Source organism: Pseudomonas sp. Lb2C2, assembly GCF_052112205.1.
Classification (GTDB): domain Bacteria; phylum Pseudomonadota; class Gammaproteobacteria; order Pseudomonadales; family Pseudomonadaceae; genus Aquipseudomonas; species Aquipseudomonas kilonensis.
The window spans coordinates 631741-744426 of record NZ_JAUTYW010000004.1 but is presented as its reverse complement, the minus strand read 5'-3'; the positions used below and the strand labels follow the sequence as shown (position 1 = coordinate 744426).

The window sequence follows — 112686 nt, the reverse complement described above, 5'->3', positions numbered from 1 at the left end:
CAGTTATGCAAAAAAAAATATCCAACGCGCACTAAAAACGGTAATTTTTTGCACTTTTACAGCTATCTAAATAGAGCGTTTTAGCACATGGAAAAAGTAAGAATAAAACTCGTAACCATTGGCCATATTCCTCTGCACCTCAACCTCCAAGAGGTGTCAAGCTGGAAATCTGAAGTATTTGAATTGATTGGTGACATTGACAATCTTTCATTGCGATGTGACTCAGACGAGGCTAACTGGGCTTATTCCGATATGCTACTGAAGACTCAGTTCCCTCCGAATGCTGGCGCTGACTTCTCAATTGCATTAGTTAACGTTCCAATTGAAGATAACTGGTACTCTCGGCGCCTCGGAGATAATAAAATTGTTCTAACATTCTGCCAAATTCGAGAATTCCTGAACTGGGAAAACATACCACTTGAAAATGTTGTTCTCCGAGTTCTATATAGCTACACGTTGCTCTACAGACGCTCCGGAAATAAAATCCCTGGTTTTGGAGTAGCACCAAGCTTCACCCACGACGAAACACGCGGCTGTCTTTTTGATATGAATGGCATTAAGTCTGATCTCGTCGAATCCTGTGACAAACCTATTGTATGCGGAGAGTGCGAGGAGCGACTAAAAAATGAAAGAATTTCAACGAAAATGATTAAAACGGTACAAAAAGAAATTAAAAACATTCAAAAGCACCTTTATTACAGGGCGTTCGATTTCGTAAAGACGAAGCCCCTAGCAGCCCTAGCAATATCGAGCGTATTTGCCATTTCATTAGGTGTTACAGGATCCTTAACAGCTTCGTACATTTACGATTTTTTTAAATTTCAGCTACCCACCGAAGTTAGTTCAGAACAACAATAAGTCGGGGCCTGATGCTTTTCTACACTATGAGGTAGCGGCTGTATGCTGCGCCTCACAAAACAGTTCTTTGGTTCCACCAAGCCCCTCTAGGCGCACGCTGGCTGTTTCCCCATTAGCAATACAAGGACGATGTACATGACCCTAAGCGATCTCGCTCAGATCCTGGAAGACCACTTTATCCCCAAGGCCCGTGATATCACGCGCTTTGCAGGTACCGGCTACTCGTTTGAAGAGTGGTTCAACTGGGAACAATTCAGCGCGTTTACCGCTCTAGCATTCAAGTGCAGTCCCAAACCTGGCTACAAGACACACTTTACTGGGCACGCATCTGCCCAATTGGGTGACATCGCGATTTGGGCGAAGGATGGTACAACCTGGTTGGTGGAAACGTCGTTGGTGCATGCCTATACGCAAAACAAATGGAAAACCAAAATCACAGAAGACCGGGAAAAACTCCAAGGCGCCGTTGGGCAAGGGGTTCGGAAGGTTCAGTTGATGTTGTTGTGCAGCGATGTAGAAACAGACCTTCAGGCCAAGTGGGCCTACTGGTTTGAGGATATGCCCTTCTGGGCAGCGCCAGACTCAAAAAAATACTTTAGCGATGGTGAGCAGGGAGAAGTGTGCTTGTTACTCTGGGAGGTGGAGTAACGACAGCAGATGCCGACGAGGGAGGGCTCAAAAAAGCTGGCGGCCCGGCATTTACGTAGACTCATTAATGCTTCTCTGAATCACCACTGACTTCCTAGATGCTTTGACTGGCTGCTTTTGGCCGATTCTGTTGAAAAAGTCGCCATGGTTTCCACGGTAGAAAAGCACGCGCGTGAGATTAAAATCTTTGCATTGAGCAGAGGATTCCAGGCTCAGATTTCGCGTAGCGGCGCGCAAAAAGGCATTTTCATCGGTCAGTATGCAAGCGGTCTGGAAGAACCGACTTTTTCAACAGAATCGGCCGGGAGTGGCCTCTCAAGAAGGGCCGCTGGATACACTCGCTTGGATCCAGCTTGTCCCGCCACATATCGCCGTGGCCTCAGGGGGCCCGAAGGTGCCAGGTATCGTCAACCCGCGCACCGCTGAGCGCACGACTTAACTTGCTAGCAAGTTTAGAGGGGGAAACCCTACAGGAGTCAAGAAGGAGGAGCACACAGAAAAAGGCCCAGCCTGCACTGGGCCATCCTTATCAATCTTCCGCTTCCCTTTCGTAATGGGCTTTCAATTCAGCTTCAGCACCCACGCTGAGCGACTCAACTGCTGCTTGGATTTCAGCTTCTGCCACATCGGGGTCGCCAGCTGCATCGCCGATCTCAGACATCACAACGGTCAACTGAACCCCGACATCATCGATGGGTAAAGCAATGATGTCCGATGGAGCACCAACTGGCGTCACAATTTCCTCGTCCTCTACACCTTCCGCAGTATTAACTTTTACTTTGGTTCTTTTCTTAACCTCGTCACGCAACGGGACTTTCTTTACAGTCACTGTAGCGGTACCAAGCTCTTGAAGTTTGATATCACCCAACTGATTAGGTACAGCGGCAACGGCTGTAACTGCAACAGCAATGTTTATTTTTCCTTCCGCTATCTTAGCGTCACCGCACTTACCAGTGCACTTCGTCAGTGAAATGCTGTTTCTGGCGTATGCGTACACTGGAACCAGTCGCATAGCCTTCCCATAGCGTTCCACTGTCATTACCACAAGAGCATTCGGCTCACGGTCCTTGGGGGCGACTTGGCCATTCATCAATACTTCCGGCCCGCGATATGCAATCAAGCAACTTGCACTTTTCAACGTTTGGCTATTAACAAACGCTCTAAATTTTGTGGATTTAGATGAGTCCTCCTTGACTCCCTTGACGTATTTACTTGCAGCTGCCCCACCCGCCTTGATTGCCAAATTAACTACAATCGGCACCCAAATAGCCTCGAAAAGTTTTTGATCGCCAGTAGTGCAGTGCGTCTTTAAGTCACTGCCGCCAGTTCCCCATAAAGGATTTTCGGTTCCCGGAGTTGCTACTACTTGAAGAATCCCGACATCAGCTTCGTCAGCTTGCGGTTCTATTTTTTTTGTCATCGCGATCGTAAGAGTTTCGCAACCACCCAACGACAACATCATTATTAAAGCTAAGACCCTGCGCATATCTGCTTTCCTTGCATTGTGTTGGAACGCTGAGTGTAGATACCATAGCGGCCATGCGCCACCTCTCCCTATGCCGGCACCAAGGCTCAGTAGGAACCGGCCCTGAGCTCGTGTTCCCACGTGGCTGCGCCACCTCGCCCGCCGGCCCTTCGTCCTGTATGTGCGGGCACTTGATGTTCATCGCTGTCGTCTCGGCAACAGGGAAGTTTGGGTCATCATTGAACTCGAAGAGGGCCCTGTCACTGTCAGCGCGGGTGATTATGCGATCTTCAATAGCAACCAAAAGTACGGCTACATAAACGACGTTGAGGGTTTAACGCGTGTTATGAAAATCGTCGTTTCCTAATGCATACCGCAGTCCTGACGCAGCTCTAGTCTGCTGCTGATGCCAGCGAGGGTTTCGGGCTCAGATTTCACGTAGCAGCGCGCAAGAAAGGCGTTTTCAGCAGTCAGTACGCGCCAAGTCGCGCGCCTGGCCACTTTCTCCAATCCACGTTTTACCTTAAACCCTCTCACCGTCACTAACATGAATACCAAGATCACAACGACCAGCTGCAAGATGCGGCTTAAGCGTCAACGCCGGAATTTCATAATCGCCATGATTCTGGCGACGAAATGGCAAGGGTTGATCACTGAAGAGCGTATTCAAGCGAGCGGCATAAGCCGTGCAAATGGATTGGAACCGGGCGGCGTCCATCTTGCTGGTCTTATAGATTGGGAAGGCCGGCATGACCGTGAAGCCAGGATAGAAAAGCACCCCATGCTGGATAGGGAATAACAGGTCATTCAACGCGCCGTTCACCCCTCGGCCACTGTAGTGGGATTCCCAACCGCCCATCGTGACCACCAACATGGCGCGCTTGCCTGTCATGCTGCCTTCGCCGTAGCGATCGCCCCAGTGGTTTTCGCTATGTTCGCCCACACCATAGGCAAAACCGTAAGCGTAGACGCGTTCGATCCAGCCCTTGAGAATCGCAGGCATCGAGAACCACCACAGCGGAAATTGAAAGATGACGGCATCGGCCCAGCGCAATTTGGCCTGCTCTGCCTGGATGTCCGCCGGTTGGCTGCCAGCGGCAAATACACGCTGGGATTCCAGCGCCGGGTTGAAAGGCGTTTCTGCGTCATAACCTGGGGCGTCGTCCGGATCGAGGGATGCTTTCCACCGCATGCCGTAGAGATCTGAGACTTCGACCTCGTGGCCTGCTGTTTCCAGATGAGTGATCGCAAAATCCTTGAGCGCGCCATTGAGCGAACGAGGTTCGGGGTGGGCGTAGATCAGCAGTATTTTCATGAGGGGCTCCGCGTTGAATGTGTCCCTCACCGTAAGCTTGCATCCGCTATGATAGAAATGAATTCCCGAAACACATGGTATTTGCATGCACAATAGCTTGCGCCGTCTGGATCTTAATTTGCTGGTCACATTGGATGCCTTGCTGGCCGAGCAAAATGTGACGCGGGCAGCACGCTTGCTCAATCTCGCGCAACCGACCGTCAGCCTGCAACTGGGCAGGCTGAGGGACATTCTTGATGATCCGCTTTTGCTGCCTGGCCCCCGAGGGATGTCGCCCACCGAGCGAGCTCGCGAATTGCAGGGCCCTTTGCGTGACGCGTTGGCCGCGCTGGAAAGCGCACTGAGTCCTGTGGCCGCTTTTGAACCCGGACGGTCCCATCAAACGTGGAAGATCGCTGCCAGTGATTATGCGACGACTGCCTTGATCTGGCCGTCGCTCTCGCGGCTCAGGCGCCTGGCGCCGTACACGCGGTTGGCGCTTGTGAATAAACCGACTGGCGACTATGCCAAGGATCTGGAAAACGGCCTAATCGATCTGGCGCTGCACACCCGCGATGAAGCGCCGCCCAAGTTGCGTCAGCGTTCCTTGATTCACGAACGCTATGTGCTGGCGGCGCGGCGCGGCCATCCCGCGCTGGCAACCAAGCTGTCGCTCAAAGCGTTCTGCGCGCTTGAACATGCGGTCATGTCACCCGATGGCGCCGGCTTCGTTGGCAGTACCGACCACGCGCTGGCAGCTGAAGGTCTGGAACGGCGAGTGGTATTGTCCGTGTCCAATTTCAACTCGCTGGTCTCAGCATTGGTGCACAGCGATTTGGTTGCGGTGGTACCGGAAAGGCTGGTGAAACATGAGCCTACGCTTCACGTCCAGGCACCTCCGCTGGCCATTCCCGGGTTTGAAATGCTGATGTTATGGCCCGAGCGACTGCATCGCGATCCTGCCCATATGTGGCTGCGCGACCTTATTGCTTCGACGTTGGAAACAACCGGCGCGCAGAAATAAATGGACCGGACCATGAAACGATGACGACGCCCCCCCTGCCCCGTGTCCCCTTAATAATGTCCAATTCACTCCAAGGAAGAAGCTAATGTCCTCCGATCCCCTATGCCTGGTTTTCGTACCCGCCCTTGCAGCTGTACTCACAGCAGCCGAGTCCAAAAAAGGCGCCCCACTCACCGAACTCGAAGTCTGCAACATCCGAGACCAAGCCACCTGCATTGCAGTAACCTTTGCCACCGCGCTGGCGATGGAACAAGAGCGGGGCTATGCGGATATCGTTGCCGAGGATTGCTGGAACGAGTGGCAACGATTACGCCTCTCGATTCAACAAAGCCCACGTTGAGGGGCTGACACCTAAGCCATTGAATACCCCGCCTGGAGCCTTTTATGCCATCCACCTCACGTGACGACGCCCGTATTGAGCGTCGTCTCATCGCCACCCTGACCGAAGCCTGTGAAACCGCCAAAACTGAAATCCCGGGCTTCGCCTGGCTGACCCACACCGTCGACTATCGCGCCTTTCCCCAAAGCCTGCGCGTGATCTGGATTTTCGACAGCCGCGCCAGCCAGGACCACGCCCTCTCAACGGGGGCAGACAAACGCATGCGTGAGCTGACCATCGCCGCCCTGAACGACGCCGGCGTACACGTCACCCACATGGCCCGCTGCGTCAGTTTCGACTCCGAAGAAGAATGCCGCCTCCGGCATGGCGGCGACTGGCGCCTGCGCCTGGCCAAGGTACACACGACCAACGCGCCTGCGAGCCATCGATGACCCACTGCTGCGGGCTCATTCTCGACGGCACGCGAGAAGACATACGGCCAGGTCATCTTGCGAACTGGAAGTCAGCTACGCCCGGAGTAACGGGTTGCTTTCGGCCAAAAGCTGACACCGCTGTAATGGTTCGTTTAGCTAAATTAACGTGCGTATATGTTGAGCTGCTCAGGAAACAACTTCTCAGAAAGAGGATGTGGACCGTCAAGAATGTCTATCTCGATGCAATCAACCTTAGTGCCGGACAAAACCAGTTTTGGCCTCGTCGTCGACGCAGGTGCGTACCCATCCAGGATGAGTCCCGTTGTTTGAATGCCAAGGGGTGAACCGCAACTGTCGGAAACTGCCGCGGTCGGTTTACGTTTTAGCGATTAGCGTCGGCCAGGCCAACCTCAATGAAGCGCACGGAACTCTCCATTGCCTGCTGACCTTCTGGCAGCATGGTGGCGTAGAAGTGCCAGGCATGGAACATCGCAGGCCAAACTTCCAGGTTGACGCGAACGCGGTTATCAGCCAAATGAGTTGCAAGATGCATCGCGTCACTCAACATCAGCTCGTTCTCGCCGATCTGCACCAGAATTGGCGGAAGTCCAGTGACGTCCGCGAACACAGGAGAGGCCAGAGGATGATTGGCCAATGTGTCGCCCAAGAACGCCCTGGCCAGAATATCCAGGACAGGCTTGGAGTTCAGAGGATCCAAACCTTCACGATTGCTCATGGAAGCACCGGTGTGTTCAAGGTTTGCCCATGGCGAAATGGAAGCGCCAACCGCAGGCAATGGAAGTCCTTTGGATTTGGCCGCCACCATCACGCTGACAACCATCGCGCCGCCAGCTGACTCGCCAGAGAATGCAATCTTGTTAGCCGGGATTTTCTGCTCAAGCAACCACTCGTAGGCGCGCAATGTGTCGTCAATAGAGGCTGGGAACTTGTGTTCAGGGGCAAGGCGGTAGTCCGGCATGTACACACGAGCACCGAGCATCTTTGCGTAGTTGCCGCCGATGCCGTGATAGCCGTCTGGACGCCCAACAATGTAAGCACCGCCGTGGATGTACATCACTACTGCGTCGCTTTTGATCTCGTCCGGAGTGACCAGTGTGCCTGGCACTCCACCCATGTCGACTGCTTCAAATTTGACGCCAGCAGGCGCTGGATTTTGCGCGAGCATTTTTGCGTAGGAGTCGCGGATGTCGCTCATCTTTGTGGTGGTATCGATTCCCTTGAGAACGGGTACCAGATCGCTAAGGCTGTTAGCCCAGGTTTGGACGGCTGCTTGCACTTTAATGTTCATAATGACCTCAATTGATCGCTGGGCAACGGAATGGCTAATTGAGATATTATGCTCATGATTGGGGAATAGGGTTCCCCATAGCCGGGTGCTAAGCCGCCCGAACGTTGACGTCCAGAGGTCCCATGGAACTCCATAACCTGAACGATATTGCAGCGTTTGTAAGCTCGGTAAACGCTGGGAGCTTCACTGCGGCGGCCAAGCAACTTGGCCTTACTCGCTCGGCAGTGGGGAAGTCCATAGTCAGGCTTGAGGCTCGATTACAGGTACGTTTGCTGAATCGCACCACCCGTAGTTTGAGCATGACGGATGACGGCCAGGTTCTTTATGAGCGCTGCGTGGGCGTTCTTCAGGATCTGGACGATGTGGAGGATGCCCTTGCGTTTCGTCGTTCGACACCCAGTGGACGACTGCGGATGAGCCTGCCAGTTGCGTTGGGCAGACTTCATGTCCTTCAGCACATTGAGTGCTGTCTGAAGGATTGGCCATCCTTGAGCGTGGATATCACCTTTTCCGACAGGCTGGTCGACCTGATTGATGAGGGATTTGACTTGGCCGTGCGCATCGGGCCTCCCAAGGAAGACTCTCGGTTGCTCACGCGCACCGTGGCCTACCAACAAATGATTACCTGCGCTTCACCCAAGTATCTGGCTGAGCATGCCCCCCCAAAAACGCCCGAAGATCTCTTCGAGCATCAGTGCCTGCATTTCGTGAGCGGCGGGAGACTGCTTCCCTGGAATTTTCGAGTGAACGGTCGCTCTTTGCCAGTTACTCATGGTGGAAGGCTACAGATGGACAGTGCTGAGTCATTGCACCAGTCAGCTGTCGCAGGCCTGGGTATCGCGACTCTTCCTTCCTACGTGGTTAACGACGATTTGAGAAGCGGCAAGCTCGTTCAATTGCTCGCAGGATATGCAGAGGCCGCAGAGCCTATTCGGGTGATCTACCCTAGCAAGCGGCACCTCTCTCCAAAAATTCGACTCTTCATCGATAAACTTGTGGAGGCTTGGTCGCCTTTTCCACCATGGGAGCATAATCCGGCGAAAGGTACTCCTCTGTCTGCCCCCTGAGCGAAGCGCATGTATCTGGTCGGTCCGCGGCTTATACGCCGTAAATTCATCTCACACCGGCTTCGACTTCAGACTTTGGGCACGAATTCGGAGTAGCCAAGTTTTTGATAGAACCCGGGGGCCTGAAAGCTGAAGGTCTCCAGCCAGATACCGGTGCAGTGCTTTTTCTGCGCGACTTCTTCGGCCATGCGCATTAGCCGTTCACCAATACCCTGACCACGCATCGACTCGGGAACGCTGACAAGATCGATGAGCAGCCATCGATAAGAGACCTTGCCGTACAGTCCGCCAATGACTTCGTTACTGTCAGGGTCTCGTAGCAACAGAGCAAATGTTTCATGGGCGTCGTCTCCACCGTTGGCCAGGTTATGAAATTCCTAGTCGTTCTGCCTCAGTCGCATTTTCCGAAAGCTGGATTTCTACAGGCAACCCATTCGAGATATCCATATGAAACCCATTCCGACAATCGATAACGTATTACCCGTCGCGTTGGTGACAGGATCCACTTCCGGTATCGGCGCAGCCATTGCACGTGTACTAAGCCGGGCAGGCTATGCGGTGGTGCTCCATTCGCGAAATTCTGCAGATACGGGACGCGCTATGGTTGCCGAAATGAAGCAGGCTATTTACGTGCAAGCTGATCTTGCGTTCGAAGCTGACAGGGTCAGGCTTATTAACGAGGCGATCGCCGCGTGGGGGCAGCTCGACGTATTGGTCAATAATGCCGGTATTAGCAGAGTCATTCCGCACAGCGACCTTGCCGCGGCCAACTCGACGGTGTGGCACGAGCTTAACGAGGTTAATGTCGTGGCGCCGTTCCACCTGGTCGCATTGGCCGAGTCGGCATTGCGCGATGCCGCCCGTTACCGTCGAGCAGGTTGCGTCGTAAACATCAGTTCCCATGCCGGCATCCGTCCTAAGGGCGCATCGATTCCCTATGCGGTAAGCAAAGCTGCGCTTAATCACATGACCCGCTTGCTCGCGGTATCGCTGGGGCCAGAAATTCGCGTAAACGCTGTGGCGCCTGGCTTGGTCGACACGCCTCTGACCGCAGAATGGACAGATGCCCAAGAGTTGTGGCGAACTCGCGCACCTATGCGCAGGGCCGCTAGCCCAGACGACATCGCAAAAGCTGTTGTCATGCTGGTCGAGTCGGACTACTTGACCGGTGAGATACTCCTCTCAGACGGCGGGTTGAATCTGACCTAGGCTAGCGTGCTCCGGTGTAGCAGGTGAGAAGACGGGGCACTCTGTTTCGCCGGCTCGCCCAAAGGACGGGCAGCATAGCTTCTCAGGACGGACTAGGGTTTGTCTGAAAAGTCGCTTTGACTAAAAGCCTCGACCAGGCCTGCCGCGTTTGTGTGACGGGCCTCAGTACAAAAAACGCAACGTTATTGAGCGGTTGTTCAACTGGCTCCAGGAAAAACGTCGGCTCTGTACGCGTTACGACAAACTTGCCAGCAGCTTTAAAGCCATGGTCACACTGGCCTGCATCGAGAGATGTTTGCGGGCTGACTTTTCATACAAGCCCTAGGTCGCCTGCACTCATTTGTGCCATATTCTTTTCCGAAAACTGCAGAGTAATCTTTCAAATCGGCAGCGCCGTACGTGTGCGGATGGCTAAGGCTGGCTACGTTACCGCTTAGAATGAGCCCTTCCATCAGCCAACGAGCACGCCATGAAGCCGGACAATCTGAGTTGGGATGATCTGCGGATCTTCATGCACGTCGCCAGGTGCCAGAACCTCTCCCGAGCGGGAAAACAGCTGAAGATCGACCAGTCGACGGTAAGCCGCCGGATCAACCAGCTGGAATACGCCCTTGGCTTTAGCGTATTCGAGCGCAGCAGTTCAGGCTTGCAGTTGAATGACCAAGGCGCTCGCTTGCTGGCGCAGGTGGAAGTGATGGGCGACGGTTTTTCCGGGCTGCTTGAGCAGTTGTCCTCGGGCACCAACACGGTTTCCGGCAGGGTCCGGGTCGGTACCATGGAAGGCCTGGCCTCGCTCTACCTGACCCAGCAGGTGCCAAAGCTGCAATTGCTGCACCCCAACGTCACCCTGGAGTTGGTCACTTCGACCCACCAATTGCAGGTGACCCGGCGCGAGGCAGATATCTTCCTGGGCTTCTTCGAGCCCTCGGGCCAGGGCTTTCACACCGAACGAGTCGGGCAGTTCGAATTGAACCTGTACGGTAGCGACGACTACTTGCTATCTCACGGCACCCCTTCGCTGCAGACATTGGAGAACCACTTGTTCGTCGGCTACATCGAAGAGTTGGTGCAGATCGAGGCGGTCAAATGGCTCGATGAACTGATTTCAACGCCTAAACTGGTATTCCATTCCAACAGCATGCTCGCGCAGATGTTTGCCGCCAGCGCCGGCGCAGGGCTGGTAATGCTGCCCTCCTTTGCCCATGCCGAACGCTTTGGTCTGCGGAAAATCCCGCTGAATGGGCCCAAGGTCACCCGCGATCTATGGCTGAGCGTCCATCAGGACCTGCGTTATGTGCCGCGAATCAAGACCATGCTGGAGCACCTGTCGCGGCTGTTTCGTAACGACGAGTTATTCACCATCAACTAATACCACGCGACATCCAAAATTGATAATTGCGCACTTTTGCACCATATCGCAGCACTTCTTCATTTCAAGCACCGTTTCGGCGATGCAGCTTTGCAATAGGCGTTGTTGCATTACGGCTTGGCAGTCTGGGCCCGTACTTTAAACTGAGTTCGCCACCTACCCGACCGAGGCGCACTCAATGAAACAAGACTCCATCTGGAGTGCCATATTCGAGCACCCAAACTTTGCAATACTGGTTAAAAGACGGCGCCGGCTGGTCTCCACGCTGATGCTGATCAGCATGGCGGTGTACTTCGCCATTCCATTGTTCTCTGCATACTTCCCCGAATTTCTTTCTTATAAGATTTATGGCGCCATCAATGTTGGCCTGGTGTATCTGGTCGGGCAATATTTCTTCGGTGCTGCGATTGCCATTTTTTATGCCTGCCGCTTGAAGAACATCGACGCGATGTCCGTCGCCCTGGTTTCCGAAGCTTCCGTGAGCATCAATCATGACCCAAACCAACCGCACTAACCGCTTGGCCACCCTGCGCGGCTCGACAGCATTCAAAGCCTGCATGGGGCTGGCCGCCTTGCTCACGGCCAGCCAGGGCAACGCCGCCACGCTGGTCTCCGAAGCCAACCGGCCACTGACCTTCGGCGTGTTTGCCGCGCTGTTCCTGATCACCCTTGGGATTACCTTCTGGGCCGCGCGCAAGAACAGTTCGGTGAAGGATTTCTATACCGCGGGCGGTGCATTGTCCGGCCGGATCAACGGCCTCGCCATTGCCGGTGATTACCTGTCAGCAGCCGCATTTCTAGGGGTCTCCGGCCTTATCGCCATCTATGGGTTGGACGGTATAACCTACGTCATCGGCTTCTTTGTATCTTTCATACCGGTGCTACTACTGATCGCCGAGCCTTGCCGCAACTTGGGTAAATATACCTTGGGCGATGTGTTGGCGTTTCGTAATAACTTCCGCGCCTCGAAGTTCGCCGTAGCGATTTCCAGTGTATTGGTCGCGCTCTTTTATATGGTGCCGCAGATCGTTGGCGGCGCCGTGATCATCGCTGCACTTATCGGTATCCCATTCGAAATATCGGTGGTGTCGGTGGGCGTGCTGATGCTGGTCTACGTGCTGTTTGGCGGCATGCGTGCCACCACCTCGGTGCAGATCCTCAAGGCCACCTTGCTGATTGCCTTCTGCTTCCTGTTGGTGGTACTGAGCTGGGCCCCTTATGGCTTCAACATCAGTGCCTTTTTCAGCGACCTGGTAGGCAGCTCGGCCGTGCAGAAACACGTGCTCGGCACCTTGCTCAACGGCGTGTCCCAACTCTCGGCGGAACAAGCCGGGCAACGCTTCATGGAGCCTGGGCTGTACCTGAAGAATCCGCTGGAACAGATCTCCCTGAGCCTGGCGCTGGTGCTCGGCACGGCGGCCATGCCCCATATCCTGATGCGCTTCTTTACCGTGCGCGACGCACAAAGTGCCCGTACTTCGGCGCTGACCGCCATGTTGCTGATCGGCCTGTGCCATCTGTTCATCATCGTCATCGGTTTCTCCGCCGCGCTCCACCTGGGGCCCTTCGCGATTACCGCCATGGACAAGGGCGGCAACCTCGCCGCCCCGATGCTGGCCCAGTTCCTGGGCGGTGGCGCCGATAGCCTGCTCGGCAACCTGATGCTCGCGTTCGTCGCGGCCGTGTCCTTCGCAACCATAGTCGCAGTGGTCGCCGGGCTGACGCTGGCAGCAGCCTCCACACTCGCCCATGACGTGTATGTAGGCGCCGTGCGCCAGGGCAAGGCCACCGAGGGCGAGCAGGCCACCGCAGCCCGCCTGGCGACATTGGCGATCGCCGTCATCGCCATCTGCGTGGGCATTTCGGCCAAGGGCCAGAACGTCGCGCAACTGGTCGGGCTGGGCTATGCGGTCGCCGCGTCGGCCAACCTTCCGGCACTGCTGCTGACCCTGTACTGGCGCCGCTGCAGCACCGCTGGCGTGATCGCGGGCTTGCTGGGCGGCACGGTGCTGTCCATCGGCCTGGTGCTGGTGTCGCCGAATATGAGCTACCCGCTGCAGCAAAAACAGGTGGCGCTGGCCGCAGCCGCTAAATCCCAAGCCAAAATCGAATTGATCGACAAGGGCGCATTGGTTGCCACCGCCACGGAGCGCGAGCAATTGCTCAACGATGTGACCAAGCAACAGGCAACCGCCAGCCTGATCCCGGACTCGGCCACCAGCCTCATCGGCCTGCGTGAGCCATGGGTGCAGCTGCGCAACCCGGGGTTGATCTCTATCCCGCTCGGCTTTGCCCTGGTCATTCTGTTTTCGCTGCTGTTCCCCAGCCAGCTGTCGCTGTCGCGCTGGGTGGAGTTTTCCGTGCGCCGCGAGACCGGCCTGGGCGTCGCACAAGCGGCTCAACACTAATTCGTCAAGGTTTCCATCATGTCCCTGCCTACTGTAAAAGTCGCCGCCGCCCACGCCGCGTCCGTGTATATGAACAAGGCCGCCTGCGTAGACAAGGCCTGTTCCTTCATCGCCGAAGCGGCCGCCAATGGCGCCGAACTGGTGGTGTTTCCGGAGTCCTTCATCCCAGGTTTTCCGGTCTGGGCGGCGCTGTGGGCGCCCATCTATAACCATGATTGGTTCAAGCTGATGGTCGAGAACAGCGTGATGATTGACGGCCCGGAGATCACCGCCATCCGCTCCGCCGCACGGCGCCATGGCATCCTCGTTTCCTTGGGGTTCAGTGAAGCGACGCCGGCCAGTGTCGGCTGCATCTGGAACTCGAACGTACTGATCAGCGAACAAGGCACCGTGCTCAACCACCATCGCAAACTGGTGCCTACCTTCTATGAAAAGATGGTGTGGGCGCCCGGCGATGGTCACGGCCTGCGTGTGTCCGATACCCGCATCGGCAAAATAGGCACCCTGATCTGTGGCGAAAACACCAACCCCCTGGCCAAGTACAGCTTGGCGGCGCAAGGCGAGCAGATCCACATCTCCGCCTGGCCGGCGATCTGGCCGACGCGCAAACCCGGCGGCCAGAATTTCGACAACCTCGCGGCCAACAGAATTCGCGCAGGGGCGCAGTGCTTTGAAGCCAAGGTATTCGGCATCTTGAATGCAGGCTTAATGGATGACTCGATGCTCGACATGCTCTCGGCCAGCAGTGATGAGCAAGCCATCGAAGTGCTGCGCAACAGTCCACGTGCCGCTACGCAATTTCTCGACCCGGCGGGGGCCTCCATTGGCGACCTGTTGCAGAACGAGGAAGGCCTGGCTTACGCCACTTTCGATTTGAACGAATGCGTGGAGCCGAAGCAGTTTCATGACATCGCCGGTTATTACAATCGCTTCGACGTATTTGACTTGACGATAGACCGGCGCCGGATTACCCCTGCCACCTTCAACGACCCTGTGGACTCTAACTGCAACCGGGAATTACAGGCGTTGCCTGAGCTGGACTGATTGCTGGAAAACGCAATGAGCTTCTGCTGAAGGCCGGTGTGGCAGTTGTGGGGCAGACAGTATGCACTGCCTATTCGCCACTATCGAGAAAGGCAGTAGGAATGGCTTATCCTTCAGCCAGCTGAAACCGCAGGGTATGGGGATAGCCCTCCTGATTGGTGCCTCAAGGTATCCAGTATTCGAGCGTTAAAATCCATTGCCGGAGCAACATCGTGGCCCTGCGACTCACCTTGTTGGTTCATGCCCGTGCAGCATCTGCACGCTCGGGCAGCTTTTCTAGTGACGAGCCCCTCGAAATGGATGGGCCTATGGATGGATTCACTGGACGGTAGGGGGAGAGTCATCGCGATCACCCAGCGGACTGACCACCAAAATACACCTCGCCTGCGACACCCATGGCTTCCCGCTGGCCATCATGCTCTCACCCGGCGAGAACGTTATTGAGCGACTGTTCAGTTGGCCCAAAGAAAAACGTCGGATCTGTACGCGTTACGACAAACTGGCCAGCAGCTTTAAAGCCATGGCCACACTGGCCTGCATCGAGAGATGCTTGCGGACTGACTTTTCAGACAAACCCTAAGGGCCCTTATCGCATCCGGCAGATCGCGTTCTGCTGTTTCAAAAAGGTCTGCGACCGGAATCTGAATATTCTTCCATCCGTGAGGCGGTTGGGTACACGTTAGCCCAGGAGCTGAAGTGGACTGGGCCAGTCGATCCCAAGCGATTAATTACACACTGGATGGATCACTTCCCGAGCGCTGCGGTTGAGATGCCAGGCGCTAGCGCGATGGTTCAAGCGCTTCATCGCAAGGGTATTGCCATGGGCGTCATCTCCAACGGCGCCGAGCATTCGCGACGGCGGACTTTGGCGGCACTACCTTTCGGCGAAACCATTGAAACGATGATTTGCTCTGAGGCGTGCTGCATTGCGAAACCGGCGCCTGAGATATTCCATCCGTGGCCAGCGAGCATAACGCCAGCGGAGCGTTCCATTAAAACATTGGAAGGACTCCTGGACATGCTTACAACCTAGCAGCGGTCCACCGCTTACATCCGGTGATGCTCCAGCAAAAAATCCACAAACAACCGCACCCGCGCCGGCATTGCCGAGCCACCTACGAACACCGCATGAATCGGTTCCTGGTCGCCGGGGTTCCAGGCTTCCAGCAGCGGTATCAGGTCGCCGCGTTGCAGGTCCTCGCTCACGCTGAACTCGCCGATACGCGCAATGCCAGCCCCTACTCGCGCGAGTTGTGCCAGCGCTTCACCACTGCTGCATTCGATGTTGCCGCTGACCTTCAGGGAGAACTCTCGTCCGTCGCGGATGAACGGCCAGTTGGGTTCGGCACGTCGGAAGTTGAAGCGTAGGCAGTTGTGCCGGAGCAGGTCTTCCGGTTCCTCGGGGGTGCCGTGGCGCCGCAGATAGTCGGGCGATGCCACCACTACCTGGCCGGTGTCGCCGATCCTGCGCGCGGTCAGCGGGCTGTCGGGTAGATGACCAAAGCGTACCGCCACGTCGGCCTGGCCGCCGAGGATGTCGACCACTTCGTCGCCGAGGGTGAGGTCGACGACGATGTTCGGGTAACGGGCGCTGAACGCTGCAACCAAGGGAACGATGGCCAGCCGCCCATGGCCAAGGGCGGCGCTGACCCGCAAGCGGCCCCTGGGTACGCCCTGGTCGGCGATGGCTTCTTCGACCTCGGCCATGTCGGCCAGGATTCGCCGGGCGCCGCGCAGGAACGCCTCGCCCTCGGCGGTGAAGGTGATCGCTCGAGTGGTGCGCAGCAGCAGGCGGGTGCCAAGGCGTTGTTCGGTACGCGCGATGATCCGACTGACCGCCGAGGGTGTCAGCCCCAGTGCACGCGCGGCGGCTGAAAGGCTGCCTTCTTGCGCCACGGTGGCGAACACGCTCATTTCACCTGACCTGCCGTTAAAGTCCATTTGTGCCTCTTACGCAAAGGTGATTGCCAAAAATGCTATCTACCGCCTGAAAAAGTTGGATCGTAGCATTGGCGGCATAGATAAGGAGCCTTCCATGCGTATCAATCCACCACTTGTCGCACTCGCCATTGGTGCCTTTGGCATCGGCGTTACCGAGTTCGCCCCCATGGGCATGTTGCCGGGCATCGCTGCGGATCTCGGCGTTTCCATTCCCGCTGCGGGTCTGTTGGTCAGCGCTTACGCCCTGGGCGTGCTGCTTGGCGCGCCGCTGATGACCCTGACCACCGGCAGGATTCCCCGGCGCTATCTGCTGATCGGGCTCATGGCGATTTTCACCCTGGGTAATCTGATGTCAGCCTTGGCGACCGATTACTACAGCCTCATGGTCGCCAGGGTAGTGACCTCACTGAACCACGGTGCGTTCTTTGGCGTTGGCTCGATCGTCGCCGCCAGCGTGGTCGCCCCAGAGAAGCGTGCCGGGGCGGTCGCGGCCATGTTCATGGGCCTGACCCTGGCGACCATCGGCGGTGTGCCGCTGGCCGCCTGGTTTGGCGAACTGTTCGGCTGGCGCACCGCTTTCTGGGGGATTACCGGCCTCGGCGTGGCGACCATGGCCGCCTTGTGGTTCGCCCTGCCCAACCTGCCGGCACCGCAAAGCGCCGGTGTACTGGCCGAAATTCGGGTACTGGGCCGTGGTCCGGTGCTGGGGGCGTTGGCCCTGACCGTCGTCGGCTCGGGTGCCATGTTTACCGTCTTCACCTACATCGCGCCGATCCTCAGCAGCGAGACCCACGCGTCCACCGCCTACATCACGGCCATGCTGGTGCTGTTCGGTGTGGGATTGACGCTGGGCAACATGTGGGGCGGCAAGGCCGCCGACCGCTCGATAGACCGCACCCTGATCGTTTCGCTGAGCGTGCTGATTCTCGTCTTGCTGGCGTTCACCGTACTGATGCGTTGGCCGCTGCCGGCCGCCGTTGCGATCCTGATATGGGGTATCGCCAGCTTCGCCCTGGTGCCGCCGCTACAGATGCGCGTCATGGAAGCGGCCAAGGACGCGCCCAACCTGGCCTCGGCGGTGAACATTGGTGCCTTTAATCTCGGCAACGCGATTGGTGCGGCGCTCGGGGGGGCGGTGATCAATGCAGGGTTGGGGTATCCGGCGATTTCCCTGGCCGGGGCGGCAATGGCCGGGTTGGGGCTGCTGATGGTGTTGGCTTTTGCCTGGCGATCCAGAGCGATTGCGGCTGCGGTGGTGTGAGGGGGCTGTTTAGTCGGCATTGAGGAGGACAGTGAAAAGGTGACGGATCTATTCATAAATAAATCTGAGCGTCTTCTTTTTTCGGAGAACCGCAGATATTCGCTGACCTATCAACGCACGAGCGCTGCCGATATCTTGGATAGCCTTGGTCAGGATCACGCCGTTACCCCATCTAATTCACGAAGCATTCGGCTGGCCTTGCAAGGCCAGCCGAATGCTTCCTTATTTCATCGGCGCACAAAGAAAAGTATCAGCACTTGAGCCATATTCCAAAATATCTGCACGACTAAGTTTGCTCCAACCAGCAAGTGGATAGCTCTCTATATTCAAGTCGCGCAACCTGACAATGATGCCGCCTTGATAGTTTCTTCTATCAAGAATGGCAGGGAAAGCAAAGCTGGATATTTTAGAATGGAGCCACTCTATAGCAGCATTAGACATTGACTCATCAGAAAGCGCTTCTAGATAGTCCTTATTACAGATATCGTCGCGGCTACCGCCATGAAGCCAAACTCTTGTCCGATCAAACGCATCTGCGCGGAATGGATCATATGGGCCGTTATCGGGCTTAAAAGGAACAAAGAAAAATTGCTCCGAAAGGGCTTCTTGGTAAGAGCTTTCCACGACCTCAGCCATCATTTCACACTTATCTTGAGTATATCCAAGCTCCATAAGCCTAGACATTGTGCGCGACTTGGAAAATAACGCGACCTTGGCTATGCCATGTTCACCTTTTGATAATTCGTCAAAATGAGCAGCGTGCGCAGCCAAGGTTTTAAAACCAAGCCCGCATGCTAATGATTCCTTGAGATGGTTCAAATTTACCGAATTCGCCTTTCGTGCATCCTGAACGGATGTATAAAAAGGGATTTCAGAAACGATGACAGAATTAAACATATTCATCTCCACGCTGACTTAAAATGTGAGCAATTACAAAGTCAGCATTAATGAATATGCTGTTTTTTCTAAGACCGGATGCAAGCGCTCACGTACTTGATGGTTGGCTGCCGTGCATTGAAAATATTACCTGCCGGCTAAAAAATCAAGCAGCGCTTCGTTCAAACGACTCAGGGTGTCAGTCATAGGAAACTCTCGACAAAGCAGAGCCCTCGGCCCCACTGGGCATTGAAGCCCTACCCTCCACGCATCAGCGCCCCCAACCCCAACAAGCTTTATCCCACAAACAAACCCTGTAATACTTAATGCGAATCACTCTCACAAGCATTAGTAATTCAGGACCTTCTCATGTCGACTCGCACCACCCCGCCGCGTCACTTCACTCCTGCCCGCAATCTTCTGGCCATGGCCATCTGTATAGCCACCCTCGCCCCCGCCTACGCCGATGGCAACAGCACCACCCCACCCGCCACCCTGGAACTAGACGCTACCGAGGTCTCCGGCAGTGGCCAACTGGGCAGCACCACGGAAGGCACCGAGTCCTACACCACCGGCGCGATGTCGACCGCAACCAAACTCCCGCTGACGATGCGTGAAACCCCGCAAGCCGTCACCGTCATTACGCGCCAGCGCATGGATGACCAGGCGATGACCGACATCAACGACGTGGTCAAGGCGACGCCCGGTTTGTTCCTGGACTTTTCCTCTGGTCCTGGCCGGCAGACCTACAAGGCACGCGGTTTTGAAATCGACAACTTGATGTATGACGGCATCCCGAGTGGCTACGACGGCGTTAACGTCGGTTCCCAGCCTAACTTGGCGATGTTCGATCGGGTCGAGGTGGTGCGCGGTGCCACCGGCCTGGTGACGGGTGCAGGCAACCCTTCGGCCGCCATCAACCTGATCCGCAAGCGGCCATTGGCCGAGCAGAAAGTCACCCTGACCGGTGCCGCCGGCAGTTGGGACGACTACCGTGGCGAGGTCGATGCCTCCAGCCCCCTCAACGACAGTGGCACGCTGCGCGGCCGGGTCGTGACCTCTTACCAGGACGCCAACAGCTTCATCGACAATGTCGAGGAGGATCATGGCCTGTTCTATGCGGTCACCGAAGCGGACCTGAGCGAAGACACCACCCTGACCCTGGGGGTTTCCCATCAGAAGGACAAGACCAATTACTTCTGGGGATCTTCGATGATCGGCCAGGACGGCCATCATCTGGACCTGCCACGTTCCTACAATCCGGGGACGGATTGGGAGAACAAGGATCAGGAGATCAACACCGTATTCGCCGAAGTCCGTCATCGCCTGGCCAATGACTGGAACCTTCAGGTCAACGCCAACTACTCCGAACAGAACGCGTTGTTCTCCGGCTCTTATCAATCGCGCTGGGACAACAACACCCTGGCCCGCACGGTTTACCAGGCCGACTTCGATGAAAACCAGGCCGGCGTAGACGCCTTTGCCAGCGGGCCCTTCGAGGCGTTCGGACGCAGCCATGAACTGGTGGTGGGCGCCAGCAAGCGCATCAACGACACTACCATCCACAATTACAGCCCGTACGACACCAACTGGCCGTTCAATGCGGGTAAACCGGACTTCGTCCACACCGACAACCAGCGCGACGTGACCACTCAAGATGGCGTCTACCTCACCACACGCCTGAGCCTGGCCGACCCGTTGAAGCTGATCCTCGGCGGGCGCCTGGACTGGTACGACTATGATAACCGTGATGGCGAAGGCGACTACAAGGTCACCCGTAACCTCACCCGTTACGCTGGCTTGATCTACGACCTGGACGACCATCACTCGATCTACGTCAGCTACAGCGACATCTTCACGCCGCAGAGCTCCAAGGATACTTCCGGTAGCCCGGTCAAGCCGATCGTTGGCAAGAACTACGAGGTCGGCATCAAGGGCGAATATTTTGATGGCGCGCTGAATGCGAGCGTGGCGCTGTTCCGCGTCGATCAAGAGAACCGCGCGGTGAAGATACCCCCGGCAGACTGCCCACAGGCAGAATGCTACGAAGCCTCCGGCGAGATTCGCAGCCAGGGTATCGACTTCGAGTTGCAAGGCGCCTTGACCGAAAACTGGCAAGTCGGCGGTGGCTACACCTACGCGCGCACCCACACCATCAAGGATGCCGCCAACCCACAGAACGTAAACAAGCAGTTCGACCCCGACACACCGGAGCATCTGTTCAAGCTGACCACCAGCTACCACTTCCAGGGCCCGCTGGAAAAACTGCGCGTGGGCGGCAACGTCTCCTGGCAGAGCCGCATGTACAACGACATCCCGCTGGCTGATGGCAGCAAATACCGCCTCGAACAGGGCAGCTACGCGATCACCGACCTGATGGCCGGCTACCGGGTCAGCCAGAACCTGGACTTGCAGGTCAACGCCAACAACATCTTCGACCGCCGGTACTACTCGACCATCGCCAACTCCGTGAGCTATGGCGGTGATGCCTACGGCAACCCGCGCAATATGATGCTGACCGCCAAATACAGTTTCTAGAAAGCAGAAAAAAGGGGACGTAACTTGGAGCGTCCCCTTTCAACCCAAAGCAATGCACTTGCGCCCATCCTCATGGTCTACCGCAAGCCGCAAATGGCACCACCTGCATACATCTGCGCTAGAGAGACCATCACATGAAGATGGCTGCCATTTTTGTACTCACCTGGATTGACTTCACCTCAGCGGGCGCATTTGCCGGTGATCGGAACCAGGACTATCGAGAGGCAAACAGGCGCCACTGGGAACAACAGCGCGAAAGGGATAGAGCAGAAGACAGGAAACACCGCGAGCGCCAACAAGAGAGGGAGCGCGAAGAACGCAAGCATTATGAAGAAATGGAACGGGAAGAGGCCAGGCGTAGGGCGGAGTACTATCAGGAGCGATAGAAAGCCTCCCCTCAGGGTCAAACCACAATTTGATAACCATGGCCTGACCCTGATTTTGTGCCGATTTTGTGACCCCGATTTTTATTATCCGCCTGCCTCGCCCCCCGAAATCAGTCGGTACGCCTTTTCCTCGCACAGCTATCACAATTCCTACAAAAGCGTGGGAATCCCTCACCTTGTACGCCAGCGTCGGTGAAACCTATAGTCGTTCCCGTCGCCCAAAATGGCGATCAGGTTTGACGACCTGCGGATCCGATCAGCCCATTACTCTGGTCGGAGCAACCCCATGGAAAGATACGCTCATCACCAGCATCGACTGCACCCCCACTTCACTGCTTATCGATACTCAAACCCCAAGCGAGTAGTGGCTACTGCCAGCCAGGGCGACACCATCAGCTTCATGACCGATGAAAGACACCCTTTACCTGCATTCAACCTCGCACCTATCAAAAGTAGCCATATGGCTACAAATGGGACTATGATCAATAAGAAAATAAACGAGATCCACCAGACGTCCTATTTTGAGGATTGGCTCGACAGTGTGAAGGATGCTCAAGGGAAATCGGCCATCTTGGCCCGTCTGGATCGCGCCGCAGACGGCAACTTTGGTGATTGCGAACCGGTTGGAGATGGGGTGAGCGAAATGCGTGGTTTTATTGGACCGGGGTACAGAATTTACTTTGTGCGCTCGGGGATCGCAGAGTACTTGATGCTCAGTGGAAGCGATAAAGCAGATCAAAAACGAGGTATTAAGAGAGCCAAAGCGATCCTTGATGCCCTGAGAGGTAAATGACATGAGCGATAAATTCAACCCTGAGGATATGCCGGTCCTTAGCCTTAACACTACGGGTACGACTCGTTATGAGGCTTCGCGTTTTCTCGATAGCCCGGAAGCTATAGCGGCTTACCTGGCTGAAAGTATGAAAGCCAATGATACGGAGAGTCTTATTCATGCTCTGGCCGAAGTCGCAAAAGCCAAAGGTGTCAATAAAGTCGCCAAGGATGCCGGGGTCAATCGTGAAAGTCTCTATAAGGTGTTGAAATCCGGTGCAAAAACGCGATTTGAAACCATCAGGAAACTGATGACCGCAATCGGTGTAGAACTCACCGTACAACCGATTGCGACATTAGCGGTGGCTTCCAAAGCTGCTGCTCCAAGGGCTGGCAAACCATCGGTAGCTACGACCAAACCTACCGCGAAATCCGCTGCGAAAAAACCTGTCGTAGCCGCGGCTAAACCAGGCGCAAAACATGCTGCGAGAAAGTCAAAAGCCGCTGCGCAGCCGTAAATCGCCACTGGCTTCGTAGATTCTAGGCAAACAGGAATTGGCCAAGCTTTACGCCATGCTGCGAAGCTCCTGACGCGAACGTCCGCTAAGCTCTCACCGCTCAACCGCCCCCTCATACCGCCGCTGAATCCGCTCCAACTCCCCCGAACGCCGCAACTTCTCCAACGCACTGGCCCACGCCGCCACCACTTCATCGTCACTGTCAGGGCTGAAGGCGATGTACAGCGATGAGCGATACAGCTCGATAGGGATCCGTCGCAAGGTGCCCGGCGCGATGTTCAACTGGCGGCTGTAGTAAGCCACCCCCGCGTCGGTGTCGCCGATGATGATGTTGGTGCGCCCGGCGAGCAGCATGCGGTAGAGCAGCTTGCTCTCGGTGGCGCTTTTGTCCAGGTTGTTGAAGCCCAGCGACTGCAGCCTCTGGGGCACCAGGCCGGCGTGGCGCGTAGTGATCTGGGGGGCGTTCAGCAGTTGTTCCAAGGTGTCCAGTGGGGGCGTATTGGCCAGTTGATAGGGGTGGATGGACTCTTCCACGATCGGGCCGACCCATTTGTACAACGGCTCGCGCTCCGGCGTGCGAAACATGGAGTACATGATGGTCTTGGGCCGGTTCCTCAGTATCTGGCTCGCTCGCATACTCGGCTGCAACAGCAGCTCGAAGTCATCCCCGGTGAGCGCCATGATGGCCCGGACGATCTCGGTGGTCATGCCGGTGAGCTGGTTGTTTTCCTGGTAGTTGTACGGAGCCCACTCTTCGGTGACGACTTGATACTCTCCGGCCCCGGCATCAACCGTGCCGAGCAATAGGCAGAGCAGCGCTGCAGCCGGTGTCGAATGTCTCACGTGTTCTCCCGCCGGATTGTTCGGTGTTTGTGCATGGGTGGGCCTGATTCAAGGGGCAAGGTAAGCATAGCCCCAAACACACGCCCAACAGTTGACGCAGTCCACATTCCGCCCCTTAGCAACCCCCAGGCCTTGGTGTACGATCAGCGCGAACCGGATATCGGCCAGCGTACGCGGCGCTTCCCTTTCGCCCTCCTCCCTATGATCCAGACCACATGAATCCGATCGACCCATTGTCGTTTCAACGCATCCTCACCGCCCATGGCGATTTCGAAGGCGCGACGTATTTTGACGCTGAGGAAAGCCTCGCCCATGAGGTGTTTGCTGACCGCATCGTGTTCCAGACCAACTACCTGGATTACCGCAGCTATGAGGTCGATCTCGCCGAGGGCTGCGTACGGGTGCACAAGACGCGGCTGGATAACTACCTGCGCGGCCATAAGGCCCAGGTGATCGATGACGACATGGACGACGAGGATTGGGCCGAGCTGGGCAGTCTGTGGCAACGCTTGAGCCACGACCTGGACACCCAGGGACAAGGGCCGCAGCCGGATTTGACCGATACCCTGGCCGATCTGTTTGATTGCCTGTTCGACGAGGCGCGCGCGCAAGCGCTCATTCAAAACATGCCGGCACCTACCGGGCAGTGGGATTGGGCTTGGACGCAGGTCGAGTCCGCGCTCACCGAAGCCAATCAGTTGGCGGGGTTCGAATGGAAGGAGTGGTCGTCCTACGGGATCGATGCCGTCAATGCCCTCGCCCCGCTGCGGCAGTTGGGCATTGAAATCCCTGCGCCTGAGCGTAAAGCCATCGATGCAATCAACCGCGCCAACGATTGGGAACGCGCACTGCTGCAGTATTTCAACGCCCAGCTGGAGGCCCATGACTTGAAGTTGTTGGCCATCGGCACGCACTTCGATGAATACCAGGCCTTCGCCTGCCTGCCCATGAACGGTCTGGGCCTGGTCAACGCCCTGGAGATCATGGGCAAGCTGGGCATCGTCTACAAATATTAAGCGACCGACGCCACACACTTTCGGTCCGCTTTTACAAGCCCATAAAGGGCGCCCCCTCCTTTGAGCCTCGAAGTGACGACATGACAAACTGTGAGCAATGCGGGTCCCTCCTCCCTTACGACACCGCTGCTTGCCCGCGATGCGCCGGGGAATTTCGGCACACGGTAGAGGCACACGCGCCAAGGTCCCAGCCATCGAAAGGGCAGAAAATCCTGAAATGGGTGCTGATCGGCATTGTGGTTGCGGTGCTGGCAGCTGTGGCAGCAGTCATGTGGATCCTGCACTCGCTGGGGCCGATGCCTTCTTTTGGTTGATGACTGGTTCACCGCAACCGAAGCGAAACGCAGCTATCCGATTTCCCCATAGTTGCTATCGATGCCAGCGCCGTTCTCGTCCTCGGCCTCTCTCTCTAATCTGCCCACCAACGCGATCGATGACGATCGCCGCAGATCAAACCGACCTTATGGAGAGAGAAACGATGAACACCGTCAACCGCACCCTCGCTGTCGCCACCCTGGCATTGGCCACCCTCAGCGCCGAGGCCGCGTCGCCTGTCCAGGCCGCTGCCAGTGCGTCTGCTGTCGGCAGCGTGGTCCAGTCCGCCAGCTACATCACCACCAAGGATGGCGTGCAGCTGTATTACAAGGACTGGGGCCCGCGCGATGGCCAGGTCGTGACCTTCAGCCACGGCTGGCCGCTGGACTCCGACAGTTGGGAAGGCCAGATGATGTTCCTCGCCTCGAAGGGTTATCGCGTGGTGGCTCATGACCGTCGCGGCCACGGTCGCTCCAGCCAGCCTTGGGAAGGCAACGACATGGATCACTACGCCGATGACCTGGCGGCGGTGATTGAAGCGCTGGACCTGAAGAATGTCACCCTGGTGGGCTTCTCGACAGGGGGCGGTGAAGTGGCTCGCTACATCGGCCGTCACGGCACAGCTCGAGTGAAGAAAGCCGTGCTGGTGTCCTCTGTTCCGCCGTTGATGCTCAAGACAGACACCAACCCCGGTGGCTTGCCTATCGAGGTGTTCGATGGCCTGCGCAAGGCATCCCTGGAGAACCGCTCGCAGCTGTACCTGGACATTGCCTCGGGCCCGTTCTACGGCTACAACCGCAAGGGCGCCAAGCCATCCCAAGGGCTGATCCAGTCGTTCTGGGTGCAGGGCATGCAAGGTGGCAGCAAGAATACCTATGACTCGATCGCGGCATTCTCGGCGACCGACTTCCGCGGCGATTTGAAGAAGTTCGATGTGCCGACACTGGTGATCCATGGCGATGACGACCAGATCGTGCCTATCGACGCTTCAGGCCGGGCCTCGGCGGCGCTGATCAAGGGCGCTCGACTGATCGTCTACCCTGGCGCGCCGCACGGCTTGACCGAGACGCACAAGGATCGCCTCAATCAGGATCTGCTGACCTTCCTCAAGGAATAAAAGCCCAGATCCCTTGTGGGAGCGAGCTTGCTCGCGATGGCGGTAGATCAGCCTGACTCAATGCTGAATCTGCCGACGCCTTCGCGAGCAAGCTCGCTCCCACAGTTGTTCTAGGATGGATCTCGGGTTCAATGCCGCAACAACTTACGCAATGGAATCTCGTCCTTGCGCACCGGTGACTTGATGACGATGTAGCTGAAGTACTTGGAGATGCCGATGTTCTTGTCCAGCAGGCTTTCCATCACGTCCTGATAGTCCTGGATGCTGCGGGTCATGAAGCGCACCAGGTAGTCGTAGCCGCCGCTGATCAGGTGGCATTCAAGTACTTCATCCACCAGGCGGATGTTGGATTCGAACTTGGCGAAGTCCTCACGCTTGTGGTCGCTGAGGGTGACTTCGGTGAAGACCGTCACCGAGTCGGTAATCTTGGCCAGGTTCAGATGGGCCTTGTAGCTGGAAATGTACCCCAACGACTCCAGTCGTTTGACCCGTTGCAGGCACGGGCTGGCGGACAAGCCCACGGCATCGGCCAGGCTGACGTTGGTCATGCGGCCATCTTTTTGAAGCTCTACCAAAATGCTGATGTCGATCCGGTCCAGTTTCGCTAAACCTTCCATCGCATACCTCTTGCCTGCCATTTGTAAGACAATCTTCTAACAAAATCAGCGTCGTAAGGACAGCTGATGCTGAGCGACCAGATCAGCCATGCTGTTGATGCAGTAGTCCGCCGCACAGGGCGCGGGAGACATATCGGCGTTGCGGCAGATCAGGCAGACAGCTCCAACCGACCGTGGGTGGGCGCCGGGACGGGTCACCTGGAGAATCGTCTCGGCGCTCAGGCCATTGGCCGCCAACCAATCGTGATCCTGCAACGGGTCGCTCGCCAGCGAAATAAAATCATCAGGCTCGATGCCCAGGCGCTCGCACAACACGCCCCGGTCCTCGGCATCGCGATCCCCCTGCACCAACAACCGATAGAACTTGCGCAGGTAGAGCATCGCACCCGGCGCATCCTCGAACAGCGTCCAACCGGCAGCCGAGCGGGCGAAGCTCATGCCCTCCTCCCAACTGACCTTGAGCTTCCAGCGCTCGGCCAATTGACGGTGGGCGAAACACAGCAAGCCGCTGAAGCCCAATTCGCCGAAACGCGGGTACAAGGTTTGCAGCACCTCGTCAAAATCGGCGAGCACCTGTGCTTTGTCCAACGGCTCGCCATGGTTTTCCAGCAGCGGCTGCAACGCCGCCCAGACGCCGGAGTCCCGATCCACCAGGACCTCATCGCAGTCGATCAACAACGCCCGATATTCAGTCAGCCTCATCTGTAAAGCCTCCGATGATGTCCCATCGATCAACGCTCCATTAATCGCCACTGACGCTTGCCCAGGCAAACATCATGAACGCAGGCATCAGCCGAGGACGCGTGCCAAGGCGCCGTCGAGAATCTGCAACGCTTCGTCGATCTGCGCTTCACTGGTAACCAGCGGCGCCAGGAAGCGCAAGACGTTGCGGTACACCCCGCACTTGATCACCAGCAAACCACCGGCCCGAGCTTCGTCGATCAGCCGTTGGTTGAGGTCGGCGTCCGGGGTGCGTGCCTCGTCATGCTTGATCAGTTCGATCGCCAGCATGAAACCGCTGCCGCGCACGTCGCCGATCTGCGGGTAACGAGTTTGCAGATGCAGCAGGCCCTGGCGCAGGCGCTTACCCAGAACTTCACCACGGGCCAGCAGTTGTTCTTGCTCGTACGCCTCGATCACCGCCAGCGCCGCCGCGCACGACAGCGCATTACCGCCGTACGTACCGCCCAGGCCACCCGGCAGTGGGGCGTCCATGATCTCGGCCTTGCCGACGACACCCGACAACGGCAAGCCACCGGCGAGGCTCTTGGCGACCGTGACCAGGTCCGGCTGGATGCCGGCGTGCTGGAAACCGAACCATTTACCGGTGCGACCGAAACCGGTCTGGATTTCATCGAGAATCAACACAATGCCATGCTTTTGCGTCAATGCGCGCAGGCCCTGCAAAAACTCGGCGGGGGCCGACAGGAAACCGCCATCGCCCTGCACCGGCTCGATGATGATCGCCGCGACCCGCTCAGGGGCCACTTGGGTGGCCAGCAGCTCGTCCAGTGCCTGGAGCGCCATCGCGCTGGTGACGCCGCGATAGGCATTCGGATACGGCGTGTGGAAGACCTCCGGGGCGAACGGACCGAAGTTCTGCTTATACGGCTGGCTCATGCCAGTCAACGTGGTGCCGAGCAAGGTCCGGCCATGGAACCCGCCGCGAAAGGCAATCACGGCCGAGCGGTTGGTGTGGGCCCGGGCGATCTTCACCGCGTTTTCCACCGCTTCGGCACCCGAGGTGAAAAATGCGGCTTTATAGGCATGCTGGCCGCCGATCATTTCGCACAGGCGCTGGGCCAGGTCCAGGTAAGGCTTGTAGGCCACGACCTGGAAGCAGGCATGGGAGATCTTCTGCAACTGGGCCTGCACGGCCGCGACGACCTTGGGGTGATTGTGGCCGATGTTCAACACACCGATGCCGCCGACGAAGTCCAGGTAGCGCTTGCCGTCCACGTCCCATAATTCCGAGCCCTGGGCCCGATCGATCACCAGCGGGTGCGCGGTGACCAGGCCACGTGGCACGAATTGATCACGCTGACGGAGCAAACTTGGGGTTTCTTCGACTTTACTGTTCATTGGCATTTCCCATCGTGAGCCTCGCACCCAGGAAGCGGCTGCGGTGTGTTCACAGGTTAAGCGTTCGACGCGATTGTCTAAGCCGAACTTGGTCGTTGAGAAATTCGGATCGACTGTTTACACCCCGGCAAACAGCAGAATCCTCCAGAGGCATTCCAGCCCCATGGAATCTGCCGCAAGAGGCACCTTGCAACGCAGCGTGATGCTGCTACGCCGGCCCTTTCGACAGATCCTGCTCTGGCGTTGAGGCATGCTAGGGGCTCCTTGATTTCAGGCGAGAAGTGACCCATGGCCCTGCTCTATAAAGCTGACCCGGTACGCGGCGAACACTGGCGGCGCCTGTTCGCCGAACACGCGCCGGACATCGAATGGCGTGCCTGGCCGGACATCGGCGACCCGCGGGATATCCAGTACCTGGCGGCCTGGCAGGCGCCGGACGACGTCGAAACGCTGTTGCCAAATCTGCAGGTGCTGTTCGCCTTGTCGGCCGGCGTGGATCAACTCGACCTTGGCCGCTTGCCAACGACGCTGCCGGTGGTGCGCTTGCTCGACCCGGGCATCAGCCAGGGCATGTGCGAGTACGCCAGTTTCGCCGTGCTCAGCCTGCACCGGGACATGTTGCGCTATCGCCAGCAACAGGCCGAACGGTGCTGGCAAGCGCACCGGCTGGTGCCCGCCGGACAACGCCGGGTGGGCGTCATGGGCCTGGGTTTGCAGGCACGGCAGATACTCGCCAGCTTGAAGACCTTTGGTTTTGCCTTGTCGGGCTGGGCCCGCAGCGAGCATGACATCGAGGGGGTCACGTGCTTTGCCGGCGACGAGCAACTGCCGGCGTTTCTCGGTCAATGCGACATTGTGCTGTGCGTCCTGCCGTTGACCGAGCAGACCCGAGGGATCCTCAACCGCCAGCTGTTCCAACACCTGCCCAAGGGCGCAGCGTTGGTCAACATGGGCCGAGGTGGGCACCTGGTGGAAGCGGACCTGCTTGAAGCCCTTGCCAACGGCCAGCTCAGCGCCGCGGTGCTGGACGTGCTGGAGCAGGAACCGGCGCCGATGGATCACCCCTTCTGGCACCATCCACAGATACTGTTGACCCCGCACATCGCGGCGATGACTCAGCCTGAAAGTGCCTTTGGCGTGTTGCTGGAGAACATCCGCCGGCATCAACGGGGGGAATCGATGCTGGGCCTGGTGGATCGTGAGCGCAGCTATTGAGTCCTCGATGGCCTCTGGTTTCGAGCCGAACGGCGAAAAACCGACCCGGTATTTACTGCTGGCCAAGCCTCTGATTTGAGCAAGAAATGTGGCCGGCAGAGCCGTTGCTTACGCAAGATACCGAATCGATGTGCCGCCCTTGCCAGGCCCGGTGGCAGGTGAGATACAAAGGCTTTCAGCGCACACATCCATCCGCTTTCGTCCCTTATTTTATGGTGATCTGCCATGTCCATTTCGCAACGCCCCACTTACTTCTATCGCGCCATGACCGCCACCGACGTGCCTGCGGCCCATGCCTTGTCCGTGCAGTTGAAATGGCCCCATCGCCTGGAAGACTGGGCGATGTTGCAACGCGTCGCCCAGGGGTTTGTCGTGGAAGACCAGGGCCGTTTGATTGGAACGGCGTTCACCTGCGCCCAGGGAAACTACACCACCATTGGCCTGGTGATTGTCGACGATGAGTACCAGGGCCAGGGGATCGGTCGCAAGCTGATGGAACTGGCGATCGAGGCTTGCGGCTCGCGTACCGCCGTGCTCAATGCGACGCTGGCCGGTGCCCCGCTGTATGCCAGCCAGGGGTTCGTTGATTTTGGGCATATCCAGCAGCACCAAGGGCAAGCGCTGGTGCCGGCCCCACTGGAACTGGCCGCTGGCGAACGCTGCCGCGAGTTGAGCGAAGCCGATCATGCCGAGTTGATCGAACTGGCCAATGCCGGGAGCGGGCTGGAGCGGAGCGCCGTACTCAATGACCTGTTCGAGGTCGTTGAACATTCAGTGGGGATCGAACGCGACGGTCACTTGTGCGCCTTCGCCCTGCTGCGCCCCTTCGGCCGTGGCCGCTGCATCGGCCCGGTCATCGCCCAGAACCTGGAACAGGCCCAGCACTTGATCGCCGTGCTGCTGGCCCAAGTGCCGGACGCATTCGTTCGCATCGACATCCCTTCAAACAGCGGCCTGGCCCCTTGGCTGGAAGAGGCCGGGCTCAAGCAGGTCGACACCGTAGCCCAAATGGCACGGGGCACGCCCCCGCAGGCGACCGGCGCGGTTCGGCAATTTGCGCCAGTGACCCAGGCCATTGGCTGAAAAACCCACACTCCCCTCAACGCTTCCCTGGAGAATCATCTTCATGCTCGAACCCACTGCAGTGCTGTTGGCACACGCCGATGGCCGCCTTGCCTCAACCCCGTTCACCCCGGGTTCACTGGGCGCCAAGGATCCGTTCGACCGCCTCATCGCCTATGCTGGGGAAGATGGCATGGCTGCCGGCGTGGTCCGGGCGAGCGGACTGTTCAGCGTCGATGAATACCCCTTCAGTGAGACGATCGTGGTGCATGCCGGCGCAGTGACGCTGCGTAGCCAGGGGCAGATGCTGCAGCTCAAGCCGGGTGAAAGCGCGGTGATCGGTCGGGGGACGGCGCTTGAGATCGAGGCGCAACCCGGCTCGCTCTGGGCCTTCTGTGCCGACACCCAGCGCATCGAAGCGCACCTTCCCGGGCTGACGGCACTCCCCGCCCACACCCTGCTCTCGCCTTCTGCTGCCCCGGATGACGAGATCCTGCTCAGCCCGCCGCCGCAATGTCGCTCGCACAATTTGTTTGTCGAGCAAGCGAGCAACCTGCGGATCGGCATCTGGGACTCGACGCCCTACACCCGCAAGTCACGACCGCACAAACTGCATGAGCTGATGCACCTGCTCGAAGGCAGCGTCACCTTGCAGGCAGCCGATGGCAGCGACTTGACGGTCAACACCGGCGATACCGTATTCGTCCCGCTGAATGCACCGTGTGCCTGGAAAAGCAGCGTTTATGTGCGCAAGGTGTACGTCGTCAAGTAATTCGGTGTAGGTAGCTCCACCGCTATCGCGAGCAAGCTTTGCTCCCACAGGGGATGGGTGGGGGACTTCAAATCCCACCATCACCCCGGGCCCCATGTGGGAGCGGGCTTGCTCGCGATGGCGGCAGCACAGCCAACATCATCGCAAGCTGATCCACCGCTATCGCGAGCAAGCTCGCTCCCACAGGGGGTTGTGGTGGGGGTGGCAGATCAGCAAAAAAAAGCCCGCAGTGTGGGCGGGCAAAAGGTGTCGCAGGTTGGATCAAGCCTCAGAGCGCGGCGGCGATGGCCTGGCCAACATCCTGGGTCGAGCCCTGCCCACCCAGGTCGGGGGTGATGGGGCCTTCGGCGATGACTTGTTCGATAGCCTTGAGAATCCCATCATGGGCCGCGCGGTAGCGCTCATCACCGTTACCCAGGAAGTCGAGCATCAAGGCGCCGGACCAGATCATCGCGATCGGGTTGGCGATGTTCTGCCCATAGATATCGGGCGCCGAGCCATGCACCGGTTCGAACAGCGATGGGAAGCGGCGCTCCGGATCGAGGTTGGCCGACGGTGCGATGCCGATGGTGCCGGCGCAGGCCGGGCCCAGGTCGGAGAGGATGTCGCCGAACAGGTTCGACGCCACCACCACATCAAACCGGTCGGGCTGCAAAACAAAGCGAGCGCACAGGATGTCGATGTGTTGCTTGTCCCACTTCACGTCCGGGTACTGCTCGGCCATCAATGCCGTGCGCTCGTCCCAATACGGCATGCTGATGGAAATGCCGTTGGACTTGGTCGCCGCGGTCAGGCGTTTGCGCGGTCGGGTCTGGGCCAGGTCGAAGGCGAACTTCAGGATCCGGTCGACCCCACGCCGGGTGAACACCGACTCCTGGAGCACGAACTCATGCTCGGTGCCTTCGAACATCTTGCCGCCGATGGAAGAGTATTCGCCCTCGGTGTTCTCGCGGATCACCACGAAGTCGATGTCCCCCGCCTTACGCCCGGCCAACGGACACGGCACCCCCGGAAACAGCCGCACCGGGCGGATGTTCACGTACTGGTCGAAGTCGCGGCGGAACTTGAGCAACGAGCCCCACAGGGAAATATGATCCGGCACCTTGTCCGGCCAACCCACGGCGCCGAAGTAGATCGCGTCGAAGCCCTTGAGTTGTTCGAACCAGTCGGCGGGCATCATCTGCCCGTGCTCCAGGTAGTAATCGCAATGGGCCCAATCGAGCACTTCGATGTCCAGCGACAACTGCCACTTTTTCGCGGCTTGCTCCAGTACCCGCAGCCCTTCGGGCAGGACTTCCTTGCCGATGCCATCGCCGGCAATGGCAGCGATTCGAAATGGTTTGCTCATCAATCATGGCTCCCGGGTGTTGGTTCAAATGACGGTCGCATCACAGTCCACCGATGTGGAAGGCTTTGACTTCAAGGTATTCGTCCAGGCCGTACTTGCTGCCTTCGCGCCCCAGGCCCGACTGCTTGATGCCGCCGAAGGGCGCGACTTCCATGGAGATAAGCCCGGTATTGAGCCCGACCATGCCGAACTCCAGCGCCTCGCCGAAACGCCATGAGCGGCGCAGGTCCTGGGTGAAGTAGTAAGCGCCCAGGCCATAAGGCGTGGCATTGGCCAGGGCCAGGGCCTGCTCTTCAGTAGTAAAGCGCATCAGCGGCGCCACCGGTCCGAAGGTTTCTTCGTTGGCCAGCAACATCCCGGCATGGGCCTCGCCCAGTACCGTTGGCTGGACGAACTGACTGTCGCCCTCGGGAACACCGCCACACAGCAGACGCGCGCCCTGGCTCAACGCATCGTCAATGTGCCGGGCGACTTTGTTCACCGCCGCGAGGTTGATCAGCGGGCCGATCATCACGTCAGCCTCCAGCCCATTGCCGACCTTGAGCTTGCCCACCTCTTCCACCAGCCGTGCGGCGAAGCGTTCGTAGATGCCGTCCTGCACCAGGATGCGGTTGGCGCAGACGCAGGTCTGGCCGGCGTTGCGAAACTTGCTGAGCATGATGCCGGCCACCGCCTGTTCCAGGTCCGCATCGTCAAACACGATGAACGGCGCATTGCCGCCCAGCTCCAGGCTCAAGCGCTTGATGTGCTCGGCGCTCTGGCGCATCAGCAAGCGCCCGACCGCCGTGGAACCGGTAAAGGAAATCTTGCGCACCGTCGGGTTGCCGGTCAGTTCTTCGCCGATACCGGCGGGCATACCCGTCACGACGTTGAACACCCCGGCCGGAATCCCGACCCGCTCGGCCAGCACCGCCAGGGCCAGGGCCGACAAGGGGGTCAGGTCCGAGGGTTTGACGATGACCGGGCAACCCGCCGCCAGGGCCGGGGCGCACTTGCGAGTGATCATCGCATTGGGGAAATTCCAGGGGGTGATCGCCGCACAGACACCCACCGGCTGCTTGAGCGTGAGCAGGCGTCGGTCGCCGCTGGGCGCCGGGATGGTCTCGCCATAGACCCGCCGGGCCTCTTCGGCAAACCATTTGGCGAAACCGGCCCCGTAGCGGATTTCGCCTTTGGCTTCGTTCAACGGCTTGCCCTGTTCACAGGTCATGATCAGCGCGAGGTCGTCGAGGTTGTCCATCATGGCTTGATACCAGCGCTCCAACAGCGCTGCCCGCTCCGCCGCCGGACGCGCGCGCCACGCCGGCCAGGCGCGCTCGGCGGCCTCGATGGCACGCCGGGTTTCCACGCCTTGCATCGCCGGTACACGGGCGAGCACCTGACCGGTGGCCGGGTCAATGACGTCAAGGGTGGCGGCGTTGTCGGCGCCGATCCACTGACCGTCGATGTAAGCGAGTTCTGCCAACAGGCTGGGGTCTTTCAATCGATTCTTGAGCATGGTCGCGTCCTGTTCCGAGGTGATTCCAGTCTAAGGAGATGCCACGGGGCAGGATGCTGAAAGCGGGGTTTGGGCAGTGTTGGATGCTGAAGTTTCGAGGTGGGACGGCAGGCTCTACCGAGGCCCCAGGCTAAGCACCGAACACTGAACACTGTGGGAGCAAAGCTTGCTCGCGATGGCGGTGGATCAGGCGACATCGATCAAGACCGTGTCATCGTTCATCGCGAGCAAGCTTTGCTCCCACAGGTATGCTCCTACAGGTGTACTTCTACAGGTGTGCTTCTACAGGTGTGCTCCTACATTTCTTTCGGTGTATGGCTTAGATTTTCAGGGAGCCGAGCAACCCCTCCAGAAACCGCTCCCCCGCGTCCATCTGGCTGACTTCGATGAACTCGTCGGGCTTGTGCGCCTGTTCGATGGAGCCTGGGCCGCAGACCACCACGGGTACATCCAGGCGCTGCTTGAACAGGCCGCCCTCGGTGCCGAAGGAGACCTTGGCGGTGCCGGTGTCCGGGGTGGCGAAATTTTTCAGGAAGCGCACGGCTTCAACACTCGGATGGGTGTCGAGGCCCGGATAGACGTTGAGGGTTTCGATCTCGATGTCCGCGACGCTGGAGAGTTTTTTCGCCTCGCGCACGATCACCTCGGCGCGCTCGCGCAGTTGCTCCAGGAACAGGTCCAGATCGTCGTCCGGCAAATTGCGCACTTCGAAATCCAGGGTGCACAGGTTTGGCACGATGTTCAGTGCCTTGCCGCCGACAATCTGCCCGACATGCACGGTGCTGTAGGGCACGTCGTAATCCGCATCCTGGGCGCCTTGCTCCTGCAATTGCTGCTGGCTCTGGCGCAACGCCGCGATGAAATCGCAGGCCACGTGAATCGCATTGACCGAGCGCGGTGCCAGCGATGAGTGCGCTTCCAGGCCGCGACAGTAGGTGCGATAGGAACCCTTGCCCTTGTGGCCGAGCACGAATTGCATGTTGGTCGGCTCGCCGATCACGCATAGAAACGGTCGCACAGGTGCCAGGTGCAGCACGTCGAGCAAGCGCCGCACCCCCACGCAACCGATCTCTTCGTCGTGGGAAAGCGCCAGTTGCATTGGCCGGTTCAGCGAATGGTCGGCGGCATCGAGCATGGCGTCGATGGCCAGCGCAATGAAACCTTTCATGTCACAACTGCCACGCCCGTAGACCCGACCATCGCGCACGGTCGCCTGGAACGCCGGAACGGTCCAGGCCTGCCCTGCCGCCGGCACCACGTCGGTGTGGCCGGACAGCAGGACCCCGGGCAACTCACGCGGGCCGGTGCTGGCGAACAGGTTGGCCTTCTTGCCGCTCTCATCCTTGACGATCAGCGACTCGATGCCCTTGCTCAGCAACAGATCGCGCACGTACTCGATCAGGGCCAGGTTCGATTCTGAAGAGACCGTTTCAAACGCCAGCAGGCGTTCGAAAATGGCTAACACGCGGGGTTTCATGAGGCCTTGCTCCGTTGCTCGGCACAAAGGGCGAACCGGCGGATGGAAAACGGCTCGATGAAGGTTCGAGTGCTGCCGGTGCTGATCAGTTCAGCCATGACATCGCCAACGCCCGGACCGAGCTGGAAGCCATGGCCGCTGAAGCCGAACGCATAGTACAAGCCATCGACGTTGCCACTGGGCCCCATCACCGGCAGGGAATCGGGCAGGTAGCCTTCGATGCCGCTCCACACGCGGATGATGTTGAGATTGCCGACACCCGGCAGCAGCCGACGCATCTGGTCCAGTTGGTTGAGGATGCTGCGCGGCTCGACATAGGCCCGGCGGTTGAGCATGTCCGGCTTGCTGCGATAGCCGCCGCCGATGATGATATTGCCCCGGGGAATCTGGCGGAAATAGATCACTTCTTCAGGAATCTTGGTGTACACGCCGATCACCGTCGGCAAGGCATACGGCACCGGTTCGGTGACGGCCATTTGCGGGCCATTGGTCTCCAGCGGCACCGGCTCGCCGAATTGCGCCGAGAGCTTCTGGCCCCAAGCGCCTGCGGTAATCAACAGCTGAGCAGCGCTGAACTGGCGACCATCGGTGGTGCTGATGCTGAACCCATCACCGACCTTCTGCACCTCGGCCACCTCGGTGCGTTCCTCGATGCGTGCCCCGAGTCGCCGGGCCGCCCGGGCGAACGCCGGGGCTGCCAGACGCGGGTTGGCGTGACCGTCGTGAGGCGCATAGGAGCCGCCCTTGACGTCCTTGCCAAGAAACGGAAAACGCGCGTGCAGCTCGCTGCCGCGATAGATCTGCAAGTCCAGTTGCGCCGCTTCCGGTGCCGCTGCGTAAGCCTCAAGCTCGGGTATTTCATCCTCGCGATAACACACGCGCATGTGCCCGCTGGCGATGAACTCCAGGTCGTCGTCGATCAGCTCCGGCAGGCGTTTCCACAGCGCCCAGGACCGATTCGCCAGTTCCAGCTGCCCGAGAAAACGCCCCTGGCGCCGCACGTTGCCAAAGTTGACGCCGCTGGCGTACTGGCCGATCTGGTCACGCTCGAGCAGGATCACCGACTGCCCCCGCTGGCGCAGGAAAAACGCTGCAGCCGAGCCCATCAGGCCGCCGCCGACAATCACCACATCGGCTTTATTCAGCGTCATGGCGTCACCTCCCGAGTGAGCATCGAAAGTGGTTTCACGGGGGCCTGACCACGCTGGCGCCCCACCTCCTGCACCTGGACACCCGCCGCTGCTGCAATCACTTCGGCCCCGGCCTGGGAGCAATAGCGCCCCTGGCAGCGGCCCATGCCAACCCGGCTGAACGCCTTGGCCCGGTTGACTTCACAAGCGCCCTTTTCACTGACGGTGCGGCGCAGTTCGCCGGCGCTGATCATCTCGCAGCGGCAGACGATGGCCTCGTCCGGCAAGGCCTTGGCTTGTGCCGCCGGCCAGGGAAACGCCTGGGCCAGGCCGAGGCGAAACGCGTCCATCACCTTGAGCGCCTGGCGCTGTTCGGCGACGAGTGCGACGTCCACCGGCTGCTGCAGATCGCTCAACAACGCCAAGGCGACCAGGCGCCCGGCGTGCTCGGCGGCATCGGCGCCACGGATCTTCGAACCATCACCGGCGGCGTATACACCGCTGACCGAGGTCCGTCCCTCTTCGTCCGTGTCCAGCAGCCATTGGCTGGACGCCTCGTCAAAGCGCAGGCGGCAGCCCGCCAGGTCAGCCAGTTGGGTTTCCGGGCGCAAGTGATAACCCAGCGCCACCGCGTCGCAGGCCACGGTCAAGGTTTCCCCACTGGCGGTACGAACTCGCACGCCACTGACACCGGTGGTCGCTTCTCCCAGAATCTGCAGCGGCGAAATACCCAGGTGCACGGCAATCTTCGCCCGATACAACTGCGCCAATAGTTTCATGCCGGTGAACAGCAAGCCCGGGCGCGCCATGAGCTTGGGCAAGGCCTTGATGCGCTGGCCCAGCGGCGATGTGTCCAGCACCGCTGCGACATTGGCGCCGGCCTTGAGGTATTGACTGGCGACCAGATACAGCAGCGGCCCGCTGCCCATGAACACCACCTGGTGGCCGATGGAAACCGCCTGGGCCTTCAAGGCGATCTGCGCGCCGCCGAGGCTGTAGGTACCGCCCAACTGCCAACCCTCGATGGGCATCAGGCGGTCGGTGGCGCCAGTGCAGAGGATCAGCGCGTCGTAATCCACCGTCGTGTGCTGGCCCTGGCTGACGCAGCACAATTGCCCGGGAGTCAGGTTCCACACCAGGGTGTCCGGACGGTAGTCGATCTGCGTGCGCAAACGGTCGAAGCTTTCGTGCAGGTCACGGGCCTTGTCCGCTTCGGTGCCGTACAGCGTGGCGTAGGTGCGGGTGAACCCTTCGGGCTGGCGCCGGTAGATCTGCCCGCCATCGCGACGGTTTTCGTCGAGCAGGATCGGCTTGAAGCCCGCTGCGACCAGGGTCTGCGCGCAACGGATACCCGCCGGTCCAGCGCCTACAATGACTATCCGCGCAGCGGCCATATCGCCTCCGGTTGTTGAGTAATGATGTCCAGCCCTTCGCGTACTTCATTGGAGCAGGCCCGCAGGCGTTCGCCGCTGCGGGTCCAGACCCAGCAATCCTGGCAGGCGCCCATCAGGCAGAAACCGGCCCGGCTGCCCGGATCGAATTCCGACTGGCGCAACGCCGGGCCGTGGGTCAGCAATGCGACCATCAGCGTGTCGCCCTGCAACGCCTCGACAGGGACGCCATCCACTTTCAATTTGACGATGGGCCGGCCCTGTTCGGCCAACCTCACGAAACGCGCGTTCATGCGTAGGCTCCCACGATCATGCTGTTTGAATCCTGTTGGCGCTTGAGCAGCTCGGCACTGTCGTGATGACAGAGCACCTCGCTGCCGCCGTCGATGATCTGCCGGGGCGGCGCGGTGTGGTTGCACAGGCCGTCGACCCGCACCGGGCAGCGATTGAGGAAGGTGCACAGCTGCGGCACCTCGGCGCGCGCGCCCAACGCCGGCAGCGTGCCGCACGTCGTGGTGCCACAACTTTCCAGCCAGCCCTGGCGCAACTCCGGCACCGAGTGGATCAACAGGTCGGTGTAGGGATGGAACGGCGCCTGGGCGAACGATTGCCGGCTGCCCTCTTGAACCTTATGGCCGCTGTACATCACCACGATGTCGTCGCACAGCGCCCGCACCGTGGAGATGTCATGGCTGATGAACAGGTAGGACACCCCCAGTTGCTGGCGCAGGTCGCGCAGCAGTTCAAGGATCGCCGCGCCGACCACCGTATCCAGCGCCGAGGTCACTTCATCGCACAGGATCAGGTCCGGCTTGGCCGCCAGCGCCCGGGCCAGGTTGACCCGCTGTTTCTGTCCGCCGGAGAGTTCGCTCGGGCGGCGCTCGGCCATGTCCCGTGGTAGACGCACGAGGTCGAGCAGCTCGCCGATACGCTCACGCAGTGCCGCGCCCTTGAGGCCGAAATACATCTTCAACGGCCGGCTCAGGATGGTGCTGATGCTGTGCATCGGGTTGAGTGCGGTGTCGGCGTTCTGGAACACCATCTGGATGCGTCGGAACTGTTCGTCCGTGCGTTCGGACAGGCTGCCACCCAGTGGCTGGCCGTCAAACGTCAGCCCGCCCAGGGCCGGGGTCAACAGCCCCGCCACCACCCGCGCCAGGGTCGATTTGCCCGAGCCCGACTCACCGATCACCCCGATGGCCTGGCCCCTGCGCACGGTCAGGTCGATGTCTTCGAGCACCCGGATCGCCGGCATGCCGTGCTGGTTCTTGTTGCCGTAGCCAGCGGTCAAGCCCTTGATGGTCAGCAGCGGCGTGTCTTCGGCCACACCACACGGCGGGCGAATCGTCGTGTCTGGCCGTGCCGCCGCCAACAGGCTGCGGGTGTAGGCGTGAGCCGGCCCCTTGAGCAGCGGCGCGGTGGCGCTCTGTTCGAAGATCTGCCCGCCGTTGAGCACCACGATCTGGTCGGCCATCTGCGCCACGACGGCCAGGTCGTGGGACACATAAACCGCCGTCGCGCCACGTTCGCGCACCACCCGCTTGAAGGCGCGCAGCACGTCGATCTGGGTGGTCACATCGAGGGCCGTGGTCGGCTCATCGAGCACCACCAGTAGCGGATCGCTGATCAGCGCCATGGCCGCCATCACCCGCTGCAGTTGCCCACCGGACACTTGATGAGGATAGCGTTGACCGATGCATTCGGGGTTGGGCAGTGCCAGGTCGCGGAACAGTTCGATGGCCTTGGCTTCGAGCACGGCCCGGCTGCCCAGGCCATGGATCAACGCCCCTTCCACCACTTGGTCGATGAGTTTCTTGGCCGGGTTGAACGCCGCCGCGGCGCTTTGGGCAATGTACGACACCCGATTGCCGCGCAGGCCTTGCAGCTCGCGCTCACTCAAGGCGAGCATGTCGTGCTCGCCAATCTGCACCACGCCGCCGGCCAGGCGACAACCGCGCCGGGCATAACCGAGCAGTGCCAGGGCGATGGTGGTCTTGCCCGAACCGGACTCGCCGATCAGCGCCAGCACTTCACCTTTCTCCAGGGAGAAACTCACGCCCTTGACGATCTCCACCTCGCTGCGCTCGCCACAGGCGACCACGCGCAGGTTCTCGACTCGGATCAATTGGCTCATATCAATGGCCTCCCGTACGTCGGTTGCGCCGCGAAGACAAGCGGTCGATAAACAGATTGACCCCAATGGTCAGGGTGCCGATGGCCAGGGCTGGAATCACGATGGCCGGCGCGCCCTGGTTGAGGCCGCCGATGTTTTCCCGCACCAGCGAACCCAGGTCGGCATCCGGCGGCTGCACGCCCAGGCCGAGGAAGCTCATGCCGCTGAGCAGCAGGACGATGAAGCCGAAGCGCAAGCCCAGGTCGGTCAGCACCGGGTTGAGCATGTTCGGCAGGATTTCCACACAGGCGATGTACAGCCGGCGTTCACCACGGGTGCGGGCCACCTGCACGTATTCCAGGGCCTCGATGTTCACCGCCATGCTGCGGGCGATACGAAACGCACCCGGGGTGAAACTGAGCACCGCCGTACAAATCAACAGGGTCACCGACGAGCCGAACGCCGAAACCATGATCAGCGCGAGCATCTTGCTCGGGATCGAAATGAAGGCGTCCATCAGGCGGCTGATCAGTTCATCCAGCCACTTCGGCGAAACCACCGACAGCAGCGCGCAACCGGTGCCCAGCCCACTGGCCAGTACTGCCGCCACCAACGCCAGGCCCACCGTGAAGCGCGCGCCCACGAGAATGCGGCTGAGCATGTCGCGGCCCAAATAATCGGTGCCCAATGGATACGTGGCGCTGAAGTTGTCGAAGACGTTGTCGGAGACCACTTCCCCCACCGGGTGGGGTGCCAGCCATGGCCCGAAGATCGCCACCAGCAACCAGATCACGCACATCGCGGCGCCGATCAGGCCGAGCCAGGGGGTTTTGCGCGACACCTTGCCCAAGGCCTGTTCGGGCGCCGCAGGCGGGGATTTCACAATGAGATTGTTCATTGGTTTCTCAGCCTCGGATTGGACAGGATCGCGCACAGGTCAGCCACCAGCACCAACACCAGATAGGCCGTACAAAACAGCATGGTGCAGGCCTGGACCAACGCCATGTCGCGGTTGGTCACGGCATCGACCATCAGGCTGGCGATGCCGGGATAGTTGAAGATCGTCTCGACGATCACCACCCCGCCCAACAGGTAGGACAGGCTCAGGGCGATGGCATTGGCAATCGGCCCGATGGCATTGGGCAAGGCATGGCGCAGCACCACCCGCACCGGACTCACGCCTTTGAGGCGGGCCATTTCCACATAGGGGCTGTCGAGTTGATCGATCACCGCCGCCCGGGTCATGCGCGCCATTTGCGCGACGATGACGCAGCACAGGGTCATCACCGGCAACGCATAGGTACGCATGAATTGCAGCGGCGAAGTGATCTCGCTGGAGTAGGACAGCGCCGAAAGCCAGCCCAGGTTCACCGCGAAAATCAGCACGGCAAGGGTGGCGACCAGGAACTCCGGCACCGCCACCATCGTCAGGGTGAAGAAGCTCAGGAAGCCGTCGATGCGCCCCCCTCGCCCCATCGCCGAGCCGATGCCCAGGATCAACGCCACGGGCACCGACACCAGCGCCGTGGCCGCCGCCAGCATCAAGGTGTTGGGGACCCGGCCAGCCATCAACTCGCTGACCGGCGTGGCGTTGGAGATCGACACGCCCATGTCACCGCTGAGCAGGCTCATCAACCAGTGCAGGTAGCGCAACACACCCGGTTGGTCCAGGCCCATTTTCACCCGCAGCGCCGCCACTTGCTCAGGCGTGGCGAACTGTCCAAGGGACTGTTGCGCCGCGTCTCCCGGCAACACCGCCGTAATGGCGAACACCACCATCGATACGATCAACAGGGTCACGACCGCAGCGCCCAGGCGCCGGCCGATCAACCAAAGTGTGTTGCTATTCATCGCCCTACCCCTTGTGCCATGTCACGCCGCCAGACCACACGCATCAAGCGTCAAGCCAGACTTGCTCGGCGAACATATAGCCCATGAAACCGCCCAGCGGGTTGGTGCCATAACCTTTGACGCGCTGGTCGACGCCATCGATGTTGCTGATGAACACCGGGATGCCGATGCCGCTATGGTTATGCACCAGGGTCTGCATGTCCGCGTACATCTTGCCGCGCTTGGCTTCATCGGTTTCACCGCGAGCCTGGATCAGCAACTGGTCGAACTGCGGGTTTTTCCAGCCCGATTCGTTCCACGGCGCCGTGGACTGGAAGAACTGCGAGAACAACATGTCGGCGTTAGGCCGCGGGTTGATGTTGCCGAAGCTCAGCGGATGCTTGGCCCAGTGGTTGGACCAGTAGCCGTCGCTCGGCAGCCGATTGACGTTGAGCTTGAGCCCGGCCTCCTTGGCCGATTGCTGCAGCAGCACGGCCACGTCGACCGAACCGGTGGCGGCCGGTGAGCACATTACCGGCATGCTGATGCTTTCCATGCCGGCCTTCTTCAGCAGGAAACGAGCCTTCTCCGGATCGTAGGTCCGTTGCGGCAGGTCGGCATTGTAGAAACGGGCGCCGGGGGCGATCGGGTGGTCGTTGCCGACCCTGGCGAAACCCCGGAAGATCGCCGACTTGACCTGTTCGCGGTCCAGCAGCAGTTTCATCGCCTCGGTGAACTCCGGGCTCTGGCCGGGCATCTGGTCCTGGCGAATGATCAGGTCGGTGTAGTTACCCGACGGCGAGTCCACCACGCGATGGGTGGTGCTGTCCTTGATGCGCGTGGTCGAACGCGGGTTGACCTCGTTGATGATCTGCACGTCGCCCGACAGCAACGCGTTGACCCGTGACGGCTCGTCACCGATGCCGATGAATTCGATTTCGTCGAGGTACGGCAGGCCGGGCTTCCAGTAGTTGGTATTGCGCGCACCGATGGAACGCACCCCAGGCTTGAATTCCTTGACCTTGAACGGACCGGTGCCGATGCCCTGGTTGAAGTCGCTGGTGCCCTCGGGGACGATCAACAGGTGGGAAATGGCAAGGATCGATGGCAGCTCGGCATTCGGGCCGCTCAGGCGTATCTGCACTTCATGGGTGCCAGTGGCCTTGACCTCGGCAAACTGCTCGGCCAGCGGCAAGACCTTGGAACCGGTGATCGGGTCCTTGTGACGCATCAGGGAAAACACCACGTCGGCGGCGGTGAGGCCCTTGCCGTTGTGGAAGGTCACTTCCTTGCGCAGGGTAATCACCCAGAGCGTGGCATCGGTGGTGTCAATACGTTCGGCCAGTTCCAGTTGCGGCACCATGTGGCTGTCGAAACGCGTCAGGCCGTTGTAGAACATGTAATGGCGCACGTAGTCCGTGGACGATGAGCCTTTGGCCGGGTCCAGGGTATCGGCGGTCGAGCTGGAGATACCGGCGACCCGGATACGCCCGCCGGGCTTGCCTTTGCCGGGGCTCGCCTGTTCATCGGCAAGCAGTTTGCCGGCGGCGCCGAACAGGCTGCCGGCACCCGCCGCGGCCACACCGGCCAGCCCGAGCATCTGCAATGCATGACGGCGTGACATGCCGCGGTTGAGCCCTTCGAAAACACGCAGACTTTCTGTACCGGTGATCAACTGGTCTTTGATGCCGTTTTTAGTGTCACTCATGTCAGTTCTACCTTTCGGAAAATGATAGGGCTCGATTACGTGCGTTAATGCACCGTGGTTGAAACGCCAAACAACGCCGTGAAACTTCAGTGCAGGTAGTCCTGCAAGCGGTAATACGCGCCGACCAGCGGCAAAAACCAAGGCTTGCCGAAGTGCCCGGGAATGGCCGGCCAATCCAGTTCGCGCCAAGGGTTAGCCTCGACCTTGCCGGCCATGACCTCGGCCATGACCTGCCCCATGTGCACCGACATCTGCACGCCGTGGCCGCTGTAGCCCATGGAGTGATAAACCCCGCCATGCTGGCCGGCCCGGGGCAGGCGATCGGAGGTCATATCCACCAGGCCGCCCCAGCAATAGTCGATCCGAGTGTTCGCCAACTGCGGGAACATCTGCACCATGGCGGCTTGCAACACCTTGCCGCTCTTGGCGTCGGACACGCTGTCGGACATGGCAAACCGCGCGCGGCCGCCAAACAGCAGGCGGTTGTCCGGGGTCAGGCGAAAGTAGTTACCGATCATTCGGCTGGTGACATAGGAACGCCGGGCCGGCAGCAAGCTGTCGATCAGCGCCTGGGGCAGGACCTCGGTGGCGATCACGAAGCTGCCCACCGGCACGATCCGCCGCCGATACCAGCCCAGGCCGCCCTGCTGACAGGTACCGGTCGCCAGCAGGATCTGCGAGGCTTGCAGCGCCCCTTTGCTGGTGTTGACTCGATAACCGCCGGCACTGGCCTTCCAGTCCTGCACCGCCACGCCCTGGAAGATCAACGCACCGTGACGGGCGGCCGCTTCGGCCAGGCCGACGCCGAAACGCCCGACATGCATCTGCACACCATTGCGCTGCAACAGGCCGCCGTGAAACTGCGCCGAATTGACTTCCTCCCGCGTCTCCTGGGCCGACAGCAACTCGACCTCGGCATCGACTTCCTTGCGGATCAATTCACAGGTGCGCGCCAACCCTTCGTAGTGCATCGGCTTGGCGGCCAGCTTGAGCTTGCCGTTGCGCTTGAGGTCGCAAGCAATCTGCTCTTGCTCCACCAGCGTCACGACGCTCTGCACGGCGCTTTCATAGGCTTGGTAATACGCCCGAGCCTTGTCGGCGCCGAGGCTGGCGGTAAGCGCCGCGTAATCCTGGGCCACGCCGGTACTGCAATGCCCGCCGTTGCGCCCTGACGCCTCGCCAATCACCCTGCCCGCTTCCAGCACCGCCACGCTGGCCCCTTTCGAGGCCAGGGCCCGCGCCGCCGCCAGACCGGTGAAGCCGCCACCGACGATGGCGACATCGACCTGTCCGGGCAATCCGCCGAGCTGAGCACCGGTGAACGCCGGTGCGGTGTCGAGCCAATAGGACTCACTGCCCATGTCTAACCCCTTTCGCCTTCAAGCGTGCGTCGAGACTCAGAGCCCGACCAGCGCGGGCAACCCGCCGATGTCCGGGATCTGGTGGTAGCCAAAAGCAGCGTTGGCCGGGTGTTCATGACCGCGGGCGACGAAGGCTTTGTGCTTGATCTTCATGTCGTGGGCCGACATCAGGTCGTAGCGGAAGCTCGACGACACATGCAGGACGTCTTCCGGTCCGCAACCAAGGTTATCGAGCATGAATTCGAAGGCAGCCAGGCGCGGCTTGTAGGCCTGGGCCTGCTGGGCCGTGAAGACTTTATGGAAAGGTGCGCCGAGCTTGTCGACGTTGGACATGATCTGCTCGTCCATCGCGTTGGAAAAAATCACCAGGGGGATCTTGTCGGCGATTTTCGACAGGCCCGCCGGTACATCGGCGTGGGGGCCCCAGGTTGGCACGGCGTCGTAATAGAGCTGGCCTTCGCCACGATATTCAACGCCCCAACGCTTGCAGACCCGCATCAGGGAGGTCTTGATGATTTCATCATAGGGCCGCCAGTCACCCATCACCTGGTCCAGGCGATAAGCGGAGAAATCCTTGACGAACTGGTCCATCTGTCCGGCATCGACACGGTCGGCGAACAGCTCGCGGGTCATGGTGCCCATCTGGAAATTGGTCAACGTGCCATAGCAGTCGAAGGTGATGTACTTGGGTCGAAGAAAGCTCATGAGTGCGGTCCTGGATTGTTGTTGAAGGCTCGACGAGGCGAACGATGGCGCCTTTCGTGAGGCATCGGTGCAACGCTGCATCACGTTTTCATTACAACACCATGAGACCGTGGATAAATCGTTAAAAATACCAGCCGCTTGGTACAAACCACCGTTTTGCGGGGCTCGCTCAGCAGACTTTGCGGGATGCTCCAGGCGTGGGCGTTGTGCCCGTGTTTCTTCGGTTTGCGGGCAGTTATGGTGCGCCAAACGGCTCTGCAAAGCGTTGTTTTCGGCAGAATCTACGCTTGGCGCAGCAGCTTCAGCATCCGCGGTGAATGGGCTGCCGTCATCGCGAGCAAGCTCGCTCCCACAGGGGGATGGTGGTGGACACAGGTTCAAGGAACGACGCCGATCCTTTGTGGGAGCGGGCTTGCTCGCGAAAGCGGTGGGTCTGCTTGCAGGTGTGGTGAATGGGCTGGCGATCACGGTGGTTCAGTAGGAACAGTGCCCTATTCAGACCTTCAGTTCGGCCTCCAGGAAGCTCACCAACGCCTGCACCCGCGCGCTGCGCAGTTTGCGCGAGGGCACCAGCAGGTTGATGGGGGCGCTGTCGAATTGCCAATCGGCGAGCACCCGTACCAGGCGCCCGTCGGCGATGGCTTTGCTGACGTCCCATTGCGAACGCAGCACCAGCCCCAGGCCCTGTTCGGCCCAGCGTCGGGCCACGCTGCCATCGTTGCTCAACAAGGCAGGCTTGATCCGCAGGGTCTTGCGCCCGTGCGCATTGCGCAGGTGCCACAGGGTGACATCTTCATCGTTTTCACGAATACAGATGCAGCGGTGCTCGGCGAGTTGCTCCGGCGCTAGCGGTGTACCGTTCTGCTCCAGGTAAGCGGGGCTCGCGCACAGCCATCGGTCATTTTGCGTGAGGGGCCGGGCGACCCACTGGCTGTCGCTCAGGTGACCGATGTGAATCACCGCATCGCTGTCATGGCGGTCAGGCCAGGGCGTTTCCCGTAGATCCAGATGCAGGCATAGCTGCGGATGCAACCTGGCAAAACGGGCCAGCAGCGGCGCGAGGCGTTGGCGTCCATAGCCGAACGGTGCCGCCAGCCTGAGGGTGCCGACCAGTTGATCGTCTTGTTGCCTGAACGATTCGGGAAGCGCTTCCAGCTGTTCCAGCAACAGCGCACTCTGGCGCGAGAAACGCTCGCCGTCGGCGGTCAGGCTCAGCCGCCGGGCGTCGCGATTGGCCAAGGTCAGGCCCAGGAGCGTCTCCAGTTTGCGCAAGCGCATGGACAGTGCTGGCGGCGAGACATTGAGGGCCCTGGCAGCGGCGCTCAACGATTCGCAACGTGCCAGCGTCACGGCCATGCGCAGGTCTTCGAGGCTGATCATTCAGTTCAACTTAATGATTGATGACAGCACATTGAACCACGGCTTTACGATGACTGAGTAGAGTCGAGCCTGTCTTTCACCTGCGAGCCTCGTTCATGCCAGTCTCAATTGCTTCCCTCGATACCCCGGTCGCGCTCATCGATGTACCGCGGATGCAGCGCAATATCCAACGCATGCAACACCGCATGGACGCCTTGGGGGTGCGTTTGCGCCCGCACATCAAGACCAGCAAATGCCTGCCGGTGGTTCGGGCGCAGCTTGCAGCAGGCGCCAGCGCCATCACCGTGTCGACCCTTAAGGAAGCCGAGCATTGCTTCGCCGCCGGCATCCACGACATCTTTTATGCCGTGTCCATGGCACCCGGCAAACTGGCCCAGGCCCTGACGCTGCGGCGCAAGGGCTGCCGCTTGAGCATCTTGACCGACAGCCTGGCGGCGACGCAGGCCATCGTCGATTTCGGCAAACAGCACGACGAACGTTTCGAGGTCTGGATCGAGATCGATTGCGATGGCCATCGTTCCGGCGTGCGCGTTGAAGACGCTGCACTTGTCGACATCGCGCGACTGCTCAGCGAAGGCGGCATGCAGTTGTGCGGCGTCATGACCCACGCTGGGTCCAGCTACGAGCTCGACACGCCCCAAGCGCTGCAAGCCTTGGCCGAGCAAGAACGCCACCTCTGCGTCAGCGCCGCCCAACGCATCCGCGCAGCCGGGCTGACCTGCCCCGAGGTCAGCATCGGCTCCACCCCCACGGCACTTTCGGCGCAAAGCCTGGAAGGCGCCACTGAAGTGCGCGCCGGCGTCTATGTGTTCTTCGACCTGGTGATGCACAACATCGGTGTTTGCCAGGCGGATGAGCTGGCCTTGAGCGTACTGACCACCGTGATCGGCCATCAGCCGGACAAGGGCTGGATCATCACCGATGCCGGCTGGATGGCCATGAGTCGTGATCGGGGTACGCAGCGCCAGCAACGGGACTTCGGTTACGGGCAGGTGTGCAACGAAGCCGGCGACTGGATCGAGGGCGCACTGCTCACCAGCACCAACCAGGAGCACGGCATCGTCACCCTTTCCAGCCCCGGGGACATCGATATCACCGAGCGGTTTCCCATCGGCTGTCGCCTGCGCATCCTGCCCAACCACGCCTGCGCCACCGGGGCGCAATTCCCTGATTACCACGCCTGCGATGCGTCGGGCGTGATGCACACCTGGAGTCGTCTGCATGGCTGGTGAAATCGAGTTGATTCACACAACCCAGGCGGCCGCTGCGGGCGGACATTACGCCCAAGCGGTCTTGCACCAGGGCGTCTTGTACGTGTCCGGACAACTGCCGGTACGCGCCGATGGCAGCCACAGCGTCGACCAACCGTTCGAAGTGCAAGCCGCCATCGCCCTGGACAACCTGATGGCGATCCTCGGCGCGGCAGGCCGCAGCCCCAGCGACCTGCTGAAAGTGACGGTCTATGTCGCCGGCATCGAACACTGGCCGGCGTTCGACCGGATCTACGCCCGTTATCTCGGCGAACACCGGCCTGCGCGCGCGCTGGTGCCCGTCCCGGCCTTGCACCATGGGTACCTGATCGAAATCGAAGCGCTGGCACGTGCGCGCCCCTTCCCGACGGCATAGATAAACCTGTGGCGAGGGAGCTTGCTCCCGCTTGAGTGCGAAGCGCTCACCGCTTTTTTGGGGCCGCTGCGCGCCCCAGCGGGAGCAAGCTCCCTCGCCACTGGGGGGCTGGGCCAGGTCTTGTATTGCTATTGAACCGCTGTCGAGGATTTTCGAGGGAACATCATGAAGGCACAAAAAAGCGACGTCCTGATTATCGGTGGCGGCATCATGGGGTCGGCGTCGGCGGCGGCAACCGCTGCAAACCGGACATGATCAACCGTCGCGCCTACTTCAAGCCCGAGAGCCTGCTCAACCAGATGCAGCAGCTGAGCCGCCTGCTGCCCGGGGTGGCGAACCTCAACATTATCCGGGTGTGGAGCGGCATCGAAAGCTATACGCCAGACTCGCTGCCGATCATGGGCCCCAGCGGCAAGGTCAAGGGGTTGTTCTATGCCTTTGGTTTCTGCGGGCATGGCTTCCAGCTCGGCCCGGGCGTCGGCGACGTCATGGCCGAGCTGATCAGCACCGGCAGCACCCGCACCCTGATCAGCCCTTTTGATATTCGCAGGTTTACCGAACCGACCGCCCTGACAACGCCTCAGATGAGCACGCCCGGCACTGGCAGACTCATTTGACGCAAGCGACTGGGCGCCCTTTTTGCCCTGGACGGATGCTGCCACTTTTTTCGCGAAGTTAACCCGGCAGATACAGCAGATTCTTCTTTGCCAGGCTTGAGAACGGCATATCCCATCCGGGCCGCTTTGTTAGTTTATCGAGAAGAAAACGGCCTCAGGATCTGTCGCCGGCAGTGCTATCACCGCTCTATGGGAGCCCGTTGGATGACCACCCCCTTTTTGAACACCCCGCCCACGTCCCAGCAGTTTTATATCAATGGTGACTGGCAGTCTCCGGCATACCCGGCCACGCTGCCCGTGGTCAATCCCGCTACCGAGCAAGTCATTGCCGAGGTCGCCCGAGGGTCCGGCGAAGACGTTGACCGCGCCGTAGCCGCAGCTCGCGCAGCATTTCCCGACTGGTCGGCGACCCCGGTGGAAGCACGCGTGGCAATCCTGGGAAAGATCCATGGGCTGATCCTTGAACGCAAAGAAGAACTGGCCCAGGCGCTCTCGCTGGAAATGGGCGCGGCGATCGGCTTCGCGCGGGCCATGCAAGTGCCGCTGGCCGCCGAACACGTTCGGGTGGCCCGCGATGTGCTGTCCACTTATACCTTCCAGAAGATTGAGCATGGCACGGCCATTCAACGCGAACCCATCGGCGTCTGCGGCCTCATTACGCCGTGGAACTGGCCGCTGTACCAAATCACCGCCAAAGTCGCCCCGGCGATTGCCGCCGGTTGCACGGTGGTGTTGAAACCCAGCGAACTGTCGCCCCTGAGCGCCCTTCTCTTCGCGCAATTGGTGCATGACGCAGGCCTGCCTGCCGGCGTCTTCAACCTGGTGAATGGCAGCGGTGCCGAGGTCGGTGCGGCCATGGCGGCGCATCCCGACATCGACCTGATCTCCATCACCGGCTCGAACCGCGCGGGCGCACTGGTGGCCCAGGCCGCCGCCCCTACGGTCAAGCGCGTTACCCAAGAGTTGGGCGGCAAGTCCCCGAACGTGCTGTTGCCCGACGCCGACTTCGCCAAGGCCGTGCCGCCGGGCGTGATGTCGGCATTTCGCAACGTCGGCCAATCGTGCAGCGCGCCCACCCGAATGATCGTGCCAAGGAATCGGCTGGCGGAAGTCGAGGCATTGGCTGCCGCCACCGCCAACGCGATCAGCGTGGGCGATCCACAATCGGAAGCGACCGTGCTCGGTCCCATCGCCAACGAGGCCCAGTTCAATCGCGTGCAAGCCATGATCGAAGTGGGCATGAATGAAGGTGCCAAGCTTGTCTGCGGTGGCCCAGGACGCCCGGAGGGTCTCGAACAAGGCTTCTACACCCGCCCCACGGTTTTCTCGCAGGTCGACAGCGCCATGCGCATCGCCCAGGAAGAAATCTTCGGCCCGGTGCTGTGCATCATTGCCTATGACACGGTGGATGAAGCCGTCGCCATTGCCAACGACACCGTCTATGGGCTCGGCGCGCATGTCCAGGGCCAGGACCTTGAGCTTGCGCGCGCCGTTGCGTCACGTATCCGCGCAGGGCAAGTGCTGTTGAACTACCCGGCGTGGAACCCGATGGCACCGTTCGGTGGCTACAAGCGTTCGGGCAATGGCCGTGAGTATGGGGTTCACGGGTTCGAGGAGTATCTGGAGATCAAGGCGATTGTCGGCTTCGAATGACCGCCCTACTCCTCAGCCCGCCCCGTCCCCTCGCGATCATGTTCGTAGTGTCGGGTGAGCGGAAACGCCGGCAGCCAGGCCTCACGGCGCACGGTCCAGCTTTCGTAGGTGGGCATCAGTTGATCGGGGGCGTCCAGCGTGCCCAGGTTCACTTCGATTTCGTCGCCGGTACGGGCGAACACCGACGAGCCACAGCGAGGGCAGAAAAAGCGCCCGGCATAATCCCGTGTTTCGCCCTCGATCGTCACGGCATCCTGGGGGAACACGGCGGCCGCGTAGAACAACGCCCCGTGATGCTTGCGGCAGTCGAGGCAGTGGCAAAGGCCGACGCGATACGGGCGCCCCGAGGCCTCGATACGCACGTTGCCGCACAGGCAACCGCCGGTGAATCGATCCATGGTGGGTCTCCTCTACACATTGGGCAGTCGGGTTTCACGATACATGTCGATCAATGATAGGTGCATGTTGCGCCATCAGTTCCACGACCCAATCGATGAACACCCGCAACTTGGCGCTGATGTGCCGGTTAGGGGGATAGGCCACATACAGCGGCATCGGCTCCAGGTGCCAGTCTTCGAACAGCGGCACCAACCCGCCCTGCTCTTCATGAGGCCTGGACATGTACCTGGGCAGCCAGAGCACACCCAGCCCCGCCAAACCGGCCGCGAGGTAGGCGTTGCCGTCGTCGATGGCCAGCGCGTAGCGTCCTTTGACGTGAAGCAGCTCGCCATTACGGCGCATGGCGTAGGGCAAGGATTTGCCGGTGCGTGCCCACAGGAAGCCCACGGTGCGATGGTGCGAATCTTCCAGTTCTCGTGGATGCGCGGGCAGGCCAAACCGTGCCAGGTAACTCGGGGCGGCGAAGACGCCGAGGGCGAGGTCGCCGACGCGTCGGGCGACCAGCGACTGATCCCTCAACTCACCGCCGCGCACCACGCAATCGACGTTTTCATCGAGCATGTCGACGATGCGATCACTGACGCCCATGTCGATCTGGATGTCCGGGTATCGCGCGTAGAACGCCGGCAAGGCCGGTATCAGGATCATTGCCGCCAGCGGACTCGGCACGTCCACCCGCAGGCGCCCGCGAGGTAACGCCTGGGCGCCGGACACGCTGGTCTCGGCATCGTCCATGTCGGCCAGCAGCCGGATCACCCGCTCGTAATAAGCCGCGCCATCGGCGGTGACGTTGACCTTGCGCGTGGTGCGGTTGAGCAGTTTGACCCGCAACCGTGCTTCGAGCTGCTGCACCAGTTGGGTCACGGTGGTCTTGCTCATGTGCAGGGTTTCAGCCGCCTTGGTGAAGCTGCCCGCCTCCACGACTCGAACGAACGCTTGCATCGCATCAAAACGATCCATTTGTGCCTCGGGTATCGATCCGATTGTTTGGATTCTACAAACAGTGATCGCCAAGGTTGCTCGTTTATCGCCTGGACACAAGCCCCTAGAGTGAGTTCATCGTTTGGAACCCACTCTTTGATGGAGGTATTGATGACACAGCGCGATGTGGTTTTCCCGCCTGGACGCCAGGCACTTTATGAGCGCAATCGCTATTCGCCGGCGATTCGTTCCAATGGTTTTCTGTTCGTTTCGGGACAGGTTGGTAGCACCGAAAACGGTTCGCCAGAGCCCGACCTGGAGGCTCAGGTTCGGCTGGCATTCAACAACCTGAAGGCGATACTCGCCGCGGCCGATTGCAGCTTTGACGATGTGGTGGACGTCACAGTCTTCATGGTCGATCCCGAATCGATTTTCGAGCGGGTCTGGAGCGTCGTGCCCGAGTTCTGGGGCAGCGCGCCGCATCCGACACTGACGGCGGTGGGCGTGACGTGGCTGTATGGATTTCAGTTCGAGATCAAGGTGATTGCCAGGTTGCCTGAAACCACCCTATAGGTCAGCTTGCATCAATGTTGACTGTGCCGCCGTCATCGCGAGCAAGCTCGCTCCCACAGGGGGGGCTATGCAGGTAGAGAAATCGAAGTCACCACCGCCCAATGTGGGAGCGAGCTTGCTCGCGATAGCGGTGGGTCAGTTTGCATCAACGTTGGCTGTGCCGCCGTCATCGCGAGCAGGCTCGCTCCCACAGGGGACTTAGGATGGTGGTGTTTCGCCGACTAGCCTTTCACCGCGGCTTCAATCGCGGCAATGTCGATCTTGGTCATCGTCATCATGGCCTCGAAGGCACGCTTGGCGGCGGCTTTGTCGGGACTGGCGATCGCTTCAAGCAACACACGAGGGCTGATCTGCCATGACAAGCCCCACTTGTCCTTGCACCAGCCGCAGGCGCTCGCCTGGCCGTCGTTGTCGATGATCGCGTTCCACAAGCGGTCCGTTTCGGCCTGGTCATCGGTTGCTATCTGAAATGAAAAGGCCTCGTTGTGCTTGAACACCGGCCCGCCGTTGAGGCCGACGCAAGGGATGCCGATCACCGTGAACTCCACAGTGATCACGTCGCCCTGCTTGCCGGAAGGATAATCACCCGGGGCATGATGGATGGCGTTCACCGCACTGTCGGGAAAGGTTTTTGCGTAGAATTCTGCCGCTTCCTGGGCGGAGCCGTCGTACCAGAGACAAATCCTGTTTTTATTGTTCATTCCGGTTCTCCGAAAGGGACTGGACGATAAAGTCTAGCAGCCTGCCCGGAAACTGGAAAAAACCTGCCAACCGGTCGAGCCGAAGCGTTTTTCCAGGGCCTTGCTCGCCACCGCACTACCTTGATCTATACTGCTGCGGCGCAGCATTCATGGAGCGGACGCCGTGGCCAAGTGCAAAATCCTGATCTGGAACACCCAGCACCTGAACAACCAGGCCGGCGGCAAGATGAGCGATGCCTACCAGGAAAAACTGGCCACGCTCAAACAGGTCCTGCAACAGGACAACCCCGACATCGTCGCCCTGTTTGAAGTGGGCAGCACCGGCAATCCCAATGATCGCCTGGTCAATGACCTGAGCCAGCAATACATCCTCAAGTCATCCCTCGACCAGGACGGTGGACTGCGCAAAAGCACCACGCTGGGTTCCATGGTGTTTGTGCGCACGGACAGGGCCAACGAGTTCAAGGAACGCTACATCTTGCCGCTGGGCCCGGAAGCCAGGCGCGCCACCTTGTTACTGACCGACGATAACGGCAACACATTCGCCTTCTGCCATGCCAATGCCTCAAGAAACGCCTGGCCGCAGATACTGGGTGACATGCAGGAACTCGGATCTATCCATGAAGGCGACTTTCAACGCCTGGTATTTTTCGGCGGCGACCTCAACACTCCCTATAGCTCGGCCCCCAAGACAATCTCCGCTTACCGTGGCACAACCAGGATGAGCGCGGTGTTCCCCGAAGGCAGCGGCTTCACGCACGTCACCATCCGCTCCACAGAAACCCAGGCCAGAAAGGAATACAAGAAGCTGGACGAGGTGAGTCGCTTCTATACACCTATCGACCAATACGTCTCGAGCCTGCTGGGCAGTGACCTGGGCTACGGTAGTTTCGCCATCCCCTCACAGTTGGACTACGCCTACGTCCATGAAGGCGTCGTGGCGCGTGGATACTGCGAAGCCGCGGTGCAGATCAAGAAGTCCTTGCTGCATGATCGCCAGCTGATTCGCAATGCCGAAGGGCTCAAGGTGCAGGGGCACGATGAAGTGCTGCGTATTTTTCGCGGACAGGTGTTGCGCAGCGATCATTACCCGGTGCTCTACGACCTGCAGTATTGAACGCGACTAGACATTCGCCTCCTCTGCATGATTGACCATCCAGCGAATCATGCTCGCCAGCGGCACCCGGTAATGCCGCGCCGTACACTCGCTGGTCTTCTCGTGGCAGTACAACTCGACGTAGCGACTGAGCAGCACATGACGGCCGTCCTCGGTCAACCGCAGCTCGACTTCACGGCAATGCAACGCATCCTGGCCGAGCTGTCTTATTCGCCGTTGCAAGACCAGCGCCTGGTTATTCATCGGCAGCGGCTCCATCCTGGCACTGCGGGTTGTCCTCCACCACTGCCCCCAACTTCCCTTGCGCGACAAAATCGGCACGCCGCTGCGCCGTGGCATCGCGAAGCGCCGCGTAGTAATCCGGTTCGGTCTGCAACTCGTCGGTCAGTGGCAATGCCTCGGCACGGCCATCGACAACGCCGCCGACGGTGTTGATCGTGCCCAGGGTGTCGACGGTGCTGCTGTTGTCACCGAACGGGTCGACGGCAAAACTCAGCACTTTGCCCGTCGCGTCCCGCAGGTTGGCGCTGCCCAGCAGCGGCAGTTCCACGATGGGCCCGGGGGCGAGGTTCCAGACGCCGAAGGTCTGGCCAAAATCAGCCTTGTGACGCTCGATGCCCAGCTTGCCCGAGACGTCGATCAACCCGACGACGCCCGCGGTGGTGTTGATGACGAAACGGCCCAGGGTGTTGACCGAGCGTTGGGCGTTGCCTTGCAGCAGGTCGTTGATGAACACCTTGGGCTCGCCGAAGTTCGCCACGAAGTTGTGGACGCCGGCCTGGAACATCTCCGGCAGCTTGAGGTAACCACGGGCAACGGGGGCCAGCGCGTAGTCATCCACGGTTCGGTTGAAGGCGAAGATGCCGCGGTTGACCGGTTCTGCAGGATCATGAACGGTATAGGTCGCGCTTTCACACGACCCCGGCGTTGCTGCCGGTGTGCTGGAGCAACCGCTGGCGAGTGCCGTCAATACAACCACAACGGTGGAACGAACAAACAACGGAGCGGGCTGGGTGATCGGCATACAGGGTGATCTCGGCGAGGAATGGGATGCTGCCTAGGCCGGTCAAAAAGCCAAACACCGCCCCCCTGTGGCGAGGGAGCTTGCTCCCGCTTGAGTGCGAAGCGCTCACCGCTTTTTTGGGGCCGCTTCGCGACCCAGCGGGAGCAAGCTCCCTCGCCACAGGTTTTGTGCAGGGCTGACTCGTTTTTAACTGACTGACATCGAGGGCCATCCTGCCGCCGTTTTTTTGCCCGCAGATTTCCAGAATATTGCCCGCCGGCAACTTTATTGCCGGATTGAAATATATGACGCAGGCCCTGGATTGACCCTAGTATTCCCCCTGTATTCATTACCCTGCGTGCCCACCGTGAGCCATTTACTACTGGTGGACGATGACCTCGAAGTCCTCGCCCTCTTGCGCAAGTTCCTCGAACAACATGGCTACAGCGTGGATGTGGCCGCCGACGGCAACGCGCTGTGGCAGGCGGTGGCGCGCCGGGTGCCGGACCTCATCATCCTCGACGTCATGCTGCCGGGCGACAACGGCCTGGTGCTCTGCCAACGGCTGCGGGCCGAGCACACGGTCGGCATCATCATGCTCACCGCCATGGGCGAATTGAGCGACCGCGTCGTCGGCCTGGAGCTGGGGGCGGACGATTACCTGACCAAGCCGTTCGACGCCCGGGAGCTGTTGGCCCGGGTGCGTGCCGTGCTGCGGCGCACCGGTGAAGCCAGGGACACGCTGAACGACTCCTCCCGACCGGTCCTGGAGTTCGAAAAATGGCAGCTGGACGTCACCCGGCGCGAACTGCGCTCACCGGACAAAGTCATGATCCCGCTGTCGGCCGGAGAGTTCGAATTGCTGCTGGTGTTTGCCGAACACCCGCGCCGGGTGCTGACCCGCCAGCAGTTACTGGACCTGGCGCGCGGTGAAACCTTCGAGGCATTTGACCGCAGCATCGATGTCCAGGTCAGCCGCCTGCGGCGCAAGTTGGAGACCGACATCACGGGTACGTCGATGATCCGTACCGTGCGCAACAGCGGCTACCTGTTCAGCCCCCACGTGGTGAAGCGATGAAGCCCTCGCGCTCGGGCAATCATCAACCACGGGACACCGTGGCGCGCTGGATCGCCCTGACCACCATGATCGCCATGCTGACCTTGCTGGCCCTCAATGAGCTGTTCAGCCTGCTGGCCGGTGCCTGGGCGCGCCCTCCCCTGATGGAAACCGGCCTGATGGAAAAAGCCGCCGCCATCACCCGCATCATCGACTCCGTTGCCCCCGGACAGCGACCCGCGATTGCCCAAGCCGCCAGCGACCAGGTGTTCAACGCGCAATGGTTGCAGCGGCATGAAGAGGCGCGGTTGCCAGTGATCGACGACCCGGAGTTCAGTGAGGGCTCGGCGTTGCTGCGCCAGCAGCTGGGCCGGCCGGACGCCAGGATCGAAGCCTACGAACCGGGCGACTGGCCGGCCAATCAACCCGACGCACGCTACGCGGTGATCATCGAATTGGCCGACCATTCATGGGTGATCTTCTCCGTGCCCTCGCGCAGTTGGGGGCTGGGGGAATGGGCGCGCAACGGGATCATCATCGCGCTGATCCTGCTCTCGACATTGATCGTCGCGCTGATCGCCACTCGACATCTGGCCGCCCCGCTGGAACGTTTTGCCGAAGGTGCCCGGCGCTTTGGCGTCGACCACCAGGCGCCACCGATTCCGGTCATCGGCCCCCATGAAATCCGCCAGGCGATCCTCGCCTTCAATGCCATGCAGGCCCAGCTCAAGCACTTTCTACAGGACCGCACGCAGATGCTCGCCGCCATCTCCCATGACTTGCGCGCGCCGTTGACCCGCATGCGCCTGCGCGGGGAGTTCATCGAGGATGCCGAGCAGCAATCGCGCTTGTTCAGGGACGTGGACGAGATGCAGGCGATGGTCAATTCAGCCCTGGAATTCTTCCGCGACGATGCCCGGCTGGAACATGCCACCGCGTTCGACCTGGCCGAGTTGCTGCACACCATCGTCGATGACCTCAAGGACGCCGGCACCGAGGTCGCATTTGAAGGTGCCCAGCGCTTGGTTTATGTCGGCCGCCCCATCGGCATCAAACGCGCCTTGGTCAACCTGATCGACAACGCAATCAAATATGGCGGCGCACCGACTGTTCGACTCGAGGCCGACGCCAATCGTGTGGACATTTGCATTCTGGATCGCGGACCCGGCATCGCCGCCCAACACCTTGAGCAGGTCTTCACGCCGTTCTTTCGCATCGAAGGCTCGCGCAACAAGCACACCGGCGGCGTCGGGCTGGGCCTGTCGGCGGCCCGGGCGACGGTGCTGGAGCATGGCGGCACGCTGACCCTGAGGAATCGACGGGGTGGCGGGTTGGAGGCCAGGGTCTCGCTGCCGTTTGACTGAAGTGCCCGATGTATCGATCAGATCTAAACAATCAGCGCCTTCCTCGGTAGGATGTCCGGCCTTTGCGACCTGGACCCTGCCCCCCCGGAAGGCGCTCTTGTTTGTATCGCCCGGCTCCAAGCCACCGCTCGCGCTCACGACAGACAGGAATCGACGGAGCCAAACCAAGGAATTCACCGATGATTCTTATCATTTATGCGCACCCCTACCCCGACAAATCGCGGGTCAACCAGCAGATGCTCCAGCGAGTGTCGAACAACCCGGACGTAGTCGTACGTTCGCTCTATGAGCTTTACCCCAACTTCGATATCGACGTCGAGGCGGAACAGCGAGCGGTGGAGCAAGCAGAACTTGTCGTCCTCCAGCACCCGATGTACTGGTACAGCACACCGCCCCTGCTGAAACTGTGGATCGATAAGGTGTTCACCCACGGCTGGGCCTATGGCAAAGGCGCCACGGTCCTCAAGGACAAGGGTCTGCTGTGGGCCGTCAGCACCGGTGGCGATCACGCGCATTTTGCAATCGGCGACTACCCCGTTTTTTCGGCGCTGGCCCAACCTCTCCACGCCACGGCCATTTACTGCGGCATGCGCTGGCTGGAACCGGTGGTCGTGCATGGCGCCTATGCCGCCGACTCTGAGGCCCAACACGCACAAATCGAACACTATGGCGCTCGCCTGGCCGCCTGGAAGGAAGATTGAAATGGAGACGCACAGCCTGATTGAAATGCTGATCTATCTGGCCTCGGCGACGCTGATCGTACCGATTGCCGTTCGGTTTGGCCTGGGTCCGGTATTGGGTTACCTGCTGGCCGGGTGCATCATCGGCCCGTGGGGGCTGAAGCTGATTACCGATGTGAAGGCCATTCTGGAATTTGCTGAAATCGGCGTGGTGCTGATGCTGTTCATCATCGGCCTTGAGCTCGACCCCAAACGGCTCTGGGCCCTGCGCAAGATGGTGTTTGGTGGTGGCGCCCTGCAGATGCTCGCCTGTGGTGCTGCCATTGGCTTGTTCTGCACGGCCCTTGGCCTGAACTGGACGGCAGCGCTGCTGGTCGGCCTGACCCTGAGCCTGTCCTCCACGGCCATCGCCATGCAGGCCATGAGCGAACGCAACCTGACCGCCACCGCCGTCGGCCGCAGCAGCTTTGCCGTGCTGCTGTTCCAGGACATCGCGGCCATTCCGCTGGTGGCGATGATTCCGTTGTTGTCGGCCCACGGCGACACGCCTTCGGGCACGGCGCTGTTGCTATCGATTGGCAAAATCGTCGCCGCCATCGCCATCGTCGTGCTGTTGGGACACTACGTGACGCGACCGCTGCTGCGCTTCGCGGCACGCTCAGGCTTGCGCGAGATTTTCAGTGCCGTCGCACTTTTTCTGGTGTTCGGCTTCGGCTTTCTGTTGGAAGAAGCCGGGTTGTCTATGGCCATGGGCGCGTTCCTCGCCGGGGTGCTGCTCGCCAGCTCTGAATACCGCCATGCCCTGGAAAGCGACATTGAACCGTTCAAAGGCCTGCTGTTGGGTCTGTTCTTCATCGGTGTCGGCATGTCGATCGATTTCGGCACCCTGATCAACGCACCGCTGAAAGTCATCACCCTGACCCTGGGTTTCATCCTGATCAAGCTGCTGGTGATCAAGTTGGCGGGCCGGTTCCTCAACGTCCCCGCCGGCCAGCGCTCCTGGCAGGCGGTGTTGCTGGGCCAGGGCAGCGAGTTCGCCTTCGTGGTGTTTGGCGCGGCGACCGTGGCCGGCATCTTGACCGATCAATGGGGCAAGAGCCTGACCCTGGCGGTGGCCTTGTCCATGTGCCTGACGCCCTTGCTGATCGTGTTGCTGGATCGGTTCGAGTCCGTCGCCAAGAAAAACAAACGCGAATCCGACCTGGTCGACCAGCAGAATCCACGGGTGATCATCGCCGGGTTCGGCCGTTTCGGGCAGATCGCCGGACGTCTATTGATGTCTTGCGGCGTCGAGGTGGTGGTATTGGATCACGACCCTGACAACATCGAGACGCTGCGCAAATTCGGCGTGAAAGTCTTTTATGGCGATGCCACGCGCCTCGATCTGCTGCACGCAGCCGGCGCGGCCCAAGCGGTGGTGCTGATCAATGCGATCGACGATCGGGAAGACAACCTGACGTTGACCCGACTGGCCCAGGAGCACTTCCCCGCGTTGCAGTTGATCGTGCGGGCGCGGGACATGGGACACCTCATCATCCTTCGACAGATGGGCGTGGAGGCGGCTGAGCGGGAAACCTTCGAGAGTGCGCTGTCATTGGGTCGCAGTGCGCTGGAGCACATGGGCGTGGGGGCTTACGAAGCGCGCGAGCGGGCAGACCAGTTCCGACGGCTGAACCTCAAGATGCTGGAGGAAATCGTCGCCCAGCCGGAAGATGACCTCAAGTTCCGCCACGATGCCTACCGGCGCGCCAATGCGCTGCTCACGGACATGTTCAACGAAGACCGTGCCCGCCCCGTCGACAACTGGCAGGAACATCATCGCAACGAAACGGATAAAAGCGATGCCTAGATGCTGATACTGTTCATCGGAGGTACGGCGATCCTTGGTGGCGAGGGAGTTTACTCTCGCTGGGTTCTGTAGGAGCTGCCGAAGGCTCGGGCCGCGTTCGGACGATCTTTTGACCTTTCGCTTGGGACTCAAGTGACTGGGGAAAGATCGCAGCCTCGCTTCGCTCGACAGCTCCTACATGCGAATAGCATTGCAGCTAGATCGCTGCCTTTTAGTCTGCCCCAACCAACCCGTCCAACTCGGCCAGCATCGGCGCAGGGATCGTCAGTTCACTCGCCGTGAGATTTTCCCGCAGGTGCGCCAGGGACGATGTACCGGGAATCAGCAGGATATTCGGCACTCGTTGCAGCAACCACGCCAGGGCCACGCACAACGGCGATGCCTCCAGGCGCGCCGCCACGCTGGAAAGGGTTTCCGATTGCAGCGGTGTGAAGCCGCCCAGGGGGAAGAACGGCACATAGGCAATACCCTGCTGGCCCAGGTCAGCGATGAGTTGTTCGTCGTCGCGATGGGTCAGGTTGTAGTGGTTCTGCACACAGATCACCTGGGCAATGCCCTGGGCCTGCTTGACCTGCGCGGCCGTGACGTTGCTCAGGCCCAGGTGACGGATAAGGCCCTGGCGCTGCAGCTCGGCCAGTGTCGTGAACGACTCTTCGATGGAGTCTTCGGTGGGCGAATGCAGGTCGCCCCACACCCGCAAGTTGACCACGTCCAGGACCTCCACGCCCAGATTGCGCAGATTGTCGTGGACCGCACGGGTCAACTCGGCTGGGCTGTGGGCCGGGTTCCAGGACGCGTCGGCGCCACGAACCGCGCCGACCTTGGTGACGATGACCAGGTCCTGGGCGTAAGGGTGCAGCGCTTCGCGGATCAGCTGGTTGGTGACATGGGGCCCGTAGAAATCGGCGGTGTCGATGTGGTTGACCCCGCTCGCCACTGCTTCGCGCAGCACGGCGATGGCGGTCGCCGGATCTTTCGGCGGCCCGAAGACCTGGGGCCCCGCCAACTGCATCGCGCCGTAGCCCATGCGATTGACCGTGTGATCGCCCAGTAAGAAGCTGCCTGCCTTGCCTGCAATGTTCATCTCGTCGCCCTCGGATCAATGTGAGTGGGCCGACTATAGGCGTTGACCATTCCCTTGATAATCAGGTGCAATCAGCACGGGTTGTACGGCGGAGAGAACAATGGCGACGGATATTCAAGACTTGCTGGCCTTTGTGGCCGTGGTCAATGCGAAGGGCTTTCGTGAAGGCGCGCGGCTGAGCGGCAAGTCCGCGTCGAGCCTCAGCGATGCCGTACGCCGGATGGAAAGCCGGCTCGGTGTACGCCTGCTCAACCGCACCACCCGCAGCGTGGTCCCGACCGAGGCCGGTGCCCGGTTGATGGAACGCATCGTCCCGGCCCTGGGCGAGGTCGAGGCGGCGATGGACGTGGTCAACGACTTTCGCGACCGTCCTTCGGGCACCCTCAGGCTGAACGTGCCGGTCAGCGCCGCCCGGCTGGTGTTGCCGGCGATCATCACGCCGTTTCTGAAAAGCTACCCCGACATCCGCCTGGAAGTGGTCACCGAAGAAAGCTTCGTCGACATGCTCGCGGCCGGCTGTGACGCCGGCATTCGCTACGACGAGCGCCTGGAGCAGGACATGATCGCCATCCCTATCGGCCCACGGTTCCAGCGCTTTGCAACGGCCGCTTCACCGGCCTACCTCGACGCCAGGGGCCGGCCCGAACATCCACGGGACCTGCTTGGGCATGCCTGCCTGACGGGCAAGTTTCCCAGCGGCGCCCTGCCCCTGTGGGAATATGAACGTGACGGCGAAACGATGAGCGTCGACCCGAGCGGCCCGTTGATCGTGCGCATCGGCGGCGCGATGGACCTGGCAGTACAGGCTGCGGTGGATGGGCTGGGCATTGTCCATCTGTTCGAGGACTGGTTGCGGCCCTACCTCGACAGCGGCGCCCTCGAGCCGGTACTCGAACCCTGGTGGCAACGCTTTACCGGGCCATTCCTCTACTACCCCGGCCGCCGCTACCTGCCCTCGCCGCTGAGGGCTTTTGTGGATTTCATCAATGCACAACAGCGTGGGAGCGAGCCTGCTCGCGAAGGTGGCGGCACATTCTGCATTGATGCAAGCTGATCCACCGCTATCGCGAGCAAGCTCGCTCCCACAGGGGTCGGCTGTGTACCCAAAAATCCTGACCCGCCAAAAATCCATTGTGGAGGGTTGGTATGAGTCGCCAGCCCCCGCCTCGCCCTCCCAGGCACAACGGCTGGCCGCACGCCTGAACGGCGCGCAACCGCACCTTGAACCGACGATGACAACCCAACGTCCGATCCAGGGTGGGCTTTGATTCAGGGAGATAAAACCATGTACGTGATCATGGGCGCTACAGGCCACGTTGGCTCGACTGCGGGCCGATCAAGGTACACCTGATCCCCAGGACCTATAGGAATGCAGGAACGACGCAGCAATGGACGGTAAACTGCGGCGGTCCTTTTTCTTTTCCAGCATGAGGCTTTGCATGAGCAACCCAGATATCACGTTTATTCCAGATCCGGATGAGGACTCCATTTCCTCCGACGTCGCCGGTTTCGGCGGCCTGCTGGTTTCCACGCAGATCCCCACCCGCGCCGATGGCAGCCTGGAACTGGGCGACATCAACCTGCAGAGCGAATGCACACTGCAAGCCCTCAAGACCGCCCTGGAAGGCGCTGGCAGTTCCATGGACCGGGTCCTGCACCTGACCATCTACCTGACCGACATGGCGGATCGCGCCGCTTTCAACGAGGTCTACAAACGCTTCTTCGCCAAACCTTGGCCGGTTCGCGCCGCCGTGGGCGTGGCGGCGCTGGCGGTTGAAGGGATGAAGGTGGAAGTGACGGCGATGGCGGCGAAGGGCTGAACGAGCCCACTGCCTTGATCTTTCCCACGCAGGAGCGTGGGAACGATCGATATGTATTTTCAACCTTAAAAATCACATGGTTGCAATTTGTTCCATGAGAGGTGGCTCCAATTTCTTATCTGGAGTTGCATCAATGCCATGGTCAGTGACCTGGCCTTCGACCTGGAAGGCTCCAGGTGCCACATTATCCTGGACATCCAGCAACTGATCGAGCTGGGCGCATTGCTGGCGAACCGCGCGCTGGATAACGTCGAAGCACGCCAGTCGACATAGCGCATTCCCCTGAGCAGGAACACAGTCACAATGTGGGAGCAAGCTCGCTCCCACACTAATAACCAGGGCCATAAGGTCTCAATCCCCTCCCCCAATCCCCGCCTATACTTCTCTGCCAATCCCCACTGGGGCCTGCACTTCCAACAATAAAAAGCAGAGGTGGAACATGGTCTGGCAACAAGTCTACGATCCCTTCGGTAATACGGTGCTGTCGACGCTCCTAGCGGCGGTTCCGGTGGTGGTGATGCTGGCGTCCCTCGCGTTCTTTCATGTCAAGGCGCATCTGGCGGCGTTGTATGCCCTGGCCTCGGCGTTGCTCATTGCGATTTTCGCCTTCGGCATGCCCGCCAGCATGGCCGGGTCTGCGGCGCTTTATGGCGCCGCCAACGGGTTGCTGCCCATTGGCTGGATTGTCCTCAACATCATTTTCCTGCACCGGCTGACCACCGAGAACGGCTCATTCAAGGTCCTGCAGGACTCCCTCGCACGCATCACCGATGACCGACGCCTGCAATTGCTGCTGATCGCCTTTTGCTTCGGTGCGTTCTTCGAAGGCGCGGCGGGCTTCGGCACGCCAGTGGCGGTGACCGGCGCGATTCTGATCGGGCTGGGCTTCTCGCCCCTGGCCGCCTCGGGCCTGGCGCTGATCGCCAACACCGCGCCCGTGGCGTTCGGTGCCCTGGGCACGCCCATCATCACCCTGGCCAAAGTCACCGGGCTGGATGAGATGGAGCTGTCGATGATGGTCGGGCGGCAGTTGCCGTTTTTTTCGGTGCTGGTGCCGTTCTGGTTGATCTGGGCCTTCGCCGGGTGGCGCAAGATGCTGGAAGTCTGGCCGGCGATCCTGGTGGCCGGTGTCAGTTTCGCCATCCCGCAGTTCCTGGTGTCGAACTACCATGGGCCAATGCTGGTGGACGTGATTGCCGCGCTGATTTCCATGGCTTGCCTCGCCGGGTTCCTCAAAGTCTGGAAGCCGGCCACGGTGCACACTTCGGCGGCGCTGTCGGGCCGGCACGATGACTCGAAAATCGAAGCGAGCGAGCAACAGCAACCGGTCGCAAGCGGCGCTTTCGCCAGCGACAACCGCCCCGCCGTGCTACGGGCCTGGATGCCATGGATCATCCTCACGGTATTCGTGTTCGCCTGGGGCACCCAAGGCTTCAAGAACATTTTCGACACCCGCCCGGCCATCGACCCGCAGACCCAATCGGCCAAGCTCGATCCCCAGGGCAAACCGATGCGCGAGGCCAACCCGATCTTCTCGCCCCTGGTGACCTTCGGCACCATCCATCAGCAGATCGAGAAGGTCCCGCCCGTGGTGCCCCAGCCTAAAACCGAAGAAGCGGTCTACAAGTTCAACTGGTTCACCGCCACCGGCAGCGGCATCTTCCTGGCGGCGATTCTCGGTGGCTTGCTGATGGGCTATTCCATCCCGCAACTGCTGCATCACTACCTGCGAACGCTCTGGGTGGTGCGCTACTCGCTGATCACCATCGTGGCGATGTTGGCCCTGGGGTTTCTCACGCGCTACTCAGGCCTGGACGCAACCATGGGCCTGGCCTTCGCCGCCACGGGCATTTTCTACCCCATGTTCGGCACCCTGCTGGGCTGGCTCGGCGTGGCACTGACCGGCTCGGACACTGCCTCCAACGTGCTGTTCGGCGGCTTGCAACGGGTGACAGCGGAGCAGCTGGGGCTCAGCCCTGTGCTGATGGCGGCGGCCAACAGTTCCGGCGGGGTCATGGGCAAGATGGTCGACGCCCAATCGATCGTGGTCGCCTCCACCGCGACCCGTTGGTACGGTCACGAAGGCGAGATCCTGCGCTACGTGTTTTTCCACTCGGTGGTGCTGGCGATTCTGGTGGGCGGGCTGGTGACGTTGCAGGCGTATGTGGCGCCGTTCACGCATATGGTCGTCGGCGGACATTGATAGATAGGGACGTGAGGATGTGCTTTTGTGGCGAGGGAGCTTGCTCCCGCTCGGTTGCGCAGCGACCGAAAAAAACGGGGCCGCTGCGCGCCCCAGCGGGAGCAAGCTCCCTCGCCACAGGTAAGCGCCTTTACAACCGGCGCTCACCTACTTTAAAGCAGGGTGTTACTGAACGTTTTTCAGCTTGACCACATCACCGGACACCGAGGTGGTGTAGCCGGTCAGGACCCAGGCCCAGAACCAGTTTTCCTGGACTTGGGTGTTGATCATGGCGTCGCCGCCCTTGGCCTTGATCGCTGCGGTCTGGGCACGCACGAAACGGTTGTTCTGGCGGATCGGGATCACGCCGAACAGCAGCAGGCCGGTGGCCTTGGCTTCGCTGTGGCCGACAACGGTGTATTGGCTGCTGTCGTATTGCTGGGTTTTCATCGCGGTACCGGTGCAACCCGCCAGGGCCAGGCCGAACAGTGCGCAGGCGACAACTTTGCTGATGTGGTTCATTGAATACTCCATGAGAAAACGCCCGGGATCCGTCTCTCGGGCGGCGCGTACTCTAACCGATCAGCAACAAATTGACACACGATAATCCGCCCAATTCAGCGCCTGGAAGGCTCATCGCAGAGCCATCCGTCAGTTGCGTCTCCAGCGAAGCAGGCCCTCGTCGATAACATGAAAACTGCGCCACGGAAGGCAGTTCTTGCCTTGACGGCCGATAGGTAACGGCCGGTCCCGTTGGAGGGTTTTATCATGATTGACGTGACTGTCTGGAGCGTAACCCTGCCGGTGCAAACGCCGGCGCAGGTCGTGGCGACCAAAGCCATGCCGACCTTGAAGAACAAGTATTTCGACAATAACGGCCAGAGGATCATCTTCTGGGCGCCCGTCACCGGCTCCCATACCGGTAACAGCAAATACCCGCGTTCCGAACTGCGGGAAACCAGCAGGGACGGGAAACACCGCAACTGGCGCTACAACAGCGGCACCAACACCCTCAAGGGCGAGTTGTCGGTGAACCAGGTGCCTTCCGAAGGCCGTGTGGTGGTGGCGCAGATTCACGCCAAGGATGCGCCGACGCCCTTGTTGAAACTGGTGTACCGCTACGAAAAGGGCATCGGCAATATCGACGTGGAATACCGGATCAAACCCAAGGACAAGAAGAGCCCGGTGATCTATACCGTGACCAAGGTGCCATTGAACAAATCCTTCTCGTACACGCTGCAAATGGACAAGCAAGGCCAGCTCTCGGTACTGATCGGCAAGAGCGGCAAACAGGTGAAGCTGGACAAGTCCTGGCAGGGCTACAACTTCTATTTCAAGGCCGGCGTCTACACCTTGGACAACAAAGGCTATTCCAATGAAGGCGGGAAAGTGACCTACACCAAGCTGAGCGTCAGTCACAAATGACTGACGCCCAGGGCTGTTTCAGGCCTTTGACGGCGCAACGAGCGCCTGCTGGCCACGGAAGGTAAACAGAAAGCAGACCAGCACCAGCAGCGCGAAACCGGCCGGGAACAGCCAGATGCTCTGCCAGTCATGACCGCCAGCCACGACAAAGTAATCGGTCACCTGCCCCGCCACCCAGAAGCCGATCAGCATGCCCACACCGTAGGTCGCCAGGGTAATCAGGCCCTGGGCCGAGCTGCGAAAGCGCTCCGGTGCCTTGGCGTCGGTGTAGATCTGCCCCGAGACAAAAAAGAAGTCGTAGCAGATACCGTGCAAGGCAATGCCGGTGAACAGCATGAACGCCAGGTCGCCGTTATTGCCGTAGGCGAACAACAGGTAGCGCAACGCCCACGCCAGCATGCCCACCAACAGTGCCAGCTTGATGCCGAAACGCTGGATGAACAGCGGCAACAGCAGCATGAACAACACTTCGGACACCTGCCCGATGGCCATCTTCGCCGTGGGGTTGGTCATCCCGGTTTCGGCCAGGAACGGGTTGGCATTCTGGTAATAGAACGCCAAGGGAATGCAGATCAGGATCGAGGCGATGAAGAACACCAGGTAGCTGCGATCCTTCAACAGACCCAACGCGTCCAGCCCCAGCAGTTGCCTGACGCCACCTGCGCCGGCCTGTTCCTTGAGCGGCGCCGTGGCCGGCAGCGTAAAGCTGTAGAGTCCCAGGACCAGGGACGCGATGGCCGCCATCAGGAAGGTATTGCGCAAGCCGCCTGCCGAGATCGCCTCGCGCGAATCCCAGGCGAACACAAAACTGATCACCACGCCCGCGACGATCCAGCCAATCGTGCCCCACACCCGGATGCGCGAGAACTCCAGCGCCGGGTCGCGCATTTGCCGGAACGCCACGGAATTGACCAGGGCCAGCGTCGGCATGTAGACCACCATGTACGCCAGCACGTACGGGTAGAACACGCTGAAATCCGCCGCCGAATACAGCTGATACAGCAACACCGCGCCGAGCAGGTGCAACACCGCCAGGATCCGTTCGGCATTGAAGTAGCGGTCGGCGATCAGGCCAACGACAAACGGCGCAATGATCGCCCCCCACGACTGCGTGGAAAACGCCATGCCGATCTGCCCGCCGCTGGCGCCCAGCGTGCTGGAAAGAAAAGTCCCCAGGGTGACGAACCAGCCACCCCAGATAAAGAATTGCAGGAACATCATCACGCTGAGGCGTGCGTTCATCGTGGTCATGACAGTCACCGTTTTATTGTTGTTCTTGTGAAAAAAACTCACCGCTTTTGATACAAAAAGACCTCAACTGTGGGAGCAAGGCTTGCCCGCGATGGCCGCGCCGCGGTCTAACCGTTGAACCGCGTTTTCGTTCATCGCGGGCAAGCCTTGCTCCCACAATGGGTTTGCTTGCCATTGGGTTTTGGCCACAGGGTTTTGGGTGGGCGAGTTACCTCAACAGGCCCAACAGCCGCCGGTTGGAATCTTCATCCGCCGTGACACTGGCGAAGTCGTCGAACGCCTTGCGAGTCTTGCTGATCATGTGCCGCTGGATGAACGCCGCCCCTTCTGCGGCGCCCTGTTGCGAATCCTTCAGGCAGCACTCCCATTCCAAAACCGCCCAACCGCTGAAATCGTATTGGGTCAATTTGCTGAAGATCGATTTGAAATCGATCTGGCCATCGCCCAACGAGCGGAACCGACCGGGGCGATCGACCCAGCCCTGGTAACCGCCGTATACCCCGGAACGGGCATCGGGGCGGAACTCGGCGTCCTTGACGTGGAACATGCGGATGCGTGCGTGGTAGCGATCGATGAAACCCAGGTAGTCCATCTGTTGCAGCAGCAGATGGCTGGGATCGTAGAGGATCGCCGCCCGTGGGTGATGATCGACCGCATCGAGGAAGCGCTCGAACGAGGCCCCGTCGTGGAGGTCTTCGCCGGGGTGGATTTCGTAGCACAGGTCCACGCCGGCCGCGTCGAAGCAGTCGAGAATCGGTAACCAGCGCCGGGCCAGTTCGGTGAAACCTTGCTCCACCAGGCCCGCCGGGCGCTGCGGCCAGGGGTAGAGATACGGCCACAGCAGCGCACCGGAAAACGTCGCATGGGCCTTGAGCCCGAGCCGCTGGCTGGCGCGGGCGGCCAGCTTGAGTTGCTCGATCGCCCATTCGGTCCGCGCCTGGGGCTGGCCGCGCAGATGCGCCGGGGCGAAGTCGTCGAACAGCGCGTCGAACGCCGGGTGTACCGCCACCAACTGGCCTTGCAGGTGCGTCGATAACTCGCTGATCTCGACACCGGCCTGGGCACAGGTGGCCTTGAGCTCGTCGCAATAATCCTGGCTCTCGGCGGCCCGGGCCAGGTCGATGTATTGGGTGCCCGACGTCGGCAGTTGAATGGCCTTGTAGCCTTGCGACGCCGCCCACTGGGCGATGTTCGCCAGGGTGTCGAACGGCGCTTCGGCGGACATGAATTGCGCCAGGAAAATCCCTGGGCCACGCAGGCCGCTCGGTGGTATGTCGAGGGTATTCACAATAGGGATGCTCCGGTTTGCACGGCGGTCCATTTCGCCTCGCCACGGTGGTTGAGGATGGCTGCCTCGATGAATGCCATGCCCCGCAAACCGGTCTCGATGCCGGGCACGCCAGGGGCGTCAGGGCCTTCGACATGGTTGCGAATGGCGTGGGCGAAATCGCCGTAGAGGTTGGCCATGGCCTCCAGGTAGCCCTCGGGATGCCCGGCCGGCAGGCGCATGCGCCGCGTCGCCGCCGCGCACAGCCACGGCTGGCCGACACCGCTGCGCAAGATGCGCAGGGGTTGGTCAAAGGCGCGATGGATCAGGCTCGCCGGCTCTTCCTGGCGCCACTCCAGGGCACCCTTGTCACCGTAGACGCGAATCTTCAGCGGGTTCTCTTCGCCGGTGCAGACCTGGCTTGCGATCAACGCGCCGCTGGCACCGCTCCCCATCTTGAACAGCATCGCGGCATCGTCATCCAATTGCCGGCCCGGGATGTGCGTACCCAAGGCGGCGCATAGCTGTTGGATAGGCTGGTCCGCGACGAACTCGGCCAAGGAAAACGCGTGGGTGCCAATGTCGCCGATGCAACCGCCCAGGCCGGACTGGCCGGGGTCGTCGCGCCACTCGGCCTGTTTATTGCCCTGGGCGGAGACATCCTGGCTGAGCCAGCCTTGGGGGTACTCGACCAGGACTTTGCGTACCTGGCCGATCTCGCCTGAACGCACCATCTCCCGGGCCTGCCACACCATGGGATAACCCAGGTAGGTGTGGGCCAGGCCGTAGAGGCAACGGCTGCCTTGCAGCACTTCCCTGAGGGCCAGCAACTCCTTGAGGTCCAGCGCGGCGGGTTTCTCGCTGAACACATGGAAACCGGCTTTCAAGGCCTGGCTGGCGATAGGCGCATGGAGGTGATTGGGCGTGACGATCACCAGCAGTTCCATGCGTTGATCCAGCGGCAGCAGCGCTTCGGTGTCGAGCATCTGCTGCCAATCGTGGTAGCAGCGCGACGCCGTCAGGCCCAGGGCCGCGCCGGTCTGCCGGGTGTTGTGCGGGTCGCGGCTGAAGGCGCCGCACACAAGTTCGAAACCGCCGTCCAGGCCCGCGGCCTGACGGTGGGCCTGGCCGATGAAAGCGCCCTCTCCACCGCCAACGAAGCCCATTCTTATTTTCGGTGCTACAGGATTCATCGCGATTGTCTTCCTGTCAGGATGATGATGTAACCGGTTACATCATGGCGGAAATCTAGGCTCAGTTTTCCTGCGTGTCAAACCCGATGAGGCCATGCATGAACATTTGTGAGGCGCTCAACCTGCGGTAAGCTCCCCAACCGTAGCCCCTGCCCCCCGAGGTGATTTTGTCCAACATTCGTGAAGTGGCCCGGCTGGCCGGTGTTTCGGTGGCCACGGTGTCCAGAACCCTGAAATCGCCCGAACGGGTGCTTCCCGAGACGCGGGACAAGGTCAACGCGGCGGTGGAACAGGCCGGCTATCGGCCCAACCTGATGGCGGTGCAATTTCGCTCCCGGCGCACCGGCAACCTGGTGATCCTGGTACCGACCATCGCCAATACGTTTTTCGCCCGGGTCATCAGCGGCGCGCAGCAGGCCGCGCAGGCGGCGGGCTATCGATTGCTGCTGTGCGACACCCAGGGCCGCGCGCAGATCGAGCGGGAATTCGCCGCGCTGGTCTACGCCCACCAGGCCGACGGGGTGATCCAGCTACGCGCCAGCGATCCTTTCGAATCGATGCCCGCAGGCGCCGAAAGCCTGCCGCTGGTCAACGCCTGCGAAGTGGTCAAGAGCGCCCCCTACCCGACCATCAGCCTCGACAACCGCGCCGCCGCCCAGGCCATGACCGAGCACCTGATCGGCCTCGGCCACCGCCGCATCGGCATCATCAAGGGCCCCCGCAGCAGTCCCTTGACCCTGGACCGCGTGGCCGGCTACCAGGATGCCCTGCGCCAGGCCGGTATCGACGTCGATCCAAGCCTGATCTGCCATGGCGACTTCACCTTGAAGGCCGGCGATGATGGCGCCGGCGCGATGCTGGAGCGAGCCGACCGTCCCAGCGCGCTGTTCTGTGAAAACGACGAGATGGCCATCGGCGCGCTCAGGCGCATCAAGCAGATGGGCCTGCGGGTGCCCGAGGATATTTCCCTGGTGGGTTTTGACGACATCCCGTTCGCCGCCTATTGCGACCCACCCCTGACCACCATTTCGCAGCCTGCCGAAGCGTTTGGGCAAAAAGCGGTGGAGATGCTGATTGCCTTGATCGAGAAGAAGCCGATTGCCGAACGGCATGTGGTGTTGCCGTTTGAGTTGACGGTGCGTGGCAGTACGGCGCCCCTTGCATAACCAGGAACCTGTGGCGAGGGGATTTATCCCCTCGCCACAAAACCTCCTGACCACGGCTTTACTCGCCATCACTCACGTTTGAACTACAGTGGAAGAACTCTGCATAGAGCCATAACAAGACGGAGAGGTCCCCCATGCGAGTCAACAAGCGCTTCACCCTCCTGGCCGCCGCGGCAGCCTTGGCGGTCACGACTGCGGCCCAGGCAGCCCCGGTGTATATCAACATCCTGACAGGAGGCACCAGCGGCGTTTATTACCCTATCGGGGTGGGGCTTTCACAGATCTACAGCAACGGTATCAAGGACGCCAAGACATCGGTGCAGGCCACCAAGGCCTCGGTGGAGAACCTGAATCTGCTGCAGGCCGGGCGCGGGGAGCTGGCCCTGGCCCTGGGCGATTCGGTGGCGGACGCCAAGAACGGCGTGGAAGACGCCGGTTTCAAGGCGCCGCTGACCAAACTTCGCGCCATTGCCGGCGCCTACCCCAATTACATCCAGATCGTCGCCAGCCAGGAGTCCGGCATCAAGACCCTGGCCGACCTCAAGGGCAAGACCGTTTCCGTCGGTGCGGCGAAATCCGGCACCGAACTCAATGCCCGGGCTATCTTCAAGGCCGCGGGGCTGACCTACCAGGACATGAAGGTCCAGTACCTGCCATTCGCCGAGTCGGTGGACTTGATCAAGAACCGCCAACTGGATGCCACGCTCCAGTCCTCCGGCCTGGGGATGGCGGCCATTCGTGACCTGGCCTCGACCATGGCGCTGAGCTATGTGTCGGTGCCCACCGATGTGGTGGAGAAAATCGGCAACACGGCCTACCTGAGCGCAATGATTCCAGCCAATACCTACGACGGCCAGACCGACGCCGTACCGACCGTGGCCATCACCAACATTCTGGTCACCCACGAGGATGTCCCGGATGAGGTGGCGTACCAGATGACCAAGCTGCTCTTCGAAAACCTCACTCGCTTGGGTACTTCCCATTCGGCGGCCAAGGACATCACCCTGAAAAACGCTGCGAAAAACCTGCCGATCGCACTCCACCCCGGTGCCGAGCGCTACTACAAGGAAGTAGGCGCGCTGTAGCCCCCTGCGCGTCAACGGTGCTCAGTGCCGTTGACGCGTCATGGTTTCGCCCCTTGAATGTGAACAGAAGGCAGGCACCTCATGAGTGAAGACCAGCACGGCATCGCCACGGACCCGCGGGACTGGCCCAAGACACTGTTTTACGTGGCCTTGCTGTTTTCAGTGTTTCAGATCGTCACCGCCGCGTTTTCTCCGGTCTCCAGCATCGTGCTGCGGGCGTTGCATGTCGGCTTCCTGCTGTGGGTGGTGTTCCTCAGCTACCCGGCCTATGGCAGGCAGCGTCCCTGGCAACCCCTGGCCTGGGTCCTGAGCCTGGGGGGCGTGGCGACGGCCGTCTATCAGTGGGTGTTCGAGGCCGATCTGATCCAGCGTTCTGGCGACCTGACCACCGCCGATATGATCATCGGCGTGGTGCTGATCGTGCTGGTCTTCGAAGCCGCGCGGCGGGTAATGGGCATCGCCTTGCCGATCATTTGCGGCATATTCCTGGCCTATGGCCTGTTCGGCGAATATCTGCCGGGGGACTTGGCTCATCGTGGCTATGGTGTCGATCAAATCATCAACCAACTATCGTTCGGCACCGAAGGGCTGTACGGCACGCCAACCTACGTGTCGGCCACGTATATCTTCCTGTTCATCCTGTTCGGCTCTTTCCTGGAAAAGGCCGGCATGATCAAGCTGTTCACCGATTTCGCCATGGGTTTATTCGGCCATAAGCTGGGCGGTCCCGCCAAGGTGTCAGTGGTGTCATCGGCGTTGATGGGCACCATCACCGGCTCGGGCATCGCCAACGTGGTCACCACCGGGCAATTCACCATCCCGCTGATGAAGCGCTTCGGCTACAAGGCCGCGTTTGCCGGTGGTGTGGAGGCGACTTCCAGCATGGGCAGCCAGATTATGCCGCCAGTGATGGGCGCGGTGGCCTTCATCATGGCCGAAACCATCAATGTGCCGTTCGTTGAAATCGCCAAGGCGGCGTTGATACCCGCGTGCTTGTACTTCGGCTCGGTGTTCTGGATGGTTCACCTGGAAGCCAAGCGCTCCGACCTCAAGGGCTTGCCCAAGGACCAGTGCCCCAGCGCCTGGGGTGCGGTCAAGGAGAGCTGGTTCCTGCTGATCCCGCTCGGGGTGTTGGTCTACCTGTTGTTTTCCGGACGCACACCGCTGTTTTCCGGCATGGTGGGCCTGGCCTTGACGGCCATCGTGATTCTCGGCTCGGCGATCATTCTCAAGGTCTCGAACTACGCTTTGCGCTGTGCCTTCTGGATCGCGCTGGGGCTGCTGTGCGTCGGTTTTTTCCGACTGGGCATCGGTGTCGTGTTTGCGGTGATCGGCGTGTTGGTGGTGGCCTGCTGGTTCATGCAAGGCACGCGGGAAACCCTCGTCATCTGCCTGCATGCCCTGGTGGACGGCGCGCGTCACGCCGTTCCGGTGGGGATCGCCTGCGCCTTGGTGGGCAGCATCATCGCGGTGGTCTCGCTGACCGGCGTGGCCTCCACCTTCGCCGGTTACATCCTCGCCATCGGCAGGGACAACCTGTTGCTGTCACTGATCCTTACCATGCTCACCTGCCTGGTACTGGGCATGGGCATCCCGACCATTCCCAACTACATCATCACCAGCTCGATCGCCGCGCCCGCCCTGCTGGAACTGGGCGTGCCGCTGATCGTGTCGCACATGTTCGTGTTCTACTTCGGCATCCTGGCCGACCTGACGCCGCCGGTGGCGCTGGCCTGTTTCGCCGCCGCGCCCATTGCCCGGGAAAGTGGCCTGAAGATCAGCTTCTGGGCGGTACGCATCGCCCTCGCCGGCTTCGTCATTCCGTTCATGACGGTCTATAACCCGGCACTGATGCTCCAGGGCGACAACCTGTGGATGACCGCGTACATGCTGATCAAGACGTTGTTGGCCGTCGGGCTTTGGGGGATGGCATCCACCGGTTACCTGCAACAGAAAATGCCGATTTGGGAACGCCTGCTGTGCTTTGCCGCTGGCGCGTTGCTGGTGGTAGCCCTGCCATTGACCGACGAGATTGGCTTCGTACTGGGTGGGTTGCTGATTTTCCAGCACGTCTGGCGCTCGCGACGTGCCGGGCGGGCCTTGGCGTGATCGGTTTGTGCCTGGGCCTGTCCGGCGTGGTCTGGGCCCAGCTTCCCGTTGCCGACTTCACGCTGGCATGGAACCACACCATCGAAAAGATCCGCTGGGAGGAAGACTATCGCGTCAGCGAACAGGGCCTGGTGCTGGGTGAAGCCAGGGTCAAAGGCAATGGCGCGGGCATGGAGATTCCCGACAATGCCCGGCTGGAAAATGGCAGCTGGCACTATCAACGCCAGGTGCCGCCCCTGCAACCGCTGAAACTGGGCCGCACGCCGCAGGCTGGCGACTACCAGTTGTGTTTTGGTGGCGGTTGTCGGGCGATGAGTCATTGGCTGGGGCCGCCTACGGCACGTCAACCGACGGTGGAGCTGTGGAGTTGCGGATAATCCCGGGGCCAGAACATTTGTGGCGAGGGAGCTTGCTCCCGCTGGGTCGCGAAGCGGCCCCGAATGAAGCTGACTGAATCAACCAGACACACCGCACTGCCTGGTTGAGGGGCTGCTGCGCAGCCCAGCGGGAGCAAGCTCCCTCGCCACAAAGTCCGTCAACGCCTAGGGTAAGTGTTTCACTCAGGCAAACGTCGCCCCCCGGGTATTTACGAACAGCGAATACAACGAGTGGCTGCCGGCCATGAACAACCGATTGCCTTCCCGGCCGCCGAAGCAGACGTTGGGGCAGCGCTCCGGCAGGGAGATGTGCCCGATGGCCTTGCCTTCAGGGTTGAACACCCGCACGCCGTCGAGTTTTTCCAGGTCGGCCTTGGGGTCGCCATTGCCACCCCAACCGCACCAGAGGTTGCCGCTTTCATCGCATTTGATCCCATCGATCGCCGCGTAATCCAGGCCTTCGATGTGCTTGCGCCGCTCGCCCAGCGTGCCGTCGGCCTTGACAGTGATTGCCCAGATCAAGCGGTTGGGCTTGGCCCGGCCTTCGACCACGTAGAGAGTTTTCTCGTCCGGGGAAAAACACAGCCCGTTCGGCCCCGCCAGGTCATCGATCACCCGAGTGACCTTGCCGTTTTCACCGTCGATGCGATACACGGCGTGGGGCTGGACAGGCGTGACTTTGTGCCCCTCGTAGTTGTTGCCGGTCTGGAACGGTGGGTCGGTGAACCAGACCGAACCGTCCCGCTTGCAGACGATGTCATTGGGCGAGTTGAAAGGCTTGCCCTCGAAACTGTCCGCCAGCACGGTGAGGGTGCCGTTGTGCTCGGTGCGGGTGATGCGTCGGCCTTCGCTGGCGGTGGTGGAGCCTTCGCACACCAGCAACCGGCCTTGGCGATCGCGGCACATGCCGTTGGAGAAATTGGAATTTTCGCGGTACACCGACAGGCTGCCGGTGATTTCATCCCAGCGCACGATACGGTTGTTGGGAATGTCGCTGACCAGCAGGTAACGACCGTCACCGACCCACACCGGCCCTTCTGCCCAACGCAAACCGGTGGCGAGTTTCTCCACGCTGGCGTTGAAGATGCGCAAGTCCATGAAGCTGGGGTCAAGGATATTGATCAGCGGGTCCGGGTAACGCTGGCTCAAGGGTTCGGCCTGGGCGAGCCCTGGCAGGTTGCCAAGAGCGGCGGCAGCGGCCGAGACCACCAGGGACTTCTTCAGGAAGATCCGGCGGCCCTGATCGGCGGCGGTTGCAGATTGCGAAGCATCCATCGTGCGTCTCCGTTAATTATTATTGGACGGGACGACAGTTTTACTACGTGATAAGACATCGTACAAGCATGCAAATCTGCTCTTGCGGACAGTCGATCAGGCCGTGGTCAGCGGTATACGAACGGTAAAGGTCGTGCCGACTTGCGCCTCCGAGTGAACCTTGATGGTGCCCTGATGGGCCGATACGATCGCCGAAGCGATGTGCAGGCCCAGTCCGAGCCCAGCCGTGGAACCGTACTGCATTTCACCGCTGCACAGACTTCGGACCATTGGGTTGAAGATGTTGGCAATGGCCTCTTTCTCGATAGGCTTGCCCTGGTTGTTGATCGCGATCACGGCCATATCCTTTTCCACGCTCAACGAAACAGTCACCGGCGTGCCTTCGGCACCATGCTGGACGGCGTTGCCAATCAGGTTGGCAAATACCTGCTCCATGCGGGCCGGATCAAACAGCGCATCCAGGGCACCGGTCGTTTCAAAGCGGATTTCGCTTTCCGGATGATAGGCCCGCGCCTCCTCCACCATGCCTTCGCAGGCGGCCACCAGATCGCCGTTGAAACGCTGCACCGGAATGCCCGAGCCGAGTTGGGTACGGGTGAAATCCAGCAGATCGCCCACGATCTTGTTGGCCCGCTTGACGCTGGTGTAGATGCGCGAAGTGATCTTGGTGGCCTTGGCGGGCAGGTCCCCCGCCCGCAGCAGCACTTCGGAACTCAGCAGGATCGCGCCCAAGGGACTGCGCAGGTCATGCCCCAGAATCCCGAGAAAGATGTTGCGCGACGCATCCACCGCCCCCGAGTAACTGACGACGGACTCGGCCAAGGCCTGGTCCACGGCCTCGTTGAATCGAATCAGATCGTCCATGACCTGCTTGTTATCCAACTGCGTGTGCGGCATCCAGAGCATGAGCACGCTAGTGCGCAGGGCCCGGTATTCGGAAACCATTTGCTCCACGGTAAAACCCGAGGACTGGCGGATGACCGCATGGGTTTCGGCGGCGGTTTCGGCATCAACCGGCGGGGCTTCGCCATGGGACTTGGCAATCGCCTCCTTGCGCGTTTGCGAGGTGCGCAGGTCAGCGGCGATGGTGCGCAGCATCTGCTCGGCATGGTCGCGCAGGGCCACGGAGTCCATGCCAATGGACGCGGGGGTGATGGTTTTGGCGAAGTCTTCCCACGCCTGAAGAATCGGCTCGATATTGTCGAGGATGAAATCGGCCAGGCGCATGGGTTTTTTCCGCAAGAAGGGCGATGCTGTAGACGACACAGCGGCCAGGTTTGTTGTACAGCAAAGCACCGGATAATGTGCGTAATGCTGTTTAGTTTTATTTGGTGTGTATATCCGTTATTTCGGTAACGGCGACTGGCGGTTCCGCTCTTACAGCGGGTCACTTTTGGAGAGCGCCAAAAGTAACCAAAAACGCTCTGCCCCACCACTCGGCACCTCGCCTAGGCTCGGTGTGCCCGAACGAAGGCATTGCTCCGTGGGCCGCCGCGAAGGGCCATCCATGGCCCAGCGCGGCTATCCCGGCATCCATGCCGGGATGCCCACTGCGCAATGCCTGCGTTCGGCCAGCGTGGTTTGACGGGGCGTCGAGATCAAAATCCAAAGCAAAGCAAAGCGAGAGCGCGACACGTCCAGCATCTGTGTAGCTGAACCACCGCCTTCGCGAGCAAGCCCGCTCCCACAGGAGAAACGCGGTCCCACCAAGAACCAGGTCGGCTATCAGGCCGCCTCGCGGTGGACGTTGATCTCAGGCGCCCCGTTAACCACGCTGGCTGAACGAAGGTATTGCGCAGTGGGCAACCCGGCATGGATGCCGGGTTAGCCGCGCTGGGCCATGAATGGCCCTTCGCGGCGGCCCACGGAGCAATGCCTTCGTTCAGGCACACCGAGCCTAGGCGAGGTGCCGAGTGGTGGGGCATGTAGCGTTTTGCTTACTTTTGCGCTTCTCAAAAGTGAGCCGCTGTAAGAGCGGAACCGCCAGCCGCCGTTACCGAAATAACGGATATACACACCAAAGCAAGTAAACACCTAGGCAACCGCACCCATGCACCAGAACCCACAGACCTTCGAACCTCGTCCCTTGCACCCTATGAGGTAAAAACATTACAGTCGTACGACAACCTATAACTAAAACAGCCTATCCGGGGCCTTTTGCCTTGGCGGCCGCCTTAGAGACACCTGCCATGACTCGCCCCATCGCTGCATCTGACACCCCCACACCGTTACCCCGCCACCTCGCAGTGCTCGTCCTGCTGTGCATGGGCTGTGCCTTCGCCGGCAACCACGTCGCCGCCCGGGCCGCGTTCGATGACGGTGCCGGTGTGCTGCTGGCCATCCTGCTGCGCTCGGGCGGGACGCTGCTGGTGCTGGCTGCGATGGTGCTCTGGCAACGACAGAGCCTGCGCCTGCCGCCCGGTGCGTGGCGCTGGCAACTGGCGCTGGGGCTATTGATCGGCGCCCAGAGCCTGTGCCTGTACTCCGCCGTAGCGCGGGTGCCGGTGGCGTTGGCGCTGTTGGTGGGCAACGTGTTTCCGATCTTGCTGGCCTTGCTGACCTGGGCCCTGGGCGGCCCCCGCCCGACGGCGCGCACGGCTGCGTTGATGGGCATGATCCTGGTGGGCCTGGTGTTCGTGCTGGAAGTGCCGGCGCGGTTATCGTCTGGGCAAGGCGTCGGCCCGCAATGGCTGCTGGGGGTGGGTCTGGCCTTTTGTGCTGCCTGCGCCTTTGCCTGCGCGCTATGGATCACCGATCACAAATTGTCCCAGGTGCGCGGCTCGGTCCGCAGCCTGCTGACGATCTTCATCGTCTTCAGCAGCGTCAACCTCGCTGGCTTGACCGGCGCCCTGCCCGGTGGTTTCGACCTGCCGGCCAGCAGCACCGGCTGGTTCGCCCTGGCGACCCTGGTGGTGCTCTACGGCACCGGTTTTACCGTGCTGTTCATTTCCGTACCCCGCCTGGACATGCCGCGCAACGCCCCGGTGATGAACATCGAACCGCTGGCCACGCTGCTGATCGGCTGGCTGGTGCTGGACCAGATGCTCAACCCGGGCCAGGTGATGGGTGGCGCGATTGTAGTGACGGGCATCGTGCTGTTGACTTATCGCAAGGTTGAGCGGGTCAAGGTGCCCATGGCTGAAACGGTGAATTGAACTGACTGACCACTCTTGTGGCGTGCCAGCCCACAGATAGTCTTCGCCTTCCTGAAACTTGTTTCCAAACCGACAGTCCTACCCCAGCCGTGAAAACCCCGCCGATCTGCAGCGACGGGTTTTCCAGCTGATCGGCGCCAAGCCTGGCGCTATGGCAACTCCCCCCTCTTGAGCCGTTCGCCCCATGCGCCACCCTGTTCGCTCTTGCCGTTTCGTTTCGCTGTGCTTGCTTGCCCTGTTTCCTCTATTCGCCAGCCCCGCCCATGCCCGCGGCGAAAGGCAACTGGTGGAGGCCATCAACGATTTCCGTAGCCAGTCGCGCCGTTGTGAATGGCGCACCGTGCGTGCCACGCCGCCGCTGGTGCTGCGTTCAAGCCTGGGCTTGCCGATTGGCTTTCGCGGTGGCCTGCGGGAATCCTTGAAAGACGCCGGCTATCAAGCCCGGGCCGTGCGCAGCATTCGCTTGACCGATGCGCGGGACGCCGAAGAAGCCTTCGACATGTTGGCCGATGAACATTGCGCTGCGCTGCTGGACAACCAGTACGCCGACATCGGCGTCAATCGGGTCGGTGATGAATGGCGCGTGGTGCTGGCGCAGCCCATGGGTGGCACGCGGATGAGCGACGCGGGTGCGACGGACAAGTCGCTGCTGGCCCAGGTCAACGCCGCCAGGGCCAAGCCACGGATGTGCGGGCGCCAGCGCTTCGCGGCGGCCCGGCCGCTGAGCTGGAACGCCGCGCTGGGAACCGCCGCCCAAGGCCACAGCCGGTCGATGGCCCGCGAGAATTATTTCGCCCATCGCGACCCGGACGGTCGCTCCACCTCCGATCGGGCCAAGCGCGCCGGCTTTCGCGGACGTAAGCTGGGCGAGAACATCGCCGCCGGTCAACGCTCGCCGAGCCAGGCCATGCACGATTGGCTCGCCAGCCCGGGGCACTGCGCCAACCTGATGAACCCGATGTTCACCCAGATGGGCGCAGCTTCCGCCAGCGATTCGCGCAGTGATGCGGGGGTGTACTGGACGATGGTGCTGGGTGCGCCGTGAAACACCATCCCCAGCGCTGAGCCATCCGCTGTTGTGGCGAGGGAGCTTGCTCCCGCTGGACTGCGAAGCAGGCCCAAGGCATTGGCGACCGCTTCGCAGTCCAGCGGGAGCAAGCGCCCTCGCCACAAGGGCTACGGCGAATCCGCCAACGCTCACACCGGCCGACGCACCGCCCTCACCTTGCCACTGCCTCCGCCACCACAGAAAAACCGGTCAGCCCCGTCGGACTCCAGCCCCGACACACCAACCCCAGGCGGCATCGTCACGCTTTCCAGCACTTGCGCCGTTTGCGGATCGATACGCCGCAGGTCACTCTCGTCGTTTTCCCAGGTGCCATGCCAAAGCTCTCCATCGACCCAGGTCACGCCCGTGACGAAGCGGTTGGACTCGATGGTGCGCAGAACCCTGCCGTCGGCGGGGTCGATCTGGAGTATCTTGCGCGCCTTGTACTGACCGACCCAGAGCGATCCTTCGGCCCACGCCAGGCCGGAATCATCACCGCTGTTGGGGGCCGGAATCGTCGCCAATACCTGACCGGTGCGTGGATCGATCTTGCGGATGCTGTCACCGGCGATCTGGAATAAGTGCTCACCGTCGAACGCCGTGCCCGCGTTCGCCGGGACATCGAGCGAATGCACGGTCTGGCCGCTGGCGGGATCGAGGGCATGCAACTTGTCGCCTGAAGCGAACCAGACACGCTCGCCATCATGGCTCACGCCGTGTACGCAATCGACGCCGGGGAAAGGACCGTATTCACGCAGGATCTGTGCCTCTGAACGTTTCATCTCACTCGCCTCATCAGTGGGGTGTGACTGCAGCCTAATCCTCGGATGGCAGCGCGGTGAGTAACAATACCGTCGCGAATCCAGGCATCGGTGGCGCCATCCAGCGCCGGGCCCTGGCGCGCCCGAACGACTGCGCCTTACCGGCGGCGGCCAGCGTCTCCAAGGCCCGCTGCACGCTGCGCTGACTGATGTCCAGGGCCAGCGCCAGGGCTGAACTGGACCAGGCCTCACCGTCGGCCAGCAATGCCAGCACCGCTCCATAGGACTCCTCGACCACTCGCGCCAGCACCACAACCTCATCGGCATGTCGCGGCATCAGGGTAAAACCGCGCGGGGTTGCCCTCACGTCAGCCAACGGACGAAGCGTGGCACGCAACCGCCCCATCTCGACCCGCAGCCGGGCGCGATGGGATTCATCCGTCAGTTTCAAGCCGAAGGCCTGGGCCATCAGCGTTTCCCTCTGCACATCGCCAGGCCAGGCTTGCGCCAGTCCTCGCGCCAAGGCGAACAACACCGGGCGCCGGGCAAGGCTGACCTGAATGCCAGCGCCGCTGACCCCATATCGACACGCGTCCACCACCACCGCCGGCCCGGCCAACAGCGCTTGCACCTCTTCCAGCACGAGCAAGCGCTCTTCGCCTCGAGCGATCAGGCGCGCGGCGGGTGCGTGCAGTAGCCGCCAGGCGCTTTCAATTTCGGCGCTCAGCGCGCCGATTCCCGCTTGCCGTGCGGCTTGCCCGGCCCGTTCGAGGGCGGTGCGGGCGGTCTGTGTTTGCAAGCGCCGCATAGCGATTCCCGCGGCTACCAACTCGCAGGCCGCCCGTGATGCCGAGGGCAGGCAGGCAAGATCCAGCTCAACGAGCCTGCGTTCAGCCTCGTCGAGTCGACCGATCAACAGCAGGCGGCGGATTTCGATCGTGTGGGCATGCGCGACGTTCGCCCGATCGCCGTGGGTTTCGAGCACCACCCGCGCGGCATCGAGGCGCTTCATCGGCCAAGCCAGGTCACGGGACGCCAGGGCGATTTCGCCTTCGGCGACCACACAGCGCGCCCGTGCCACCGCCGCCTTGGGCCCGAAGGCCGCACCTGCCCGACGCATCAGGGCCCTGGCCCGAACCAGATCCCCCAACTGCGCCATGGCAATGCCGCGAAGCGCGAGCGCCGGGGCATCGTTGCGCAGCGCGACGCGATTGAGCGCGGCGACGGGGTCCCCCGCTGCCAACGCTCGCGCCGCTGCGGTGATCAAAGGGTCAGTTGTCATCGATCTTGGGGGTCAAAGGCGGATGTCGGCAGCCGGCACCACATCGATCCGCGACACCGCACTGCTCAGCCGTCCCAATCGGTTGTTGTGGTTGGCAATGATCTGCTCGGCCGCCATGCTGCCGTTATCCACGGTGGAGTGAGCATCGGCCGCCAGGACCACGTCGTACCCCAAGGCATGGGCCTGGCGCACGGTGGCGTTGACGCAATAGTCGGTTTGCAGCCCGCAGATCACCAGGCGATCGATGCCGCGGGCCTGCAACAACGGTTGCAGGTCGGTCTGGTAGAAGGCATCGGGGGTGGTCTTGCGCACCCGCAAGTCATCCGCCGCGGTCAACAAGTCGTCGGCCAGTTGCCAGGCGGCAGAACCATAGGTCAGCGAGCCTTCCAACTCTTCGTGCTGGATCAGGATCACCGTCAAGCCGAGGGCCCGGGTTTTGGCCGCCAGGCCGTTGATGGTCTGGATGACGCGCTGGATGTCGAAGCATTCTTCTTCGCCGCTGCACAGTGCGTCCTGGACATCGATGATCAGCAATGCGGTGTTCATGACCTTACCTCTTCAAACGGTATCGGGGCCGCGCAACGAATCAATAACCCAGCGACAACCCGGTGTTGCGACGGGGGTCGTTGGCGCCATAGAAGCGATTCTTGCCCACGGGCTTGCCACCCAATGACGGTGCGCCGACCAGGATCGCGGCGATGTGGTTGGGGTCCTGCGGACCGGCAAACTTGTGTCCCCAGCTCTCCAGCAGCTTCCGGGTATCCGGGCTGGCCGCAAAAGTCTCCAGGTTGGTTTCCTCCGGCATCCACTGCTGATGGAAACGCGGCGCATCGACCGCCTCCTGGAGGTTCATGCCGTAGTCGATCACGTTGAGAATGGTCAGCAATGTCGCGGTGATGATCCGGCTGCCGCCCGGGGTGCCCACCACCATGACCGTCTTGCCGTCCTTGGTGACAATGGTCGGGCTCATGGATGACAACGGCGCCTTGCCCGGCGCGATGGCGTTGGCTTCGCCCTGCACCAGGCCATACATGTTGGGCACGCCGACCTTGGCGGTGAAGTCATCCATTTCATCGTTGAGAATCACCCCGGTCTTGCTCGCCATGACACCGGCACCGAACCAGTCGTTCAGGGTGTAGGTGACCGAAACGGCATTGCCCCACTTATCGACGATGGAGTAATGGGTGGTGTTGCTGCCCTCATGGGGCGCCACGCCGGGCTTGATCTTCTGCGAGTCGCCGGCCTTTTGCGGTTCGATCGCGGCCCGCAGCTTGGCGGCGTAGTTTTTATCCAGCAGATGGTCGATGGGGTTCTTCACGAAGTCCGGGTCACCCAGGTAGCTGTTGCGGTCCACGTAGGCGTGGCGCATGGCTTCGATCTGATAGTGCATGCCCTGGGCCGAATGGAACCCCAGGTCCTTCATCGGATAGCCGTCGAGGATATTCATGATCTGGCACAGCACCACTCCACCGGAACTGGGCGGCGGCGCCGAGATGATGTGATAGCCGCGGTAGTCGCACTCCACCGGAGCCAGTTCGCGGGTCTTGTACTTGTCCAGGTCGGCCTGGGTGATGATGCCTTTGTTGGCCTGGCTGGAGGTGACCAGGGCATCGGCGACCCAGCCTTTGTAGAAACCGTCGGCACCCTTGGCGGAGATTTCCCGCAGGGTCTTGGCGAGGTCTTTTTGCACCAGCTTCTGGCCGACCTGCATGGGCTCGCCGTTGTGCAGGAAGATTGCCCCGGAGTCACGCATGTCCTTCCTGAACACATCGGTGGCGGTTTCCAGCAGATCGACATCGCCCTGCCCCAGGGCAAAGCCTTCCTCGGCGAACTTGATGGCCGGGGCGATCAGTTCCGCCCGGGGTTTGCTGCCGTATTTGCTCAACGCCAGTTCCATGCCGGACACGGTGCCAGGCACGCCTACCGCCAGGTGGCCGCGAGTGCTGAGTTCGGGCACGACGTTGCCGTCCTTATCCAGGTACATGTTGGCCGTGGCGGCCAGAGGGGCTTTTTCTCGGAAATCCAGGAACGTCTTGCGGCCATCGGCCAGTTGCAGGGTCATGAACCCACCCCCGCCCAGGTTACCCGCCGCCGGATACACCACCGCCAGGGCATACCCCACCGCCACCGCCGCATCCACGGCATTGCCGCCGCTCTTGAGCACATCGACACCCACGTGGGTCGCAAGGTGCTGGGCGGTAACCACCATGCCGTTCTCGGCAGCCACTGGCGCCTGGGAGGCGGCCTGGGCATACAAACAGCTGAGGGTCAGGGTGGTGGCAACGAGGGTCCGGGCAAAGGATTCGAACTTCATGAGTCGGCCTCTTCTTGTTTTGAAAAGTCGGGGATCGCATCAAGCAACTAGCTAGTATGGCCCGGTTTGCGTATTGCGCCTGTTTCCCCGCCGACTGGGTGACGCCACGGCAGCCTTTGGGATAGGCTCCTGCGGTTCATCTTGACTGAATAAGGACATCGCCGATGACGCTACGAATCGAACGCACGGATACACCCACCGACCAGGAACGCCAGGCCATCCTCGCGCCGCTACGCGCCTATAACACGGCCCAGACCGGTGGAAGTGCACCTGAACTGGTGGCCTGGCTGGTGCGGGACGAACAGGGCGACATTGTCGGTGGGCTGTATGGTCGAGTGTTTTTTCGCTGGCTGTATATCGAGCTGCTGGTGGTACCGGAACAGGCCCGGGGCCAGGGCACCGGCTCGACCCTGATGCAGATGGCCGAAGAACTGGCCCGGGAGAAAAACTGCGTGGGCATCTGGCTGGACACCTTCGACTTCCAGGCGCCGGAGTTCTACCGCAGGCACGGCTTCACCGAGTGCGGCCAGATTGACGACTACCCCCCGGGCCACCAGCGCTTCTTCTTCCAGAAACGCCTGACGCCTACAGATTGAAACGCAAACCCTGTGGGAGCGAGCCTGCTCGCGATAACCATCTAGCAGTCAACATTTCTGTCGTCTGACCCACCGCCATCGCGAGCAAGCTCGCTCCCACAAGGGGGCCGGATTCACCGCCAATCCTCTGTGGGACCGAGCCTGCTCGCGATCGGTCTATCTGCTTAAAGACACGTCGCCAGCGCCGCCAACCGGCGCTTGGCCACGAAGTCGTCATGCTTGGCGTAATAACTCAACTCGGTGCCCGTCGCACCGGCATGCAAATCGACAAACGATTCGGCAGAGCGGGTGTAGACCGTCGAGCCACCCTTCTTGCCCGGTTGCAGGTAGGCGCCGGCATCGACACCGAACACCGCTTCGTCCTGCCAAGAGAACTGCACGCATTGGGCCACGACCTGTTCGGGTTTGTCCGAGGTCAGGGTCTTGTAAGGGGCCTGGGTCCGGGCCTCGTTCATCGCCGAACCCGCACAGCCGGCCAGCAAGGTTGCGGCCAGGGCCACGGTCAACATTCGCATTGCGTTCACTCATCAAGAAAAAAAAACGGACTGTAGCACTGCGGCCCGGGCCTTCGTGCTGCTTTACTGAAATTTACACGGGACATCAGCCTGCGATTCGCGCACCCTGTCGCGCCATTGCCACCAGCCACGCGGAACACCCCATGACCCCCAACGCCGAATTCTACAAACCCACCGCCGAATACGCCGACAAACTGATCAGCCAGATCGGCCAGACACCATCCTGGATCGCCAAGCGCATTGGCGTCACCGACAAGCGGATTCGCTACATCCTCGACGGCGAACGCACCGTCAAGGGCGAAACCACGCCGATCCAGATGACCTACACCGAACAATTCGCCCTCGAATGCCTGGCGGCTGCGGCCAAGGCCAGCAAGAAGCAGTCTGCATCCCCCAAGGAGTGACCATGGCGGCAACCGAACAACAACACGAACGGGCCCTGGAAATATTTCTCGATGAGCGCCCCGAGCTGCGCATCGAGTTGGACCACCTCAACCCGCTGCTGGCCCAGGCCAAGGGCGAGACAGCCGCGCAGTACCGCGCCGAACGGTTGCATGAAGCCTTCGAAGCCGAGGCCGAGCGCCTGGGCCTGTTTGCCTGGGAACTGACCCTGCAACTGACCGCCGCCTCGCCTCAGGACTACCAGGCCCAGCGCCTGGAGGTGCACAAGGAAGTGGCGGAGATGGCGGGGATGGAATGGGCGGAGTATTGCGAGTTGCATGGCTTAAAGGCTAAGCACTGACCACCTGTGGCGAGGGAGCTTGCTCCCGCTGGGCTGCAAAGCAGCCCCCATTCATTCTCAGTGGTTCGCCTGACATACTCCCTTGGCAGGTTTTGGGGCCGCTGCGCGACCCAGCGGGAGCAAGCTCCCTCGCCACAGGGTCAACCTCCAAAGATCTCGCCCGTTCCTCACAATCGCCCCACCGCCCATAAAGCTTTATCATGGCCGCAGTTTTGCTGATCGGGTCTGTCATGAAGTTCGCCATCGCGCTGTTTTCCGCCGCCCATGCGCCCTCCTCGCGCCGTGCCTTGCTGTTTGCCCAGGCGGCGCTGGCGGGTGGGCATGAGATCGTGCGGCTGTTTTTCTATCAGGACGGCGTCTATAACGCCTGCGCCAGTGTCGTCACGCCTCAGGATGAACAAGACCTGCCCCAGCAGTGGCGAACCTTTGTCAGCGACAACCAGCTCGACGGCGTGGTCTGCATCGCGGCGGCGTTGCGTCGTGGGGTGTTGAACGAGGAAGAGGCCCAGCGCTACCAGCGTTCGGCGGCCAGTGTCGAGGCGCCCTGGGCCTTGTCCGGACTGGGTCAGTTGCACGATGCGATCCAGGACGCCGACCGTCTGATCTGTTTTGGAGGCGCGTGATGGCCAAGTCTTTATTGCTCATCAGCCGCCAGGCCCCATGGTCGGGCCCCGGCGCCCGTGAAGCGCTGGACATCGTCCTGGCCGGCGGTGCGTTCGACCTGCCTATCGGCCTGCTGTTTCTCGATGACGGAGTGTTCCAGCTCACAACTGGCCAAAACGCCAAGGCGGTCCAGCAAAAGGACCTGAGCGCCAACCTGCAGGCGTTGCCGATGTTCGGCGTCGAGGACCTGTTCCTCTGTGCCGACAGCGCCGCCGAACGGGGTATCGCCACTGATACCCTGGCGCTGGGCGACGTGAAAGCACTGACCGCGCCGCAAATCGCCGTGCTCATTGACCGTTACGACCAGGTGATCACCCTCTGATGTCGACTTTGCATGTGTTGTCTCATTCGCCCTTCGGCGACAACCGCCTCGCCAGTTGCCTGCGGGTACTGGGCAATCAGGATGCGCTGCTGCTGTGCGGCGACGCGACGTACGCGTTGCAACCGGGCAGCCCACCGTTTGAAGTGTTGCAGGCCGCTGGCGTAAACCTGTTCGTGCTCGCCGAAGACCTCCAGGCCCGCGCTCTGGACACGCCAGACTGGGCCGAAGCCATCAACTACTCAGGTTTCGTCGAGCTGTCGATCGAGCACGACAAGGTCAACACCTGGTTATGAAGACGCTGAACGTGGGCGACCGCGCCATCGCGCTGGACAAGGACGGCTACCTGGCCGACCTTGACGACTGGTCGGCCGAGGTCGCCACGGCCCTGGCAACCGCCGAAGACATCGAACTGAGCCCCGAACACTGGGAGATCCTCGAACTGCTGCGCGGCTTCTACAACGAATTCCAGCTCTCCCCCGCGACCCGGCCGCTGATCAAGTACACGGCACTGAAATTGGGCGCGGACAAAGGCAACAGCCTGCACCTGAACCGATTGTTCAAAGGCACTCCCGCCAAACTCGCCGCCAAGCTGGCGGGCCTGCCCAAACCGACGAATTGCTTATGACCGACTTTCCATCGCTGACCCTTGAGACCCCGGCCGAACACCCGTTCGCCCAGTTCGTGCGCATCCTTGGCAAAGGCAAGCGCGGCGCCCGCAACCTGACTCGCGAGGAAGCCCGCGAAGCCATGGGCCTGGTGCTCGACGAAAAGGTCGAGGACACCCAGCTTGGCGCCTTCCTGATGCTGCTGCGACACAAGGAAGAAAGTGCCGAGGAAATGGCCGGTTTCACCGAAGCCCTGCGTGAACGCCTGGTGGTCCCGGCGTTGGCGGTGGACCTCGACTGGCCGACCTACGCCGGCAAGAAACGCCATTTGCCGTGGTACCTGCTGGCGGCCAAGTGCCTTGGGCAGAACGGCGTGCGGATTTTCATGCACGGCGGCGGCGCTCACACGGCAGGCCGGCTCTACACCGAACAATTGCTGGGCTTGCTGCAGATCCCACTGTGCCGGGATTGGCAGCAGGTCGGCAGCGCGCTGGACAACGGCGGCCTGGCCTTCATGCCGCTGGTGGACTGGGCGCCGCAAATGCAGCGGATGATCGACCTGCGCAACACCCTGGGCCTGCGCTCGCCGATCCACTCCCTGGCACGCATCCTCAATCCACTGGCGGCCCGTTGCGGCTTGCAAAGCATTTTCCACCCGGGGTATCAGGCCGTGCACCGCGATGCCAGCGGTTTGCTCGGTGATACCGCCATCGTCATCAAGGGCGACGGCGGCGAGATCGAAATCAACCCGGACGCCGACAGCCACCTGTACGGCACCACCGGCGGCGTCAGCTGGGACGAAGAATGGCCGCGATTGGCCGAGCAGCGCCACGTCAAACCGGAAAACCTCGATCCCGAGCACTTGAAGGCGATCTGGCGTGGCGACGTCGAGGACAGCTACCCACAACTGGCGCTGATCGCCACCATGGCCCTGGCCTTGCGTGGCCTGGGCCTGGCGCGCGAAGAAGCGTTCGACAAAGCCCGGCAGCATTGGGATGCCCGGGATCGTTCGATTTAACCGATCATTAGCGCCCAACCTTTGCGCTTTTACTTCAAACCTATCGGAATAGACTCGCCTCCAACGTTTATTGGCCGAGGAGATCGAGATGGGTTTGTTAGTCGAGGGCCGCTGGCAGGATCAGTGGTATGAAAGCAAGGACGGCACCTTCCAGCGCGAACAAGCGCAACGCCGCCACTGGGTGACCGCCGACGGCAGCGCCGGCCCCTCGGGCGACAGCGGTTTTGCCGCCGAGGCCGGGCGCTACCATTTGTATGTCTCCCTGGCCTGCCCCTGGGCTCACCGCACGCTGATCTTGCGCAAGCTCAAGGGCCTGGAAGACTTGATCGATGTGTCGGTGGTCAGCTACCTGATGCTGGAAAACGGCTGGACCTTCGACAAGGCCCACGGCTCCACTGGCGACAAACTCGACAACCTGAGCTTCCTGCATCAGCGCTACACCGCCGACACGCCGGACTACACCGGCCGCGTCACCGTGCCGGTGCTGTGGGACAAACGCCAACAACGCATCGTCAACAATGAATCGGCGGAAATCATCCGCATGTTCAACAGTGCCTTCGACGGCTTGACCGGCAACGGCCTGGACCTGTATCCCGAACACCTGCGCCGCGATATCGACGCCTTGAACGAGCGGATCTACCCGGCGGTGAACAACGGTGTGTACCGGGCCGGATTCGCCACGACCCAAGCGGCCTATGAAGAAGCCTTCGACCGGTTATTTGCCGAGCTCGATTGGCTGGAGGCGTTGCTGGCAACCCGCCGTTACCTGGCTGGCGAATACCTGACCGAGGCGGATATTCGCCTATTCACTACGATCATCCGCTTCGACGCGGTGTACTTCGGCCACTTCAAATGCAACCTGCGGCGCATCGCCGATTATCCGAACCTGTCGAACTGGCTGCGGGAGTTGTACCAGTGGCCAGGCATTGCCGAGACCGTGGATTTCGCCCACATCCAGGGCCACTACTACGGCAGCCACAAGACCATCAACCCCAATGGGATCGTGCCCAAGGGGCCGAAGCAGGACTTTACGGTCGCCCATGATCGGGGAAGGTTGAGTGGGAAAGGGATTTGGCGTGGGGCTGGGGATTGATCCTGGGTTTTCGCTGTATTTGAGGACCTCTTCGCGAGCAAGCTCGCTCCCACAGTGGACCATGTTTGAATACAGTCCACTGTGGGAGCGAGCTTGCTCGCGATTGGGGACAACGCGGTCTTCAGACCTGCCCCTGAGCCCCTTCAAACCACGCCAGCTTCTCGCGCAGTTGCACCACTTCCCCAACGATCACCAGGGTCGGCGCATGCACTTCGTGCTCGGCCACCAGCCGTGGCAAGTCCGCCAAAGTTCCGGTAAAGACCCGTTGGTTGGACGTCGTGCCCTGCTGGATCAACGCCGCTGGCGTATCCGCCGCACGGCCATGCTTGATCAGCTCGCTGCAGATCATCGGCAGGCCGACCAAGCCCATGTAGAACACCAGCGTCTGCGCCGGCGATACCAGGTCGGCCCATGGCAAGTCGCTGGTGCCGTCCTTGAGATGGCCGGTGATGAAACGCACCGATTGGGCGTAGTCGCGATGGGTCAGTGGGATCCCGGCGTAGGCCGCGCAACCACTGGCCGCGGTGATGCCCGGGACGACCTGGAACGGGATGCCATGGGCCGCCAGTTCTTCGATCTCTTCGCCGCCGCGCCCGAAGATGAACGGATCGCCGCCCTTCAACCGCACCACTCGCTTACCTTGTCGGGCCAGGTCCACCAATTGCTGGTTGATCTGGTCCTGGGGCACGGCGTGTTCGGAGCGGCGCTTGCCAACGTAGATGCGCTCGGCGTCGCGCCGGCACAGTTCAAGGATCGCCGGCGCCACCAGGCGGTCGTACAGCACCACGTCTGCCTGCTGCATCAAGCGCAAGGCGCGAAAGGTCAACAGGTCCGGATCGCCGGGCCCGGCCCCCACCAGATAAACTTCGCCCGGCGCGTTCGGCGCCTGGCCATCGATCTTTTCCCGCAGCAGGCGCTCGGCTTCAGCGCCCTGCCCGGCCAGTTGCCGGTCAGCGATAGGGCCCTGGAACACTTCTTCCCAGAACGCCCGTCGTTGCTGCACATCGGGAAACAAGCCTTTGACCTGGCTGCGAAAACGCGCCGCCAGCCCAGCCAACTGCCCGTAGGTCGACGGAATCCAGGTTTCCAGCTTGGCCCGGATCAGCCGCGCCAGCACCGGCGCGTCGCCGCCGCTGGACACCGCGATCACCAAGGGTGAGCGGTCGACGATCGCCGGGAAGATCACGCTGCACAGGGCCGGCGCGTCCACCACGTTGACCGGCACGCAACGCTTATGAGCATCGGCCGAGACCTGGGCATTGAGCGGTTCGTCGTCGGTGGCGGCGATGACCAAACCGCAGCCGTCCAGATCCGTCTCGACGTAACCACGCAGGATGCATTCACCGCCGCTGCCACTGACCAGTTCCCGCAACTGCGGTTCGATGTCGGGTGCGACCACCCGCAGCAACGCGCCGGCATCAGCCAGCAGGCGGGACTTGCGCAAGGCAATCTCCCCGCCGCCGACCACCAGCACGCGGCTGCCGCGCAGGTTGTGGAACAGTGGCAAATAGTCCATTTAGCCGATGACCTCGATGCCGCCCATGTAGGGCTTCAACACTTCAGGCACACGGATCGAACCGTCGGCCTGCTGGTAGTTTTCCAGCACGGCCACCAGGGTACGACCCACCGCCAGGCCGGAGCCATTAAGGGTGTGGACCAGTTCCGGCTTACCGGTTTCCGGATTGCGGAAACGCGCCTGCATGCGGCGGGCCTGGAAGTCGCCGCAGTTGGAGCACGAGGAAATCTCGCGGTACTTGTCCTGGCTCGGGATCCAGACTTCCAGGTCGTAGGTCTTGACCGCGCTGAAGCCCATGTCACCGGTGCACAGCGCCAGGGTGCGATACGGCAGTTCCAGCAGTTGCAGGACCTTCTCGGCGTTGGCGGTCAGGCTTTCCAGCGCTTCCATGGATTTCGACGGCTCGACAATCTGGACCATCTCGACCTTGTCGAACTGGTGCTGGCGGATCATGCCGCGGGTGTCACGACCCGACGCCCCGGCTTCACTGCGGAAGCACGGCGTGTGGGCGACGAACTTGATCGGCAGTTGCTTGGCGTCGACGATTTCGCCGGCCACGATGTTGGTCAGCGACACTTCGGCGGTCGGGATCAGGTACAGGTCAGCCTCGCCTTCGCGGCTGATCTTGAACAGGTCTTCCTCGAACTTCGGTAACTGACCGGTGCCTTGCAGCGCCGGCGCCTGGACCAGGTAAGGCGTGTAGGCCTCTTCGTAGCCATGCTCGGTGACGTGCAGGTTGATCATGAACTGCGCCAGGGCCCGGTGCAGACGGGCAATCGGCCCGCGCAGCAAGGCAAAACGAGCGCCCGACAGCTTGGCGGCGGTTTCGAAGTCCAGCCAGCCGAATTTCTCGCCCAGGGCCACGTGGTCCTGCACCGGGAAATCGAAGGCTTTCGGCGTGCCCCAACGGCGCACTTCGACGTTGCCCTCTTCGTCTTCACCGACCGGTACCGATTCGTGAGGCAGGTTCGGGATGCCCAGCAGGATCGAATCCAGCTCGGTCTGGATCGCGTCCAGCTCGACCTTGCCAGCGCTCAATTCGCCCGCCATGCGCTCGACATCGGCCATCAACGGCGCGATGTCTTCACCGCGCTGCTTGGCCTGGCCGATGGACTTGGAGCGCGCGTTACGTTCAGCCTGCAGGGCTTCGGTGCGGGTCTGGACGGTCTTGCGCTGTTCTTCCAGCGCTTCGATGCGCGCGACGTCCAGGGCAAAGCCACGGGAAGCCAGGCGGTCCGCTACGTCCTGAAGGTTGCTACGTAACAGTTTGGAATCGAGCATGTCGGTCTCTCGTTATCAAAGTTTGGTCAAGGACAGGCCAGCCCAGGTCGCGAGCAGCCCGCCGAATACGCTGATGGCCGCATAGCCCAGGGCCAGCGGCACCTGCCCGCTTTCCAGCAGGCGCACCGTATCCAGTGAAAAGGATGAAAAAGTCGTCAGGCCGCCGAGAAAGCCAACCATCAGCCCGGCACGCACCTCGATGGGCACTTCCGGGCGAATCAAAAACAGACCGTATAGAACGCCGATCAGCAGACAGCCCACGATATTAACGGCCAGCGTCGCGGTATAGAAGTGCCGGGGCCAATTTGCATTGACCCAATTGCCAGTGGCGAAGCGCAACAACGTGCCGGCAACACCGCCGGCAGAGACTGCAAGAATCAAAGGGATCAAGGTTTTCTCCGCTGCCGTGGGCTGAGGCGATCCAGTTGCGCCAGGTGGTTGAGTTTCTCGCCGATCTTCAGCTCAAGGCCACGGGGGACCGGCTGGTAAAACCGCTGGGGTTCGAGCTCATCAGGAAAATAGTCTTCACCGGCGGCATAGGCGTCCGGCTCATCGTGGGCGTAACGGTATTCCTCGCCGTAGCCCAGTTGCTTCATGAGCTTGGTCGGCGCGTTGCGCAGGTGCAGCGGCACCTCGAGCGAGCCGTGCTCGGTAGCGCTGCGCATCGCCGCCTTGAAGCCCATGTACACGGCGTTGCTCTTCGGCGCGCACGCCAGGTAGGTGATCGCCTGGGCCACGGCCAGCTCACCTTCCGGGCTGCCGAGGCGCTCCTGCACGTCCCAGGCCGCCAGACACAGGCTCAGCGCCCGCGGGTCGGCATTGCCGATGTCTTCGCTGGCCATGCGCACCACCCGACGCGCCAGGTACAGCGGATCGCAGCCGCCGTCGATCATGCGCGCAAACCAGTACAAGGCCGCGTCGGGGTTGGAACCGCGGATGGACTTGTGCAGCGCCGAAATCTGGTCGTAGAACGCCTCGCCACCTTTGTCGAAGCGCCGGCGGGTATCGCCCAGCAGGCTTTGCAGCAGCTCGACGCCAATCTCGCTGTCGTCTTCGGCCAGGTCCGAGGCGTTTTCCAGCAGGTTGAGCAGGCGCCGGCCGTCGCCATCGGCGGCTGAAAACAGGATCTGGAAGCCTTCATCGCTGAGGCTCAAATGCCGCTTGCCCAGGCCGCGCTCCTCGGTCAGCGCGCGATGCACCAGCTTGCGCATCGCCATCTCGTCAAGGCTCTTGAGCACATAGACCCGCGCTCGCGACAGCAAGGCGTTGTTGAGTTCGAACGAGGGGTTTTCGGTGGTCGCGCCGATGAAAATCAGCGTGCCGTCTTCGACGTAGGGCAGGAACGCGTCCTGTTGGGACTTGTTGAAACGGTGGACTTCGTCGACGAACAGGATCGTGCGCTTGCCGTATTGCCCGGCCTGCTGCTTGGCCACTTCCACCGCCTGGCGGATCTCCTTGACCCCGGCCAGCACCGCCGACACCGTTTCGAAATGCGCGTCCGAGACTTCCGCCAGCAGTCGCGCCAGGGTGGTCTTGCCCACGCCAGGCGGACCCCAGAAGATCATCGAGTGCAACGCACCCTGCTCCAAGGCCTCGCGCAGAGGCTTGCCACGGGCGAGCACATGTTCCTGGCCGACATACTCATCCAGGTTGGTCGCGCGCAGGCGGGCGGCCAATGGCTGGGCAATCGGGGCGCTTCGAAACAGGTCCATGATTACTACAAAACCTCCGCTGGGTCCTGATGCCGATTCTCTCTGCAGAGCAGATCTGTGGGAGCAGACCTGTGGGAGCAAGGCTTGCCCGCGATACAGACACCTCGGTGTATCTGGTAGACCGAGGCGCTGCAATCGCGGGCAAGCCTTGCTCCCACAGACCAATTCCCACAGACCATTCCTACAGGCCATTTCCCACAGGGGGTCTTGGGTTTATTCCTGGATCACGTCCGCACCCTTGGGGATGTCGAACTTGAACTTGGATGCCGCGATCGGCTCGTTGGCCTTGACCCCGGTGAACAGGATATTGGTGCGCTGGCCGACACTGTCGATCAGTTGCATGTCGTTGACCAGGCCGTTGCGGAACGACAGGCGCAGGCTGTCGAACAGGCTGTCCTTGGTCTTGGGCTTGAGGGTGAAGTCAATCACGCCACCGGCCTCCTTGGAGGTGATCTCGAAGCTCTGGCTGATCTCGGAAATGTCACCGGAGAGCAGCAGTGCCGGCGTCTGGGTCAGGCGCTGGTCGAGGGTCTTGATGGTGACCTGCTCCAGATCCGGGTCCCACAGGGAAACTTTCTTGCCGTCGGAGACCATCAGTTGCTCGGCTGGCGCATCGGTGTGCCAGTAGAACAGGCCTGGACGCTGCAGCGCCATGTCGCCAGCGGTTTCCTGCAACTGGGTACCACTGCCATCGAGGGTCAACTGGGAGAAACGCGCCGTCAGGGTCTGGGAGCCTCCCAGCAATTGGGTCAGGCGAGCCACGTCCTTTTCGCCGGCGTGGGCCGACAAAGTAGACAAGGCCAGTACGGGCAACAGCAACATGCGAATCAGGCGCATGGGAGTCCTCATGAAGTCGTGGGGGTCGAGCGGCGTGTCAGCAGGCCGCCCGGGTCGTTAGTCGCGCATCGGGCCCGGCGCCAGTACTTCACGCGAGCCGTTGGTGTTCATGGCCGTCACCACCCCGGCCATTTCCATGGCTTCGATCATGCGGGCGGCGCGGTTGTAGCCAATCTTCAGCTTGCGCTGAACGGCAGAAATCGAGGCCCGGCGGCTCTCCAGGACGAACTGCACCGCTTCGTCGTAGAGCGCATCGGTTTCAGCATCGTCGTCACCGCCGCCACTGCTGCCCTCGAAACCGCTGCCGGCTTCTTCGACACCGTTGAGGATGTCGTCGTTGTATTCAGGAGCGCCACGCAGTTTCCAGGCCTCCACCACGCGATGCACTTCGTCGTCGGAGACGAACGCGCCATGCACTCGAATCGGCAGGCTGGTGCCCGGCGGCATGTAGAGCATGTCACCGTGGCCAAGCAGTTGCTCGGCGCCGCCCTGGTCGATGATGGTCCGCGAGTCGATCTTGCTCGACACCTGGAACGCCATGCGGGTCGGGATGTTGGCCTTGATCAGGCCGGTGATCACGTCCACCGACGGCCGCTGTGTGGCGAGGATCAGGTGGATACCGGCCGCACGGGCCTTCTGGGCGATACGGGCGATCAGCTCTTCGACCTTCTTGCCGACGATCATCATCATGTCGGCGAATTCGTCCACCACCACCACGATGGTCGGCAGCTTGTGCAGCAGCGGCGCTTCGTCGTGAATGCTTTCGCGGTGATACAACGGGTCAGTCAACGGCGTACCGGCTTCTTCGGCTTCCTTGACCTTGGCGTTGAAGCCCGACAGGTTGCGCACGCCCATCTTCGCCATCAGCTTGTAGCGACGCTCCATCTCGGCGACGCTCCAACGCAAGGCGTTGGCGGCGTCCTTCATGTCGGTGACCACCGGGCACAGCAGGTGCGGGATGCCCTCGTAGATCGACAGCTCGAGCATTTTCGGGTCGATCATGATCAGCTTGGCGTCTTCCGGGCCGGACTTGAACAGAATCGACAGGATCATCGCGTTCACGCCCACCGATTTACCGGAACCGGTGGTACCGGCCACCAGCAGGTGAGGCATTTTCGCCAGGTCGGTGATGACCGGCTTGCCACCGATGTCGTGGCCCAGGGCCAGGGTGACCGGCGACTTGTGGTTGTCATACTCAGGCGTCGACAACACTTCGGAGAAGCGCACGATCTGCCGGTCTTCGTTGGGAATCTCGATGCCCACGGTGGTCTTGCCGGGAATCACTTCCACCACCCGCACGCTGGTCACGGCCAGGGAACGCGCCAGGTCCTTCGCGAGGTTGGAGATGCGGCTGACCTTCACGCCGGCGGCCGGCTGGATTTCGTAGCGGGTGATCACCGGGCCCGGGTGAATCGAGTCCACCGAGACCTCGACACCGAACTCCTTGAGCTTGATCTCCAGCAGATGGCCGACGGCCGCCAGGGATTCGGGGGAATAGTTGAGCTGTTTCTTCTCGGCCGGGTCCAGGATCGAGATCGGCGGCAAGGTGCCTTCCACCGCACTGTCGACGAACAGCGGCGCCTGTTTCTCTTTCTGCACGCGCTTGCTCTGCTCCGGCGGCTTGGCCGGGGCCATGGTGATGACCGGCGGCACCTGCTTCTCGCGCTCGGACATGTGCTTGCTCAACGCCTGCTCACGCTCGATCAGGCGCTCCTTGACCTTGGCCTGCTCGCGCTTGTCCGGCGTCGTCGGGGCCACCACGTCGTGGACCCGGTCGTCGACTTCACGCAGTTGCGCCACCAGTTGCTTGCGCTCGGTACGCGCCGCCCACCAGCGGTTCATGGCGCCCTGGATCAGTTCGATCAGGTCGAGGGTGATCTTGCCGGTGACGTCCATGACCTTGAACCAGGACAGGTCGGTGAATACCGTCAGGCCGAACAGGAACAGGGCGATGAACAGCAGCGTGCTGCCCTGGATGTTCAAGGCGTTCCGGGCCAGGTCGCCGAGGCTTTCCCCCAGCGCCCCGCCCGCCCCGGCCGGCAAGCCGGTGGGCACGTGGAAATGGATATGGGCCAGCGCGGCCCCCGACAACACCAGGAACACCAGGCCGATCAGGCGCCAGGAGAACAGCCAGCCACTCCACTGCCACGGCTCGTGGCGCTGGCGGAAGATCTGGTAGGCCTTGATCGCCAGCAGCAGCGGGAAGATGTAGGCGAAATAGCCCAGCACCATGAACAGGATGTCGGCGCTGTAGGAACCGGCCGGACCGCCGAAATTCTGCACGTCGTCGATCTTGCTGTTATGGCTCCAGCCCGGATCGTCCTTGCCGTAGGTCAGCAGGGCCATCATCAGGAACAGGCACAGGGCACCGATGGCGATCAACGCACCTTCCTTGAGCCGGTAGTGCAATTGCTGGCGCCAGAGCGGAACGACTGGTTTGGGTGCTGCGGTGGATTTCTTCAAAACGCTTCTTTTCCTGCGCCAACGGCGCGTCCATCTGTTGAATGACTATAAAAAACTGCCCATGACGAGCAGGTAAAAAAGTGAATGTGCACAACCGGTACTACTTTTACCACTGTGAGGTGCATCCAGAAAACCGCAGGTGTTGCCGAAGATTTTGATCTTTAGCCCATCCTGCGTTCAAAACTCAAGCATTGTACGGGTTTGTCCGCGCCAAGGCATTGCCTGACAGCATAGCCGGATACAGGGTGTACACGCGCCAATTGGACCATGCATTCTCTTTTGTGACAAAGGCTTATGAGGTGTTTTTTATGAGCGAAGTGAAGCATTCACGCCTGATCATTCTCGGTTCCGGCCCTGCGGGGTACAGCGCGGCCGTCTATGCTGCCCGCGCCAACCTCAAACCCGTTGTCATTACCGGCCTGCAGGCCGGTGGCCAGCTCACCACCACGGTGGAAGTCGACAACTGGCCCGGCGATGTCGAAGGCCTGACGGGCCCAGTACTGATGGAACGCATGCAACGGCACGCCGAGCGCTTCGACACGCAGATCGTCTACGACCATGTCCACACCGCCAAGTTGCAACAGCGCCCATTCGAATTGATCGGCGACAGCGGCACCTACACCTGTGATGCGCTGATCATTGCCACCGGTGCCTCGGCCCAATACCTGGGGCTGCCGTCGGAAGAAAGCTTCGCCGGCAAAGGGGTTTCGGCGTGTGCGACCTGCGATGGCTTTTTCTATCGCAACCAGGTGGTGGCCGTGGTCGGCGGCGGCAATACCGCAGTCGAGGAGGCCCTGTACCTGTCGAACATCGCCAGGGAAGTGCACCTGATCCACCGTCGCGACAAGCTGCGTTCAGAGAAGATCCTGCAGGACAAACTCTTCGAAAAGGCCGCCAGCGGCAATATCAAGCTGCACTGGAACCAGAACCTGGATGAAGTCCTGGGCGACGCCAGCGGCGTGACTGGCGCGCGCCTGCGCCACAGTGAGACCGGCGAAACCAGCACCCTGTCCCTGGCCGGCGTGTTCATTGCCATCGGCCATAAACCCAATACCGAACTGTTCCAGGGCCAGTTGAAGATGCGTGACGGCTACCTGCTCGTGCGTGGCGGCAGCGAAGGCAACGCCACCGCGACCGATATCGAAGGCGTGTTCGCCGCCGGCGATGTGGCCGACCACGTCTATCGCCAGGCGATTACCTCCGCCGGCGCCGGATGCATGGCCGCACTCGACGCAGAGAAGTATCTCGATGACATCCCTGCCGTTTGACGGTTAACCTTCCAGGCGGGCGCTCGCCGATGGGCGAAGCCCGCCACCTGCCGCCCTCCCCTTCTACTAAACCGGATACCCATGCTGACCTGGTTACAACGTAACAGCTTCGAGTTCCCGCCACTGGCAAAAGCCATGCGCGACCCCAATGGGTTATTGGCCGCCGGTGGCGATCTATCCGCCGACAGGCTGATCCAGGCCTATCGCCATGGTTGCTTCCCATGGTTTTCCGAAGGGCAGCCGATCCTCTGGTGGTCGCCGGACCCGCGCACGGTGCTGTTTCCCGACGAACTGCACATATCCCGCAGCCTGGGCAAACTGCTGCGCAAGCAGCGCTATGAAGTCACGTTCGATCGGGATTTTGCGGCGGTCATCCAGGCCTGCGCCGCGCCGCGGGACTATGCCGAGGGCACCTGGATCACCGACGCCATGCAAACCGCTTATCTGGAACTGCACCGACGCGGTTTCGCCCACTCGGTGGAAGTGTGGGACCAAGGGGCGTTGGTGGGCGGCCTGTATGGCTTGGCCATGGGCCAGCTGTTTTTTGGCGAGTCCATGTTCAGCCGGGCCGACAATGCGTCGAAATTCGGCTTCGCGAGGCTGGTCCAACACCTCAAGGCCGCAGGTTTCGTGCTGATCGACTGCCAGATGCCCACCGAACACCTGCACAGCCTCGGCGCACGGTCGATCCCACGCAGTGAGTTTGCTGGTTATCTAAAGGCGCATCTGGACCAACCCAACCATGCGACATGGGTTTGCTGAGCGACATTCGCGCTCCTGGCTTACAATTAAATTCAAAGCTTATCCCGAGGGTCGATCATGACCGAGTTGGCGCGTTTGAAGTTCTATGCCACTCAGCCCCACTCTTGCAGTTACCTGCCGGAGGAGCAGGCCACGACGCTGTTCCTCGACCCTAGCCAGCCCATGGATGTGCATGTCTACGCAGACCTGTCGGAAATGGGCTTTCGTCGCAGCGGCGATCACCTCTACCGGCCCCATTGCCAGCACTGCAACGCCTGCGTCCCGGCGCGCATCCCCGTGGCGCAATTTTTGCCCAATCGCCAGCAGAAACGCATTTTCAAGCGCAACGCCGACCTGCAGGTCCGTCCGGCCAAGCCGCAGTTCACCGAAGAATATTTCGACCTGTACCAGCGCTACATCGAACAACGCCATGCCGATGGCGACATGTACCCGCCCAGTCGGGATCAGTTCTCGACCTTCCTGGTGCGTGACCTGCCGTTTTCTCGCTTCTACGAGTTCCGCCTGGACGGACGCCTGGTCGCCATCGCCGTCACGGACCTGCTGCCCAATGGGCTGTCGGCGGTGTACACCTTCTACGAGCCGGACGAAGAACGGCGCAGCCTGGGGCGCTTTGCCATCCTCTGGCAAATCAACGAAGCCCGGCGCCTGGGACTGGAAGCGGTGTACCTGGGCTACTGGATCAAGAACTGCAAGAAAATGAACTACAAGACCCAATATCGCCCCATTGAACTGCTGATTAACCAGCGGTGGGTTGTCCTGAGTTAGACCCCTTCGGCTTAAAAGCTAGAACCCCTTGGCTTGAACCCCCTTTTTCGGGCACAATGCACGCCGCTTTTGCCTGGCGCAGTTGCACCGGGCCATTCACTGGATACCGAGGGCTTTACTGCATGTCGAAAGAAGACAGCTTCGAAATGGAAGGCACTGTCGTCGACACCCTGCCCAACACCATGTTTCGTGTGGAGTTGGAAAATGGGCACGTCGTAACCGCGCATATCTCCGGCAAGATGCGCAAGAACTACATTCGTATTCTTACCGGTGACAAAGTGCGCGTCGAGCTGACGCCCTATGACTTGAGCAAAGGGCGCATCACTTACCGCGCTCGCTAACAAGTCAATACAAAACGCCCGGCTGATGCCGGGCGTTTTTGTTTGTGGGAGCCAAGCTTGCTCGCGATAGCGGTGGGTCAGTTTGCATAAGTGCCAAATGGGCCACTGCCATCGCGAGCAAGCTTGGCTCCCACAGGGAACTAGCGGTGAGACTCAATCTTGTGCCTTACCCAAGACAACTGTGGGAGCGAGCTTGCTCGCGATAGCGGTGGGTCAGTACGCATCGATGCCGAATGGGCCGACACCATCGCGAGCAAGCTCGCTCCCACAAGGGATTGGCGGTGAAACATAATCTTGCCATGCCCACAACAGGGCATGGTGTGGGCATGGAATAGCAAAAAGGCGCCTTTCGGCGCCTTTTGCTGTGTTGCGACTAACGGTCAGGCCATTTCGGCCGTGGTTTCGAAGTCGAAGGTCAGTTCGCCGTCCTTGATGTCGATGTGAACCACACCGCCATGTTCGGCCAGTTCGCCAAAGAGGATTTCCTCGGCCAGCGGACGCTTGATCTTGTCCTGGATCAAGCGAGCCATCGGCCGCGCACCCATCGTCACATCGTAACCACCCTCTGCCAGCCAACTGCGGGCCGCATCGGTGACTTCCAGCAATACACGCTTGTCTTCGAGCTGCGCCTGAAGTTCGGTGAGGAACTTGTCCACCACGCTCTTGATGACTTCATGGCTGAGGCGACCAAACTGGATAATGGTGTCCAGGCGGTTGCGGAATTCAGGCGTGAAGCTCTTCTTGATCACTTCCATCGCATCGGACGAGTGGTCCTGATGGGTGAAACCGATCGAAGCGCGAGCCGCGGTTTCGGCACCGGCGTTCGTGGTCATGATGATGATCACGTTGCGGAAGTCCGCCTTGCGTCCGTTGTTATCGGTGAGCGTACCGTGGTCCATGACCTGCAGGAGCAAGTTGAAGACTTCCGGATGCGCCTTCTCGATTTCGTCGAGCAACAATACGCAGTGTGGCTGCTTGGTGATGGCTTCGGTCAGCAGGCCGCCCTGGTCGAAACCGACATAGCCTGGAGGCGCACCGATCAGACGCGACACGGTGTGGCGCTCCATGTACTCGGACATGTCGAAGCGAACCAGCTCGATGCCCATCGCCTTGGCCAACTGCCGTGCGGCCTCGGTCTTGCCGACACCGGTCGGACCGGCGAACAGGAACGAACCCACCGGTTTGTCCGGCGATTTGAGACCGGCGCGGGACAGCTTGATGGCGGTCGACAGCGAGTCGATGGCCGCATCCTGGCCGAACACCGTCAGCTTCAGGTCACGCTCCAGGTTACGCAGCAACTCCTTATCGGAACTGGTGACGTGTTTAGGCGGAATCCGCGCGATTTTCGCCACGATGTCCTCGACCTGAGGGACTTCGATGCGCTTGACGCGTTTCTCCACCGGTTGCAGGCGCTGGTAGGCACCCGCTTCGTCGATGACGTCGATGGCCTTGTCCGGCATGTGCCGGTCGTTGATGTAACGCGAGGCCAGCTCAGCCGCCGCGCGCAGGGCTTCATCGCTGTATTCGATGTTGTGGTGCAGCTCGAAACGCCCTTTCAGGCCGCGCAGGATACCAATGGTGTCTTCCACCGAAGGCTCCGACACATCGACCTTCTGGAAACGCCGGGCCAAGGCACGGTCTTTCTCGAAGATCCCGCGGAATTCCTGGAACGTGGTCGAGCCGATGCAACGGATATCACCCGACGACAGCAACGGCTTGAGCAGGTTCGACGCATCCATGACCCCGCCCGACGCTGCACCAGCACCAATAATGGTGTGGATTTCGTCGATGAACAGGATCGCTTGCGGACGTTTTTTCAACTCGCCGAGCAACGCCTTGAAGCGTTTCTCGAAATCGCCGCGGTACTTGGTACCGGCCAGCAAGGCACCCAGGTCGAGGGAATACACCACGCTGTTGGCCAGCAGGTCCGGCACCTGGTTGTCGACGATGCGCTTGGCCAGGCCTTCGGCGATTGCGGTCTTGCCCACACCCGCCTCGCCCACCAGCAATGGGTTGTTCTTGCGACGCCGAGCCAGGATCTGGGCAACACGCTCGACTTCCGCTTCGCGCCCGACCAGTGGGTCAATGCGGCCCTGGCGTGCCAGTTCGTTCAGGTTGCTGGCATAGGCATCCAATGGGTTGCCTGAAGAAGAAGACTCACCGCCCTCGTCGTCCTGCATATCCTGCTCACCCTCGGAATGATCGCCATGCCCCGGCACCTTGGAAATGCCATGGGCGATGTAGTTGACGACATCGATACGCGCAACGCTCTGCTGCTTGAGCAGGAACACCGCCTGGCTTTCCTGCTCGCTGAAGATGGCAACCAGCACGTTGGCGCCGGTGACTTCACGTTTGCCCGAGCTCTGCACATGGAAGACAGCACGCTGCAGGACACGCTGGAAGCCCAGGGTTGGCTGGGTTTCGCGATCCTCGTCATGGACGGGGATCAGTGGCGTGGTGGAGTCGATGAACTCCTGCAGATCATGCTTGAGTTTGTCGAGGTTCGCGCCGCAGGCACGCAAAACGGTGGCGGCAGCCTCGTTATCCAATAGGGCCAGCAGCAGGTGTTCGACGGTCATGAATTCATGACGCTTCGAACGAGCCTCCTTGAAGGCAAGATTGAGGGTGACTTCGAGCTCGCGGTTTAACATAGCTTCACCTCATACCCAAGTGGTCGGCGTTAACCGTCCTTCTCGATTTCACAGAGTAGCGGATGCTGGCTTTCCCGGGCGTACTGGTTGACCTGCATGGCCTTAGTCTCGGCGATGTCGCGGGTAAACACTCCACATACTGCCCGTCCCTCTGTATGGACGGCCAGCATGACCTTGGTCGCCAGCTCCCGATTCAGGTTAAAAAACACCTCGAGCACTTCGACGACGAAATCCATCGGTGTGTAGTCATCGTTGAACAAAACCACCTTGTACATCGGTGGCGCCTGTAATGCAGGCTTTGCTTCCTGAACAGCAATGCCTGCGGAATCGTCGTCGTGTAGATCCGGGCGATCCTGATTGAATGTTAGTCGAATCTGGCTGACTGCATGCATGGAAAGAAAGGTTCGTTTAGTTGGCGAATACAGTGATGGGGGCGCTTGTGGGCGATTTCAACCACGACCACCCGGCCACCTTGACTATCGGCAAAACGGTGTTACAACCAATAGAGCCCATCGTGGGTTAAAAAGGTCCGTGGAATCTATCCTTACTTCAAGATTAGCCTGCGGATGGACTGGATGATACTCCAGTGATGGAGTGCGTTGCAGAGGGAAATGGCTTATGTCGGTCGTCAAGATGAATGGCAAGGTGAAATGGTTCAACAATGCCAAGGGCTACGGTTTCATTATCGCAGCCGGCAGGGACGATGAAGACCTTTTCGCCCATTACTCGGCCATCAACATGGAAGGCTATAAAACCCTGAAGGCCGGACAACCTGTAACGTTCGACGTCATCCAGGGACCCAAGGGCCTGCACGCGGTCAACATCAGGCTTGTCACCGCCGAAGATGTGCCCGCCCCTGTCAATGTCAGGGTCACCGAGACTCATTGACCGGCCGCCGCACCGGACAAATGAAAATGCCCGACTCGATCACTCGAGCCGGGCATTCGCGCTGAGCGCCGATTCGCTTACATGTGCGAGATCAGGGCATCACCGAAGCCCGAGGACGACACCAGCTTGGCACCCTCCATCAGGCGTTCGAAGTCATAGGTCACGGTCTTGGCCGAAATCGCGCCGTTGGTGCCCTTGATGATCAGGTCGGCCGCTTCGGTCCAACCCATGTGACGCAGCATCATTTCCGCCGAGAGGATCAGCGAGCCCGGGTTGACCTGGTCCTTGCCGGCATACTTGGGCGCGGTACCGTGGGTGGCTTCGAACATTGCCACGGTGTCGGACAGGTTGGCGCCCGGCGCAATACCGATACCGCCCACTTCCGCCGCCAGGGCGTCGGACAGGTAGTCACCGTTCAGGTTCAGGGTGGCGATCACGTCATATTCAGCCGGACGCAGCAGGATCTGCTGCAACATCGCATCGGCGATGGCGTCCTTGACGATGACGTTCTTGCCGGTCCTCGGGTTCTTGAACTGCATCCACGGCCCGCCGTCGAGCAGGGTCGCGCCGAACTCCTCGGCCGCCACTTCGTAGGCCCATTCCTTGAAGGCACCTTCGGTGAACTTCATGATGTTGCCTTTATGCACGATGGTCAGCGACTCGCGGTCGTTGTCGACAACATATTGCAAGGCTTTGCGAGCCAGGCGCTTGGTGCCCTGCTTGGAAACCGGCTTGACGCCGATGCCGCAGTCCTCGTCGAAACGGATCTTGGTCACACCCATTTCTTCTTTCAGGAACTTGATGACCTTGGTGGCTTCAGCCGAACCGGCTTTCCACTCGATGCCAGCGTAGATGTCCTCGGAGTTCTCGCGAAAGATCGTCATGTCCACGTCGCCAGGCTTCTTGACCGGGCTTGGCACGCCTTCGAACCAGCGCACCGGACGCAGGCACACGTACAGGTCGAGCTGCTGGCGCAGGGCCACGTTCAGCGAACGGATACCACCGCCCACCGGCGTGGTCAGCGGGCCCTTGATGGAAACCACGTAATCCTTGACCGCGTCCAGGGTTTCCTGGGGCAGCCAGGTGTCCTGGTCGTAGACTTGAGTCGCTTTCTCACCGGCATAGACTTCCATCCAGGAAATCTTGCGCTTGCCGCCATAGGCCTTCTGAACCGCAGCGTCCACAACCTTGATCATGACCGGACTGATATCGACGCCAATGCCGTCGCCTTCGATGAAGGGGATGATCGGGTTGTCGGGAACATTAAGAGAATGGTCTGCATTGACGGTGATTTTGTCACCGACGGCTGGAACCTGAATCTTTTGATACCCCATGCTGAACTCCATTGCTTGGATTGAACATCTGGCTGCGTTCGAGCGTACCCCAGTTGAATCGGCGCGCAAACCCTACGTTAGGCTCATCCGGGGTAAAGGGTTGCAGTTCACGGTGTACAACCCTGAAAACCAAGGGAAAAGCGCCAAACATGAGCATAGTCCGCTCCTTGGGTACTGCGACGTTTAGACCAATGGACGTGTACGGAAGTCTATGAACCATCGGCAGATTGCCAGCTACCTATGTATAATGCCGCCGCTGACCACAGGGTCACGCTGGCTGAGCGCTCTATCACAGGACTTTCCGCCAGTTTAAAAGCCGGACCGTTACCGCGGCCCAACCGCTTGACGCTCGACTGATGCACCCAACATCACCGCGAAGAAACCTCGACATTCGGTTCACGGATGACTTTGAACGAACGCGCTTACCCGGCGCCCCTCGAGTTTCTGCGCATGCTTTAGCAAAGAAGAGAGTTAATCCGAATATGCCCACCCGCTCGAAGATCATCTATACCTTCACCGACGAAGCGCCCGCCCTCGCCACCTATTCGCTGCTGCCGATCGTCGAAGCCTTTACCGCTTCGGCCGATATCGCCGTGGAAACCCGCGATATCTCCCTCGCAGGGCGCATCCTGGCCAGCTTCCCCGAGCAACTGGGTGACAAAGCCGTAGCCGACCACCTCGCCGAACTGGGCGACCTGGCCGTTACGCCTGAAGCCAACATCATCAAGCTGCCGAACATCAGCGCCTCGGTGCCGCAACTGCAGGCCGCGATCAAGGAATTGCAGGCCCAGGGCTATGCGCTGCCGGACTACCCGGAAACCGTGAGCAGCGACGCAGAGAAAGACGCTCGCGCCCGCTACGACAAGATCAAGGGCAGCGCCGTGAACCCGGTCCTGCGCGAAGGCAACTCCGACCGTCGCGCACCACTGTCGGTCAAGAACTACGCCCGCAAGCACCCGCACAAAATGGGCGCCTGGGCAGCCGACTCCAAGTCCCATGTAGCCCACATGAGCACCGGCGATTTCTACGGCAGCGAAAAAGCCGCCCTGATCGACGCCGCCGGCAGCGTGAAAATCGAGCTGATCGCCCAGGACGGCACTGCCACTGTCCTGAAGGAAAAAACCACCGTACAAGCCGGTGAGATCCTCGACTGCGCCGTGATGAGCAAAAACGCCCTGCGCGACTTCATCGCCGCTGAAATCGAAGACGCCAAGCAAAAAGGCGTCCTGCTGTCGGTTCACCTCAAAGCCACCATGATGAAGGTCTCCGACCCGATCATGTTCGGCCAGATCGTTGCCGAGTTCTATAAAGACGCCCTGGCCAAGCACGCCCAAGTGCTGGAGCAGATCGGCTTCAACCTGAACAACGGCATCGGCGACCTGTACGCCCGCATCAAGGCCCTGCCGGCCGAGCAGCAGGCGCAGATCGAAGCTGACATCCAGGCGGTCTACGCGGCACGCCCATCCCTGGCGATGGTCAACTCCGACAAAGGCATCACCAACCTGCACGTGCCGAGCGACGTCATCGTCGACGCCTCGATGCCGGCCATGATCCGTGACTCCGGCAAGATGTGGGGCACCGACGGCCAACTGCACGACACCAAGGCCGTGATCCCGGATCGCTGCTACGCCACCATCTACCAGGCGGTGATCGAAGACTGCAAACAACACGGCGCCTTCGACCCAACCACCATGGGCAGCGTGCCGAACGTTGGCCTGATGGCCAAGAAAGCCGAAGAGTACGGCTCCCACGACAAGACCTTCCAGATCAAGGTCGACGGCGTGGTCCGTGTTTCGGACAACAACGGTCGCACCCTGCTGGAGCAGAGCGTCGAAGCTGGCGACATCTTCCGCATGTGCCAGACCAAGGACGCGCCGATCCAGGACTGGGTCAAACTGGCCGTCAACCGCGCCCGCGCCAGCAGCACCCCGGCGATCTTCTGGCTGGACCCGATGCGCGCCCATGACGGCGTCGTGATCGAGAAGGTCCAGACTTACCTGAAGGACTACGAGACTGCCGGCCTGGACATCCGCATCATGTCGCCGGTCGACGCGATGAAGTTCACCCTGGCCCGCACCCGCGAAGGCAAGGACACCATCTCGGTGACCGGCAACGTACTGCGCGACTACCTGACCGACCTGTTCCCGATCATGGAACTGGGCACCAGCGCCAAGATGCTGTCGATCGTGCCGCTGATGAACGGCGGTGGCCTGTTCGAAACCGGCGCTGGCGGCTCGGCACCCAAGCATGTGCAGCAGTTGCTGGAAGAGAACTTCCTGCGCTGGGATTCCCTGGGCGAGTTCCTGGCCCTGGCCGCGTCCCTCGAGCACCTGGGCGTGACCTACAACAACCCCAAAGCACTGGTGCTGGCCAAGACCCTGGACCAGGCTACCGGTGAGTTCCTGGACCGCAACAAGTCGCCTTCGCGCAAGGTCGGCGGCATCGACAACCGCGGCAGCCACTTCTACCTGACCCTGTTCTGGGCCCAGGCACTGGCCGCCCAGGACGACGACGCAGCCCTCAAGGCTCAGTTCGCTTCCCTGGCCAAGACATTGACCGACAACGAAGAAAAAATCGTTGCCGAGCTCAATGCCGTGCAAGGCAAGCCCGTGGACATCGGCGGTTACTACTTCGCCAACCCGGAACTGACCAGCAAGGCCATGCGCCCGAGCAACACCTTCAACGCGGCGATTGCTGCGCTGGTGTAAGGTTGTAAGGAAGCACCACAAACCCCGGCCTTGTGCCGGGGTTTGTGTTTCTGGCATCTAGAACCCACCCCTGTGGGAGCGAGCTTGCTCGCGATTGCAATTCATCATTCAATTCAAATATTGACTGACACACCGCTATCGCGAGCAAGCTCGCTCCCACAGTTGGATTGAAGTACAACCGGCAGAAACAGGCCGGCCGTTAGGCCGCCTCGCGAGCAAGCTTTGCTCCCACAGATCTGACGGGTGTACGACCGGGAGAATCAGGTCGGCTGTTAGGCCGCCTCGCGAGCAAGCTTTGCTCCTACAGATCTGATGGGTGTACGACCGGGAGAACCAGGTCGGCTACTAGGCCGCCTCGCGGTGGACGTTGATCTGGGGCGCCCCCTTAACCACGATGGCCGAACGCAGGCATTGCGCAGTGGGCATCCCGGCATGGATGCCGGGATAGCCGCGCTGGGCCATGGATGGCCCTTCGCGGCGGCCCACGGAGCAATGCCGGAGTGAGGGCATGCCGAGCCCAAGCGAGGCACCGAATGGTGGGGCAAAAGCGCTTTGGTTACTTTCGACTGGGCCGGCTTCCGGGCTTTTCGAAAGTGACCCGCCGTCAGGGCGGAACCCTAAGCGGCCGTTACTACAAAAACGGATATGTACTCGATCCCCCCCAATCTGAGCAATGAAGGAACCTTATGAACTGGCAACCCCACATCACCGTCGCCACCATCGTCGAAGACAACGGCCGCTTCCTGATGGTGGAAGAATCCAAGGCCGGACGCACGGTACTCAACCAGCCCGCCGGCCACCTGGACCCCAACGAAACCCTGATCGAAGCCGCCGTACGCGAAACCCTGGAAGAAACCGGCTGGGACGTCGAACCCACCAGCGTCACCGGCATTTACCTGTACACCGCCCCCAGCAACGGCGTGACCTACCAGCGCGTCTGTTTCGCCGCCAAAGCCTTGAAACACCATCCCGAGTATCAACTGGACGACGGCATCCTCGGCGCCAAATGGCTGACCCGCGACGAACTGCTCGAGCAGCGCGAGCACTGGCGCAGCGAGCTGATCATCCGCTGCATCGACGATTATCTGGCCGGCCACCGCCACAGTCTGACGCTGATCCGTCCTTCTCTTTAGCCTTGCGCGCCCGGGCCTGATAGAATCGCGTCCTTTTTCAAGACACTCATTGAATTCCTATGCGTGATCCAGCTCCTTCTGACACATCCAAGCAGCGCGTCATTGTCGGCATGTCCGGCGGCGTGGACTCTTCCGTTTCCGCCCTACTGCTGATCGAGCAGGGTTATGAGGTGGAAGGCCTGTTCATGAAGAACTGGGAAGAAGACGACGGAACCGAATACTGCACCGCCATGGATGACCTGGCGGACGCCCAGGCCGTGTGCGACAAGATCGGCATCAAGCTGCACACTGCCAACTTCGCCGCCGAGTACTGGGACAACGTCTTCGAGCACTTCCTGGCCGAATACAAGGCCGGCCGCACGCCGAACCCGGACATCCTCTGCAACCGCGAAATCAAGTTCAAGGCGTTCCTCGACTACGCCATGATGCTCGGCGCCGACCTGATCGCCACCGGCCACTACGTGCGCCGCCGCGACATCGACGGCCGCACCGAACTGCTCAAGGGCCTGGACCCGAACAAGGACCAGAGCTACTTCCTGCATGCCGTCGGCGGCGAGCAGATCGCCAAGACCCTGTTCCCGGTAGGCGAACTGGAAAAGCCCGAAGTGCGTGCGATCGCCGAAAAACACCAGCTCGCCACCGCCAAGAAAAAAGACTCCACCGGGATCTGCTTTATTGGTGAGCGGCGTTTCAGCGACTTCCTCAAGCAATACCTGCCGGCCCAGCCGGGCGAGATCAAGACGACCGAAGGCGAAGTCATCGGCCGTCACCATGGCCTGATGTACCACACCATCGGCCAGCGCCAGGGCCTGGGCATCGGCGGGCTGAAAGACGCCGGGGAAGAGCCGTGGTACGTGCTGGTCAAGGACCTGGAGCACAACGAGCTGATCGTCGGCCAGGGCAACGACCATCCATGGTTGTTTTCCCGCGCCCTGCTCGCCTCCGACATCTACTGGGTCAACCCGATCGACCTCAGCGAACCGCGTCGCCTGACGGCCAAGGTTCGCTACCGCCAGAGCGACCAGCCCTGCACCCTGGAAAAAACCGCCACGGGCTACCGCGCCACCTTCGATGACCCGCAGCGGGCGGTCACGCCCGGCCAGTCCGTGGTGTTCTATGACGGCGAAATCTGCCTGGGCGGCGGCGTGATCGAAGTCGCAGAGCCTTGGAGCAGCAAGGCATGACCCCCATCCAGGAACAACTGACAGCATTGGGCGGCGTATTTCTCGCCGCCGTGCTGGTGGACAGGATCGCCAAGACCGGCCAGGCCAGCGAAGCGGGCGTGGCCTGCATGCTCGGCAGCCTGCTGGTTCGCGACCCCAAGGACACCCTCGAAGTCTACGGCGGCGATGACCTGAACCTGCGCGAAGGCTATCGTGCGCTGATCGGTGCCCTGGAGC

At 60.9% G+C, this 112686-nt stretch carries 108 protein-coding genes and 4 pseudogenes (1 of these 112 only partly in view); 62 read left to right on the top strand and 50 right to left on the bottom strand.

Annotation, left to right across the window (positions count from 1 at the left end):
* Positions 1-87: 87 nt before the first annotated feature.
* Both Q7F16_RS15375 and Q7F16_RS15370 read left to right on the top strand, forming a co-directional pair.
* Positions 88-858: a hypothetical protein gene (locus tag Q7F16_RS15375; RefSeq protein ID WP_409557137.1), complete on the top strand. Its 771-nt coding sequence runs from the start codon at positions 88-90 to the stop codon at positions 856-858.
* A gap of 135 nt (positions 859-993) precedes the next feature.
* The gene (locus Q7F16_RS15370; RefSeq protein WP_409557138.1) at positions 994-1506 is read left to right on the top strand and encodes a hypothetical protein; all 513 of its coding nucleotides are present in this window, start codon (positions 994-996) and stop codon (positions 1504-1506) included.
* Positions 1507-2035: 529 nt separating this feature from the next.
* Here the strand turns inward: Q7F16_RS15370 and Q7F16_RS15365 are convergent.
* Both Q7F16_RS15365 and Q7F16_RS15360 read right to left on the bottom strand, forming a co-directional pair.
* Positions 2036-2992 (bottom strand): hypothetical protein, encoded by a 957-nt coding sequence (locus Q7F16_RS15365; RefSeq protein ID WP_409557139.1) that lies wholly within the window; start codon positions 2990-2992, stop codon positions 2036-2038.
* A 502-nt stretch (positions 2993-3494) separates the two neighbouring features.
* Positions 3495-4286, bottom strand: a complete 792-nt coding sequence (locus Q7F16_RS15360; protein WP_409557140.1) for an NAD(P)H-dependent oxidoreductase — start codon at positions 4284-4286, stop codon at positions 3495-3497.
* Between the two features lie 85 nt (positions 4287-4371).
* Here Q7F16_RS15360 and Q7F16_RS15355 point away from each other — a divergent pair, with 85 nt between their 5' ends.
* The 3 genes from Q7F16_RS15355 to Q7F16_RS15345 all read left to right on the top strand — a co-directional run bounded on the left by Q7F16_RS15355 (position 4372) and on the right by Q7F16_RS15345 (position 6060).
* A complete protein-coding gene (locus Q7F16_RS15355) occupies positions 4372-5289 on the top strand; it encodes a LysR family transcriptional regulator (RefSeq protein ID WP_409557141.1) in 918 nt (305 codons plus the stop codon).
* A gap of 85 nt (positions 5290-5374) precedes the next feature.
* Complete coding sequence (locus Q7F16_RS15350) at positions 5375-5629, top strand: hypothetical protein (RefSeq protein WP_053180412.1); 255 nt, start codon at positions 5375-5377, stop codon at positions 5627-5629.
* A gap of 44 nt (positions 5630-5673) precedes the next feature.
* Positions 5674-6060 carry a hypothetical protein gene (locus tag Q7F16_RS15345; protein ID WP_409557142.1) on the top strand — a complete coding sequence of 129 codons (387 nt, stop codon included), beginning with the start codon at positions 5674-5676 and terminating at the stop codon, positions 6058-6060.
* A gap of 364 nt (positions 6061-6424) precedes the next feature.
* On the opposite strand, the gene Q7F16_RS15340 is transcribed toward Q7F16_RS15345, so the two are convergent.
* Positions 6425-7351, bottom strand: a complete 927-nt coding sequence (locus Q7F16_RS15340; protein WP_409557143.1) for an alpha/beta hydrolase — start codon at positions 7349-7351, stop codon at positions 6425-6427.
* A 122-nt stretch (positions 7352-7473) separates the two neighbouring features.
* Between Q7F16_RS15340 and Q7F16_RS15335 the strand changes: the two genes are divergently transcribed.
* Positions 7474-8418 (top strand): LysR family transcriptional regulator, encoded by a 945-nt coding sequence (locus Q7F16_RS15335; protein ID WP_046064196.1) that lies wholly within the window; start codon positions 7474-7476, stop codon positions 8416-8418.
* A 68-nt stretch (positions 8419-8486) separates the two neighbouring features.
* On the opposite strand, the pseudogene Q7F16_RS15330 reads toward Q7F16_RS15335, so the two are convergent.
* Positions 8487-8847 (bottom strand): annotated as a pseudogene (locus Q7F16_RS15330) (GNAT family N-acetyltransferase).
* 18 nt (positions 8848-8865) lie between these two features.
* On the opposite strand from Q7F16_RS15330, the gene Q7F16_RS15325 reads away from it, so the two are divergent.
* From Q7F16_RS15325 to Q7F16_RS15295, 7 genes and pseudogenes are all read left to right on the top strand, one after another.
* Positions 8866-9627 carry an SDR family NAD(P)-dependent oxidoreductase gene (locus Q7F16_RS15325; protein ID WP_409557144.1) on the top strand — a complete coding sequence of 254 codons (762 nt, stop codon included), beginning with the start codon at positions 8866-8868 and terminating at the stop codon, positions 9625-9627.
* Positions 9628-9751: 124 nt separating this feature from the next.
* A pseudogene (locus Q7F16_RS15320) lies at positions 9752-9952 on the top strand (transposase); the annotation flags it as partial.
* 144 nt (positions 9953-10096) lie between these two features.
* Positions 10097-10996 carry a LysR family transcriptional regulator gene (locus Q7F16_RS15315; protein WP_046064195.1) on the top strand — a complete coding sequence of 300 codons (900 nt, stop codon included), beginning with the start codon at positions 10097-10099 and terminating at the stop codon, positions 10994-10996.
* 178 nt (positions 10997-11174) lie between these two features.
* Positions 11175-11510: a DUF485 domain-containing protein gene (locus Q7F16_RS15310; RefSeq protein ID WP_409557145.1), complete on the top strand. Its 336-nt coding sequence runs from the start codon at positions 11175-11177 to the stop codon at positions 11508-11510.
* Complete coding sequence (locus Q7F16_RS15305) at positions 11488-13404, top strand: solute symporter family protein (RefSeq protein ID WP_082098003.1); 1917 nt, start codon at positions 11488-11490, stop codon at positions 13402-13404. Before Q7F16_RS15310 ends, Q7F16_RS15305 begins: the two co-directional genes overlap by 23 nt.
* An 18-nt stretch (positions 13405-13422) precedes the next feature.
* On the top strand, positions 13423-14448 hold the full coding sequence (locus tag Q7F16_RS15300; protein ID WP_409557146.1) for a carbon-nitrogen hydrolase family protein: 1026 nt from the start codon (positions 13423-13425) through the stop codon (positions 14446-14448).
* 610 nt (positions 14449-15058) lie between these two features.
* Positions 15059-15481, top strand: coding sequence for an HAD family hydrolase (locus Q7F16_RS15295; protein WP_409557465.1), 423 nt, complete (start codon positions 15059-15061; stop codon positions 15479-15481).
* 14 nt (positions 15482-15495) lie between these two features.
* Here the strand turns inward: Q7F16_RS15295 and Q7F16_RS15290 are convergent, their stop codons facing one another.
* Positions 15496-16389: a LysR family transcriptional regulator gene (locus Q7F16_RS15290; protein ID WP_409557147.1), complete on the bottom strand. Its 894-nt coding sequence runs from the start codon at positions 16387-16389 to the stop codon at positions 15496-15498.
* Between the two features lie 94 nt (positions 16390-16483).
* On the opposite strand from Q7F16_RS15290, the gene Q7F16_RS15285 reads away from it, so the two are divergent.
* On the top strand, positions 16484-17650 hold the full coding sequence (locus Q7F16_RS15285; RefSeq protein WP_046064192.1) for an MFS transporter: 1167 nt from the start codon (positions 16484-16486) through the stop codon (positions 17648-17650).
* A 222-nt stretch (positions 17651-17872) separates the two neighbouring features.
* Here the strand turns inward: Q7F16_RS15285 and Q7F16_RS15280 are convergent, their stop codons facing one another.
* Positions 17873-18547, bottom strand: coding sequence for a hypothetical protein (locus Q7F16_RS15280; RefSeq protein WP_046064191.1), 675 nt, complete (start codon positions 18545-18547; stop codon positions 17873-17875).
* Positions 18548-18895: 348 nt separating this feature from the next.
* On the opposite strand from Q7F16_RS15280, the gene Q7F16_RS15275 reads away from it, so the two are divergent.
* From Q7F16_RS15275 to Q7F16_RS15260, 4 genes are all read left to right on the top strand, one after another.
* A complete protein-coding gene (locus Q7F16_RS15275) occupies positions 18896-21064 on the top strand; it encodes a TonB-dependent siderophore receptor (RefSeq protein ID WP_409557148.1) in 2169 nt (722 codons plus the stop codon).
* 134 nt (positions 21065-21198) lie between these two features.
* A complete protein-coding gene (locus Q7F16_RS15270) occupies positions 21199-21450 on the top strand; it encodes a hypothetical protein (RefSeq protein WP_046064189.1) in 252 nt (83 codons plus the stop codon).
* Positions 21451-21928: 478 nt separating this feature from the next.
* Positions 21929-22243, top strand: a complete 315-nt coding sequence (locus Q7F16_RS15265) for a type II toxin-antitoxin system RelE/ParE family toxin (RefSeq protein WP_409557180.1) — start codon at positions 21929-21931, stop codon at positions 22241-22243.
* Between the two features lies 1 nt (position 22244).
* Positions 22245-22739: an addiction module antidote protein gene (locus Q7F16_RS15260; RefSeq protein WP_409557149.1), complete on the top strand. Its 495-nt coding sequence runs from the start codon at positions 22245-22247 to the stop codon at positions 22737-22739.
* Positions 22740-22832: 93 nt separating this feature from the next.
* Here Q7F16_RS15260 and Q7F16_RS15255 read toward each other — a convergent pair whose 3' ends face one another.
* Positions 22833-23582 (bottom strand): substrate-binding periplasmic protein, encoded by a 750-nt coding sequence (locus tag Q7F16_RS15255; RefSeq protein ID WP_409557150.1) that lies wholly within the window; start codon positions 23580-23582, stop codon positions 22833-22835.
* A 215-nt stretch (positions 23583-23797) separates the two neighbouring features.
* On the opposite strand from Q7F16_RS15255, the gene Q7F16_RS15250 reads away from it, so the two are divergent.
* Positions 23798-24598 carry a DUF6630 family protein gene (locus Q7F16_RS15250; protein WP_409557151.1) on the top strand — a complete coding sequence of 267 codons (801 nt, stop codon included), beginning with the start codon at positions 23798-23800 and terminating at the stop codon, positions 24596-24598.
* Positions 24599-25076: 478 nt separating this feature from the next.
* Entirely contained in the window at positions 25077-26030 is a 954-nt protein-coding gene (locus Q7F16_RS15245; RefSeq protein WP_409557152.1) for an alpha/beta fold hydrolase, read from the top strand.
* 128 nt (positions 26031-26158) lie between these two features.
* Here the strand turns inward: Q7F16_RS15245 and Q7F16_RS15240 are convergent, their stop codons facing one another.
* The 3 genes from Q7F16_RS15240 to gabT all read right to left on the bottom strand — a co-directional run bounded on the left by Q7F16_RS15240 (position 26159) and on the right by gabT (position 28729).
* A complete protein-coding gene (locus Q7F16_RS15240) occupies positions 26159-26647 on the bottom strand; it encodes an Lrp/AsnC family transcriptional regulator (RefSeq protein WP_003203167.1) in 489 nt (162 codons plus the stop codon).
* Between the two features lie 45 nt (positions 26648-26692).
* A complete protein-coding gene (locus Q7F16_RS15235; protein ID WP_409557153.1) occupies positions 26693-27349 on the bottom strand; it encodes a 2-haloalkanoic acid dehalogenase in 657 nt (218 codons plus the stop codon).
* A gap of 87 nt (positions 27350-27436) precedes the next feature.
* Positions 27437-28729: a 4-aminobutyrate--2-oxoglutarate transaminase gene (gene gabT, locus Q7F16_RS15230; protein WP_046064184.1), complete on the bottom strand. Its 1293-nt coding sequence runs from the start codon at positions 28727-28729 to the stop codon at positions 27437-27439.
* A 288-nt stretch (positions 28730-29017) separates the two neighbouring features.
* Here gabT and Q7F16_RS15225 point away from each other — a divergent pair, with 288 nt between their 5' ends.
* From Q7F16_RS15225 to Q7F16_RS15215, 3 genes are all read left to right on the top strand, one after another.
* Complete coding sequence (locus Q7F16_RS15225; RefSeq protein ID WP_079301304.1) at positions 29018-29944, top strand: 2-hydroxyacid dehydrogenase; 927 nt, start codon at positions 29018-29020, stop codon at positions 29942-29944.
* 225 nt (positions 29945-30169) lie between these two features.
* Entirely contained in the window at positions 30170-31027 is an 858-nt protein-coding gene (locus Q7F16_RS15220) for a GNAT family N-acetyltransferase (protein ID WP_409557154.1), read from the top strand.
* Positions 31028-31070: 43 nt separating this feature from the next.
* Positions 31071-31778, top strand: a complete 708-nt coding sequence (locus Q7F16_RS15215; RefSeq protein WP_186649896.1) for a cupin domain-containing protein — start codon at positions 31071-31073, stop codon at positions 31776-31778.
* A gap of 268 nt (positions 31779-32046) precedes the next feature.
* Here Q7F16_RS15215 and Q7F16_RS15210 read toward each other — a convergent pair whose 3' ends face one another.
* From Q7F16_RS15210 to Q7F16_RS15150, 13 genes are all read right to left on the bottom strand, one after another.
* Positions 32047-33126 (bottom strand): tartrate dehydrogenase, encoded by a 1080-nt coding sequence (locus Q7F16_RS15210; RefSeq protein ID WP_053177697.1) that lies wholly within the window; start codon positions 33124-33126, stop codon positions 32047-32049.
* Between the two features lie 40 nt (positions 33127-33166).
* A complete protein-coding gene (locus Q7F16_RS15205) occupies positions 33167-34624 on the bottom strand; it encodes an NAD-dependent succinate-semialdehyde dehydrogenase (protein WP_003203184.1) in 1458 nt (485 codons plus the stop codon).
* Positions 34625-34943: 319 nt separating this feature from the next.
* On the bottom strand, positions 34944-36101 hold the full coding sequence (gene argE / locus Q7F16_RS15200; RefSeq protein ID WP_409557155.1) for an acetylornithine deacetylase: 1158 nt from the start codon (positions 36099-36101) through the stop codon (positions 34944-34946).
* On the bottom strand, positions 36098-37252 hold the full coding sequence (locus Q7F16_RS15195) for an NAD(P)/FAD-dependent oxidoreductase (protein ID WP_095963293.1): 1155 nt from the start codon (positions 37250-37252) through the stop codon (positions 36098-36100). Before Q7F16_RS15195 ends, argE begins: the two co-directional genes overlap by 4 nt.
* Entirely contained in the window at positions 37249-38625 is a 1377-nt protein-coding gene (locus tag Q7F16_RS15190; RefSeq protein WP_409557156.1) for an FAD/NAD(P)-dependent oxidoreductase, read from the bottom strand. Before Q7F16_RS15190 ends, Q7F16_RS15195 begins: the two co-directional genes overlap by 4 nt.
* Complete coding sequence (locus Q7F16_RS15185) at positions 38607-38915, bottom strand: (2Fe-2S)-binding protein (RefSeq protein WP_046064176.1); 309 nt, start codon at positions 38913-38915, stop codon at positions 38607-38609. The genes Q7F16_RS15190 and Q7F16_RS15185 overlap by 19 nt, the downstream gene beginning before the upstream one ends.
* The gene (locus Q7F16_RS15180; RefSeq protein ID WP_079301318.1) at positions 38912-40756 is read right to left on the bottom strand and encodes an ABC transporter ATP-binding protein; all 1845 of its coding nucleotides are present in this window, start codon (positions 40754-40756) and stop codon (positions 38912-38914) included. Before Q7F16_RS15180 ends, Q7F16_RS15185 begins: the two co-directional genes overlap by 4 nt.
* Before the next feature lies 1 nt (position 40757).
* On the bottom strand, positions 40758-41633 hold the full coding sequence (locus tag Q7F16_RS15175; RefSeq protein WP_079301320.1) for an ABC transporter permease: 876 nt from the start codon (positions 41631-41633) through the stop codon (positions 40758-40760).
* A complete protein-coding gene (locus Q7F16_RS15170) occupies positions 41630-42586 on the bottom strand; it encodes an ABC transporter permease (protein ID WP_003203201.1) in 957 nt (318 codons plus the stop codon). Before Q7F16_RS15170 ends, Q7F16_RS15175 begins: the two co-directional genes overlap by 4 nt.
* 43 nt (positions 42587-42629) lie before the next feature.
* Positions 42630-44273, bottom strand: coding sequence for an ABC transporter substrate-binding protein (locus Q7F16_RS15165; RefSeq protein ID WP_057449088.1), 1644 nt, complete (start codon positions 44271-44273; stop codon positions 42630-42632).
* Positions 44274-44359: 86 nt separating this feature from the next.
* A complete protein-coding gene (locus Q7F16_RS15160) occupies positions 44360-45634 on the bottom strand; it encodes an NAD(P)/FAD-dependent oxidoreductase (RefSeq protein ID WP_046064173.1) in 1275 nt (424 codons plus the stop codon).
* A gap of 36 nt (positions 45635-45670) precedes the next feature.
* A complete protein-coding gene (locus Q7F16_RS15155) occupies positions 45671-46339 on the bottom strand; it encodes a haloacid dehalogenase type II (protein WP_003203206.1) in 669 nt (222 codons plus the stop codon).
* Positions 46340-46834: 495 nt separating this feature from the next.
* Positions 46835-47719 (bottom strand): LysR family transcriptional regulator, encoded by an 885-nt coding sequence (locus Q7F16_RS15150; protein ID WP_409557157.1) that lies wholly within the window; start codon positions 47717-47719, stop codon positions 46835-46837.
* 95 nt (positions 47720-47814) lie between these two features.
* On the opposite strand from Q7F16_RS15150, the gene Q7F16_RS15145 reads away from it, so the two are divergent.
* The 4 genes and pseudogenes from Q7F16_RS15145 to Q7F16_RS15130 all read left to right on the top strand — a co-directional run bounded on the left by Q7F16_RS15145 (position 47815) and on the right by Q7F16_RS15130 (position 51615).
* Entirely contained in the window at positions 47815-48951 is a 1137-nt protein-coding gene (locus Q7F16_RS15145; protein WP_409557158.1) for a DSD1 family PLP-dependent enzyme, read from the top strand.
* Entirely contained in the window at positions 48941-49345 is a 405-nt protein-coding gene (locus Q7F16_RS15140; RefSeq protein WP_409557159.1) for a RidA family protein, read from the top strand. The genes Q7F16_RS15145 and Q7F16_RS15140 overlap by 11 nt, the downstream gene beginning before the upstream one ends.
* 221 nt (positions 49346-49566) lie before the next feature.
* A pseudogene (locus Q7F16_RS15135) lies at positions 49567-49962 on the top strand (NAD(P)/FAD-dependent oxidoreductase); the annotation flags it as partial.
* A gap of 204 nt (positions 49963-50166) precedes the next feature.
* On the top strand, positions 50167-51615 hold the full coding sequence (locus Q7F16_RS15130) for an aldehyde dehydrogenase family protein (protein ID WP_409557160.1): 1449 nt from the start codon (positions 50167-50169) through the stop codon (positions 51613-51615).
* Positions 51616-51620: 5 nt separating this feature from the next.
* Here Q7F16_RS15130 and Q7F16_RS15125 read toward each other — a convergent pair whose 3' ends face one another.
* Entirely contained in the window at positions 51621-52013 is a 393-nt protein-coding gene (locus tag Q7F16_RS15125) for a GFA family protein (RefSeq protein ID WP_046064168.1), read from the bottom strand.
* Positions 52014-52047: 34 nt separating this feature from the next.
* Positions 52048-52974 (bottom strand): LysR family transcriptional regulator, encoded by a 927-nt coding sequence (locus tag Q7F16_RS15120; protein WP_409557161.1) that lies wholly within the window; start codon positions 52972-52974, stop codon positions 52048-52050.
* A 132-nt stretch (positions 52975-53106) separates the two neighbouring features.
* On the opposite strand from Q7F16_RS15120, the gene Q7F16_RS15115 reads away from it, so the two are divergent.
* Entirely contained in the window at positions 53107-53508 is a 402-nt protein-coding gene (locus Q7F16_RS15115; protein WP_014337736.1) for a RidA family protein, read from the top strand.
* Positions 53509-53729: 221 nt separating this feature from the next.
* On the opposite strand, the gene Q7F16_RS15110 is transcribed toward Q7F16_RS15115, so the two are convergent.
* Positions 53730-54209 carry a VOC family protein gene (locus Q7F16_RS15110; RefSeq protein WP_046064165.1) on the bottom strand — a complete coding sequence of 160 codons (480 nt, stop codon included), beginning with the start codon at positions 54207-54209 and terminating at the stop codon, positions 53730-53732.
* A 163-nt stretch (positions 54210-54372) separates the two neighbouring features.
* Here Q7F16_RS15110 and Q7F16_RS15105 point away from each other — a divergent pair, with 163 nt between their 5' ends.
* Positions 54373-55326: an endonuclease/exonuclease/phosphatase family protein gene (locus Q7F16_RS15105; protein ID WP_409557162.1), complete on the top strand. Its 954-nt coding sequence runs from the start codon at positions 54373-54375 to the stop codon at positions 55324-55326.
* Positions 55327-55332: 6 nt separating this feature from the next.
* On the opposite strand, the gene Q7F16_RS15100 is transcribed toward Q7F16_RS15105, so the two are convergent.
* Complete coding sequence (locus tag Q7F16_RS15100) at positions 55333-55569, bottom strand: hypothetical protein (RefSeq protein ID WP_409557163.1); 237 nt, start codon at positions 55567-55569, stop codon at positions 55333-55335.
* Entirely contained in the window at positions 55562-56350 is a 789-nt protein-coding gene (locus Q7F16_RS15095) for an MlaA family lipoprotein (RefSeq protein WP_409557164.1), read from the bottom strand. Before Q7F16_RS15095 ends, Q7F16_RS15100 begins: the two co-directional genes overlap by 8 nt.
* A gap of 346 nt (positions 56351-56696) precedes the next feature.
* On the opposite strand from Q7F16_RS15095, the gene Q7F16_RS15090 reads away from it, so the two are divergent.
* From Q7F16_RS15090 to kefC, 4 genes are all read left to right on the top strand, one after another.
* Complete coding sequence (locus tag Q7F16_RS15090; RefSeq protein WP_046064237.1) at positions 56697-57407, top strand: response regulator; 711 nt, start codon at positions 56697-56699, stop codon at positions 57405-57407.
* A complete protein-coding gene (locus Q7F16_RS15085; RefSeq protein WP_409557165.1) occupies positions 57404-58750 on the top strand; it encodes a sensor histidine kinase in 1347 nt (448 codons plus the stop codon). The genes Q7F16_RS15090 and Q7F16_RS15085 overlap by 4 nt, the downstream gene beginning before the upstream one ends.
* A gap of 179 nt (positions 58751-58929) precedes the next feature.
* Complete coding sequence (kefF, locus tag Q7F16_RS15080; protein ID WP_409557166.1) at positions 58930-59451, top strand: glutathione-regulated potassium-efflux system oxidoreductase KefF; 522 nt, start codon at positions 58930-58932, stop codon at positions 59449-59451.
* A 1-nt stretch (position 59452) separates the two neighbouring features.
* Complete coding sequence (gene kefC, locus Q7F16_RS15075; protein WP_409557167.1) at positions 59453-61279, top strand: glutathione-regulated potassium-efflux system protein KefC; 1827 nt, start codon at positions 59453-59455, stop codon at positions 61277-61279.
* Positions 61280-61490: 211 nt separating this feature from the next.
* Here kefC and Q7F16_RS15070 read toward each other — a convergent pair whose 3' ends face one another.
* Complete coding sequence (locus Q7F16_RS15070) at positions 61491-62363, bottom strand: aldo/keto reductase family oxidoreductase (RefSeq protein WP_409557168.1); 873 nt, start codon at positions 62361-62363, stop codon at positions 61491-61493.
* Between the two features lie 100 nt (positions 62364-62463).
* On the opposite strand from Q7F16_RS15070, the gene Q7F16_RS15065 reads away from it, so the two are divergent.
* The 4 genes and pseudogenes from Q7F16_RS15065 (at position 62464) to Q7F16_RS15050 (ending at position 66386) form a co-directional block, all read left to right on the top strand.
* On the top strand, positions 62464-63417 hold the full coding sequence (locus tag Q7F16_RS15065; RefSeq protein ID WP_046064157.1) for a LysR family transcriptional regulator: 954 nt from the start codon (positions 62464-62466) through the stop codon (positions 63415-63417).
* Between the two features lie 385 nt (positions 63418-63802).
* Positions 63803-64183: a RidA family protein gene (locus Q7F16_RS15060; protein ID WP_046064156.1), complete on the top strand. Its 381-nt coding sequence runs from the start codon at positions 63803-63805 to the stop codon at positions 64181-64183.
* Positions 64184-64315: 132 nt separating this feature from the next.
* Positions 64316-64456, top strand: a pseudogene (locus Q7F16_RS15055) (DUF6124 family protein); the annotation flags it as partial.
* 166 nt (positions 64457-64622) lie between these two features.
* The gene (locus Q7F16_RS15050; RefSeq protein WP_079301344.1) at positions 64623-66386 is read left to right on the top strand and encodes an L-lactate permease; all 1764 of its coding nucleotides are present in this window, start codon (positions 64623-64625) and stop codon (positions 66384-66386) included.
* Positions 66387-66551: 165 nt separating this feature from the next.
* On the opposite strand, the gene Q7F16_RS15045 is transcribed toward Q7F16_RS15050, so the two are convergent.
* Entirely contained in the window at positions 66552-66887 is a 336-nt protein-coding gene (locus tag Q7F16_RS15045) for a hypothetical protein (RefSeq protein ID WP_024618534.1), read from the bottom strand.
* A gap of 246 nt (positions 66888-67133) precedes the next feature.
* Here Q7F16_RS15045 and Q7F16_RS15040 point away from each other — a divergent pair, with 246 nt between their 5' ends.
* On the top strand, positions 67134-67790 hold the full coding sequence (locus tag Q7F16_RS15040; RefSeq protein ID WP_046064153.1) for a polysaccharide lyase family 7 protein: 657 nt from the start codon (positions 67134-67136) through the stop codon (positions 67788-67790).
* 18 nt (positions 67791-67808) lie between these two features.
* Here Q7F16_RS15040 and Q7F16_RS15035 read toward each other — a convergent pair whose 3' ends face one another.
* The 3 genes from Q7F16_RS15035 to Q7F16_RS15025 form a co-directional block, all read right to left on the bottom strand.
* Complete coding sequence (locus tag Q7F16_RS15035) at positions 67809-69041, bottom strand: nucleoside permease (protein ID WP_409557169.1); 1233 nt, start codon at positions 69039-69041, stop codon at positions 67809-67811.
* A gap of 208 nt (positions 69042-69249) precedes the next feature.
* Positions 69250-70362, bottom strand: coding sequence for a sugar phosphate isomerase/epimerase family protein (locus Q7F16_RS15030; protein ID WP_409557170.1), 1113 nt, complete (start codon positions 70360-70362; stop codon positions 69250-69252).
* A complete protein-coding gene (locus Q7F16_RS15025; RefSeq protein WP_409557171.1) occupies positions 70326-71501 on the bottom strand; it encodes a Gfo/Idh/MocA family protein in 1176 nt (391 codons plus the stop codon). Before Q7F16_RS15025 ends, Q7F16_RS15030 begins: the two co-directional genes overlap by 37 nt.
* Before the next feature lie 167 nt (positions 71502-71668).
* Here Q7F16_RS15025 and Q7F16_RS15020 point away from each other — a divergent pair, with 167 nt between their 5' ends.
* The 4 genes from Q7F16_RS15020 (at position 71669) to Q7F16_RS15005 (ending at position 76238) form a co-directional block, all read left to right on the top strand.
* Positions 71669-72667 (top strand): LacI family DNA-binding transcriptional regulator, encoded by a 999-nt coding sequence (locus Q7F16_RS15020; RefSeq protein ID WP_409557172.1) that lies wholly within the window; start codon positions 71669-71671, stop codon positions 72665-72667.
* Between the two features lie 134 nt (positions 72668-72801).
* A complete protein-coding gene (locus tag Q7F16_RS15015) occupies positions 72802-73752 on the top strand; it encodes a TAXI family TRAP transporter solute-binding subunit (protein WP_095963573.1) in 951 nt (316 codons plus the stop codon).
* Positions 73753-73833: 81 nt separating this feature from the next.
* Complete coding sequence (locus tag Q7F16_RS15010) at positions 73834-75861, top strand: TRAP transporter permease (RefSeq protein WP_409557173.1); 2028 nt, start codon at positions 73834-73836, stop codon at positions 75859-75861.
* On the top strand, positions 75858-76238 hold the full coding sequence (locus Q7F16_RS15005; RefSeq protein ID WP_409557174.1) for a DUF1850 domain-containing protein: 381 nt from the start codon (positions 75858-75860) through the stop codon (positions 76236-76238). The genes Q7F16_RS15010 and Q7F16_RS15005 overlap by 4 nt, the downstream gene beginning before the upstream one ends.
* Before the next feature lie 183 nt (positions 76239-76421).
* Here the strand turns inward: Q7F16_RS15005 and Q7F16_RS15000 are convergent, their stop codons facing one another.
* Together Q7F16_RS15000 and Q7F16_RS14995 are read right to left on the bottom strand one after the other, a co-directional pair.
* Entirely contained in the window at positions 76422-77513 is a 1092-nt protein-coding gene (locus tag Q7F16_RS15000) for an SMP-30/gluconolactonase/LRE family protein (protein ID WP_046064146.1), read from the bottom strand.
* A 96-nt stretch (positions 77514-77609) separates the two neighbouring features.
* Positions 77610-78740: a sensor histidine kinase gene (locus Q7F16_RS14995; RefSeq protein WP_095974823.1), complete on the bottom strand. Its 1131-nt coding sequence runs from the start codon at positions 78738-78740 to the stop codon at positions 77610-77612.
* 962 nt (positions 78741-79702) lie between these two features.
* Here Q7F16_RS14995 and Q7F16_RS14990 point away from each other — a divergent pair.
* A complete protein-coding gene (locus tag Q7F16_RS14990; RefSeq protein ID WP_409557175.1) occupies positions 79703-80668 on the top strand; it encodes an EamA family transporter in 966 nt (321 codons plus the stop codon).
* Between the two features lie 184 nt (positions 80669-80852).
* The gene (locus Q7F16_RS14985) at positions 80853-81713 is read left to right on the top strand and encodes a CAP domain-containing protein (RefSeq protein ID WP_046064143.1); all 861 of its coding nucleotides are present in this window, start codon (positions 80853-80855) and stop codon (positions 81711-81713) included.
* Positions 81714-81865: 152 nt separating this feature from the next.
* Here the strand turns inward: Q7F16_RS14985 and Q7F16_RS14980 are convergent, their stop codons facing one another.
* Genes Q7F16_RS14980 through ggt form a run of 4 tightly spaced genes read right to left on the bottom strand, consistent with a single transcriptional unit; the run spans position 81866 to position 86073 of the window.
* Positions 81866-82498 carry a Vgb family protein gene (locus Q7F16_RS14980; protein WP_046064142.1) on the bottom strand — a complete coding sequence of 211 codons (633 nt, stop codon included), beginning with the start codon at positions 82496-82498 and terminating at the stop codon, positions 81866-81868.
* Positions 82499-82532: 34 nt separating this feature from the next.
* Positions 82533-83759 carry a helix-turn-helix domain-containing protein gene (locus Q7F16_RS14975; RefSeq protein WP_409557176.1) on the bottom strand — a complete coding sequence of 409 codons (1227 nt, stop codon included), beginning with the start codon at positions 83757-83759 and terminating at the stop codon, positions 82533-82535.
* 12 nt (positions 83760-83771) lie between these two features.
* The gene (locus Q7F16_RS14970) at positions 83772-84305 is read right to left on the bottom strand and encodes a cysteine hydrolase family protein (protein WP_186649818.1); all 534 of its coding nucleotides are present in this window, start codon (positions 84303-84305) and stop codon (positions 83772-83774) included.
* Positions 84306-84345: 40 nt separating this feature from the next.
* Positions 84346-86073 carry a gamma-glutamyltransferase gene (ggt, locus tag Q7F16_RS14965; protein ID WP_046064139.1) on the bottom strand — a complete coding sequence of 576 codons (1728 nt, stop codon included), beginning with the start codon at positions 86071-86073 and terminating at the stop codon, positions 84346-84348.
* 164 nt (positions 86074-86237) lie between these two features.
* Here ggt and Q7F16_RS14960 point away from each other — a divergent pair, with 164 nt between their 5' ends.
* Complete coding sequence (locus Q7F16_RS14960; RefSeq protein ID WP_013693698.1) at positions 86238-86669, top strand: GNAT family N-acetyltransferase; 432 nt, start codon at positions 86238-86240, stop codon at positions 86667-86669.
* A gap of 164 nt (positions 86670-86833) precedes the next feature.
* On the opposite strand, the gene Q7F16_RS14955 is transcribed toward Q7F16_RS14960, so the two are convergent.
* Positions 86834-87184 carry a hypothetical protein gene (locus tag Q7F16_RS14955; protein ID WP_013693699.1) on the bottom strand — a complete coding sequence of 117 codons (351 nt, stop codon included), beginning with the start codon at positions 87182-87184 and terminating at the stop codon, positions 86834-86836.
* 143 nt (positions 87185-87327) lie between these two features.
* Here Q7F16_RS14955 and Q7F16_RS14950 point away from each other — a divergent pair, with 143 nt between their 5' ends.
* From Q7F16_RS14950 to Q7F16_RS14915, 8 genes are all read left to right on the top strand, one after another.
* Positions 87328-87588 (top strand): hypothetical protein, encoded by a 261-nt coding sequence (locus Q7F16_RS14950; RefSeq protein ID WP_014337702.1) that lies wholly within the window; start codon positions 87328-87330, stop codon positions 87586-87588.
* A gap of 2 nt (positions 87589-87590) precedes the next feature.
* Positions 87591-87926, top strand: a complete 336-nt coding sequence (locus Q7F16_RS14945; protein ID WP_079302248.1) for a DUF6388 family protein — start codon at positions 87591-87593, stop codon at positions 87924-87926.
* 230 nt (positions 87927-88156) lie between these two features.
* Positions 88157-88549 carry a sulfurtransferase complex subunit TusD gene (gene tusD, locus Q7F16_RS14940; protein WP_013693700.1) on the top strand — a complete coding sequence of 131 codons (393 nt, stop codon included), beginning with the start codon at positions 88157-88159 and terminating at the stop codon, positions 88547-88549.
* Positions 88549-88911, top strand: coding sequence for a sulfurtransferase complex subunit TusC (tusC, locus tag Q7F16_RS14935; protein WP_409557181.1), 363 nt, complete (start codon positions 88549-88551; stop codon positions 88909-88911). The genes tusD and tusC overlap by 1 nt, the downstream gene beginning before the upstream one ends.
* Entirely contained in the window at positions 88911-89204 is a 294-nt protein-coding gene (gene tusB / locus Q7F16_RS14930) for a sulfurtransferase complex subunit TusB (protein ID WP_003203312.1), read from the top strand. The genes tusC and tusB overlap by 1 nt, the downstream gene beginning before the upstream one ends.
* Positions 89201-89536, top strand: coding sequence for a TusE/DsrC/DsvC family sulfur relay protein (locus Q7F16_RS14925; protein ID WP_046064135.1), 336 nt, complete (start codon positions 89201-89203; stop codon positions 89534-89536). The genes tusB and Q7F16_RS14925 overlap by 4 nt, the downstream gene beginning before the upstream one ends.
* Positions 89533-90534 carry a glycosyl transferase family protein gene (locus tag Q7F16_RS14920; RefSeq protein ID WP_409557182.1) on the top strand — a complete coding sequence of 334 codons (1002 nt, stop codon included), beginning with the start codon at positions 89533-89535 and terminating at the stop codon, positions 90532-90534. Before Q7F16_RS14925 ends, Q7F16_RS14920 begins: the two co-directional genes overlap by 4 nt.
* Before the next feature lie 88 nt (positions 90535-90622).
* Entirely contained in the window at positions 90623-91627 is a 1005-nt protein-coding gene (locus Q7F16_RS14915; protein WP_409557183.1) for a glutathione S-transferase family protein, read from the top strand.
* 121 nt (positions 91628-91748) lie between these two features.
* On the opposite strand, the gene cysG is transcribed toward Q7F16_RS14915, so the two are convergent.
* The 6 genes from cysG to Q7F16_RS14885 all read right to left on the bottom strand — a co-directional run bounded on the left by cysG (position 91749) and on the right by Q7F16_RS14885 (position 99436).
* On the bottom strand, positions 91749-93143 hold the full coding sequence (cysG, locus tag Q7F16_RS14910) for a siroheme synthase CysG (RefSeq protein ID WP_409557184.1): 1395 nt from the start codon (positions 93141-93143) through the stop codon (positions 91749-91751).
* Positions 93144-94424, bottom strand: a complete 1281-nt coding sequence (gene serS, locus Q7F16_RS14905) for a serine--tRNA ligase (protein WP_003203323.1) — start codon at positions 94422-94424, stop codon at positions 93144-93146.
* A gap of 15 nt (positions 94425-94439) precedes the next feature.
* Positions 94440-94814, bottom strand: a complete 375-nt coding sequence (gene crcB, locus Q7F16_RS14900; RefSeq protein ID WP_014337695.1) for a fluoride efflux transporter CrcB — start codon at positions 94812-94814, stop codon at positions 94440-94442.
* Entirely contained in the window at positions 94811-96136 is a 1326-nt protein-coding gene (locus tag Q7F16_RS14895) for a replication-associated recombination protein A (protein WP_409557185.1), read from the bottom strand. The genes crcB and Q7F16_RS14895 overlap by 4 nt, the downstream gene beginning before the upstream one ends.
* Before the next feature lie 213 nt (positions 96137-96349).
* Entirely contained in the window at positions 96350-96973 is a 624-nt protein-coding gene (gene lolA / locus Q7F16_RS14890) for an outer membrane lipoprotein chaperone LolA (RefSeq protein WP_003203330.1), read from the bottom strand.
* Between the two features lie 57 nt (positions 96974-97030).
* Positions 97031-99436 carry a DNA translocase FtsK gene (locus tag Q7F16_RS14885; protein WP_095974705.1) on the bottom strand — a complete coding sequence of 802 codons (2406 nt, stop codon included), beginning with the start codon at positions 99434-99436 and terminating at the stop codon, positions 97031-97033.
* A 308-nt stretch (positions 99437-99744) separates the two neighbouring features.
* Here Q7F16_RS14885 and trxB point away from each other — a divergent pair, with 308 nt between their 5' ends.
* The 4 genes from trxB to infA all read left to right on the top strand — a co-directional run bounded on the left by trxB (position 99745) and on the right by infA (position 102572).
* The gene (gene trxB, locus Q7F16_RS14880; protein WP_046064961.1) at positions 99745-100704 is read left to right on the top strand and encodes a thioredoxin-disulfide reductase; all 960 of its coding nucleotides are present in this window, start codon (positions 99745-99747) and stop codon (positions 100702-100704) included.
* Positions 100705-100785: 81 nt separating this feature from the next.
* Positions 100786-101466: a leucyl/phenylalanyl-tRNA--protein transferase gene (gene aat, locus Q7F16_RS14875; protein ID WP_095962334.1), complete on the top strand. Its 681-nt coding sequence runs from the start codon at positions 100786-100788 to the stop codon at positions 101464-101466.
* Between the two features lie 57 nt (positions 101467-101523).
* The gene (locus tag Q7F16_RS14870) at positions 101524-102231 is read left to right on the top strand and encodes an arginyltransferase (RefSeq protein ID WP_014337689.1); all 708 of its coding nucleotides are present in this window, start codon (positions 101524-101526) and stop codon (positions 102229-102231) included.
* 122 nt (positions 102232-102353) lie between these two features.
* Positions 102354-102572 (top strand): translation initiation factor IF-1, encoded by a 219-nt coding sequence (infA, locus tag Q7F16_RS14865; protein ID WP_002553999.1) that lies wholly within the window; start codon positions 102354-102356, stop codon positions 102570-102572.
* A 380-nt stretch (positions 102573-102952) separates the two neighbouring features.
* On the opposite strand, the gene clpA is transcribed toward infA, so the two are convergent.
* Entirely contained in the window at positions 102953-105223 is a 2271-nt protein-coding gene (gene clpA, locus Q7F16_RS14860; RefSeq protein ID WP_003203340.1) for an ATP-dependent Clp protease ATP-binding subunit ClpA, read from the bottom strand.
* Between the two features lie 29 nt (positions 105224-105252).
* Positions 105253-105615, bottom strand: coding sequence for an ATP-dependent Clp protease adapter ClpS (clpS, locus tag Q7F16_RS14855; protein ID WP_003180089.1), 363 nt, complete (start codon positions 105613-105615; stop codon positions 105253-105255).
* 226 nt (positions 105616-105841) lie between these two features.
* On the opposite strand from clpS, the gene Q7F16_RS14850 reads away from it, so the two are divergent.
* On the top strand, positions 105842-106111 hold the full coding sequence (locus Q7F16_RS14850; RefSeq protein ID WP_018609236.1) for a cold shock domain-containing protein: 270 nt from the start codon (positions 105842-105844) through the stop codon (positions 106109-106111).
* A 77-nt stretch (positions 106112-106188) separates the two neighbouring features.
* Here the strand turns inward: Q7F16_RS14850 and icd are convergent, their stop codons facing one another.
* Positions 106189-107445 carry an NADP-dependent isocitrate dehydrogenase gene (gene icd, locus Q7F16_RS14845; RefSeq protein WP_046064959.1) on the bottom strand — a complete coding sequence of 419 codons (1257 nt, stop codon included), beginning with the start codon at positions 107443-107445 and terminating at the stop codon, positions 106189-106191.
* 482 nt (positions 107446-107927) lie between these two features.
* Here icd and Q7F16_RS14840 point away from each other — a divergent pair, with 482 nt between their 5' ends.
* Positions 107928-110153: an NADP-dependent isocitrate dehydrogenase gene (locus Q7F16_RS14840; RefSeq protein WP_409557186.1), complete on the top strand. Its 2226-nt coding sequence runs from the start codon at positions 107928-107930 to the stop codon at positions 110151-110153.
* A 345-nt stretch (positions 110154-110498) separates the two neighbouring features.
* On the opposite strand, the gene Q7F16_RS14835 is transcribed toward Q7F16_RS14840, so the two are convergent.
* Positions 110499-110663 (bottom strand): hypothetical protein, encoded by a 165-nt coding sequence (locus Q7F16_RS14835; RefSeq protein ID WP_409557207.1) that lies wholly within the window; start codon positions 110661-110663, stop codon positions 110499-110501.
* Positions 110664-110839: 176 nt separating this feature from the next.
* On the opposite strand from Q7F16_RS14835, the gene Q7F16_RS14830 reads away from it, so the two are divergent.
* The 3 genes in view from Q7F16_RS14830 to hflD are tightly spaced (at most 59 nt apart) and all read left to right on the top strand, a layout consistent with a single transcriptional unit that may run on beyond the window.
* The gene (locus Q7F16_RS14830; RefSeq protein ID WP_409557187.1) at positions 110840-111286 is read left to right on the top strand and encodes an NUDIX hydrolase; all 447 of its coding nucleotides are present in this window, start codon (positions 110840-110842) and stop codon (positions 111284-111286) included.
* A gap of 59 nt (positions 111287-111345) precedes the next feature.
* Entirely contained in the window at positions 111346-112470 is a 1125-nt protein-coding gene (gene mnmA, locus Q7F16_RS14825; protein WP_014337684.1) for a tRNA 2-thiouridine(34) synthase MnmA, read from the top strand.
* A protein-coding gene (gene hflD / locus Q7F16_RS14820) for a high frequency lysogenization protein HflD (protein ID WP_046064955.1) crosses the window boundary here: on the top strand, positions 112467-112686 show its start. The gene runs 404 nt beyond the window's last position; only the first 220 of its 624 coding nucleotides appear in the window; it begins with the start codon at positions 112467-112469; the stop codon falls past the right edge of the window. The genes mnmA and hflD overlap by 4 nt, the downstream gene beginning before the upstream one ends.

Bases quoted from the DNA above. Each gene is read 5' to 3' on its own strand.
- Q7F16_RS15030 (WP_409557170.1), bottom strand. From the start codon at position 70,362: ATGGACCGCCGTGCAAACCGGAGCATCCCTATTGTGAATACCCTCGAC.
- Q7F16_RS15240 (WP_003203167.1), bottom strand. From the start codon at position 26,647: ATGGAAGGTTTAGCGAAACTGGACCGGATCGACATCAGCATTTTGGTA.
- Q7F16_RS15310 (WP_409557145.1), top strand. From the start codon at position 11,175: ATGAAACAAGACTCCATCTGGAGTGCCATATTCGAGCACCCAAACTTT.
- Q7F16_RS15085 (WP_409557165.1), top strand. From the start codon at position 57,404: ATGAAGCCCTCGCGCTCGGGCAATCATCAACCACGGGACACCGTGGCG.
- Q7F16_RS15210 (WP_053177697.1), bottom strand. From the start codon at position 33,126: ATGAGCAAACCATTTCGAATCGCTGCCATTGCCGGCGATGGCATCGGC.
- Q7F16_RS15195 (WP_095963293.1), bottom strand. From the start codon at position 37,252: ATGACGCTGAATAAAGCCGATGTGGTGATTGTCGGCGGCGGCCTGATG.
- aat (WP_095962334.1), top strand. From the start codon at position 100,786: ATGCTGACCTGGTTACAACGTAACAGCTTCGAGTTCCCGCCACTGGCA.
- Q7F16_RS15265 (WP_409557180.1), top strand. From the start codon at position 21,929: ATGATCAATAAGAAAATAAACGAGATCCACCAGACGTCCTATTTTGAG.
- Q7F16_RS15170 (WP_003203201.1), bottom strand. From the start codon at position 42,586: ATGAATAGCAACACACTTTGGTTGATCGGCCGGCGCCTGGGCGCTGCG.
- Q7F16_RS15120 (WP_409557161.1), bottom strand. From the start codon at position 52,974: ATGGATCGTTTTGATGCGATGCAAGCGTTCGTTCGAGTCGTGGAGGCG.
- Q7F16_RS15065 (WP_046064157.1), top strand. From the start codon at position 62,464: ATGGCGACGGATATTCAAGACTTGCTGGCCTTTGTGGCCGTGGTCAAT.
- Q7F16_RS14895 (WP_409557185.1), bottom strand. From the start codon at position 96,136: ATGGACCTGTTTCGAAGCGCCCCGATTGCCCAGCCATTGGCCGCCCGC.
- Q7F16_RS15215 (WP_186649896.1), top strand. From the start codon at position 31,071: ATGCTCGAACCCACTGCAGTGCTGTTGGCACACGCCGATGGCCGCCTT.
- Q7F16_RS14840 (WP_409557186.1), top strand. From the start codon at position 107,928: ATGCCCACCCGCTCGAAGATCATCTATACCTTCACCGACGAAGCGCCC.
- Q7F16_RS15125 (WP_046064168.1), bottom strand. From the start codon at position 52,013: ATGGATCGATTCACCGGCGGTTGCCTGTGCGGCAACGTGCGTATCGAG.
- Q7F16_RS15035 (WP_409557169.1), bottom strand. From the start codon at position 69,041: ATGACCACGATGAACGCACGCCTCAGCGTGATGATGTTCCTGCAATTC.
- Q7F16_RS15325 (WP_409557144.1), top strand. From the start codon at position 8,866: ATGAAACCCATTCCGACAATCGATAACGTATTACCCGTCGCGTTGGTG.
- Q7F16_RS15025 (WP_409557171.1), bottom strand. From the start codon at position 71,501: ATGAATCCTGTAGCACCGAAAATAAGAATGGGCTTCGTTGGCGGTGGA.
- Q7F16_RS15145 (WP_409557158.1), top strand. From the start codon at position 47,815: ATGCCAGTCTCAATTGCTTCCCTCGATACCCCGGTCGCGCTCATCGAT.
- Q7F16_RS15290 (WP_409557147.1), bottom strand. From the start codon at position 16,389: ATGGACTTTAACGGCAGGTCAGGTGAAATGAGCGTGTTCGCCACCGTG.
- clpS (WP_003180089.1), bottom strand. From the start codon at position 105,615: ATGCATGCAGTCAGCCAGATTCGACTAACATTCAATCAGGATCGCCCG.
- Q7F16_RS15180 (WP_079301318.1), bottom strand. From the start codon at position 40,756: ATGAGCCAATTGATCCGAGTCGAGAACCTGCGCGTGGTCGCCTGTGGC.
- Q7F16_RS14830 (WP_409557187.1), top strand. From the start codon at position 110,840: ATGAACTGGCAACCCCACATCACCGTCGCCACCATCGTCGAAGACAAC.
- Q7F16_RS15110 (WP_046064165.1), bottom strand. From the start codon at position 54,209: ATGAACAATAAAAACAGGATTTGTCTCTGGTACGACGGCTCCGCCCAG.
- serS (WP_003203323.1), bottom strand. From the start codon at position 94,424: ATGCTCGATTCCAAACTGTTACGTAGCAACCTTCAGGACGTAGCGGAC.
- Q7F16_RS15275 (WP_409557148.1), top strand. From the start codon at position 18,896: ATGTCGACTCGCACCACCCCGCCGCGTCACTTCACTCCTGCCCGCAAT.
- Q7F16_RS14915 (WP_409557183.1), top strand. From the start codon at position 90,623: ATGGGTTTGTTAGTCGAGGGCCGCTGGCAGGATCAGTGGTATGAAAGC.
- Q7F16_RS15340 (WP_409557143.1), bottom strand. From the start codon at position 7,351: ATGAACATTAAAGTGCAAGCAGCCGTCCAAACCTGGGCTAACAGCCTT.
- Q7F16_RS14950 (WP_014337702.1), top strand. From the start codon at position 87,328: ATGACCCCCAACGCCGAATTCTACAAACCCACCGCCGAATACGCCGAC.
- Q7F16_RS15355 (WP_409557141.1), top strand. From the start codon at position 4,372: ATGCACAATAGCTTGCGCCGTCTGGATCTTAATTTGCTGGTCACATTG.
- Q7F16_RS15015 (WP_095963573.1), top strand. From the start codon at position 72,802: ATGCGAGTCAACAAGCGCTTCACCCTCCTGGCCGCCGCGGCAGCCTTG.
- Q7F16_RS14955 (WP_013693699.1), bottom strand. From the start codon at position 87,184: ATGCGAATGTTGACCGTGGCCCTGGCCGCAACCTTGCTGGCCGGCTGT.
- Q7F16_RS15365 (WP_409557139.1), bottom strand. From the start codon at position 2,992: ATGCGCAGGGTCTTAGCTTTAATAATGATGTTGTCGTTGGGTGGTTGC.
- Q7F16_RS15140 (WP_409557159.1), top strand. From the start codon at position 48,941: ATGGCTGGTGAAATCGAGTTGATTCACACAACCCAGGCGGCCGCTGCG.
- Q7F16_RS15235 (WP_409557153.1), bottom strand. From the start codon at position 27,349: ATGAGGCTGACTGAATATCGGGCGTTGTTGATCGACTGCGATGAGGTC.
- Q7F16_RS15070 (WP_409557168.1), bottom strand. From the start codon at position 62,363: ATGAACATTGCAGGCAAGGCAGGCAGCTTCTTACTGGGCGATCACACG.
- Q7F16_RS15040 (WP_046064153.1), top strand. From the start codon at position 67,134: ATGATTGACGTGACTGTCTGGAGCGTAACCCTGCCGGTGCAAACGCCG.
- Q7F16_RS15245 (WP_409557152.1), top strand. From the start codon at position 25,077: ATGAACACCGTCAACCGCACCCTCGCTGTCGCCACCCTGGCATTGGCC.
- Q7F16_RS14925 (WP_046064135.1), top strand. From the start codon at position 89,201: ATGAAGACGCTGAACGTGGGCGACCGCGCCATCGCGCTGGACAAGGAC.
- Q7F16_RS15360 (WP_409557140.1), bottom strand. From the start codon at position 4,286: ATGAAAATACTGCTGATCTACGCCCACCCCGAACCTCGTTCGCTCAAT.
- kefC (WP_409557167.1), top strand. From the start codon at position 59,453: ATGGAGACGCACAGCCTGATTGAAATGCTGATCTATCTGGCCTCGGCG.
- Q7F16_RS15000 (WP_046064146.1), bottom strand. From the start codon at position 77,513: ATGGATGCTTCGCAATCTGCAACCGCCGCCGATCAGGGCCGCCGGATC.
- Q7F16_RS15305 (WP_082098003.1), top strand. From the start codon at position 11,488: ATGACCCAAACCAACCGCACTAACCGCTTGGCCACCCTGCGCGGCTCG.
- Q7F16_RS15060 (WP_046064156.1), top strand. From the start codon at position 63,803: ATGAGCAACCCAGATATCACGTTTATTCCAGATCCGGATGAGGACTCC.
- Q7F16_RS14980 (WP_046064142.1), bottom strand. From the start codon at position 82,498: ATGAAACGTTCAGAGGCACAGATCCTGCGTGAATACGGTCCTTTCCCC.
- Q7F16_RS15050 (WP_079301344.1), top strand. From the start codon at position 64,623: ATGGTCTGGCAACAAGTCTACGATCCCTTCGGTAATACGGTGCTGTCG.
- clpA (WP_003203340.1), bottom strand. From the start codon at position 105,223: ATGTTAAACCGCGAGCTCGAAGTCACCCTCAATCTTGCCTTCAAGGAG.
- Q7F16_RS15345 (WP_409557142.1), top strand. From the start codon at position 5,674: ATGCCATCCACCTCACGTGACGACGCCCGTATTGAGCGTCGTCTCATC.
- Q7F16_RS15350 (WP_053180412.1), top strand. From the start codon at position 5,375: ATGTCCTCCGATCCCCTATGCCTGGTTTTCGTACCCGCCCTTGCAGCT.
- Q7F16_RS14920 (WP_409557182.1), top strand. From the start codon at position 89,533: ATGACCGACTTTCCATCGCTGACCCTTGAGACCCCGGCCGAACACCCG.
- Q7F16_RS14995 (WP_095974823.1), bottom strand. From the start codon at position 78,740: ATGCGCCTGGCCGATTTCATCCTCGACAATATCGAGCCGATTCTTCAG.
- icd (WP_046064959.1), bottom strand. From the start codon at position 107,445: ATGGGGTATCAAAAGATTCAGGTTCCAGCCGTCGGTGACAAAATCACC.
- Q7F16_RS15010 (WP_409557173.1), top strand. From the start codon at position 73,834: ATGAGTGAAGACCAGCACGGCATCGCCACGGACCCGCGGGACTGGCCC.
- Q7F16_RS14960 (WP_013693698.1), top strand. From the start codon at position 86,238: ATGACGCTACGAATCGAACGCACGGATACACCCACCGACCAGGAACGC.
- Q7F16_RS15175 (WP_079301320.1), bottom strand. From the start codon at position 41,633: ATGAACAATCTCATTGTGAAATCCCCGCCTGCGGCGCCCGAACAGGCC.
- Q7F16_RS15300 (WP_409557146.1), top strand. From the start codon at position 13,423: ATGTCCCTGCCTACTGTAAAAGTCGCCGCCGCCCACGCCGCGTCCGTG.
- tusC (WP_409557181.1), top strand. From the start codon at position 88,549: ATGGCCAAGTCTTTATTGCTCATCAGCCGCCAGGCCCCATGGTCGGGC.
- trxB (WP_046064961.1), top strand. From the start codon at position 99,745: ATGAGCGAAGTGAAGCATTCACGCCTGATCATTCTCGGTTCCGGCCCT.
- Q7F16_RS14990 (WP_409557175.1), top strand. From the start codon at position 79,703: ATGACTCGCCCCATCGCTGCATCTGACACCCCCACACCGTTACCCCGC.
- Q7F16_RS15130 (WP_409557160.1), top strand. From the start codon at position 50,167: ATGACCACCCCCTTTTTGAACACCCCGCCCACGTCCCAGCAGTTTTAT.
- Q7F16_RS15250 (WP_409557151.1), top strand. From the start codon at position 23,798: ATGAATCCGATCGACCCATTGTCGTTTCAACGCATCCTCACCGCCCAT.
- Q7F16_RS15160 (WP_046064173.1), bottom strand. From the start codon at position 45,634: ATGGGCAGTGAGTCCTATTGGCTCGACACCGCACCGGCGTTCACCGGT.
- Q7F16_RS15225 (WP_079301304.1), top strand. From the start codon at position 29,018: ATGGCCCTGCTCTATAAAGCTGACCCGGTACGCGGCGAACACTGGCGG.
- Q7F16_RS15220 (WP_409557154.1), top strand. From the start codon at position 30,170: ATGTCCATTTCGCAACGCCCCACTTACTTCTATCGCGCCATGACCGCC.
- Q7F16_RS15185 (WP_046064176.1), bottom strand. From the start codon at position 38,915: ATGAACGCGCGTTTCGTGAGGTTGGCCGAACAGGGCCGGCCCATCGTC.
- tusB (WP_003203312.1), top strand. From the start codon at position 88,911: ATGTCGACTTTGCATGTGTTGTCTCATTCGCCCTTCGGCGACAACCGC.
- Q7F16_RS15100 (WP_409557163.1), bottom strand. From the start codon at position 55,569: ATGAATAACCAGGCGCTGGTCTTGCAACGGCGAATAAGACAGCTCGGC.
- Q7F16_RS14870 (WP_014337689.1), top strand. From the start codon at position 101,524: ATGACCGAGTTGGCGCGTTTGAAGTTCTATGCCACTCAGCCCCACTCT.
- Q7F16_RS14970 (WP_186649818.1), bottom strand. From the start codon at position 84,305: ATGAACACCGCATTGCTGATCATCGATGTCCAGGACGCACTGTGCAGC.
- Q7F16_RS15115 (WP_014337736.1), top strand. From the start codon at position 53,107: ATGACACAGCGCGATGTGGTTTTCCCGCCTGGACGCCAGGCACTTTAT.
- Q7F16_RS15370 (WP_409557138.1), top strand. From the start codon at position 994: ATGACCCTAAGCGATCTCGCTCAGATCCTGGAAGACCACTTTATCCCC.
- Q7F16_RS15315 (WP_046064195.1), top strand. From the start codon at position 10,097: ATGAAGCCGGACAATCTGAGTTGGGATGATCTGCGGATCTTCATGCAC.
- cysG (WP_409557184.1), bottom strand. From the start codon at position 93,143: ATGGACTATTTGCCACTGTTCCACAACCTGCGCGGCAGCCGCGTGCTG.
- Q7F16_RS15375 (WP_409557137.1), top strand. From the start codon at position 88: ATGGAAAAAGTAAGAATAAAACTCGTAACCATTGGCCATATTCCTCTG.
- Q7F16_RS15155 (WP_003203206.1), bottom strand. From the start codon at position 46,339: ATGAGCTTTCTTCGACCCAAGTACATCACCTTCGACTGCTATGGCACG.
- Q7F16_RS14835 (WP_409557207.1), bottom strand. From the start codon at position 110,663: ATGCCCTCACTCCGGCATTGCTCCGTGGGCCGCCGCGAAGGGCCATCC.
- Q7F16_RS15165 (WP_057449088.1), bottom strand. From the start codon at position 44,273: ATGAGTGACACTAAAAACGGCATCAAAGACCAGTTGATCACCGGTACA.
- Q7F16_RS15190 (WP_409557156.1), bottom strand. From the start codon at position 38,625: ATGGCCGCTGCGCGGATAGTCATTGTAGGCGCTGGACCGGCGGGTATC.
- Q7F16_RS15280 (WP_046064191.1), bottom strand. From the start codon at position 18,547: ATGTTTAATTCTGTCATCGTTTCTGAAATCCCTTTTTATACATCCGTT.
- Q7F16_RS14850 (WP_018609236.1), top strand. From the start codon at position 105,842: ATGTCGGTCGTCAAGATGAATGGCAAGGTGAAATGGTTCAACAATGCC.
- Q7F16_RS15150 (WP_409557157.1), bottom strand. From the start codon at position 47,719: ATGATCAGCCTCGAAGACCTGCGCATGGCCGTGACGCTGGCACGTTGC.
- Q7F16_RS14945 (WP_079302248.1), top strand. From the start codon at position 87,591: ATGGCGGCAACCGAACAACAACACGAACGGGCCCTGGAAATATTTCTC.
- Q7F16_RS15260 (WP_409557149.1), top strand. From the start codon at position 22,245: ATGAGCGATAAATTCAACCCTGAGGATATGCCGGTCCTTAGCCTTAAC.
- Q7F16_RS15270 (WP_046064189.1), top strand. From the start codon at position 21,199: ATGAAGATGGCTGCCATTTTTGTACTCACCTGGATTGACTTCACCTCA.
- infA (WP_002553999.1), top strand. From the start codon at position 102,354: ATGTCGAAAGAAGACAGCTTCGAAATGGAAGGCACTGTCGTCGACACC.
- kefF (WP_409557166.1), top strand. From the start codon at position 58,930: ATGATTCTTATCATTTATGCGCACCCCTACCCCGACAAATCGCGGGTC.
- ggt (WP_046064139.1), bottom strand. From the start codon at position 86,073: ATGAAGTTCGAATCCTTTGCCCGGACCCTCGTTGCCACCACCCTGACC.
- Q7F16_RS14985 (WP_046064143.1), top strand. From the start codon at position 80,853: ATGCGCCACCCTGTTCGCTCTTGCCGTTTCGTTTCGCTGTGCTTGCTT.
- Q7F16_RS14975 (WP_409557176.1), bottom strand. From the start codon at position 83,759: ATGACAACTGACCCTTTGATCACCGCAGCGGCGCGAGCGTTGGCAGCG.
- Q7F16_RS15095 (WP_409557164.1), bottom strand. From the start codon at position 56,350: ATGCCGATCACCCAGCCCGCTCCGTTGTTTGTTCGTTCCACCGTTGTG.
- Q7F16_RS15205 (WP_003203184.1), bottom strand. From the start codon at position 34,624: ATGCTCAAGAATCGATTGAAAGACCCCAGCCTGTTGGCAGAACTCGCT.
- tusD (WP_013693700.1), top strand. From the start codon at position 88,157: ATGAAGTTCGCCATCGCGCTGTTTTCCGCCGCCCATGCGCCCTCCTCG.
- mnmA (WP_014337684.1), top strand. From the start codon at position 111,346: ATGCGTGATCCAGCTCCTTCTGACACATCCAAGCAGCGCGTCATTGTC.
- gabT (WP_046064184.1), bottom strand. From the start codon at position 28,729: ATGAACAGTAAAGTCGAAGAAACCCCAAGTTTGCTCCGTCAGCGTGAT.
- Q7F16_RS15045 (WP_024618534.1), bottom strand. From the start codon at position 66,887: ATGAACCACATCAGCAAAGTTGTCGCCTGCGCACTGTTCGGCCTGGCC.
- Q7F16_RS15335 (WP_046064196.1), top strand. From the start codon at position 7,474: ATGGAACTCCATAACCTGAACGATATTGCAGCGTTTGTAAGCTCGGTA.
- Q7F16_RS15285 (WP_046064192.1), top strand. From the start codon at position 16,484: ATGCGTATCAATCCACCACTTGTCGCACTCGCCATTGGTGCCTTTGGC.
- argE (WP_409557155.1), bottom strand. From the start codon at position 36,101: ATGAAACCCCGCGTGTTAGCCATTTTCGAACGCCTGCTGGCGTTTGAA.
- lolA (WP_003203330.1), bottom strand. From the start codon at position 96,973: ATGCGCCTGATTCGCATGTTGCTGTTGCCCGTACTGGCCTTGTCTACT.